The 111,157-nt window shown below is 59.8% G+C and carries 116 protein-coding genes (2 of these 116 only partly in view); 59 read left to right on the top strand and 57 right to left on the bottom strand.

What is annotated here, in order from left to right; all coding sequences use genetic code 11:
• Nucleotides 1-2,029, bottom strand: partial view of a D-2-hydroxyglutarate dehydrogenase YdiJ gene (gene ydiJ / locus J3P75_RS11300; RefSeq protein WP_434710462.1) — the 5' portion only. 998 nt of this gene lie to the left of the window's left edge; only the first 2,029 of its 3,027 coding nucleotides appear in the window; it begins with the start codon at nt 2,027-2,029; its stop codon lies off the left edge, out of view.
• A gap of 158 nt (nt 2,030-2,187) precedes the next feature.
• Between ydiJ and J3P75_RS11295 the strand changes: the two genes are divergently transcribed.
• Nucleotides 2,188-3,072 (top strand): LysR substrate-binding domain-containing protein, encoded by an 885-nt coding sequence (locus tag J3P75_RS11295; protein ID WP_434710460.1) that lies wholly within the window; start codon nt 2,188-2,190, stop codon nt 3,070-3,072.
• Between the two features lie 95 nt (nt 3,073-3,167).
• On the opposite strand, the gene J3P75_RS11290 is transcribed toward J3P75_RS11295, so the two are convergent.
• Nucleotides 3,168-4,442, bottom strand: coding sequence for a glucarate dehydratase family protein (locus tag J3P75_RS11290; protein ID WP_434710459.1), 1,275 nt, complete (start codon nt 4,440-4,442; stop codon nt 3,168-3,170).
• Between the two features lie 30 nt (nt 4,443-4,472).
• Entirely contained in the window at nt 4,473-5,840 is a 1,368-nt protein-coding gene (locus J3P75_RS11285) for an MFS transporter (protein ID WP_434710458.1), read from the bottom strand.
• Nucleotides 5,841-5,959: 119 nt separating this feature from the next.
• Here J3P75_RS11285 and J3P75_RS11280 point away from each other — a divergent pair, with 119 nt between their 5' ends.
• Nucleotides 5,960-6,862: a LysR substrate-binding domain-containing protein gene (locus tag J3P75_RS11280; protein WP_434597388.1), complete on the top strand. Its 903-nt coding sequence runs from the start codon at nt 5,960-5,962 to the stop codon at nt 6,860-6,862.
• A gap of 142 nt (nt 6,863-7,004) precedes the next feature.
• Here J3P75_RS11280 and J3P75_RS11275 read toward each other — a convergent pair whose 3' ends face one another.
• Nucleotides 7,005-7,595, bottom strand: coding sequence for a DUF6338 family protein (locus J3P75_RS11275; protein WP_434597387.1), 591 nt, complete (start codon nt 7,593-7,595; stop codon nt 7,005-7,007).
• A gap of 188 nt (nt 7,596-7,783) precedes the next feature.
• Here J3P75_RS11275 and J3P75_RS11270 point away from each other — a divergent pair, with 188 nt between their 5' ends.
• Complete coding sequence (locus tag J3P75_RS11270; protein WP_434710456.1) at nt 7,784-8,062, top strand: Rho-binding antiterminator; 279 nt, start codon at nt 7,784-7,786, stop codon at nt 8,060-8,062.
• A gap of 57 nt (nt 8,063-8,119) precedes the next feature.
• Here the strand turns inward: J3P75_RS11270 and J3P75_RS11265 are convergent, their stop codons facing one another.
• Complete coding sequence (locus J3P75_RS11265) at nt 8,120-9,325, bottom strand: NAD(P)/FAD-dependent oxidoreductase (RefSeq protein WP_434710455.1); 1,206 nt, start codon at nt 9,323-9,325, stop codon at nt 8,120-8,122.
• A gap of 280 nt (nt 9,326-9,605) precedes the next feature.
• Between J3P75_RS11265 and J3P75_RS11260 the strand changes: the two genes are divergently transcribed.
• Nucleotides 9,606-10,154, top strand: a complete 549-nt coding sequence (locus J3P75_RS11260; protein WP_434597381.1) for an RrF2 family transcriptional regulator — start codon at nt 9,606-9,608, stop codon at nt 10,152-10,154.
• Nucleotides 10,155-10,198: 44 nt separating this feature from the next.
• On the opposite strand, the gene J3P75_RS11255 is transcribed toward J3P75_RS11260, so the two are convergent.
• The gene (locus J3P75_RS11255) at nt 10,199-10,534 is read right to left on the bottom strand and encodes a hypothetical protein (protein WP_203418503.1); all 336 of its coding nucleotides are present in this window, start codon (nt 10,532-10,534) and stop codon (nt 10,199-10,201) included.
• A 184-nt stretch (nt 10,535-10,718) separates the two neighbouring features.
• Between J3P75_RS11255 and J3P75_RS11250 the strand changes: the two genes are divergently transcribed.
• The gene (locus J3P75_RS11250; protein WP_203418504.1) at nt 10,719-10,958 is read left to right on the top strand and encodes a hypothetical protein; all 240 of its coding nucleotides are present in this window, start codon (nt 10,719-10,721) and stop codon (nt 10,956-10,958) included.
• A 67-nt stretch (nt 10,959-11,025) separates the two neighbouring features.
• On the opposite strand, the gene J3P75_RS11245 is transcribed toward J3P75_RS11250, so the two are convergent.
• Nucleotides 11,026-11,223: a DUF2188 domain-containing protein gene (locus tag J3P75_RS11245; protein ID WP_203418505.1), complete on the bottom strand. Its 198-nt coding sequence runs from the start codon at nt 11,221-11,223 to the stop codon at nt 11,026-11,028.
• Between the two features lie 224 nt (nt 11,224-11,447).
• On the opposite strand from J3P75_RS11245, the gene J3P75_RS11240 reads away from it, so the two are divergent.
• Nucleotides 11,448-11,810, top strand: a complete 363-nt coding sequence (locus J3P75_RS11240) for an NUDIX hydrolase (protein WP_090284179.1) — start codon at nt 11,448-11,450, stop codon at nt 11,808-11,810.
• Nucleotides 11,811-11,813: 3 nt separating this feature from the next.
• On the opposite strand, the gene J3P75_RS11235 is transcribed toward J3P75_RS11240, so the two are convergent.
• Both J3P75_RS11235 and J3P75_RS11230 read right to left on the bottom strand, forming a co-directional pair.
• Nucleotides 11,814-12,056, bottom strand: coding sequence for a DUF1652 domain-containing protein (locus tag J3P75_RS11235; RefSeq protein WP_434710453.1), 243 nt, complete (start codon nt 12,054-12,056; stop codon nt 11,814-11,816).
• Between the two features lie 97 nt (nt 12,057-12,153).
• On the bottom strand, nt 12,154-13,053 hold the full coding sequence (locus J3P75_RS11230; protein WP_203422111.1) for a polysaccharide deacetylase family protein: 900 nt from the start codon (nt 13,051-13,053) through the stop codon (nt 12,154-12,156).
• Nucleotides 13,054-13,273: 220 nt separating this feature from the next.
• Here J3P75_RS11230 and J3P75_RS11225 point away from each other — a divergent pair, with 220 nt between their 5' ends.
• Together J3P75_RS11225 and J3P75_RS11220 are read left to right on the top strand one after the other, a co-directional pair.
• Nucleotides 13,274-13,954 carry an SOS response-associated peptidase family protein gene (locus J3P75_RS11225; protein ID WP_434710451.1) on the top strand — a complete coding sequence of 227 codons (681 nt, stop codon included), beginning with the start codon at nt 13,274-13,276 and terminating at the stop codon, nt 13,952-13,954.
• Between the two features lie 248 nt (nt 13,955-14,202).
• Entirely contained in the window at nt 14,203-14,475 is a 273-nt protein-coding gene (locus J3P75_RS11220; protein WP_434710449.1) for a hypothetical protein, read from the top strand.
• Between the two features lie 46 nt (nt 14,476-14,521).
• Here the strand turns inward: J3P75_RS11220 and J3P75_RS11215 are convergent, their stop codons facing one another.
• Nucleotides 14,522-14,662: a hypothetical protein gene (locus J3P75_RS11215; protein WP_157720839.1), complete on the bottom strand. Its 141-nt coding sequence runs from the start codon at nt 14,660-14,662 to the stop codon at nt 14,522-14,524.
• A gap of 147 nt (nt 14,663-14,809) precedes the next feature.
• Here J3P75_RS11215 and J3P75_RS11210 point away from each other — a divergent pair, with 147 nt between their 5' ends.
• Nucleotides 14,810-15,193, top strand: a complete 384-nt coding sequence (locus tag J3P75_RS11210) for a DUF2784 domain-containing protein (RefSeq protein WP_434710447.1) — start codon at nt 14,810-14,812, stop codon at nt 15,191-15,193.
• Here the strand turns inward: J3P75_RS11210 and J3P75_RS11205 are convergent.
• A complete protein-coding gene (locus tag J3P75_RS11205; protein WP_434710445.1) occupies nt 15,184-15,630 on the bottom strand; it encodes an Rrf2 family transcriptional regulator in 447 nt (148 codons plus the stop codon). The genes J3P75_RS11210 and J3P75_RS11205 overlap by 10 nt on opposite strands.
• A 133-nt stretch (nt 15,631-15,763) precedes the next feature.
• Between J3P75_RS11205 and J3P75_RS11200 the strand changes: the two genes are divergently transcribed.
• Nucleotides 15,764-16,651 (top strand): NAD(P)/FAD-dependent oxidoreductase, encoded by an 888-nt coding sequence (locus J3P75_RS11200; protein WP_434711260.1) that lies wholly within the window; start codon nt 15,764-15,766, stop codon nt 16,649-16,651.
• Between the two features lie 13 nt (nt 16,652-16,664).
• Here J3P75_RS11200 and J3P75_RS11195 read toward each other — a convergent pair whose 3' ends face one another.
• Nucleotides 16,665-17,192, bottom strand: coding sequence for a DUF3087 domain-containing protein (locus J3P75_RS11195; RefSeq protein WP_434710443.1), 528 nt, complete (start codon nt 17,190-17,192; stop codon nt 16,665-16,667).
• A 224-nt stretch (nt 17,193-17,416) separates the two neighbouring features.
• Here J3P75_RS11195 and ppnN point away from each other — a divergent pair, with 224 nt between their 5' ends.
• A complete protein-coding gene (gene ppnN, locus J3P75_RS11190) occupies nt 17,417-18,790 on the top strand; it encodes a nucleotide 5'-monophosphate nucleosidase PpnN (RefSeq protein ID WP_434710441.1) in 1,374 nt (457 codons plus the stop codon).
• Nucleotides 18,791-18,985: 195 nt separating this feature from the next.
• On the opposite strand, the gene J3P75_RS11185 is transcribed toward ppnN, so the two are convergent.
• On the bottom strand, nt 18,986-20,380 hold the full coding sequence (locus tag J3P75_RS11185) for an FAD/NAD(P)-binding protein (protein ID WP_434710439.1): 1,395 nt from the start codon (nt 20,378-20,380) through the stop codon (nt 18,986-18,988).
• Nucleotides 20,381-20,944, bottom strand: a complete 564-nt coding sequence (locus J3P75_RS11180; protein ID WP_434710437.1) for a helix-turn-helix domain-containing protein — start codon at nt 20,942-20,944, stop codon at nt 20,381-20,383.
• Nucleotides 20,945-21,030: 86 nt separating this feature from the next.
• On the opposite strand from J3P75_RS11180, the gene J3P75_RS11175 reads away from it, so the two are divergent.
• From J3P75_RS11175 to J3P75_RS11145, 7 genes are all read left to right on the top strand, one after another.
• Entirely contained in the window at nt 21,031-21,966 is a 936-nt protein-coding gene (locus J3P75_RS11175; RefSeq protein ID WP_434711258.1) for a DMT family transporter, read from the top strand.
• Between the two features lie 245 nt (nt 21,967-22,211).
• Nucleotides 22,212-25,130, top strand: coding sequence for a monovalent cation/H+ antiporter subunit A (locus tag J3P75_RS11170; protein WP_434710435.1), 2,919 nt, complete (start codon nt 22,212-22,214; stop codon nt 25,128-25,130).
• Entirely contained in the window at nt 25,130-25,474 is a 345-nt protein-coding gene (locus J3P75_RS11165; RefSeq protein ID WP_007910763.1) for a Na+/H+ antiporter subunit C, read from the top strand. Before J3P75_RS11170 ends, J3P75_RS11165 begins: the two co-directional genes overlap by 1 nt.
• On the top strand, nt 25,471-27,150 hold the full coding sequence (locus J3P75_RS11160; RefSeq protein ID WP_434710434.1) for a monovalent cation/H+ antiporter subunit D: 1,680 nt from the start codon (nt 25,471-25,473) through the stop codon (nt 27,148-27,150). The genes J3P75_RS11165 and J3P75_RS11160 overlap by 4 nt, the downstream gene beginning before the upstream one ends.
• Nucleotides 27,147-27,635, top strand: a complete 489-nt coding sequence (locus tag J3P75_RS11155) for a Na+/H+ antiporter subunit E (protein WP_206416155.1) — start codon at nt 27,147-27,149, stop codon at nt 27,633-27,635. Before J3P75_RS11160 ends, J3P75_RS11155 begins: the two co-directional genes overlap by 4 nt.
• A complete protein-coding gene (locus J3P75_RS11150) occupies nt 27,632-27,910 on the top strand; it encodes a K+/H+ antiporter subunit F (RefSeq protein WP_090284207.1) in 279 nt (92 codons plus the stop codon). The genes J3P75_RS11155 and J3P75_RS11150 overlap by 4 nt, the downstream gene beginning before the upstream one ends.
• Nucleotides 27,907-28,269 (top strand): Na+/H+ antiporter subunit G, encoded by a 363-nt coding sequence (locus tag J3P75_RS11145; RefSeq protein ID WP_434710432.1) that lies wholly within the window; start codon nt 27,907-27,909, stop codon nt 28,267-28,269. The genes J3P75_RS11150 and J3P75_RS11145 overlap by 4 nt, the downstream gene beginning before the upstream one ends.
• 126 nt (nt 28,270-28,395) lie before the next feature.
• On the opposite strand, the gene J3P75_RS11140 is transcribed toward J3P75_RS11145, so the two are convergent.
• From J3P75_RS11140 to J3P75_RS11125, 4 genes are all read right to left on the bottom strand, one after another.
• On the bottom strand, nt 28,396-28,836 hold the full coding sequence (locus tag J3P75_RS11140; protein ID WP_434597349.1) for a DUF3995 domain-containing protein: 441 nt from the start codon (nt 28,834-28,836) through the stop codon (nt 28,396-28,398).
• 195 nt (nt 28,837-29,031) lie between these two features.
• Nucleotides 29,032-30,048, bottom strand: coding sequence for an ABC transporter substrate-binding protein (locus J3P75_RS11135; protein ID WP_434710431.1), 1,017 nt, complete (start codon nt 30,046-30,048; stop codon nt 29,032-29,034).
• Nucleotides 30,049-30,171: 123 nt separating this feature from the next.
• The gene (locus J3P75_RS11130; RefSeq protein ID WP_434597345.1) at nt 30,172-30,369 is read right to left on the bottom strand and encodes a hypothetical protein; all 198 of its coding nucleotides are present in this window, start codon (nt 30,367-30,369) and stop codon (nt 30,172-30,174) included.
• On the bottom strand, nt 30,366-30,815 hold the full coding sequence (locus J3P75_RS11125; RefSeq protein ID WP_052178306.1) for a hypothetical protein: 450 nt from the start codon (nt 30,813-30,815) through the stop codon (nt 30,366-30,368). The genes J3P75_RS11130 and J3P75_RS11125 overlap by 4 nt, the downstream gene beginning before the upstream one ends.
• 479 nt (nt 30,816-31,294) lie before the next feature.
• Here J3P75_RS11125 and J3P75_RS11120 point away from each other — a divergent pair, with 479 nt between their 5' ends.
• Both J3P75_RS11120 and J3P75_RS11115 read left to right on the top strand, forming a co-directional pair.
• Nucleotides 31,295-31,507 (top strand): hypothetical protein, encoded by a 213-nt coding sequence (locus tag J3P75_RS11120; RefSeq protein ID WP_434711256.1) that lies wholly within the window; start codon nt 31,295-31,297, stop codon nt 31,505-31,507.
• Nucleotides 31,508-31,557: 50 nt separating this feature from the next.
• The gene (locus J3P75_RS11115; RefSeq protein ID WP_434710429.1) at nt 31,558-31,797 is read left to right on the top strand and encodes a DUF2789 family protein; all 240 of its coding nucleotides are present in this window, start codon (nt 31,558-31,560) and stop codon (nt 31,795-31,797) included.
• 6 nt (nt 31,798-31,803) lie between these two features.
• Here J3P75_RS11115 and J3P75_RS11110 read toward each other — a convergent pair whose 3' ends face one another.
• The 3 genes from J3P75_RS11110 to J3P75_RS11100 form a co-directional block, all read right to left on the bottom strand.
• Nucleotides 31,804-32,007, bottom strand: coding sequence for a hypothetical protein (locus J3P75_RS11110; protein WP_336355500.1), 204 nt, complete (start codon nt 32,005-32,007; stop codon nt 31,804-31,806).
• Between the two features lie 112 nt (nt 32,008-32,119).
• The gene (locus J3P75_RS11105) at nt 32,120-33,343 is read right to left on the bottom strand and encodes a methyl-accepting chemotaxis protein (protein ID WP_434711254.1); all 1,224 of its coding nucleotides are present in this window, start codon (nt 33,341-33,343) and stop codon (nt 32,120-32,122) included.
• Between the two features lie 598 nt (nt 33,344-33,941).
• The gene (locus J3P75_RS11100; RefSeq protein ID WP_065260998.1) at nt 33,942-34,346 is read right to left on the bottom strand and encodes a TraR/DksA family transcriptional regulator; all 405 of its coding nucleotides are present in this window, start codon (nt 34,344-34,346) and stop codon (nt 33,942-33,944) included.
• A gap of 403 nt (nt 34,347-34,749) precedes the next feature.
• On the opposite strand from J3P75_RS11100, the gene J3P75_RS11095 reads away from it, so the two are divergent.
• From J3P75_RS11095 to J3P75_RS11080, 4 genes are all read left to right on the top strand, one after another.
• On the top strand, nt 34,750-35,658 hold the full coding sequence (locus J3P75_RS11095; protein ID WP_434710426.1) for a MurR/RpiR family transcriptional regulator: 909 nt from the start codon (nt 34,750-34,752) through the stop codon (nt 35,656-35,658).
• A 63-nt stretch (nt 35,659-35,721) separates the two neighbouring features.
• Complete coding sequence (locus J3P75_RS11090; RefSeq protein ID WP_434710424.1) at nt 35,722-36,327, top strand: glutathione S-transferase; 606 nt, start codon at nt 35,722-35,724, stop codon at nt 36,325-36,327.
• 2 nt (nt 36,328-36,329) lie between these two features.
• Complete coding sequence (locus J3P75_RS11085) at nt 36,330-37,436, top strand: DNA alkylation repair protein (protein ID WP_434710422.1); 1,107 nt, start codon at nt 36,330-36,332, stop codon at nt 37,434-37,436.
• Nucleotides 37,437-37,637: 201 nt separating this feature from the next.
• Nucleotides 37,638-38,603, top strand: coding sequence for a toll/interleukin-1 receptor domain-containing protein (locus J3P75_RS11080; protein WP_434710421.1), 966 nt, complete (start codon nt 37,638-37,640; stop codon nt 38,601-38,603).
• An 11-nt stretch (nt 38,604-38,614) separates the two neighbouring features.
• Here J3P75_RS11080 and J3P75_RS11075 read toward each other — a convergent pair whose 3' ends face one another.
• From J3P75_RS11075 to J3P75_RS11060, 4 genes are all read right to left on the bottom strand, one after another.
• On the bottom strand, nt 38,615-38,785 hold the full coding sequence (locus tag J3P75_RS11075; protein ID WP_434710419.1) for a hypothetical protein: 171 nt from the start codon (nt 38,783-38,785) through the stop codon (nt 38,615-38,617).
• 3 nt (nt 38,786-38,788) lie between these two features.
• Nucleotides 38,789-39,445, bottom strand: coding sequence for a DUF2931 family protein (locus tag J3P75_RS11070; RefSeq protein WP_434710417.1), 657 nt, complete (start codon nt 39,443-39,445; stop codon nt 38,789-38,791).
• Complete coding sequence (locus J3P75_RS11065; RefSeq protein WP_434710415.1) at nt 39,445-40,986, bottom strand: phospholipase effector Tle1 domain-containing protein; 1,542 nt, start codon at nt 40,984-40,986, stop codon at nt 39,445-39,447. The genes J3P75_RS11070 and J3P75_RS11065 overlap by 1 nt, the downstream gene beginning before the upstream one ends.
• Before the next feature lie 136 nt (nt 40,987-41,122).
• Nucleotides 41,123-41,485: a DUF6124 family protein gene (locus J3P75_RS11060; RefSeq protein ID WP_434710413.1), complete on the bottom strand. Its 363-nt coding sequence runs from the start codon at nt 41,483-41,485 to the stop codon at nt 41,123-41,125.
• A 1,079-nt stretch (nt 41,486-42,564) separates the two neighbouring features.
• Between J3P75_RS11060 and gabP the strand changes: the two genes are divergently transcribed.
• The 4 genes from gabP (at nt 42,565) to J3P75_RS11040 (ending at nt 46,468) form a co-directional block, all read left to right on the top strand.
• Nucleotides 42,565-43,965 carry a GABA permease gene (gabP, locus tag J3P75_RS11055; RefSeq protein WP_434710411.1) on the top strand — a complete coding sequence of 467 codons (1,401 nt, stop codon included), beginning with the start codon at nt 42,565-42,567 and terminating at the stop codon, nt 43,963-43,965.
• Nucleotides 43,966-44,100: 135 nt separating this feature from the next.
• Nucleotides 44,101-44,934, top strand: a complete 834-nt coding sequence (locus tag J3P75_RS11050; RefSeq protein WP_434710409.1) for an oxidoreductase — start codon at nt 44,101-44,103, stop codon at nt 44,932-44,934.
• Nucleotides 44,935-44,962: 28 nt separating this feature from the next.
• The gene (locus J3P75_RS11045; RefSeq protein ID WP_434710407.1) at nt 44,963-45,904 is read left to right on the top strand and encodes an AraC family transcriptional regulator; all 942 of its coding nucleotides are present in this window, start codon (nt 44,963-44,965) and stop codon (nt 45,902-45,904) included.
• A 168-nt stretch (nt 45,905-46,072) separates the two neighbouring features.
• Nucleotides 46,073-46,468 (top strand): hypothetical protein, encoded by a 396-nt coding sequence (locus tag J3P75_RS11040; RefSeq protein ID WP_434710405.1) that lies wholly within the window; start codon nt 46,073-46,075, stop codon nt 46,466-46,468.
• A gap of 65 nt (nt 46,469-46,533) precedes the next feature.
• Here J3P75_RS11040 and J3P75_RS11035 read toward each other — a convergent pair whose 3' ends face one another.
• Nucleotides 46,534-46,872, bottom strand: coding sequence for an FKBP-type peptidyl-prolyl cis-trans isomerase (locus J3P75_RS11035; protein WP_434710404.1), 339 nt, complete (start codon nt 46,870-46,872; stop codon nt 46,534-46,536).
• Between the two features lie 139 nt (nt 46,873-47,011).
• Between J3P75_RS11035 and J3P75_RS11030 the strand changes: the two genes are divergently transcribed.
• A complete protein-coding gene (locus tag J3P75_RS11030) occupies nt 47,012-48,058 on the top strand; it encodes a M4 family metallopeptidase (RefSeq protein WP_434710402.1) in 1,047 nt (348 codons plus the stop codon).
• A 14-nt stretch (nt 48,059-48,072) separates the two neighbouring features.
• Nucleotides 48,073-48,384 (top strand): protealysin inhibitor emfourin, encoded by a 312-nt coding sequence (locus J3P75_RS11025; RefSeq protein ID WP_434710400.1) that lies wholly within the window; start codon nt 48,073-48,075, stop codon nt 48,382-48,384.
• A 21-nt stretch (nt 48,385-48,405) separates the two neighbouring features.
• Here the strand turns inward: J3P75_RS11025 and J3P75_RS11020 are convergent, their stop codons facing one another.
• Entirely contained in the window at nt 48,406-48,714 is a 309-nt protein-coding gene (locus tag J3P75_RS11020) for an RcnB family protein (RefSeq protein ID WP_394508256.1), read from the bottom strand.
• A 911-nt stretch (nt 48,715-49,625) separates the two neighbouring features.
• On the opposite strand from J3P75_RS11020, the gene J3P75_RS11015 reads away from it, so the two are divergent.
• Nucleotides 49,626-50,918, top strand: coding sequence for an MFS transporter (locus J3P75_RS11015; RefSeq protein WP_434710398.1), 1,293 nt, complete (start codon nt 49,626-49,628; stop codon nt 50,916-50,918).
• Nucleotides 50,919-50,930: 12 nt separating this feature from the next.
• Nucleotides 50,931-51,701, top strand: a complete 771-nt coding sequence (locus J3P75_RS11010) for a substrate-binding domain-containing protein (protein ID WP_434710396.1) — start codon at nt 50,931-50,933, stop codon at nt 51,699-51,701.
• Here the strand turns inward: J3P75_RS11010 and J3P75_RS11005 are convergent.
• Entirely contained in the window at nt 51,691-52,605 is a 915-nt protein-coding gene (locus J3P75_RS11005; protein ID WP_434710394.1) for a LysR family transcriptional regulator, read from the bottom strand. The two genes, J3P75_RS11010 and J3P75_RS11005, sit on opposite strands and share 11 nt — an antisense overlap.
• 247 nt (nt 52,606-52,852) lie before the next feature.
• Between J3P75_RS11005 and J3P75_RS11000 the strand changes: the two genes are divergently transcribed.
• Entirely contained in the window at nt 52,853-54,661 is a 1,809-nt protein-coding gene (locus J3P75_RS11000) for a monovalent cation:proton antiporter-2 (CPA2) family protein (RefSeq protein WP_434710392.1), read from the top strand.
• Between the two features lie 25 nt (nt 54,662-54,686).
• Nucleotides 54,687-55,556 (top strand): hypothetical protein, encoded by an 870-nt coding sequence (locus J3P75_RS10995; protein ID WP_434710390.1) that lies wholly within the window; start codon nt 54,687-54,689, stop codon nt 55,554-55,556.
• Here J3P75_RS10995 and hcnC read toward each other — a convergent pair.
• From hcnC to J3P75_RS10975, 4 genes are all read right to left on the bottom strand, one after another.
• On the bottom strand, nt 55,446-56,705 hold the full coding sequence (hcnC, locus tag J3P75_RS10990) for a cyanide-forming glycine dehydrogenase subunit HcnC (RefSeq protein ID WP_434710388.1): 1,260 nt from the start codon (nt 56,703-56,705) through the stop codon (nt 55,446-55,448). The two genes, J3P75_RS10995 and hcnC, sit on opposite strands and share 111 nt — an antisense overlap.
• Nucleotides 56,698-58,107, bottom strand: coding sequence for a cyanide-forming glycine dehydrogenase subunit HcnB (hcnB, locus tag J3P75_RS10985; protein WP_434710386.1), 1,410 nt, complete (start codon nt 58,105-58,107; stop codon nt 56,698-56,700). The genes hcnC and hcnB overlap by 8 nt, the downstream gene beginning before the upstream one ends.
• Nucleotides 58,104-58,418 (bottom strand): cyanide-forming glycine dehydrogenase subunit HcnA, encoded by a 315-nt coding sequence (gene hcnA, locus J3P75_RS10980; protein WP_090284264.1) that lies wholly within the window; start codon nt 58,416-58,418, stop codon nt 58,104-58,106. The genes hcnB and hcnA overlap by 4 nt, the downstream gene beginning before the upstream one ends.
• 487 nt (nt 58,419-58,905) lie before the next feature.
• On the bottom strand, nt 58,906-59,835 hold the full coding sequence (locus J3P75_RS10975; RefSeq protein WP_434710384.1) for a hypothetical protein: 930 nt from the start codon (nt 59,833-59,835) through the stop codon (nt 58,906-58,908).
• A gap of 297 nt (nt 59,836-60,132) precedes the next feature.
• Between J3P75_RS10975 and J3P75_RS10970 the strand changes: the two genes are divergently transcribed.
• The gene (locus tag J3P75_RS10970; protein ID WP_203418544.1) at nt 60,133-60,816 is read left to right on the top strand and encodes a response regulator transcription factor; all 684 of its coding nucleotides are present in this window, start codon (nt 60,133-60,135) and stop codon (nt 60,814-60,816) included.
• Nucleotides 60,794-62,188 carry a sensor histidine kinase gene (locus J3P75_RS10965; RefSeq protein ID WP_434710382.1) on the top strand — a complete coding sequence of 465 codons (1,395 nt, stop codon included), beginning with the start codon at nt 60,794-60,796 and terminating at the stop codon, nt 62,186-62,188. The genes J3P75_RS10970 and J3P75_RS10965 overlap by 23 nt, the downstream gene beginning before the upstream one ends.
• Nucleotides 62,189-62,328: 140 nt before the next feature.
• Here the strand turns inward: J3P75_RS10965 and J3P75_RS10960 are convergent, their stop codons facing one another.
• The 3 genes from J3P75_RS10960 to J3P75_RS10950 form a co-directional block, all read right to left on the bottom strand.
• Nucleotides 62,329-62,739 carry an SRPBCC family protein gene (locus J3P75_RS10960; RefSeq protein WP_434710381.1) on the bottom strand — a complete coding sequence of 137 codons (411 nt, stop codon included), beginning with the start codon at nt 62,737-62,739 and terminating at the stop codon, nt 62,329-62,331.
• Nucleotides 62,740-62,815: 76 nt separating this feature from the next.
• The gene (locus tag J3P75_RS10955; protein ID WP_434710379.1) at nt 62,816-63,484 is read right to left on the bottom strand and encodes an HAD-IA family hydrolase; all 669 of its coding nucleotides are present in this window, start codon (nt 63,482-63,484) and stop codon (nt 62,816-62,818) included.
• 56 nt (nt 63,485-63,540) lie between these two features.
• The gene (locus tag J3P75_RS10950; protein WP_090284276.1) at nt 63,541-63,954 is read right to left on the bottom strand and encodes a response regulator; all 414 of its coding nucleotides are present in this window, start codon (nt 63,952-63,954) and stop codon (nt 63,541-63,543) included.
• Nucleotides 63,955-64,153: 199 nt separating this feature from the next.
• Here J3P75_RS10950 and J3P75_RS10945 point away from each other — a divergent pair, with 199 nt between their 5' ends.
• Entirely contained in the window at nt 64,154-65,095 is a 942-nt protein-coding gene (locus J3P75_RS10945; protein WP_434710376.1) for a class I SAM-dependent methyltransferase, read from the top strand.
• A gap of 204 nt (nt 65,096-65,299) precedes the next feature.
• Here J3P75_RS10945 and J3P75_RS10940 read toward each other — a convergent pair whose 3' ends face one another.
• Nucleotides 65,300-65,929, bottom strand: a complete 630-nt coding sequence (locus tag J3P75_RS10940; protein ID WP_434710374.1) for a TetR/AcrR family transcriptional regulator — start codon at nt 65,927-65,929, stop codon at nt 65,300-65,302.
• A gap of 162 nt (nt 65,930-66,091) precedes the next feature.
• Between J3P75_RS10940 and J3P75_RS10935 the strand changes: the two genes are divergently transcribed.
• Nucleotides 66,092-66,532, top strand: coding sequence for a hotdog fold domain-containing protein (locus tag J3P75_RS10935; RefSeq protein ID WP_434710373.1), 441 nt, complete (start codon nt 66,092-66,094; stop codon nt 66,530-66,532).
• Nucleotides 66,533-66,681: 149 nt separating this feature from the next.
• Here J3P75_RS10935 and J3P75_RS10930 read toward each other — a convergent pair whose 3' ends face one another.
• The 3 genes from J3P75_RS10930 to J3P75_RS10920 form a co-directional block, all read right to left on the bottom strand.
• Complete coding sequence (locus J3P75_RS10930) at nt 66,682-67,368, bottom strand: GNAT family N-acetyltransferase (protein WP_434710371.1); 687 nt, start codon at nt 67,366-67,368, stop codon at nt 66,682-66,684.
• Between the two features lie 75 nt (nt 67,369-67,443).
• Nucleotides 67,444-68,001: a YceI family protein gene (locus tag J3P75_RS10925; RefSeq protein ID WP_434710369.1), complete on the bottom strand. Its 558-nt coding sequence runs from the start codon at nt 67,999-68,001 to the stop codon at nt 67,444-67,446.
• Between the two features lie 83 nt (nt 68,002-68,084).
• Nucleotides 68,085-69,440, bottom strand: a complete 1,356-nt coding sequence (locus J3P75_RS10920; RefSeq protein ID WP_434710367.1) for an MATE family efflux transporter — start codon at nt 69,438-69,440, stop codon at nt 68,085-68,087.
• A 200-nt stretch (nt 69,441-69,640) separates the two neighbouring features.
• Between J3P75_RS10920 and J3P75_RS10915 the strand changes: the two genes are divergently transcribed.
• On the top strand, nt 69,641-70,201 hold the full coding sequence (locus J3P75_RS10915) for a chorismate mutase (protein ID WP_434710365.1): 561 nt from the start codon (nt 69,641-69,643) through the stop codon (nt 70,199-70,201).
• Between the two features lie 135 nt (nt 70,202-70,336).
• Complete coding sequence (locus J3P75_RS10910) at nt 70,337-71,980, top strand: sensor domain-containing diguanylate cyclase (protein ID WP_434710363.1); 1,644 nt, start codon at nt 70,337-70,339, stop codon at nt 71,978-71,980.
• Nucleotides 71,981-72,034: 54 nt separating this feature from the next.
• Here J3P75_RS10910 and J3P75_RS10905 read toward each other — a convergent pair whose 3' ends face one another.
• Together J3P75_RS10905 and J3P75_RS10900 are read right to left on the bottom strand one after the other, a co-directional pair.
• Nucleotides 72,035-72,421 carry a c-type cytochrome gene (locus J3P75_RS10905; RefSeq protein WP_434597255.1) on the bottom strand — a complete coding sequence of 129 codons (387 nt, stop codon included), beginning with the start codon at nt 72,419-72,421 and terminating at the stop codon, nt 72,035-72,037.
• Nucleotides 72,422-72,471: 50 nt separating this feature from the next.
• Nucleotides 72,472-73,803 carry a PLP-dependent aminotransferase family protein gene (locus tag J3P75_RS10900; RefSeq protein ID WP_434710361.1) on the bottom strand — a complete coding sequence of 444 codons (1,332 nt, stop codon included), beginning with the start codon at nt 73,801-73,803 and terminating at the stop codon, nt 72,472-72,474.
• A gap of 91 nt (nt 73,804-73,894) precedes the next feature.
• Between J3P75_RS10900 and J3P75_RS10895 the strand changes: the two genes are divergently transcribed.
• Nucleotides 73,895-74,788 carry a DMT family transporter gene (locus J3P75_RS10895; protein ID WP_434710359.1) on the top strand — a complete coding sequence of 298 codons (894 nt, stop codon included), beginning with the start codon at nt 73,895-73,897 and terminating at the stop codon, nt 74,786-74,788.
• Here J3P75_RS10895 and J3P75_RS10890 read toward each other — a convergent pair whose 3' ends face one another.
• Nucleotides 74,789-75,607 (bottom strand): cupin domain-containing protein, encoded by an 819-nt coding sequence (locus J3P75_RS10890; protein WP_434710358.1) that lies wholly within the window; start codon nt 75,605-75,607, stop codon nt 74,789-74,791.
• A gap of 275 nt (nt 75,608-75,882) precedes the next feature.
• Here J3P75_RS10890 and J3P75_RS10885 point away from each other — a divergent pair, with 275 nt between their 5' ends.
• Together J3P75_RS10885 and J3P75_RS10880 are read left to right on the top strand one after the other, a co-directional pair.
• A complete protein-coding gene (locus tag J3P75_RS10885) occupies nt 75,883-76,401 on the top strand; it encodes a carboxymuconolactone decarboxylase family protein (protein ID WP_434710356.1) in 519 nt (172 codons plus the stop codon).
• Nucleotides 76,402-76,591: 190 nt separating this feature from the next.
• Nucleotides 76,592-78,823, top strand: coding sequence for a response regulator (locus J3P75_RS10880; protein ID WP_434710355.1), 2,232 nt, complete (start codon nt 76,592-76,594; stop codon nt 78,821-78,823).
• Here J3P75_RS10880 and J3P75_RS10875 read toward each other — a convergent pair.
• A complete protein-coding gene (locus J3P75_RS10875) occupies nt 78,791-80,236 on the bottom strand; it encodes a SulP family inorganic anion transporter (RefSeq protein ID WP_434710353.1) in 1,446 nt (481 codons plus the stop codon). The two genes, J3P75_RS10880 and J3P75_RS10875, sit on opposite strands and share 33 nt — an antisense overlap.
• A 154-nt stretch (nt 80,237-80,390) precedes the next feature.
• Between J3P75_RS10875 and J3P75_RS10870 the strand changes: the two genes are divergently transcribed.
• Nucleotides 80,391-80,690 (top strand): DUF7693 family protein, encoded by a 300-nt coding sequence (locus J3P75_RS10870; protein ID WP_434710351.1) that lies wholly within the window; start codon nt 80,391-80,393, stop codon nt 80,688-80,690.
• A gap of 70 nt (nt 80,691-80,760) precedes the next feature.
• Entirely contained in the window at nt 80,761-81,306 is a 546-nt protein-coding gene (locus J3P75_RS10865; RefSeq protein WP_434710349.1) for a hypothetical protein, read from the top strand.
• Nucleotides 81,307-81,350: 44 nt separating this feature from the next.
• On the opposite strand, the gene J3P75_RS10860 is transcribed toward J3P75_RS10865, so the two are convergent.
• From J3P75_RS10860 to ggt, 4 genes are all read right to left on the bottom strand, one after another.
• On the bottom strand, nt 81,351-81,986 hold the full coding sequence (locus tag J3P75_RS10860) for a hypothetical protein (protein ID WP_434710347.1): 636 nt from the start codon (nt 81,984-81,986) through the stop codon (nt 81,351-81,353).
• A gap of 152 nt (nt 81,987-82,138) precedes the next feature.
• Complete coding sequence (locus tag J3P75_RS10855) at nt 82,139-83,149, bottom strand: lysozyme inhibitor LprI family protein (protein ID WP_434710345.1); 1,011 nt, start codon at nt 83,147-83,149, stop codon at nt 82,139-82,141.
• Between the two features lie 417 nt (nt 83,150-83,566).
• On the bottom strand, nt 83,567-84,103 hold the full coding sequence (locus tag J3P75_RS10850; protein ID WP_434710344.1) for a cysteine hydrolase family protein: 537 nt from the start codon (nt 84,101-84,103) through the stop codon (nt 83,567-83,569).
• A 65-nt stretch (nt 84,104-84,168) separates the two neighbouring features.
• Nucleotides 84,169-85,896: a gamma-glutamyltransferase gene (ggt, locus tag J3P75_RS10845; RefSeq protein ID WP_434710342.1), complete on the bottom strand. Its 1,728-nt coding sequence runs from the start codon at nt 85,894-85,896 to the stop codon at nt 84,169-84,171.
• Between the two features lie 150 nt (nt 85,897-86,046).
• Here ggt and J3P75_RS10840 point away from each other — a divergent pair, with 150 nt between their 5' ends.
• Nucleotides 86,047-86,562, top strand: coding sequence for a methylated-DNA--[protein]-cysteine S-methyltransferase (locus J3P75_RS10840; protein ID WP_434710340.1), 516 nt, complete (start codon nt 86,047-86,049; stop codon nt 86,560-86,562).
• Nucleotide 86,563: 1 nt separating this feature from the next.
• On the opposite strand, the gene J3P75_RS10835 is transcribed toward J3P75_RS10840, so the two are convergent.
• Complete coding sequence (locus J3P75_RS10835) at nt 86,564-87,154, bottom strand: NUDIX domain-containing protein (RefSeq protein ID WP_203418586.1); 591 nt, start codon at nt 87,152-87,154, stop codon at nt 86,564-86,566.
• A 195-nt stretch (nt 87,155-87,349) separates the two neighbouring features.
• Between J3P75_RS10835 and J3P75_RS10830 the strand changes: the two genes are divergently transcribed.
• Together J3P75_RS10830 and J3P75_RS10825 are read left to right on the top strand one after the other, a co-directional pair.
• The gene (locus J3P75_RS10830; RefSeq protein ID WP_434710338.1) at nt 87,350-92,140 is read left to right on the top strand and encodes an RHS repeat-associated core domain-containing protein; all 4,791 of its coding nucleotides are present in this window, start codon (nt 87,350-87,352) and stop codon (nt 92,138-92,140) included.
• Complete coding sequence (locus J3P75_RS10825; protein ID WP_434710336.1) at nt 92,130-92,453, top strand: contact-dependent growth inhibition system immunity protein; 324 nt, start codon at nt 92,130-92,132, stop codon at nt 92,451-92,453. The genes J3P75_RS10830 and J3P75_RS10825 overlap by 11 nt, the downstream gene beginning before the upstream one ends.
• A gap of 194 nt (nt 92,454-92,647) precedes the next feature.
• Here the strand turns inward: J3P75_RS10825 and J3P75_RS10820 are convergent, their stop codons facing one another.
• Complete coding sequence (locus tag J3P75_RS10820; RefSeq protein ID WP_434710334.1) at nt 92,648-93,085, bottom strand: hemerythrin domain-containing protein; 438 nt, start codon at nt 93,083-93,085, stop codon at nt 92,648-92,650.
• A 145-nt stretch (nt 93,086-93,230) separates the two neighbouring features.
• On the opposite strand from J3P75_RS10820, the gene J3P75_RS10815 reads away from it, so the two are divergent.
• On the top strand, nt 93,231-93,656 hold the full coding sequence (locus J3P75_RS10815) for a GNAT family N-acetyltransferase (protein WP_434710332.1): 426 nt from the start codon (nt 93,231-93,233) through the stop codon (nt 93,654-93,656).
• Between the two features lie 113 nt (nt 93,657-93,769).
• Here the strand turns inward: J3P75_RS10815 and J3P75_RS10810 are convergent, their stop codons facing one another.
• Nucleotides 93,770-94,120, bottom strand: a complete 351-nt coding sequence (locus J3P75_RS10810) for a hypothetical protein (RefSeq protein ID WP_434710330.1) — start codon at nt 94,118-94,120, stop codon at nt 93,770-93,772.
• Nucleotides 94,121-94,253: 133 nt separating this feature from the next.
• Between J3P75_RS10810 and J3P75_RS10805 the strand changes: the two genes are divergently transcribed.
• The 7 genes from J3P75_RS10805 (at nt 94,254) to J3P75_RS10775 (ending at nt 98,223) form a co-directional block, all read left to right on the top strand.
• The gene (locus J3P75_RS10805) at nt 94,254-94,583 is read left to right on the top strand and encodes a DUF6388 family protein (RefSeq protein WP_434710328.1); all 330 of its coding nucleotides are present in this window, start codon (nt 94,254-94,256) and stop codon (nt 94,581-94,583) included.
• A 174-nt stretch (nt 94,584-94,757) separates the two neighbouring features.
• On the top strand, nt 94,758-95,150 hold the full coding sequence (gene tusD / locus J3P75_RS10800; protein WP_434710326.1) for a sulfurtransferase complex subunit TusD: 393 nt from the start codon (nt 94,758-94,760) through the stop codon (nt 95,148-95,150).
• Complete coding sequence (tusC, locus tag J3P75_RS10795) at nt 95,151-95,507, top strand: sulfurtransferase complex subunit TusC (RefSeq protein ID WP_336355920.1); 357 nt, start codon at nt 95,151-95,153, stop codon at nt 95,505-95,507.
• Nucleotides 95,507-95,800 (top strand): sulfurtransferase complex subunit TusB, encoded by a 294-nt coding sequence (tusB, locus tag J3P75_RS10790; protein WP_434710324.1) that lies wholly within the window; start codon nt 95,507-95,509, stop codon nt 95,798-95,800. Before tusC ends, tusB begins: the two co-directional genes overlap by 1 nt.
• On the top strand, nt 95,797-96,132 hold the full coding sequence (locus J3P75_RS10785; RefSeq protein ID WP_434710322.1) for a TusE/DsrC/DsvC family sulfur relay protein: 336 nt from the start codon (nt 95,797-95,799) through the stop codon (nt 96,130-96,132). Before tusB ends, J3P75_RS10785 begins: the two co-directional genes overlap by 4 nt.
• Complete coding sequence (locus J3P75_RS10780; protein WP_434710320.1) at nt 96,129-97,130, top strand: glycosyl transferase family protein; 1,002 nt, start codon at nt 96,129-96,131, stop codon at nt 97,128-97,130. The genes J3P75_RS10785 and J3P75_RS10780 overlap by 4 nt, the downstream gene beginning before the upstream one ends.
• 91 nt (nt 97,131-97,221) lie before the next feature.
• Nucleotides 97,222-98,223 carry a glutathione S-transferase family protein gene (locus J3P75_RS10775; protein ID WP_434710318.1) on the top strand — a complete coding sequence of 334 codons (1,002 nt, stop codon included), beginning with the start codon at nt 97,222-97,224 and terminating at the stop codon, nt 98,221-98,223.
• 115 nt (nt 98,224-98,338) lie between these two features.
• On the opposite strand, the gene cysG is transcribed toward J3P75_RS10775, so the two are convergent.
• From cysG to J3P75_RS10745, 6 genes are all read right to left on the bottom strand, one after another.
• Complete coding sequence (cysG, locus tag J3P75_RS10770) at nt 98,339-99,733, bottom strand: siroheme synthase CysG (RefSeq protein ID WP_090284335.1); 1,395 nt, start codon at nt 99,731-99,733, stop codon at nt 98,339-98,341.
• Entirely contained in the window at nt 99,734-101,014 is a 1,281-nt protein-coding gene (gene serS / locus J3P75_RS10765) for a serine--tRNA ligase (RefSeq protein WP_434710317.1), read from the bottom strand.
• A 15-nt stretch (nt 101,015-101,029) separates the two neighbouring features.
• Complete coding sequence (gene crcB, locus J3P75_RS10760; RefSeq protein ID WP_203418609.1) at nt 101,030-101,404, bottom strand: fluoride efflux transporter CrcB; 375 nt, start codon at nt 101,402-101,404, stop codon at nt 101,030-101,032.
• Nucleotides 101,404-102,726, bottom strand: a complete 1,323-nt coding sequence (locus tag J3P75_RS10755) for a replication-associated recombination protein A (protein WP_434710315.1) — start codon at nt 102,724-102,726, stop codon at nt 101,404-101,406. Before J3P75_RS10755 ends, crcB begins: the two co-directional genes overlap by 1 nt.
• 154 nt (nt 102,727-102,880) lie before the next feature.
• Nucleotides 102,881-103,501, bottom strand: a complete 621-nt coding sequence (gene lolA, locus J3P75_RS10750) for an outer membrane lipoprotein chaperone LolA (protein WP_090284343.1) — start codon at nt 103,499-103,501, stop codon at nt 102,881-102,883.
• 74 nt (nt 103,502-103,575) lie between these two features.
• Nucleotides 103,576-106,005, bottom strand: coding sequence for a DNA translocase FtsK (locus J3P75_RS10745; RefSeq protein ID WP_167359897.1), 2,430 nt, complete (start codon nt 106,003-106,005; stop codon nt 103,576-103,578).
• Between the two features lie 488 nt (nt 106,006-106,493).
• Between J3P75_RS10745 and aat the strand changes: the two genes are divergently transcribed.
• The 3 genes from aat (at nt 106,494) to infA (ending at nt 108,271) form a co-directional block, all read left to right on the top strand.
• A complete protein-coding gene (gene aat, locus J3P75_RS10740; protein WP_434710313.1) occupies nt 106,494-107,174 on the top strand; it encodes a leucyl/phenylalanyl-tRNA--protein transferase in 681 nt (226 codons plus the stop codon).
• 58 nt (nt 107,175-107,232) lie between these two features.
• Nucleotides 107,233-107,940 (top strand): arginyltransferase, encoded by a 708-nt coding sequence (locus J3P75_RS10735; protein WP_434597203.1) that lies wholly within the window; start codon nt 107,233-107,235, stop codon nt 107,938-107,940.
• Nucleotides 107,941-108,052: 112 nt separating this feature from the next.
• On the top strand, nt 108,053-108,271 hold the full coding sequence (infA, locus tag J3P75_RS10730; protein ID WP_002553999.1) for a translation initiation factor IF-1: 219 nt from the start codon (nt 108,053-108,055) through the stop codon (nt 108,269-108,271).
• A 684-nt stretch (nt 108,272-108,955) separates the two neighbouring features.
• On the opposite strand, the gene clpA is transcribed toward infA, so the two are convergent.
• Nucleotides 108,956-111,157 carry the 3' portion of an ATP-dependent Clp protease ATP-binding subunit ClpA gene (gene clpA / locus J3P75_RS10725; protein ID WP_007964841.1) on the bottom strand. It continues 69 nt past the right edge of the window, so the window shows 2,202 of its 2,271 coding nt (coding positions 70-2,271); the start codon falls outside the window, past its right edge — the gene reads right to left on this strand; its stop codon occupies nt 108,956-108,958.

Raw genomic sequence — 111,157 nt, 5'->3', positions numbered from 1 at the left:
CCTTTACCGGGCATTGCCCCGCGCAGGATTTGCACGCCAGGCAACCGGCCATGGCGTCGTAGACCTCATGGGAAAAATCCGCCGACTGCGCCCGCGTGTTGCGCCAGCGCTGCCATAACGTTGTAAAAAACGCCGGTCGGCGAATCGCCCCGGACAACACGTCGACACCCGCCTCGCCCTGCAAGCGCAGCCACTCGCGGATCAACGAGGCGCGGCCCTTGGGCGACTGCGCACGCTCGCGGGTGGCTTTCCACGACGGGCACATGGCGTCATCGGGATCGAAGTTGTAGCAGGCGCCGTTGCCGTTGCAATGCATCGCCGCGCCGTAGTCCTGCCAGACCTTTTCGTCGATCTGCCGATCGAGCTCGCCGCGCAGGGTCACTTCATCGATTTTCAGCAATGCCGCGTCGGTGTTGGCCGGCGTGGCGATCTTGCCGGGGTTGAACTGATTGAACGGGTCGAACGCGGCCTTCAGCGCTTGCAGTGCCGGGTACAACTCGCCGAAAAACGCCGGCGCGTATTCCGAGCGCAGGCCTTTGCCGTGCTCGCCCCAGAGCAGACCGCCGTATCGTTGAGTGAGCGCCGCAACGCCATCGGATACCGGGCGCACCAGCGCCGCTTGCTGCGGATCTTTCATGTCGAGGATCGGCCGCACGTGCAGCACGCCGGCATCGACATGGCCGAACATGCCGTACTGCAAGCCGTGGCTGTCGAGCAGATCGCGCAGCTCGGCGATGTACTCGGCCAAGTGCTGCGGCGGCACCGCGGTGTCTTCTACAAACGGCTGCGGCCGCGCTTCGCCGGCGACGTTGCCAAGCAGGCCGACCGCGCGCTTGCGCATGCCATAGACCTTGTTCACCGCCGCGTGCCCGATCGCTAGCGTATGGCCCAAGCGCTCGACGGTGCGGTCTGTGCTCAGGTGCTCGACAAACGCAGCGACGCGAGCTTGCAATTCATCCGGATCGTCACCACAGAATTCGACCAGGTTGATGCCCAACGTCGGCCGCTCGGCGCTGGCCGGAAAATACTCGGCGACGCCATGCCAGACAATGTCCTGCATCGCCAGCAGCAACACTTTCGAGTCCACGGTTTCGATCGACAGCGGCTTGAGCGCCATCAACGCGCGCGCATCGCGCAGCGCGTCCATGAAACCGGCGTAGCGGATATTCACCAGCATCGTGTGCTGAGGAATCGGCAGCACATTCAGCCGCGCCTCGACGACAAACCCGAGCGAACCTTCGGCGCCGCACAACACGCTGTTGAGGTTGAAACGGCCGTCTGCCTCGCGCAGGTGCGCGAGGTCGTAACCGGTCAGGCAGCGGTTGAGATCGGGAAAGCGCTGTTTGATCAGTTCGCCCTGCTCGTCAATGATCTGCCGCGCGCAGCGATAGACTTCACCGACCCGATCATCACGCGCGCACTGCGCTTGCAGCTCGTTTTCGTCCAGCGCCTGAGCGTGCAAACGCTCGCCGCCACGCAGAATCATGTCAAGTTCCAGCACATGGTCGCGGGTCTTGCCGTAGGTGCAACTGCCCTGGCCGCTGGCATCGGTGTTGATCATGCCGCCGACGGTGGCGCGGTTGGACGTCGACAGTTCCGGGGCGAAGAACAGCCCGGCGGATTTAAGTGCGGCGTTGAGCTGGTCCTTGACCACCCCGGCCTGCACCCGCACCCAGCGCTGCTCGACGTTGATTTCGAGAATGCGGTTCATGTGTCGCGACAGGTCGACGACGATGCCATCGGTCAGCGACTGGCCATTGGTACCGGTGCCGCCGCCGCGGGGCGTGATCACCACTTGCTGATGGGCGGGCTCGGCGATCAGCTTCGCCACCCGCGCGACATCCTCGGCATCCATCGGAAACACCGCCGCTTGGGGCAGGCGCTGATAGATCGAGTTATCGGTGGCCAGCACCACGCGGCTGGCGTAATCGGCGCTGATCTCACCGCGAAAGCCGCTGGCCTTGAGGGCGTTGAGGAACGCCTGATAATCGGCAGTAAGGGTGCTTGCGGGCGACAGCTGGGCAATCATCGGTCAGGGTATCTCGGTCAAAATCGGGCCGTGTGGCGGTGAACAGTTGTACGCAACGAATGATTGCGTCAGGCTCCGCCATCTCAGGGTGCCCATGTTCATTGCTGAACAACTCAGGGACAACCGTAAATTCGACCCGTTATTGATGACTTTTGCGAATGAATCCGCGCACGCTCACGCCTTCCATGTCGTTATTGCTGGCTTTCGAGGCCGCCGCCCGCCACGAAAGCTACACCCGCGCCGCCCACGAACTGTCGCTGACGCAAAGTGCGGTCAGCCGTCAGGTGCAGATTCTGGAAAAGATGCTCGGCATGCGCCTGTTCACTCGCGAAGGCCGGCAAGTGGTGCTGACCGATGTCGGGCGCCTGTATCAACGGGAGCTGGCCGAAGCGCTCGGGCAGATACGCAGCGCGACGCTGCAGGCGATGGCATTCGGGTCGGGCATTCATAGCCTGCGCTTGGCCACGCTGCCAACATTCGGCTCGAAATGGTTGCTGCCGCGCCTCAAGGATTTCTACACCGCACATCCCGGTATGACCGTGCATCTGCATTCGCGCATCGAAGCGATCGATTTCGATACCAGCGAAATCGACGCGGCGATCTGCGTCGGTGGCGGCGACTGGCCGGGGCTGACCGCCCTGCCCCTGCACACCGAGGAACTGGTGGTCATTGCCAGCGCGCAACTGTCCAACGCCGAGCGCGACGATGCCGAACGGCACATCGCCGGGCAACTGCTGCTCAATGTCAGCAGCAATGCTCAGGCATGGGCGGAATGGTACAGCCAGCGCGGCTTGCCCCACCGCAGCATGCGTATCGGGCCGAGCTTTGAAATGACCTCACACCTGATTCAAGCGGTGCGGGCGAATATCGGTGTGGGGCTGGTGCCGCGGATTCTGGTCGAGGATGAGTTGGCGAATGGCGAGCTACTGCAACTGGGCGAGCCGATCACCAGCCGGCGTAGTTATTATCTGGTGTATCCGCCGCGTAATGAAAAGTTGCCGTCGCTGACGGCGTTTCGGGACTGGCTGATAAAAACGTTGTGACTGAGGACGCCAATCGCGAGCAGGCTCACTCCTACATTTGGAACGCGTTCCCCTGTAGGAGTGAGCCTGCTCGCGATGGCGTCAGCGCAGACGCCTCAAAACCTCGGCTTGACCGCCCTCCAGTCCGGCTTGTACCGCTGCATCTGCCGCACATCGTCGCGCTGGCGAATTCCGCACGTCAGGTATTGATCATGCAGCTTGCCCAACTGCTCATGATCCAGCTCCAGCCCGAGCCCCGGCGCGCGGCTGATCTTCACGCAGCCATCGACAATCGGCAGCTTGCCGCCCTTGATCACCTCTTCGTCCGGCTCCTGCCACGGGTAATGAGTGTCGCAGGCGTAATCCAGATTCGGCACGGCGGCCGCGACATGCGCCATGGCCATCAGGCTGATGCCCAGGTGCGAGTTGGAGTGCATCGATACGCCGAGGCCGAACACCTCGCACATTTTCGCCAGGGTCTGGGTGTCGCGCAGGCCACCCCAATAGTGGTGGTCGGCGAGCACGATCTGCACGCTGTTCTGCGCCACGCTGCGGCGGAACTCGTCGAAATCGGTGACCACCATATTGGTCGCCAGCGGCAGGCCGGTACGTTTATGCAGTTCCGCCATACCGTCGAGGCCTGGGGTCGGGTCTTCGTAATACTGCAGATCATCACCGAGCAATTCAGCCATGCGAATCGAGGTTTGCAGTGACCAGTTGCCATTCGGATCGATGCGCAGCGGATAGCCGGGAAAGGCTTTTTTCAGCGCCTTGATGCACGCCACTTCATGTTCCGGCGGCAAGGTGCCGGCCTTGAGCTTGATGCTCTTGAAACCATACGCCTCGATCATCCGCGCCGCTTGCGCGACGATCTGCTGCTCGCTGAGCGCTTCACCCCAGTCATCCGGCTTGTAGGGCGAATCGATGTGCCGCGCGTATTTGAAAAACAGGTAGGCACTGAACGGCACCTCATCGCGGATCGCGCCGCCGAGCAGGTCCACCAGCGGCACGTTCAAGTAATGCGCCTGCAGATCGAGAAACGCCACTTCGAACGCCGAATAGGCGTTGCTCACCGCTTTGCTGGCGTGGGAACCCGGTGCCAGTTCGGCCCCGGCCAGACTGGCCGGTTTGTGCGCCGCCACCGTCGCCTGCACGATCGCACGCAACTGGTTGAGGTTGAACGGGTCGACACCGATCAGTTGCGCCTGCACTTGTTGCTGGATCGCCAGCGCCGGGGCGTCGCCATAACTTTCGCCGAGGCCGACGTAACCGTTATCGCTTTCGATCTCGATGATCGAGCGCAGGGCATAGGGTTCGTGGATGCCACTGGCGTTGAGCAGCGGCGGATCACGAAAGGCAATCGGAGTAACCGTGACACGGGTGATTTTCAAGATGATGCTCCTGACAGATCAACAATCGATTCAGTGGCTCGCGGCCGGGCGGGCCGTCGCGACGACGGCGGTTTCGTCAGCGGGCTTTGCCGGGGTTTGGCCTTTGGCGCCCGGCGCCGTGCGGGCGAAGAAAATCACCACCGCAGCGATCAGCGAAGTCGCCGCAAGGCCATACAGCCCGCCCTCGATCGAGCCGGTGGTTTGTTCGAGAATGCCGAACGCGGTCGGCGCGACGAAACCGCCGAGATTGCCGATGGAGTTGATCAGCGCGATCACCGCCGCCGCGATGCGCGCATCGAGATAGCTCTGCGGAATCGGCCAGAACAGCGCCGAGGCGGCTTTGAAGCCAATCGCCGCGAAGCAGATGGCAACGAACGCGAAGACCGGGCCGCCGGTGGTCGACATGAACATGCCGATGGCGGCGATCACCAGGGTCAGGGCGACCCATGCCTGCTGGAATTTCCATTTGCCGGCCATCGCGGCGAAACCGTACATGGCGACAATCGAAATGATCCACGGAATCGAATTGAGCAGACCGACCTGGAAGTCGCCTAGATCGCCCATTTTCTTGATCATGCTCGGCAGCCAGAATGTCGCGCCGTAAATGGTCAGGGCGATGGAAAAGTAGATGAAGCAGAACAGCGCGATCTGCCGATCCGCCAGCAGCTTGAACATTGACGGCTTGCTGACCTGCACTGCTTCGCGGGCACGCTGCTCTTCGGCAATCGCCGCGACCAGCGCTTCACGCTCGTCGTCGCTCAGCCACTTGGCCTGGCGCGGATGCGATTGCAGCCAGAACCAGACGAATGCGCACAGCACCACTGACGCCGCGCCCTCGATCAGAAACATCCACTGCCAGCCGTGCAAGCCCAAGCCACTGATGTGCAACAACGCACCGGACACCGGCCCGGAGATCACCGAGGCAATCGCCGAGCCGCTGAGAAACACCGCCATGGTCTTGCCACGTTCGGAAGCTGGCAGCCATTGCGTGAAGTAATAAATGATCCCCGGAAAGAACCCCGCCTCGGCCGCGCCAAGAATGAAACGCAGCACGTAGAAACTGGTTTCACCGCGCACGAACGCCATGGCCATGGCGGCCGCGCCCCAGGTGAACATGATCCGCGTCAGCCATACCCGTGCGCCGTATCGCTGCAGCAGCATATTGGAGGGCACTTCGAACAACGCGTAGCCGATAAAGAACAGACCGGCACCCAAGCCGTATGCCGCCGCACCGATACCCAGATCGGTTTCCAGATGACTGCGGACGAAGCCGATGTTGACCCGATCGATGTAGTTGACGATGAACATCACCACGAACAGCGGTAGCACGTGGCGCTTGACCTTGGCGGCGGCGCGGGCGAGCACCGTGACGTCCGCTGGACTCTGCAGGGTTTTCAAGGGGCGACTCCCGATCTTGTTGTTTTAGGAATGGCATGAAGCGATGGGTCGATCATGGACGCCGCGTATTGATCCCGTCTAATCTAACTTGGCATTCGATTGATACCTGGATTAGATCAATGTTCGAACTGACCCAACTGCGCTGCTTCACCACTGTCGCCACCGAACTGAATTTTCGCCGCGCCGCCGAACGGCTGAACATGACCCAGCCACCGCTGAGCCGGCAGATTCAGTTGCTCGAACATCACCTCGGCGTCGAGTTGTTCACCCGCAGCACCCGCAGCGTTGCGCTGACCGCCGCTGGCCGCGCATTTTTCATCGAAGCGCAGAATTTGCTCGAGCGTGCCCAGCAGGCAGCGATCACTGCGCGACGCTTTGCCGAGGGTGATATCGGTTCGGTGAACATCAGTTTTGTCGGTAGCGCGGTGTATGAGTTTCTGCCCAAGGTGATCGCCGAGGCACGGCTGAAACAGCCGCAGGTCAAAATCGATCTGAGCGAGATGAACACCTACCAACAACACGAAGCCCTGCGCGCACGACGCATTGATCTTGGCATCGCCCGCGCGCCACTGCTGGAGCCGGGCTACGCCACCGAATGCCTGGTGCGCGAGCCCTTTGTGCTGGCGGTGCCCAGCGCGCACCCGTTGGCGACGGCGGCTCAAGTGCTGGTCAGCGATCTGGATCAACAACCGTTTCTGATGTATTCCCACGCGGCCTATCCACCGTTCAACGAACTGCTGACCGGCATGCTGCGCTCGGCGCGGGTCGCACCGGACTATGTGCAGTGGCTGGGTTCATCACTGACGATTCTGGCTTTGGTCAACGCCGGCATGGGCCTGGCGCTGGTACCGCGTTGCGCGACCAGCGTGGTGTTCAAGAACGTGGTGTTTCGTGATATCGATCTGGGCGAAGGGGTGCAGAGCGAACTGCATCTGATCTGGCGCGAGAACAACGACAACCCGGCGTTTGCGATGTTGCTGGAAGCGATTCGCCGGGCTGTGGCGCTAGGCTGGGGCGAGTAAAAAGCTTACTGGTTTTTTAGCGGTGGTGGACCACTGGGTGCCTTGGGCTGCGCATTCGCAACAGGCTTGCCATCTGGCGTGTAACGACGTGCCACCCACTCTGGCATTGGTTGCGGTGCTCTGGCTGTCATGACGAAACCTCCTATTTCGGACCGAATTCGACCCATTTGACTTTCCCGGAATCTATCAGCAAAAACTCGGCGCCAAAAGGCACCTCCTTCCCGTCGGCATCCAGCCAACACGGATTTTGCACCACGAACTGGCCATTGCTGGCCTCTGGTGGCCACTCCACAGGCCAGCCAAAAACGCGCCTTTCATCGTTCAAATGCAGCGTAATGAGCCGATGGTGCTGGGCAAAAATGCTGAACCATTCACTGGGGTAGGAAGATTGTTTCGTCACATTTCGACTGCGTAACCAGCCATGCAATTTGTCATTGGTGGCCAGATAACAGGACAGCAGTCCAAGCGTCACCGACACAACGAATGCCCACATCGTTTCGGCTTTGGCATCCCAGCGCCCGATGGAAAAGCCTTTCGAACCCACCCACAAACACAGAGAACCAATCGCCCAGACCGCTCCCTGCACTACAAACGTAAAAATCAACGCCTGCACAATCTGCCCGAACGTGTCAGGCCGCTTGAACGCCGTGAGCGAATAGAAAATCCATGCGGATAGAAACCCGGGAATCAGATACTGCAACAACGGTATGACTTCTTTGACCAGATCATCCATGATCCGAGGCTCTCTTCAGGGTCTTGCCGACCGACACTCAAAAGCCTAGTGCACGCTGGCAAACAAATCGCGTACAACTGTCACCGGGCGTTTCACTCCGCGAGCCCCATGCCCACCCATAAGGCGCCGCGGCAATCAGCGAAACAGGCTCTTGCATCATGACCCTTCAAAGCTTTGAGGAGTAACTCATGGACCGCTACCAGCGACTCAATTGCGACCTGCATGATTACCTGGAAATCGCCTGCCTGCGCGGGTATCAACTGGACATCGAGTTGACCGATGGACAGCGCCTGACGGCTCGGGCCGTGACTACCCGAACGAGCGGCGACAAGGAAGAGTTCTTCGTCATTGAACAGGCAGGCGCGCAGAGAGAAATTCGTCTTGATCACCTGCTCGCCATCACGCCGGAGGACGCTGACGCAGAATTCGGGCGAATCCTGCTCAACGAAACCGCGTGCGGATGTTGATAACAAAATCCCGCGCAGATTACCCCGACGCGGGATTCTGGCCTGACACTCAGCGCCTTAAGCGACCACTGGAATCAACGGATCGGCGGCGGCCAGCGCAATGGCACGGTCAGCCGCTGGTGGATAGATCCACTGCGTATTGATCTGGGTCTTGAGGTTCTTGCCCTCTTGTTTAACCAGCTTCACCTGACGGTCCCAGCCCTCGGTGTACACCGCGCCCCACGCGCCCAGATCCAGACAGGTGACATATTTCGGCTGGCTGTACGGCGTCGGGTCGACGCCGAGGATGCGCGCAGCGACATTATTGCCGGCGTGGCGCCCCAGGGAGATGGCGTGCTGGCAGGTCATCAGCGCGTAGTTACCGATGTCGTCAGTGGCGGCGTAGGCGACATCGCCAGTAGCAAAGATGTCGTCCTGGCCGACGACTTTCAGGTGCGCATCGACGTGCAGGCGCCCTTGTTTATCGCGCTCCGCAGGGATCTGTTCGGTCAGCGAACTGGCGCGCACACCCGTAGTCCAGACCACGGTTTTCGCCTCTATGTGCTGACCGTCCGACAGCGTCACGCCATTGGCATCGACCGCCTGCACTGAGACACCCAAACGCCACTCGACGCCCAGTTCGTCACTGGCCGCGGCAATGGATTTGCTGATTTCCTCGCCCATCACCATACCGATTTTTTGTCCGCGATCGACAATGATCACGTTAACCTCGGCCTGCTCACCGAAAATCTCGCGCAGACGAGCCGGCATTTCAGTCGCCGTTTCGATGCCGGTAAAACCGCCGCCCGCCACCACGACCGTATTGCGCGCCTTGCTGTCCGGCAGGTTTTCAAGCGCCTTGAGGTGGGTCTCCAGGCGGATGGCTGCTTCAATCTGGTCAACATCGAAAGCGTACTGACTCACGCCAGGCGTGTCAGACCGGGCCAAACTACTACCAGCCGCCAGAACCAGTTTGTCGTAGTTGAAGATTTTTTGTGCACCGGACGCGTCGATGTAACCAACGGCTTTGGCAGCTACGTCGATGGTTTCAGCCGCCCCTTTGATGAAATGAACGCCGACCACGTCGAACAGTTCATGCAGCGGAGCGACCAAGTGATGGGCATTCGGTTCATAGAAGCGTGGCCGCACGCGCAACTCGGCCTGCGGCGCGAGCACACTGACTTCAATATCGTCGCGACCCTGCAGCTCGACCAGACGTACCGCGCTCAGCGCCGACCACATGCCGCCAAAACCTGCGCCGATTACCAGAATCTGTTGCTTCATCATTTTGCTCCAGGACGATGGAAAGAGATCATCGACGTCGTCACCAGAACACTGCGGACGGGCCAATAGCGCCGACTCTATTGGTCGGACTTATCACCAACAAGTTTAATTATCCGATAGCTTTGATCGGATATATAGATAGGTCTGGCTCCGACTTGAGTCCTGAGCAGCGCCATAAATAGCGTTTCCCTGCGGTTTGCCGTCGCTTGACCTTGCGTGAACCATTGCCTGGCCGGATCCTGGCTGATAGCATTTACGACAAATCAAGTCGGACTTATCCATGTCTCTTTACAGTGCTGGCGTTGAATACGGCATCCATTGCCTGGCCTTTCTGGTGACCAACGGTGGCGACAGCCGCGAAGCCAGCGTGCGGGACCTCGCAGAATTGCAGGGTGTACCACTGGAATACCTGGCGAAAATCTTCACCAGACTGGCGAAGGGTAACCTGGTGGTCGCTTCGGAAGGCGTGCGGGGCGGATTCAGCCTGGCGCGGCCGGCGGATGAAATCAGCCTGCTCGACATCGTCAATGCCATCGACGGGCGCAAGAATATTTTCGAATGCCGCGACATTCGCGGGCGTTGCGCCTTGTTCGAGGGCAATCCGCCGGAATGGGCCGTGGAAGGCACCTGCTCGATTCACGGCGCGATGATGACAGCGCAAAAGCGTATGGAAGAAGCTCTCGCGCAACAGACAATTCTCGACATCGCCCGGAAGGTCGGCCGCAAGGCTCCGAAGGAATTCGGCCAGCAAGTGGAGGACTGGATTCAGGATCGGCGGGAGAAAAAGGGCAATGTCGGCACTATTCCTTTGGCCGACATTTCTGAGTGACTGTTAAAGTGAAATCGCCAAATCCGGTTTTGCTTCGCGGATAACTACAGACAATCACGCACCGATTGGCGCAAAGCCCCGGACTTGGCCCATGGCGGCCCCTGATACAACGAAACCCGGCTGCCGTCCTTGTATTTGACGATGTCGAGGATCTCGTCCGCCGTGATGACGCTCGGCGCGGTGATGCGGTAGCCGTTGGAAATCGAGGTTTGCGAGGTCTTCGCGACATCCCGCTGCCACAACGGTAATACACACGCGGCATAGTCTTTGGGGGCCTTGTCGCTGGTCTTGCTGACATTCGGTTCGCCCGGCACGAGTGACCTCGGCAACGAGCAACCCGCCAACAGGGCCAGCGCCAACCCCACGATCCATATCCGCATGGTGTTTTCCTGATCTGAAAAAAAGCGAATGTAACGCGTAACCGGGGTGTACATCCATCGTGGCACGCCAACCGTGGCGCAATCTGCACAACTTTTCACAAGCTGCACAGACAGACGAACGTGTTTTGCCCATCGGCGAAAAATGCGACTACTCTTTTCTACCGAGAATGTTCTGGAGATGATCATGCGGCTCAATGAATACGAACACGAACTTCAGCGCGACCTGCAAAGTGTCGCATCGGACTTGAGATGGTCGGCCGTCGACCTGAAACGTATCGCCGACCAGCTACGCAAATCGGGCAACGAAGCGGACGCGCAAGCGGTGTTGAGGTCTTGCGAGGTATTGCAAAGCGATGAAGAGCGTTTGCAGCACTACGCCAAAGAGGTGAAAGCGCGGGCCATCAGCCGGATCAAGGTGCACTGAGAGCACCCTGCCCTGACCACCCAATAAAAAGCCCCGGCAAACATGTCGGGGCTGTTTTTATCGCCAATCAGTGGGTCGTGTGACTTTTCGCTCGCGTCGAGCGTTTTTTGTAGCCAGGCAGTGCTGCGGCGTAGGCCAGCGCCTCCTCTTTACTGGCAAACGATGCCAGACGGTCACCCTGGGTGCAGACCCGCCAGGGGCCATTGTTAACGCTAAGCACGTCATAACCGTTCATGTGCATCTTGTTCAACATCGGCATGCTCATGGACACCTCCATAGTTGCTTACGGTCAGTTCCAGCTTCACCGGTTTACCTTACACCCTGACTCGCTGAATTTGCCGACCGGATGTCGCACGGTCCGGCCCGCAGAAATCTTGCACTTTTCGCCCCCACGCCCGCTCAAAATCTTATTGAAACCTTTATCCGAGGCCGCGGCTCAAATATTGCAGTTTGATGACAATTACGTGACAAGCCGTAAACAGGTAACAGATGAAAGTACGTGCAACCGTTATATGCGAACAGGATCGCCACATCCTCCTGGTCCGCAAACCGCGCAGCCACTGGACATTGCCCGGTGGCAAAGTCGAGCCCGGGGAAACCCGCGCGCAGGCGGCCGTGCGTGAATTGCAGGAAGAAACCGGGCTGAATGCCGACGACGTGTTGTATCTGATGGAAATGCAGAGCGGCAGCACCCGCCACCACGTTTACGAGGCGTCAGTGGCAGACCTGGAGCAAGTGCGGCCGCAGAACGAAATCATCGATTGCATCTGGCATCCACTCGATGCGGTGCGCCATTTGAATACCAATGAAGCGACGTTGCGCATTGTTGAAGCGTTTCAACGGCGTTTATAAGGCTCAACCGGCAAACGCGCGGCGCCCAGCGCTCATCTCCGTGCGCAGTTCACCGATGAAATTGGATATGTCGCGGATCGTGACGAGATGTTCCGGCGATACGCCATTGAGCAGCAGCTCGACCTGGCCGTCTTCTGGCCGATAGACCTTGATCTGCAACAGCCCATGCGACATGGGTGTGCATTCGCATTCAAACCCGGGAAAGCCTGATTCAACGATGCGGCAGATGTTGTCAAGAGCAAGCATGGTGGCACGCCTCGCAGGCGATGGGAGCGTACAATCGGTAGAGCATAGATCAGCATTTTGCTATGCGTTGTCGCGGTAATGTCTACTGCCTCACAAATCAATGCGAGTCATGGTCCCAGATCCAGTTCCACATTCCTGGCAGACTCACCGGCTCCGAGCTTTTCTCAACGGTGCGCGCCAGCGCCGCTCTTTGCAGCGCTTCGTGATCATCATAGAAAGGCTTGCGGTCCAGCTTCACGCCCGTAGCGGCCGCGCTGTCGAGCAGGATCTGCAGATATTCGCGGGTATGCCGCGCGGTGTAGCGATTGAGATCGTGAAAGGTCACCACCACCGGAATCACTCCGTCCACCGTCGGCAACGCCCCTGCGGCGATACGTTCACGCACCTCGGATAACTGCCGCAGCAAATTGGCCCGCCGACGTGGACTGGCATTGAAGCCCCAGATCTTGCCGTCGTTGGCGCTGAGATCCGTCAGCAACACCTGCAAACCGTGCTGCTGATACGCCGCGAAGGTGCGTTTGTCGAAATTCCAGAATGGCGGACGCAGCAATTTCGGCGGCGCCCCGGTGATGGCAGCGATATCGGCCGCGCCGTTGTTCAGCGACGCTTCCAGTTGTTGTGGGTCGAGTGAGCGATGATTGGTGTGCCAATGGGTCGCGGTGTGAAACGCGAGGATGTGGCCCTCGTCGTGTTCGCGGCGCATCAGGCTGCGGCCGATCTCGCTGTTGCCCGCTCGCGGCGCCCGGGTCTGCACGAAGAACACCGCTTTGATATTCGCTTGCAGCGGATTGTCCTTGAGGCTGTCGAGCACCATCGCCGTCGGGTTCCACAAGCTAGAAGCACTGGGGCCGTCGTCAAAGGTCAGTAGAAACCGCACCGGCGCCTGGGTCTGCAGCCGCGCTTCGGTTTGCGCAGTCATTTCTATCGGCGCGGCGATACAGCCGGCCAGACCGAGCACCATGAGCGCAGCAGTAAAAAGCTTGAATCCGGATGTCATGTTTGCCTTGAGCGCGACCGCTGCCGTCATGTTGTCGTTTGGCAACTTCCCTCGCCCCCTACCCATCCGTGCATTGCCTTCGCGAGCGGAGGTTGGATAGGGTACACAGGCTTTGGTTCCGGCGCTCATTACCTCGGTTGTTTAATGTGCGATTAGACGCGGTCACCTCCACTCGGGACGTCAGCGACTAAGCTGAAATGTCCAACCGGAGATTCAGCCCATGTGCGGAAGACTCTCGCAATATCGCGGCATTCACGATTTCGTCGCCGCGCTGAGCATTCCCGACGCCTTGATCAATCACGTCGGCGATGCAGCGCTGGCGCGCTACAACGCGGCGCCGACCACCGCGTTGGCAGTGCTTCATCAACAGGGCGCACATCTTCAAGCCGACAATCTGCGCTGGGGCTGGCGACCGCATTGGGCCAGCGATCGCCCTGCGCCAATCAATGCGCGCGTGGAAAAAGTCGCCCACGGCCCATTCTTCCGCGCGATCTGGCGCCATCGCTTGATTGTGCCCGTCGACAACTGGTTCGAATGGGTCGATACCGGGGAAAAGGCCCGACAGCCGTGGCTGATTCGTCGTGCAGACCAGAGCCCGGTTTTCTGCGCCGCCATCGGCCAATTTCCCACAGCGCAAAGCGCGGCTCGAGACGATGACGGTTTTGTGATCATTACCGCCGAAGCGGTCGGAGGCCTGCTCGATGTGCATGATCGCCGCCCGTTGGTGTTCGGCGCGAAACTGGCACGCGAGTGGCTCGATCCGGCGACCTCCATTGAGCGCGCCGAGCAGATGTTGCTGTTCGAAGGTGAAGGCAGCGAGTCGTTCGAGTGGCACAAAGTCGCAAGAGCCGTTGGAAACGTCCGTAACCAGAATGCTGAATTGATTCAGCCGGTTGAATGAGGGGCGAACGCCCTTTGAGCGAACCATTGACTCGGCGTCGTTACAACGGCTGTTTCACACGTGAAACAGTGCGAATGTAACCGATACGCAAATAGACCAACCGCTTGTCAGACAACCCGACCATCGTGCATACATTTCGCTGCACTCCAGCTAGCATGCGCGCCGCATTTCCATTTGGTATACCAGTTGACCAAAGAGTCAACGAACCAGGATCCCAACAACATCTACAAGCCTTGCAGAGAACTAAGTTGCGCGACGATTTTGCAATCAAACAGGTCGGTGGCCTGGAGTGTATTCATCTGTCCACGACAGAGCGCTTTGAACTCGACTGTTTTATCGGCCACTACATCAAGACCCGAAACCTGAATGCCGTTCCCGACATCGAACGCACCCTGCGCAGTACCCTTGAAAACTATCCCGGCCATGCGCCTGTGATGGTCAACGAGCTGAATGCCTGGATCGACAGGACACTGGGCTATCGGGCCTCACACCCGGACTTCACCCAGCTGGACGATCTTTGAGCCTGTAAAAAAGCCCCGCACTTGCGGGGCTCTTCGTATCGACTGCTTAGAACTTGCGGTCAGGTTCGGAAAGCTCCTGGCTATCGTCATGCTTCCAGGTTTTTTCCTTGCGCTTCTCGCGTTCTATTTCTTCTTCGCTTGGTTCATCCGTTTCCATATCGTTTTCAGGCTGCTTTTGCTCATTCACCCTGCGCACCTCCTGCCATCGTCAACAGTCTTTCTTCAAGCGTAGATCAGGTTTCAGCCAAGGGTCCCATACGTGGCGTCCGCCTTGAGCTTTAATCCCCGCGCCGGCGTAACATGGCGTCATTCACGATCGCGTCGGGGAGACGACATGCTGTACCGAATCGCAGCCGACGGGCTGGTGCTGTTTCATCTTTTGTTCATTCTGTTCGTACTGTTTGGCGGGCTGCTGGTGCTCAAATGGCCACGGTTGCTGTGGCTGCATTTGCCGGCTGCCGCCTGGGGCGTGGCGGTCGAGTTGCTGCACCTGACCTGCCCGCTGACCTACTGGGAAAACCTCATGCGCCACGCCGCCGGCCAGACCGAATACGCCGGAGGCTTCATCGAGCATTACATCTGGCCGATCATCTACCCGGCTGGGCTGACCCCGCAGATTCAACTGGCGCTCGGCAGCGTGGTACTGGCGATCAACTTGCTGGTGTACGGACGCTTGATCCGCTCGTGGAAGTTGCGTCGCGCCGCCGCTCAGCCCTGATCGACCTCGCAAACGGTTTTGAAACGCGAGTCGAAATCCGCCGCCAGATCCGCCAGGGTGATGCTGCCCAGTCTCGACAGCAATAGCGCTTGCGCCTCATCGAAGGTTCGCGTCAGCGCGGCGTTGACCGCCTGCTCGACCAGGCACTGCGGGTGATCCGTCGACAAACCGATGGAAAAAATCGACTGTGTGCCCAATGCCTGGTGAATATCCAGCAACGTAATCTGCTTCAGCGGTTTGGCCAGCGCCCAACCGCCCTGATGGCCCTTCTCCGACGTCACGAAACCCTGCTCCTTGAGCAAACCCATGGTGCGCCGCACTACTACCGGATTGGTGCGGAGCATTGCGGCGATGGTTTCCGAAGTGGCGCGTTTTTCGTGGCGATCCATGTGGATCAGCACATGCAGCATGCGCGACAGGCGCGTGTCGTTTCTCACTTGAGCATTTCCAGACTGAACAAAGAATACCTCCGAGTATCGCTTGCAAGATCTGAAGTTACGAGACTATTGACAGTCTTTTTTCACGTAACTTACGATGTACTCTGAAAACCTCACTGCGGAGATCTGGATCATGGTGTACGACGTCATCATTGTCGGCGGCAGTTACGCAGGGCTGTCCGCAGGCCTGCAGCTGGCCCGCGCCCGGCGCAGCGTGCTAGTGCTCGATTCAGGCCTGCGGCGCAATCGCTTCGCCGACACTTCTCACGGCTTTCTCGGACAGGACGGACGCGCACCCGGCGACATTGCTGCCGAGGCGCGGGCGCAACTGATGGCCTACCCTACCGTGCAATGGCTGGCAGATACGGCGGTAGAGGCCGTGCAGGTTGACGCTGGTTTTGCTGTGCGCACCCGCACCGGCGAGCAGCTCAGCGCCAAGCGCCTGATCCTCGCGTCGGGCGTGATCGACGAATTGCCGGACATCGAAGGACTCCGACCACGCTGGGGCCAAAGCGTTTTTCATTGCCCGTACTGTCACGGCTATGAACTGAATCAGGGCGCAATCGGCGTACTGGCGACTTCGCCCCTGTCGATTCATCACGCCCTGATGCTGCCTGACTGGGGCCCGACCACGTTCTTCATCAATGGCGTTTTCGAACCCGATGCCGAACAACTGGCGCAGTTGGCTGCACGGGGAGTGAGGCTGGAAACCCGACGCGTCAGGCGCATTGAAGGCGCGCGTACGGACGTAGTCCTCAGCGACGGCGAGATCGTCGCGGTTGCTGGCCTGTTTGCCATGCCGCGCACACGCATGGCAAGCCCGCTGGCCGATCAGTTGGGCTGTGTATTCGAAGAAGGGCCGATGGGGCCTTTTATCCAGACTGACGCGACCCAACAAACCAGCGTCCCTGGGATCTTCGCGTGCGGAGATGCCGCACTGGCTGCCGGCTCCGTCGCACTGGCGGTCGGCGACGGAGCCCGCGCCGGGGCAGGCACACACCGCTCGCTGATTTTCGCCTGAAAGCGCAGACGCCTTAGCGCGACGTCTGCTTCAACCCTTCCAGCCACGCCGGATCCAGGCGCGTCTGCTCGGTATCGAGCCCCTGCGCCTGCATACGCTGTTTATGCTCTTCGACTTCCCGCCACAGCTGCCCGTGATCGCTGGAATTGCCGTCCAGCTCGTGCATCTGCATCAGGCCCAGATGATAGAAGCGCAGCACTTTCATTGCGGTCGGATCGTTTTGTGCGACCGCGGCGGTCAGGTGATGCATCACGTTGGTGACACTCATAAGACTGCGCTTGAGCCGCCAGCTGTACACCGCCGGCGCCATCCAGCTCTGATGCCAGAAGCGTCCGCGCAGCATTGCGCCGGTCAGTAAAAAGGCCAGGAACACACCACCGACATTGAAGCGCAGGTTGTCGCCGTCAGGCTCGCCGAACAGCGCCACCGCCACGCTGGAAAACAGCATTGCCAATAGCAGAAACAACACGGCGATGATGAGCGTGCTGCGCCGGGTCTGCTGGCGGAAAGTGGCGGCGTCCATCGGCTGAATCTCGAACATCACAAATGACTTCCTTGAGCGACAAGAGGGGTAACGGAAAAAACCGCCCGGCGCATTATCGCCTCTGGTGCGGATTTAGCTATGCTGGGGCTCCTTTTGATCTTTTCAGCGTCCAACGGGGACATGGCGGTATAGCGCAGATCGTGCCATCTTCATTCATGGATACACATTATTCGGATGCCGTTCGCCTGAGCAGGGAATGACATCGTTTTAAGGATCATTGCATGACCCAAAGACACGTAATCAACGCCTCGGTCAGCCCGAAAGGCAGCCTCGAAACCCTTTCTCAACGTGAAGTGCAACAACTGAGCGAAGCCGGTTCCGGCAGCACCTACACCCTCTTCCGCCAGTGCGCCCTGGCCATCCTCAACACCGGCGCCCACGTCGATAACGCCAAGACCATTCTCGAAGCCTACAAGGACTTTGAAATCCGCATCCATCAACAGGATCGCGGTGTGCGCCTGGAGCTACTGAACGCGCCGGCCGACGCGTTCGTCGACGGCGAAATGATCGCCAGCACCCGTGAAATGCTGTTCAGCGCCCTGCGCGACATCGTCTACACCGAAAACGAACTGGACAGCCAGCGCATCGATCTGAGCAATTCGCAAGGCATCAGTGACTACGTGTTCCACCTGCTGCGCAACGCGCGCACCTTGCGCCCGGGTGTCGAACCGAAGATTGTCGTGTGCTGGGGCGGTCATTCGATCAACACCGAAGAGTACAAATACACCAAGAAGGTCGGCCATGAGCTTGGCCTGCGCAGCCTCGATATCTGCACCGGCTGCGGCCCCGGCGTGATGAAAGGCCCGATGAAAGGCGCGACCATCGCCCACGCCAAACAGCGCATTCACGGCGGCCGCTACCTCGGCCTGACCGAGCCGGGCATCATCGCCGCCGAAGCGCCAAACCCGATCGTCAACGAACTGGTGATCCTGCCGGACATCGAAAAGCGTCTGGAAGCGTTCGTGCGGGTCGGCCACGGCATCATCATCTTCCCGGGCGGCGCCGGTACGGCAGAAGAGTTCCTCTACCTGCTGGGCATCCTTATGCACCCGGACAACAAGGGCCTGCCGTTCCCGGTGATCCTCACCGGCCCGAAAAATGCCGCACCGTATCTCGAACAACTCGATGCGTTCGTCACCGCCACCCTCGGCGAAGCGGCCCGTCAGCATTACGAAATCATCATCGATGACCCGGCCGAAGTGGCGCGGCAAATGACCCAAGGCTTGAAAGCCGTGAAACAGTTCCGCCGCGAACGCAACGACGCTTTCCATTTCAACTGGCTGTTGAAGATCGACGAAGGCTTCCAGCGCCCGTTCGATCCGACTCACGAAAACATGGCCAACCTGAAGTTGCATCTTGACCAGCCCGCGCACGAACTGGCGGCGAATCTGCGTCGCGCGTTCTCGGGGATCGTCGCCGGCAACGTCAAGGACAAGGGCATTCGCCTGATCGAAGAACACGGGCCGTACCAGATCCGCGGTGACTCGGCGATAATGCAACCGCTCGACGCCTTGCTCAAAGCCTTCGTCGCCCAGCACCGGATGAAACTGCCGGGCGGCGCGGCGTATGTGCCGTGTTATCAAGTGGTGGCGTAACTTTTAGGCCCGTTCACAAATGTGGGAGCTGGCTTGCCAGCGATGGCGGTAGATCAGTCAGATAAATGCCGGCTGATACACCGCTATCGCCAGCATGCTGGCTCCCACAGGGGTTCGGCTTATGAGCGGCATGTTTGCCACACCGCTAAACCTGTGGGAGCCAGCCTGCTGGCGATGAGGCCCTTAAGAACAACTTCAACTCACCAACCGCGCAGCCAGTGCCTTTGCCTGTAACGCCACATCCGTCACTGCCGTACTTTCCCACCACATTCCGCGCAACGGCGGCCCCATGGCAAACAAACGCCTGGCCGCACGTCCTTCGGCATCCAGCACCGCGCCGTCCGCCGCCGCGGCAATCCCCAGCGCCAACGGCCCCGGGTGCACCAGACCGCGTGCCAGCAACTGCTGCGGCAATGGCCGAGCCACGCGGCGCCAGTCGTACTCGATGCCGCTGGAATTGATCAGCGCAGCGCCATGCACCACGCGAGTTTCAGACTCGCCACGAAGCCGGATGCGAATACAGACTCCGCCCTCCGGACTCGGCTCAAGTCCCTTGAACGATGCCGCCTCAATTGTCAGGCGCCCTGCCCCGTGCAGTCTCTCAAGCAACTGCGCACTCAATGGCGGCGAACGGTGATGATGACTCTCCCACCATGGCCGTACATGGCGTACGAATTGTCGCCGCTGCTCGTCGGTCGCCTGACTCCATAAACGTGCGATATGCACGCGAACCGTGTCCAGCGGCGCCTGCCAGTCGATACCTTGCGCAATGGCTGTCTGGCATTGCAGCCGCAGTTCGCGCAACAGTTGCCGTGGCGTGCGCAGGCTGTGATCGGCACCGAGGAAATCCACCCAGGCCGGTGGCTGCCGGCGTACATGCGGCAACAAGCCATGCCGGGAAAACACTTTGATCGGCCCGCGATGCCCGGCCTGCTCCAGCGACACCACCGCGTCGACCATGGTCAGGCCGGAACCGATGATCAACACGGTCGATCGGGGCTCGAGCAGCCGCATGGCGGCGACATCCCAAGGATCGAGCGCGGCAGCGTTGAGGCCGCTGGAGGCTTTTTGTGGGGTTCGCGCGGCGGGAAACATGCCGGTCGCCAGCACTGCATAGGCTGCGTACAGGGTTTGCCCGTCGCTCAAGCTCAGCTGTACCGAATCCGTAGCGGATAACAGGTCGGTGACTTCGGCGCAGATGTGTTGGACGCTCGAGCCGTGTTGCGCGCCGATTGCGCGGGCTTCAGCCAGACGCTGCTGGACATAGACGCCGAACAAGCCGCGCGGCGGGAACAGTTCGCTGACCGGCACGCTCTGCTCGGCAGACTCCGGCCAGCCGCCGCCAGCGATGTGCTCGGTGAGCCATTGAGTCAGGTCGTCAGGATTATCCGGGTCGACGCTCATGCGCGCGGCGTTACCGTTCAGCGTATGGCCCAGCTCCACTGCGCTGTAGGCCTCGCCCCGGCCGAGTTCGGCGCGTGGTTCGATAATCACAATCTTGCGCTGCACAGGCAGACGCAGCAATTGCACCGCCAGCAGCGTGCCGCTGAGGCCGCCGCCGATGATCAGGATGTCTGCGCTCAGGCTCATTCAAATCACCACATTACGCACGAATCGCGCCGCCACATCGCCGTCATTGCGATAGGAGTGCGGCTGATGGCTGGCAAACATGTAGAACTCCCCGGCATTGATGTGCTGCGGCTGATCGCCGAGCATCAGCGTCAGGCATCCTTCGAATACGAAAATCTGCTCGCTCCAGCCCTCGGCATCGACTTGCGAGGGATAGACCTCACCGGGCTGCAGGCACCATTCCCACTGCTCGACTTCACGCGTAGCGATCGCCTTCGACAGCAATACCGCTTTGCTGCCGGGAATGCTGCCGGCCCATGCCACTTCATTGATGCGGCTGGGATCGCGGGCATCCGGGGCCTGGATCAGATCGCTGAATGCGACGTCGAGCGCTTCGGCAACGCGATCGAGCGTGGTCAGACTGACATTCTTCTCGCCCGCCTCGATCGCCACCAGCATGCGCCGACTGACCCCGGATTTTTCCGCCAGTGCTGTCTGGCTCAGGTCAGCCGCATGCCGCAAACGCCGGACATTCTGGCTGACGTGTTGGAGGACGGAGGCGCGTTGCGTGGAATCTTTGTGCACTATATTGCTCACTCGGTAGGGTTGGGCAGTATACTGCGCAACGTTGCGCCGCATTGTGCGGCCTCCTTTTTATAGTGCGCAAGGCCATCATGTCATCGAACGGTTCTCCTACACCTGTGCGTCTGTCCCGCTTCAGCAAAGCCGAGTGCGTGCTGGTGCTGATCACCATGATCTGGGGCGGCACGTTCCTGCTGGTTCAGCATGCGATGACGGTCAGCGGCCCGATGTTTTTTGTCGGCCTGCGTTTTGCGGCTGCTGCGCTGATTGTCGCACTGTTCTCTTGGCGTCATCTGCGCGAACTGACCCTGTTCGAACTCAAGGCCGGCGCGTTCATCGGCGTGGCGATCATGCTGGGTTACGGTTTGCAGACGGTGGGCCTGCAAACCATTCCGAGCAGCCAGTCGGCGTTTATCACGGCTCTGTATGTACCGTTTGTGCCGTTGCTGCAATGGCTGATTTTGGGACGGCGGCCCGGATTGATGCCCAGCATCGGCATCATGCTGGCGTTTACCGGGTTAATGCTGTTGTCCGGCCCGTCCGGCGCTGCGCTGAATTTCAGCCCCGGCGAAATCGCGACGCTCATCAGCGCCATCGCCATTGCTGCCGAAATCATTCTGATCAGCACTTACGCCGGTCAGGTTGATGTGCGCCGAGTGACAGTGGTGCAACTGGCGACCACATCGGTGCTGTCGTTCCTGCTGGTCGTGCCGACCGGTGAGCTGATTCCGGACTTTTCCTGGACATTGCTGGTCACCGCGCTGGGGCTGGGCGCTGCAAGTGCGGCGATTCAAGTGGCCATGAACTGGGCGCAGAAAAGTGTTTCGCCGACTCGGGCAACGTTGATCTATGCCGGTGAGCCGGTGTGGGCCGGGATTGTCGGACGGATTGCTGGCGAGCGGTTGCCGGCGATTGCACTGGTGGGCGGGGGGTTGATTGTTGCGGCGGTGATTGTCAGTGAGTTGAAGACCAAGCGGAAGGTTGTCGAAGCAGAAACGGAATTGGAGCGGGAGATACAGGGCTGATCCGAAATAGCCAGTGCCTTTCCGGTAGCTATCGCGAGCAGGCTCACTCCTACAGGGGGAATGTATTTCAAGTGTGGGAACGAGCCTGCTCGCGATGGTGCCAATATGGGCAATATCTGCGCTACTGAAACAAGGCTAAACACTAGATTCCGGACTACTTTGTAGGATTCTGAGACATCCTGGCGTTTGGTGATCGGGGAGCTGGCACGTATGATGCTTCACAAACCTCCGCAGATTAGAAGCCTATGTCCCTGATAGTTCTACTGCTTCTGCCTTTCATAGGCAGCTGTCTGGCAGCCGTGCTGCCACACAATGCGCGTAACGCCGAATCCCTGCTGGCAGGTCTGGTCGCTCTGATCGGCACGGTCCAGGTCGCAATGCTGTACCCGCAAATCGCCCATGGCGGGGTGATCCGCGAAGAATTCATGTGGCTGCCCAGCCTCGGGCTGAATTTTATTCTGCGCATGGACGGCTTCGCCTGGCTGTTCTCGATGCTGGTGCTGGGCATCGGCACTCTCGTTTCCTTATATGCCCGTTACTACATGTCGCCGGATGACCCGGTGCCACGTTTCTTCGCGTTTTTTCTGGCGTTCATGGGCGCCATGCTCGGCCTGGTGATTTCCGGCAACCTGATTCAGATGGTGTTTTTCTGGGAGCTGACCAGCCTGTTCTCGTTCCTGCTGATCGGCTACTGGCATCACCGTGCCGACGCCCGGCGCGGTGCCTACATGGCGTTGATGGTTACGGGGGCCGGCGGATTGTGCCTGCTGGCGGGGGTCATGATCCTCGGCCATGTGGTCGGCAGCTATGACCTCGACAAGGTCCTGGCCGCCGGCGACATGATTCGTGCACACGCTCTCTACCCCATCCTCTTGCCTCTTATTCTGATTGGCGCCCTCAGCAAAAGCGCGCAGTTCCCCTTCCACTTCTGGCTGCCCCACGCAATGGCGGCGCCCACCCCGGTTTCGGCCTATCTGCACTCGGCGACCATGGTCAAGGCCGGGGTTTTCCTGCTTGCACGTTTGTGGCCATCGCTATCGGGAAGCGAAGAATGGTTCTACATCGTCAGCGGGGCCGGCGCCTGCACGCTGTTACTCGGCGCGTATTGCGCGATGTTCCAGAACGATCTCAAGGGTCTGCTGGCCTATTCGACCATCAGCCATCTCGGCCTGATTACCCTGCTGCTGGGTCTGAACAGTCCGCTGGCAGCCGTGGCGGCGGTATTCCACATTCTCAACCACGCCACCTTCAAGGCCTCGCTGTTCATGGCCGCCGGCATCATCGACCATGAAAGTGGCACTCGCGATATCCGCAAACTCAGCGGTCTGTTCAAGCTGATCCCCTTCACCGCAACACTGGCTATGGTCGCCAGCGCCTCGATGGCCGGCGTGCCGTTGCTCAACGGTTTCCTCTCGAAGGAAATGTTCTTCGCCGAAACCGTGTTCATCAATGCCACGGCCTGGGTCGAAATCAGTCTGCCGATCGTCGCCACCATCGCTGGCATGTTCAGCGTCGCCTATTCGCTACGGTTCACGGTCGATGTGTTCTTCGGACCGACCGCCACCGACCTGCCGCACACCCCGCATGAACCGCCGCGCTGGATGCGCGCACCGGTCGAACTGCTGGTGTTCACCTGCCTGCTGGTGGGGATTTTCCCCGCGCAGATCGTCGGCCCGCTGCTCGCCGCTGCGGCGTTGCCCGTGGTCGGCGGCGAGCTGCCTGAATATAGCCTGGCGATCTGGCATGGCCTGAACGCGCCGATGATCATGAGCCTGATCGCCATGTCCGGCGGCATCGTCCTCTACTGGCTGCTGCGCCAGCAATTCCGGTTGGGCCGCTTCAAATACCCGCCGCTGGTGGGTCGCTTCAATGGCAAGCGCCTGTTCGAGCGCAGTCTGGTGGTGATGATGCGTCTGGCCCGGCGCGTTGAACGCCGCCTCGGCACCAAGCGCCTGCAGATGCAGTTGTTTCTGGTGGTATTGGCGGCAGTGCTTGCCGGCCTGATCCCGATGTTGAACAGCAGCCTGAGCTGGGGCGACCGGCCGAAGATTCCTGGTTCGATCGTCTTCGTCACCCTGTGGCTGCTGGCGATCGCCTGCGCCCTCGGTGCCGCCTGGCAGGCCAAGTATCACCGTCTCGCGGCACTGACCATGGTCAGCGTCTGCGGCCTGATGACCTGCGTGACCTTCGTCTGGTTCTCCGCGCCGGATCTGGCGCTCACGCAGCTCGCCGTCGAAGTGGTCACCACGGTGCTGATCCTGCTCGGTCTGCGCTGGCTGCCACGGCGCATCGAAGAAGTCTCGCCACTGCCGAGCAGCCTGCGCAAGGCGCGGATTCGTCGCCTGCGCGACCTGCTGCTGTCGATTGCCGTCGGCGGCGGCATGGCGTTGCTCTCCTACGCCATGCTGACCCGGCAGACACCCAACGACATTTCCTCCTTCTATCTCAGTCGCGCACTGCCCGAAGGCGGCGGCAGCAATGTGGTCAACGTGATGCTGGTGGATTTCCGCGGCTTCGATACCCTCGGCGAAATCACCGTGCTGGTCGCGGTGGCATTGACCGTGTTCGCCCTGCTGCGCCGTTTCCGCCCACCGAAAGAAAGCCTGCAACTGCCCGCGCAGCAACGCCTGCTGGCGCCCGACGTGGTCACCGATCTGGTCAACCCGCGCTCGGCCAGCGACACCGCGCTCGGCTTCATGATGGTGCCGGCGGTGCTGGTGCGTCTGCTGCTGCCGGTTGCACTGGTGGTGTCGTTCTACCTGTTCATGCGCGGGCACAACCAGCCGGGCGGCGGTTTTGTCGCCGGTCTGGTGATGTCGGTGGCGTTTATCCTGCAATACATGGTGGCGGGGACGCAGTGGGTCGAAGCGCAAATGAGCCTGCGACCGCTGCGCTGGATGGGCACCGGGTTGCTGTTTGCTACCGCCACTGGTCTCGGGGCGATGCTGGTCGGTTATCCGTTCCTGACCACGCACACCTGGCACTTCGAATTGCCGGTGCTGGGTGATATCCACATCGCCAGCGCGCTGTTCTTCGACGTCGGCGTGTATGGCGTGGTGGTCGGTTCGACGTTGTTGATCCTGACCGCCCTCGCCCACCAATCGGTGCGGGGCCACAAGACCGCGTCGCTACCCAGGTCCGTCGCCAGCAAAGGAGCCGTCTGATGGAAGAAGTCATCGCAATCGCCATCGGCGTTCTCGCCGCGTCCGGGGTCTGGCTGATATTACGGCCACGGACTTTCCAGGTGGTCATGGGCCTGTGCCTGCTGTCGTATGGGGTCAACCTGTTCATTTTCAGTATGGGCAGCCTGTTCATCGGCAAGGAGCCGGTGATCAAGGACGGCGTCACCCAGGACTTGCTGCACTACACCGATCCGCTGCCGCAAGCGCTGGTCCTCACGGCGATTGTCATCAGCTTTGCCATGACCGCGCTGTTCCTCGTCGTGCTGCTCGCCTCGCGCGGCCTGACCGGCACCGACCACGTAGACGGCCGGGAGCCTAAGGAATGATGGCGATGACGCACCTGATCGCCGCACCGATTCTGCTGCCGCTGCTTACCGCCGCGCTCATGTTGATGCTCGGCGAACGGCACCGGCCGCTGAAGGCGAAAATCAACCTGTTCTCCAGCCTGCTCGGCCTGTTCATTTCGATGATGCTGCTGCAATGGACCCAGACCACCGGGGTGCCTGGCTCGATCGGCGTGTACCTGCCGGGCAACTGGCAGGCGCCGTTCGGTATTGTGCTGGTGATCGATCGACTGTCCGCGCTGATGCTGGTGCTGACCGGGATCATCGGCGTCAGCGCCCTGCTGTTCGCCATGGCACGCTGGGATGGCGCAGGGTCAAGCTTCCACGCACTCTTCCAGATTCAATTAATGGGTCTGTACGGCGCGTTCCTGACCGCGGACCTGTTCAATCTGTTCGTGTTTTTTGAAGTCCTGCTCGCAGCGTCCTACGGCTTGCTGTTGCATGGCTCGGGCCGAGCGCGGGTGTCGTCGGGGTTGCATTACATCTCGATCAACCTGCTCGCCTCATCGCTGTTTCTGATTGGCGCGGCGCTGATCTACGGCGTTACCGGCACCCTGAACATGGCGGATCTGGCGTTGAAGATTCCGCTGGTGTCGGAAGCCGACCGTGGCTTGCTGCACGCTGGCGCCGGGATTCTTGCGGTTGCGTTCCTGGCCAAGGCTGGCATGTGGCCGCTGAATTTCTGGCTGGTGCCGGCGTATTCCTCGGCCAGTGCGCCGGTAGCGGCGATGTTCGCGATCATGACCAAGGTTGGCGTCTACACCTTGTTGCGCCTGTGGACGCTGCTGTTCTCCGGGCAAGCCGGGGCTTCGGCATTTTTTGGTGGCGACTGGCTGATCTATGGCGGCATGGCGACGATGGGCATCGCAGCGCTGGCGATTCTCGCGGCGCAGCGACTCGAGCGCATGGCCAGCCTGAGCATTCTGGTGTCGGCCGGGATTCTACTGTCGGCGGTGGGTTTCGCTCAGCCGAACCTGATTGGCGGCGCGCTGTTCTATCTGGTCAGCTCGACCCTGGCACTGAGTGCGCTGTTTCTCCTGGCGGAGCTGATCGAGCGTTCGCGCTCGGCCAACGAGATCCCGCTGGAAGACGAAAGCGAGTTGCTGCCACGACCGCAGGAATCCCTGCAACCGCCCAAAGGCATCAACCTCGACGATGAGCAAAAAGCCGTGGTCGGTCAGGTGATTCCATGGACCATGGCCTTTCTCGGCCTGAGCTTTATCGCCTGCGCACTGCTGATCATCGGCATGCCGCCACTGTCGGGGTTCATTGGCAAACTCAGCCTGATCGGTGCGCTGCTCAATCCGCCGGGATTAGGCAACGGCGGGCCAATCTCGAATGCCGCGTGGGCGCTGCTGGCCTTGCTGATTCTGACCGGGCTGGCGTCATTGATGGCGTTTTCGCGCCTGGGTATTCAGCGCTTCTGGACGCCCGAAGAGCGCCCTTCGCCGCTGTTGCGCAAACTGGAATGCGCACCGATCTTCCTGCTGCTGGGGCTGAGCATCGTGCTGACGTTCAAGGCTGAGCCGCTGTTGCGCTATACCCAGGCCACCGCCGAGGCGCTGCACAATCCTCAGCAATACGTCATGGCGGTGCTCGGCACCCGCGCCGTGCCCAGCCCGGAAGGCAAAGCCGCGCTGTTGGAGGTGCAACCATGAAACGACTGTTTCCGGCACCGTGGTTGTCTCTGGCACTTTGGGTTTTGTGGCTGACGCTGAACCTGTCGGTCAGCCCGGGTAACTTGCTGCTCGGCGCGGCACTGGGTTTTGCGGCCCCCCTGATGATGCGCAAACTGCGCCCCAAACGCGCACGCATTCGCCGCCCTGGCAGCATCGTGCGCCTGTTCTTTCTGGTCGGCCGCGACGTGGTGATGTCCAACCTGATTGTCGCCTGGGGCGTGCTCAACGCCGGCCGGCGTGCGCCGCACTCTTGCTTCGTCAAGGTGCCGCTTGATCTGCGCGACGCTCACGGCCTGGCGACGCTGGCGATGATCTGCACGGTGGTACCCGGCACGGTGTGGTCGGAGCTGGCACTCGATCGCAGCGTTTTGTTGCTGCACGTCTGGGATCTGCATGACGAAGCGCAATTCATCGAGCACTTCAAAAGCACCTACGAGCGACCGTTGATGGAGATTTTCGAATGAGCCCATTGCTGTCGAATGCGATTCTGCTGACGCTGTTCCTGTTTTCGCTGGCCATGGTGCTGACGCTGATTCGCCTGTTCAAAGGCCCCTCCGCGCAGGATCGCGTCCTGGCGCTGGATTACCTGTACATCGTCGCGATGTTGATGATGCTCACCTTGGGTATTCGTTATGCCAGTGACACTTACTTCGAAGCCGCGTTGTTGATCGCGCTGTTCGGCTTCGTCGGCTCGTTTGCCCTGGCGAAATTCCTGCTGCGTGGCGAGGTGATCGAATGACCGACGAACTGTCTCTATGGGTCGAAATCCTGGTGGCGATTCTGCTGGTGCTCAGCGGCGTATTCGCACTGATTGGCGCCTTGGGTCTGTTGCGCATGAAAGATTACTTCCAGCGCATGCACCCGCCGGCACTGGCGTCGACGCTGGGCGCCTGGTGTGTGGCGCTGGCCTCGATCATTTGTTTTTCGGCGCTGAAATCCACGGCGGTGGTGCATGCGTGGCTGATCCCGATCCTGCTGGCGATAACCGTACCGGTGACGACACTGCTGCTGGCGCGGGCGGCACTATTTCGCAAGCGCATGGCCGGGGATGATGTTCCGGCTGAGGTCAGCAGCCGCAAAAGTGAAAGCGGTAGCTGAAGTTTTTTATTGCCTGCAATGAAGCTATCGCGAGCAGGCTCACTCCTACATGGGAACGCATTTCAATATGGGAACGCATTTCAATGTAGGAGTGAGCCTGCTCGCGATAGGGATATTTCATTCACCTCAAACCCAAGCCACCGCCAACAACCCCGCCCCCAACACCGCGCACAACGGCGAATACACCCAGGTATCCAGCCGTGCAAAGCGCGAATCCTTCACTTCCTTGAAAAAACCGACCAGATTCGAATCGCCAATCGCCCGGGCAAACAACAACAAGGCAATCGCACTGATCACCCACTGCAATGCCTTGTGCTGCACCGCTGGCATGCCCCAGCCGACACGCATGCAGACCAGCACGGCAATCAGCAACAGAGCGGCTGCCACCAGCAAGGTGATCCAGCCCGACGGTTTGAACGCTGGCCGCAGCGTCTCGACAAAACCGGCCACCGGCACCTGCGGCACCACCACGGCCGCCGCCCATTGCCCACCCAGCGCCCAATACACATGCATCAGACTGATCAACGCAAAAACGGTCACCAGCCATTGAGCCAACACAAAGGTCATGGTTGAAATCCTTGGAAAGGGATTTGAACAAACCATCGTAGTCGGATTTTTTTCATGTGCACGACCGGTCGGCGGTATGCGGGGGCATGAACCGGGTTTGAAAAAAACATCGCCAGCAGGCTGGCTCTCCCACATTTGGTATGCGATCCCCTGTGGGAGCCAGCCTGCTGGCGATGAACTCAATCGCCGAGACGACTATTTCAGATCAGCCGAAACCTTCTCGGCCACATCTTTCGGCAACCATGCCTGCCACACATCAGGATGCGCTTTCATGAACGCAACCGCCGCCTCCCGTGGCGGGGTGTGCTTCTCGCTCATTTGCGCCAGCGCTTTGTTCAGCGGTTCGATCGGGAAGTCCACCTTGCTGAAGAATTCAGCGATCTGCGGATATTGCTTCTGGAACGGCGTAGACACGCCGATCGACAGCTTCGAGGCCAGCGAGCGGGTTGGTTTTGGATTGGGGTTGTCGGCGTCAGTCAGGGTCTTCCAGGCTTCGGCGTCGAAAGGGGGTTCTTCCAGCTGCACCAGCCTGTACTTGCCGAGCAGCGGGGTTGGCGACCAGTAATAAAACAGTACGGGCTTGCCGCGACGGATCGACGAGCTGATCTCGGCATCCAGCGCGGCCCCTGAACCACTGCGGAAATTGGTGTAATCGTCCTGCAGGCCGTAAGCCGTCAACTTCTGCTTGTTGACCACTTCCGAGGTCCAGCCGATCGGGCTGTTCAGGAAGCGCCCCTTGCTGGGGTTTTCCGGGTCCTTGAACACGTCCTTGTACTTTTTCAGGTCGCTGACACTGCGCAAATCCGCAGCCATCGGCTTGATGCCCTTGGCCGGGTCGCCCTTGATCACGTATTCCGGCACCCACCAGCCTTCGGTGGCGCCTTTGACCGTATCGCCCAGACTAACCACTTTGCCCTCGGCCTCGGCCTTGACCCACACCGGACTGCGCCCGGCCCACTCCTCGCCAATGACTTGAATGTCATTGTTGGCGAGTGCGGTTTCCAGCGTAATGGTGGTCCCCGGCAACGTGTCGGTCGGTAATCCATAGCCCTTCTCGACGATGACCCGCAGGACATCGGTGATCAGGCTGCCACTTTCCCAGTTCAGGTCGGCGAAATGGATCGGCGCCTGCGCCGCCGAGACCGATTGCGCTGACACCAGCAAACCGAAGGTGGCCACGCTGGCGGCCAGTAACCGTCGAAATCCGTTCATGCATTACACCTCGTGCCGTTCACAGCCATAGCCGTTGGCCTGGAAGACCGCAAGCCGCTGAATACTCAGTCAACTCACTGTAGCCGAGGTTCCTGCTTTTTCCGGGCGTGCGCCACGACGAGGTCAGGTTTCAGACTTTTCCTGCAAGCTTTGCAGCTCGCGTCTGACCATGGCGGCGTATTCCGCGGGGCGCAAGGCATAGAGCTGCGCCGCCAGCCAGTTGAGCCATGCGCCTTGCAGATCGGTTTTTGCAGCGAACAAACGTCGGGCCTCTTCGCGTGCGGCTTCGAGGTGTTGCAAATGGAAATCCGCGCGGCTCACTCGCTGGCCTTGAAGGTCACGAGTTCACCCTTGCGCCACTTGGCCGCTTTGGCCGTGACGGCTTTGAGCGTCTTGGTCAGGCCTTCCTGCAACTGTTGATGAGCGGCGAACACGGTCACCACGCTGTGACCTTCCTTGAACAGGATCGCATGGCCGTCAGCGGTCTCGACGAAGGCGTAATCGCCCAGGCCATACACCGTCAGTTTGATTTCACGGAAGCGGATATCCATCTTGCCGCCTTCACGGCTGGGCAAGACCGATGCACTGAAATGATCGCCGACCTTGAGCTTGAGGCCGGGTTTGTCGTCAACGACCAAAGCACTTTCGGTGTCGATCTCGGCAACGTAAATGCCTTCGGCGTTTTGCTCGGTGATGTAAACAAAACGCGATTGGAAAAGTTTGACCAGCTTTGCGCGCAAATCACCCAACACGAACAAAGCATGCATATCGAGATTACTGACTGCCAAGGAAACATCCCCACATCTGAAAAAACCGCACACGGAAAACGCGCACGGCAAAAAACGTCCAGGCCGATGAAGCTGCCAAAACTCAACTGAAATCCGATTCGAGCAGAGCGCTCGTTCAACGCGAGGTTGGTAAGACTACTGGATTGTCACCCGCGAGACCCGTCCCAAAGTCGCCACAGGTCGAAGGAAAAATCCTTACTGATGGCGCAAGCAGACTGACTACAAACCTTAGGGAAAATTCTCACGAAAAAAAGCACTTTTCCGACATATCGCTGGCGAAAAATTGCTTTAGATAAGCCCTGTCGTCAACAGGCACTGGCGATTCTAGAGCAGCGATGCTCATTCCGACTACCCGAAACGGCCGCTAATTCCCGGCCGACTGATGAAAAGGACTTCATATGTGCACTCTGACTCATTTCGCCGTATCGACTGACGCCCGAATCAGCGCACCGCTGATCATGCAGGTCAACCATCTGAACGATCTGCCGACAACTTCTAACAACCACCAGCAACCGCGTTATCAGGTCGTCCCCGCCGGAAACGCGTTCTTTCATATAAAAGAAACATCCACCGGCCTTGTCAGAGGTTTCCGCGGCGATCACAACGAAGCCTGCGCACTCGCCCGCTCCCTTGAAACACAAATCGAACTCCGCGCCAGCTGCCGCCTCTGATAAGGGGAATGAACGCACACGCCGCATCGGCACCGAACGAGGAGTAGACGATGGAACTGCCAACCGAGCTTAATCTGACCACCCTTTTTGAACAGCTGGGCTTGCCGTCGGACGAGGCGTCGATCAATGATTTCGTAGAAGCGCACCCGCTTGATTCGGAGACCAAGCTTGTCGATGCCGATTTCTGGACGCCAGCACAAGCGCAGCTACTGCGAGACTGGCTACTGGCGGACGGCGAGGAAGCGCCGATTGTCGATGAGCTGAACGTGCGCCTGCATCGCGGTAAATAAATGCAATCAGTGCAGACGGTCGCCGGGCTCGAAGTTGAGTTGATCGAGCCAGGCAGCCTTGCACGCCTCAGCCTCGTCGCGGCTGGCAAAAGCCGTCCCACGCCGCTCGCCGTTGAGCAACACCACCCAGCACACAGTGCGCCCCATCGCGCGCAAACCGGCCGGCACGCCACTGCCGATCATCACCGCCACATCGATTCTGCATTGCATGCAGCCCTCCCGAAATCATTAGCAACCTAACAAGTTTGCAGATTAAGGGTTTCGCTCGATCAGAAACAGCAACGCCCGTGCACAGATTCATTGCGCCAGCCGTAACAATCGCTCAGCGCGGCTTCTCTGGCTTATACCCCAAACGCAACCCGCCCCAGTGTCGACCCTTGACCATGATCGGCACCGACAGGTCATGCATCAGCTCGCCTGTGTCGCGGGTGTAGGTCTGCAACAGCACCGGTTGTTGATGACTGCCGCAACGAATCCCGGTGCGGTCGGCGAACTTGCGTTTGGTGCGGTTATTGATGGCGTCGACCTGCGCATCGCCCGTCAGCGGCTGACTGAACTGCTGATTGTGCGTCGGCACATAACCCTGCGGCGTGCAGGCAATCGCGAACACCAGCCCTTCGTGACGTGGCAACAACGGCTCCTGAATCGCCGGCAGCACCTGATCGGTGTAACGGTCGAAACGGCTGTGAAATTTTGCCGGTTGGGTATTCGGGATCGGCTGGTACTGGCGATCGAACAGATCTTCCAGGCTGATCTTGCCCTGCTCGATATCAGCCTCGAAACGCGCGGCAATCTGGCTCGCGCCTTCACGGGCAAGATCGTAGACGCGCTGGTGATAGTCATCCAGCCCGACTTCGGCCAGACGCTCGCTGATGGTTTCCGCCTGCCCTTCCATCTGTACAGCTGCTTCAGCCAGGCGCCGAGTCTGTTCATCGCTGATCGCCAGGTCGCTGCGCATCTGCTCAATCGCTATGAACAAGCTGTCGAGCTGCTCGCGATTGGTCTGTGCACCATGGGCGATTTCGCCGACCTGGGTTTCCACCCCGGCGGCCAATCGGGCAATGTTTTCCAGATGCTCGCCAGTGTGTTCGACCTGCTCGACACCGGTTTGCAGATCGCTGGAGAGCTGGCGAATCTGCTCAACCACTTGGGCGGTGCGCTGCTGGATATCGGCGACCATCTCGCCAACCTCGCCGGTCGCCGACGCCGTGCGCGCCGCCAGACCACGCACTTCATCGGCCACCACGGCAAAACCGCGACCATGCTCACCGGCCCGCGCCGCCTCGATCGCCGCGTTCAATGCGAGCAGATTGGTCTGGCTGGCAATCGACTGGATCACCAGCGTGACGCGCTGAATGTCATCGCTGCGCAGGCTCAGGGCTTCGATCAGTTCCCGGCTGGCATTGGCGCGCTCACTGAGTTGATGCATGCGCGCGATCGAATCCACCAGCTCCGTGCGCCCCGCCGCGCTGCTGTGGTGCGCCTGACTGGCGGCTTCCAGCGCTACGCGGCTGAGTTGCGACGTGGCCTGTTCGGTGGCAATCATCACCTCGGCATTGCTGACAATCTGCGCCGCCGCGTCCAGTTGCGATTCGAGCTTGCTCGCCAGCTCTTTGACCGAAAACGCCACGCCGGCCGCTGACAGCGCGTTATGGCTGGTGGTGTAGGAAAGATCGCGAGTGAGTTCGGAAATTGCGCTGCGGTTGTCGCTTGGCAGCGAATCGGGGGCAGCACGGCTGCGCAGGCGCGGCAGCCAGACAATCAGCACTGCCAGCGGCAAGCCGATGTACAGCGACCATTCGGCCAGAGTCGTGCCAGCCAATAACAGCATCAGGGCGATGCTTTGCAGGGTCGGTGCGATCCAGCGGTTTTTTGCTAATTGCACTGGTGCAGGCAGCGCCGCAACCAGAGATCCGTCTCTCGTCATATCATCACCCCACGCCTGTTCTCATTGTTGTGACTGCATTAAACGCCACTACAACGCCATTATCCATGGTCCGTTAGTCGTGAGGTCTGTGGCAGGTCAATGCAAACGCGGAGCAAATGTTGCAGGCGATAAAAAGCTTCGCGGGCAAGCCCGGCGCCCACCGGTTCGATTCGAACCTGATGGGGCGGACTTGCCCGCGATCACAGCGCCGGAAAGATCAGGCCTGACGCTGGTGCTTGTCGATCTGCTCGTGACGTTCCTGAGCTTCGATGCAGTACTTGGTGGTCGGACTGATCAGCAGGCGTTTCAGGCCAATAGGCTCGCCGCTGTCGTCGCACCAGCCGAAGCTGTCTTCCTTGATGCGCTCAAGGGCTTGTTCCAGTTGCGGCAGCATGCGCTGGTCGCGATCGATCGCGTTGACCAGCCAGGTGCGCTCTTCTTCAACCGAAGCCGCATCCGCCGGGTCAGCCGGGGTGTCCAGGCTTTCGATGGCGATACGGTTTTGCTCAATGCGCTCGTGGGTTTCGACTTTCATGTTCTGCAACAGCTCAGTGAAGAAAGCGTGTTGCTCTGCATTCATGTAGTCATCTGCCGGCATCGCCAGCAACTTGTCCTTTGTCATTGATATCTCTATAAAAAAACGTGCATTAAGGCGAATTAGGGAGCGTTTCGGCGAGCCGTGTCCGGTCGTCGAAAAGGCATCGTTTATTGCAAACGCCACCCGGCACTCAATTTACGAAGGGGCGGCAGTCTAAGGCCCGATCGAGGCCTCAGCAACTGTAAATACTGGGAATTTGTCCGACAACACCCGGAAACTGCTCTGACACAGGCTTCACACGGCCATCGGAGTGCGTTTATAGCAAGAAATTCAGTCGAGCGGCTGTATATAGAAGACAAACGGCTAACTACGCCGCGCCTGCTCGATGAATTTTCCGCGCGCAGTGCATCGTTTCAGCACAGCAGAGCGCGCCAAGCCCCACTACTATCAGGCGCAACCTGTGCTCAAACAGCCTGAAGGATGACGTATGCCCCGCCCCGATCTGCCGGCCACCGCCGAGGTTGCCCTCGCCAGCCCCCCGATCAACGCCGAGCGTTTGCTGCAACTGATCACCGAGCAATACGACAGCCTGCCGCGCCAGCTCAGACGCATTGCCAGCTACATCAGCCAGCAAAGCGAACGGATCATGGTCGACCGCATCAGCGACATCGCCCGCGAATGCGAAGTGCAGCCCTCCGCCATCGTGCGCTTCTCGCAACGCTTCGGTTTCAGCGGCTTCAGCGAGATGCAGGCATTGTTTCGCAGCGCCTACACGGACAAAGCTTCGCCCGCGCAAAACTACCAGCAACGCATCCGCAGCCTGATCGCCAGCCCCTCACGCAACGCCAGCGACGGCGACCTCGCCCGCGAATGCATCGATGCGACGCGCTCGGGCATCGAACGCCTGGGCCGCGAACTCGACGATGCGGCGTTCGCCACAGCCGTCGACCTCATCGTCAACGCTGACAACATTTATGTCGTCGGCGTACGCCGCTCCTTCGCAGTCGCCGATTACCTCGTTTACAACCTGCAACACACGCAGAAACGCATTCATCTGGTGTCAGGGCTTGGCGGCAGCTATCGCGAGCAGATGCGCAGCGTGCGCGCCGGTGATCTGGTCATCGCCATCAGCTTCGTCCCCTACGCCAAGGAAACCCAGCACTGCCTGCGCTTCGCCCGCGAGCAACAGGCCAACACCCTGATCCTCACCGACAGCCACCTCTCGCCGCTGGTCAAACAGGCCAACAGCGTGCTGTTGGTCAACGAAGGCAGCGCTTTGGCCTTTCGCTCGCTGAGTGCGACGCTGTGTTTGTGTCAGGCGCTGTTTGTCGCGGTGGCGTATCGGTTGGGGCTGAACGTTGAAGAGATTCACGAGCAGGCCGGATTCGACGACTGACAATTGCCGCCACCTCGGCTAGGTTATGCCTACCCCCACCGGTTCGACTTGAAGGAACGCGTCATGAAACTGATCGGCATGCTCGACTCCCCTTACGTACGCCGCGTGGCGATCTCCGCCAAATGCCTGGGAATGGACCTGGAACACGAGTCGGTTTCGGTGTTCCGCCACTTCGAACAATTCCAGCAGATCAACCCGGTGGTCAAAGCGCCGACGCTGATCCTCGACGACGGCGTCGTGCTGATGGACTCAACGCTGATCCTCGACTACCTCGAAGCCCGCTCCGGCAAAAGCCTGCTGCCGACCGAACTGAGCCAGCGCGCCCACGCCCTGCGCCTGATCGGCCTCAGCCTCGCCGCCTGCGAAAAAGCCGTGCAGCTGTATTACGAACGCAACCTGCGCCCGGCCGACATCCAATACCAGCCGTGGGTCGAACGCGTCGAAGGCCAACTCGCCGCCGCCTTCACCGTCCTCGAACAGGAACTGGCAAAACACGCCTTGCCCACCGACGGCCCCCTCACCCAAGCCGGCATCAGCCTCGCCGTGGCCTGGAGTTTCACCGACCTTGTCGTCCCCGATCAAATCGACGCCAGCCGCTACCCGCACATCGCCCAATACACCGCGTACGCCGAAACCCTTGAAGCGTTCGTCAGCACGCCGATGACCTGAACATGAGTGCGCCCGAAACCGCCGCTCCGGCGCTAAAGGAAATCTTCAACGCCGAACGCCTGCAACACATCGCCAGCGAGATGAGCGCCGTTTACCCGGCATTCAAGGCCAAGGCATTTCTTGAACATGCCCAGCACGGCCTCGCAGAATTATCGGTGATGCAACGCATGGCGCGTGTCAGCGAAAGCCTTCACGCCGTGCTGCCGCTGGATTACGCAGATTCCCTCAAAGCGCTGTTCGAACTCGCCCCGCGATTGAACAGCGGATTCGTCAGCATGTGCCTGCCGCACTACGTCGCCAGCTACGGCGCACACGCGTTCGATACATCGATGAACGCGCTGAAATACTTCACCACCTTCGGCTCCTCCGAATTCGCCATCCGCCACTTCCTGCGCAGCGACCTCGAACGCACCCTGGAACACATGCACGACTGGGCCGACGACGAAAACCACCACGTCCGCCGCCTCGCCAGCGAAGGCAGCCGCCCTCGCCTGCCATGGTCGTTTCGACTGGAACCGATTCAAGCCAATCCGCAATTGACCGCCGGGATACTGGAGCGGTTGAAGGCGGATGAGAGTTTGTACGTGCGCAAGTCCGTGGCGAATCATCTGAATGATGTGACGAAGGTGCATCCGCAGTGGGTATTGGACACGATTGAAGGTTGGTCGCTGGAGAACAAGCACACGGGATGGATTGCGAAGCATGCGTTGCGCAGTTTGATCAAGCAGGGAGATACGGGCGCGCTGACGGTTATTGGTGCGGGGGCGAAGGCTGAAGTTGAGTTGCTGGATGTACGGGTTGAACCGGCGGTGGTGCGGTTGGGGGATGCGATTACGTTGTCGTTTGTTGTGAGGTCGACGGTGCCGGTTGGGCAGCGGTTGGTGATTGATTATGCGATTGACTATGTGAAGGCGAATGGCGGGGTTTCGCGGAAGGTTTTTAAGTTGAAGATGGTGGAATTGGCAGGGTTTGGGAGTGAGGTGGTTAGGAGGAGGCAGGTGATTAAGGACTTTACGACGCGGAAGCATTTTGTGGGGCGGCATGGGGTAAGGGTTATAGTTAACGGAAAGACGTTGGCAAAAACTGCATTTAACATCACCACAAGATGACGTTCCAACGCGACTCTGTACCTCTAGCAGTAATTTTACATAGATGGGATTAAAGGTAGCTCCTGCATTCGGCAATGCGAAAACCCCACCGAAGCGGTGAAAAAAGTTCCGAGCACGACGCCATCCTTACTTAATAGACCACGCCGCAGCCAACGAGTCATAGATGTATAGTCGAGATGTGCTTTTTACAGCGACAAGCAAATGCTGAAACCACTGGAGAAAATAAAAATGTCACCCAAAGTATTCGTAAGTCATGCAAGCGAAGACAAAGAACGGTTTGTACTAAATTTTGCAAAGCAGCTAAGAGCTAATGGCATTGATGCGTGGCTCGACAAATGGGAAATGCTACCAGGCGATAGCCTGGTAACGAAGATTTTTGAAGAGGGTATTAAGGATGCCCAGGCAGTAATAGTTGTGCTTTCTAAAAATAGCGTAGGAAAACCCTGGGTCCAACATGAACTTGACGCTGCATGTGTGAAGCGGATAAATACTGGAAGCAAGTTAATCCCTGTCGTTATCGACGATTGCGAAGTCTCCGAGGTTTTGAAGGCAACTCTGTGGGAGCGCATACAAGACACATCCGCGTATCAGCCCAATCTTGAACGAATAATTTCTTCGATTTTTGGAGTATCAGATAAGCCGGCACTGGGCGACCCGCCGAAGTATGTGGAGCATCTTGGCACAAGCATTGCCGGACACAACAAGCTAGACAGCTTAATATACAAAATGGCGTGTGAATTTGCGCTAAAGGCCGGTTCAAGACATATAAACGCATCAGCGTTCCTCAAAGATGGTGAGCTCCTTGTACCTGAGAGCAAACTAAGAGAATCGATTGAAATACTAGGCGAGCAAAAAATATTTGAACTTCAGCATTTCTTGGGAGGGGAATTCCCATCTATTTCGCTGACCAGTTACGGCTTCGAGATATATGCTCGCGACTATGTAGAAAACTACAGCGAGATATTTCGCTCAGTGGCTTTTGCAATCACAAACAAAAAATTGAGAAGCCTTTCACAAATAAAAAACGAGCTCAAATTCAATTCATTTTTGATTGAGCACGTTTTGAGAATGCTAGCTAGTCAAAACAGTATCTCTGTGAGCTGGGTCCTAGGGGGAGATTGTTTGATCAACCGCGTTTCGCCTTCTTTGGAGCGGTCTTTAAACTGATTAGTTTTAGATCAAAAATCCTGAGCACTTTCGAGCTCAGCTAATACTTCGAACTTGCACAGCCCCTTGTAGAAACGGAAGGCAGTTAACTCTGCCTTCTGCAAGCCAAGGTGGAAGGATTTATTTACTTGCAGCATAAATAAAAACCCTTCTACATCTTCCTGCTTTTCTTGAGTTTCCAAGCGTTACCAACTCCCGTACGGAATGCCGTACTTGTCGATATACCGCTTCGCCTTTTCACTCACTGGATAGGCGTAACGACCACCGTGTTTTCCCTGCTCCGGGCCTAACGGTTCGATCTCTCCCTGGGCATGGGCAACTTTTATTGGGCGGTGGCATGAATCTCTGACCCAAGCTTGAAGCACACCGCCAGGGGCTAGGCCCACATACAACGTGGCCATATATCGGGCGGCTCTTTCTGGAGTCTCCGGGCAGCGATGATGTGTTGACTTCACCATCAGTTGCCTCGCTTCTTCTGGAATTTCTATAAAGCCTTTATAGGTTTTTTGCTCTGATATGGACTGCCAACGGACAAAGATCATCCTTGGAAGATCAGCGCCGGTAACCGGAACCCCGGAGCCACCTACAGTTCCCCAACCTCGCGCAGACTCCGTCCCATCTTCTGGTTCGCCACCAGGGGCGGATTTTGCGCCGACTCTGAAAAACATCATGTTATTGATGTCGAGGACTGAGCTGTCTTCCACCCAGATTTTCATATAACTCGGCTCAACGAATCCTAGTTGCCACCAAGGAGACTTAGGGTCATTTTCTCCACTTTCGGAACGTCCGGTTTGGCAGCCCATCAACAGTAGAACGCCGAGCAAAGCTATCAAGACCTTCATTACCAAAGCTTCCAATCAGGTACATGGGGGTGTTGTACACGGATCGCGTCCTGCGTCGGGGCGTTGATGTAAACAGCATCAATACCGCTTCCGTCTCTTCTTCCGAGGGGGTGATTCCAGTTCGCGGAGGCGTGGGTGTACTTGAGCTTAAGCAGAGATTCGTCCTCTGGAGTGGTTCTGTAGTCTCCGGCGAGAAATCGATCACACAGGGATTGGAGTTCTGCGGGGACGGAGTATTCGTCATCTTCGGGTATGTCGGAAAACTGAACACCCTTTTCTTTTGCCAGTTGATGCATGACTCTCAGGTAGATCCTTGAGAGCTTACCGCTGACGGGACGTTTTAGTTGTAGAGCGGCGAACACGCGCTTCTGCCCCGGCGAAAGCCTGTCTTGATGCTCTTGGGGTATTTCGAAGGAAGCGGGGGTGACAATTTCCAGTAGATGAGCCGGCCACCCTTTAGCAATCCACTCGTTTTTTACACGCGCAGCATCTTGATAAATCGACGTGGTTGAAACGTCGACATACAGCGGTACCGCGAGAGTTTGCATAGGACTGACTAGAACGCACTCCTCGACTTCATCGAGATAGCTGCCGCCTATATCCGAATGGACACCGGGAAAGGCGTACTCGGGGTGGGCGGGTTTTACTCGGCTGAGGGCAAAATTGGCGCGGCATTCATCACGGGCTACGAGATGGACTACATCCGTGAAGTATTGACGATCCAGGTAAAGCCTCACACCAGGAGCGATGGGGCTCTTCACTCGTCCAAAATTGGTAAAACCGGCTATGGAGGGCACCGTATCGAATAGCCCGATAAATCCCATTTTAATGCCGCCTCCGAATTGGCTATCAAAGTTACGGCTGAAATCTCTGGCGTTACTGCTAAGCAGGCTTCCTAAAGCCCCCTGCTTACCCCGCACGACTTCGTTCGAGAAGTGCCGTGCAGCGGCTGCCCCACGACTGAAACCGAATGCATCAAAAGTCAGAGAGGCTATCTCACAGTTGGGATTTTCTTGCAGTGCCTCTTCTATTGCCTGTTTTATTTGCGTAAAAGACGACTGCACACGCCCCACGACACCAGTCTCACCCCGCCCCATTGCGGAGCCCACGACGCTGTCTTTCTTATTGCTGTCGGTGCCTATACCTTCGACATAAATCGGGCTTGATACGTCCTTTAGAAAGCCATCGCCCTCGGCTTTCTGGGTCTTTTTATACAAGGAGAATAATTTCTTCACATTGGTCGGCCCGGCGCCATAACTGCTGTCAGGATCCTTCATATAGGGCTGGCAACTGGCGGGGATATCCTCGGGAGCTATGGGATGCTGCGCCCCACACAGCAACCCAGCCGCTGTGTTATTCGCATTATTCCCCGTCCCATCAAAAAACACCCCAATCCGCAGCGCTATCCCAACCTTCTCAGGCTCGGGCGCGGGTTCTTTGCCGTGTTTTTCGTATTCCGCCCAGTGCTGGGCGTGGAGGTCGACGGGTTTGGCTTGTTCGTAGCGGTAGTTTTTCGGGGGGTTGGGTACGTAGCCACTCATCCTTGTTTCCTTGGTCCTGATCCTTGAGAACGGCGCGAAGCGTGACAGTCGGGGCTAGGCGGCGCAAGGCGTGGCGGTGTGCCAGCGCGGTTTTTTTCGGTGTTTCGACGAGGGTTTCCCCTCGTCGTTGTTGCGGTCAGCTGGCGACTTCAACGTTGTCGAGTGCCTGGTTGACGGCGAGTTCGCCGAGCATCACGACCTGGGCGATGCCCAGTGCGGTTTTGCGGTGTTGGGGGTCGAGCATGGCGGCGAAGTTGACCAGCATTTCGCTGGCCGAGCCGAGGGTTTCGCTGGCGTTGGCGAGCAGCGATTCGCTGTCGAATTTCGGGTTGGCGAGGTACATGCGCTCGGGTTCGTTGACGCTGGCCATGATCTGGCTGGCGGGTTTGAGGTAGTGGTCGAGGGCGCGTTCGGCGGCTTGGTGGAAGCGCCTGGAATCGGGGGATTCGTAGGGGGATGCGGGGTCGGTTTCGGGTGGGTTGGGCGTGACTTTGAACATAGATGAAGCTCCTAACACATCGAGTGGAGGTTTCACCCTTTCGCTACCAAACGAAGGGTGGCGGCCATGCACAGGTTGGTAGACCGGGTGTTAGGATCCGGCGCGCCCTAGGACGCCCTGTGCATGACCACCATAAAGCCGAAACGAAGAATCTCGGCGATGACGGAGCTGCACATCTAACACCGGGCTACCAAACCCGATCACTGCTTTTTCAGTGACCGCCAAACGATAGAACCGCCGCACTAGACGCACAAGCCGGCGGATTCTGGCGTAGTCGTAGGTAACGGCGCAAGGCGTTGTAGGGTTTGGGTGGTGTGGGTCTTTCGCTTTTAAACGAATGCTGGAATTTGCGTTTAGTGAGTTGCTGGATCGTTTTGCCCTCGCCTGTTTGTGAACAGGTATCGCCCATTGGGCCACATCGGACGGTGGCAATCCGGATGTTGTGGCGGGCGCTGAAATGGCTGCCCTCACCCTAGCCCTCTCCCGGGGGGAGAGGGAACCGATTGGGGGAGACTGGAGAGCTTCGTCGTCCTGACAACCAGTGCACTTCAAACAATCCAGGACGGTGGCGATTCGGGAGTTGTGGCAGGTGCCGAAATGGCTGCCCTCACCCTAGCCCTCTCCCGGAGGGAGAGGGGACCGATTGGGGGAGATTGATGAGAATCGTCGGTCTGGACGGTCGACTGTGAATCCAGAAACGATGGAATCGCACAGATTTATCGACATCGGATGCCCGCTCGGTCGACCTCCCTACACCCGCAGGAAAATCGAATTGATCTGTAAATATCGTCAGTTCTCTGCCCTCCCACACACCCCATGACCAACCAGTTCTCACTTCAAACAATCCCCCACCCGAATGTCGATAACAGACACAACCGTGGCGTGATCAGGCATCTGATTCGGCGGACAAGCCGGGTAAGGTGACGCAGCTTTTGCGCAAAACTCCCGTCCATCGAGGCGGATTCGATCAGCACTGCGACGTTCGAGAGGGGCCATTTAGAGCTGTTTTAGCCAACATCAGCGGTTCGCTCGGCCCTTTTCATTCGCTTGAACGTCGATCAGCAGAGAACAAGAAAACAATGATCAGCCCCACCTCCAAGGATTCGACTGGCCACTTGGCGCAGGGCTTCAAGCCTCGTCATGTGACGATGCTGTCCATCGCCGGGATCATCGGCGCCGGTTTGTTTGTCGGTTCCGGGCATGCCATTGCGGCGGCCGGGCCGGCGGTGTTGCTGGCTTATCTGTTTTCCGGGTTGCTGGTGGTGCTGGTCATGCGCATGCTCGGCGAGATGGCGGTGGCCAATCCGGACACCGGTTCGTTTTCCACCTATGCCGATCAGGCCATCGGGCGTTGGGCCGGGTTTACCATCGGCTGGCTGTATTGGTGGTTCTGGGTGCTGGTGATTCCCATCGAAGCTTTGGCGGCCGGGCATGTGTTGCATCAATGGTTTCCACAGGTCGATGCCTGGCTTTTTGCGCTGGGCTCGATCATTGCGCTGGTGGTGACCAACCTGTTCAGCGTGTCGAAATACGGCGAGTTCGAGTTCTGGTTTGCCATGGCCAAGGTGGTGGCGATCATCGGCTTTATCTGCGTCGGTTTTGCGGTGTTGATGGGCTGGATTCCCGACCGTGAAGTCAGCGGCTTGAGTGGTTTGATGGCGGCGCACGGTGGGTTTGCGCCGAACGGTTTGTCGGCCGTGGTCGGTGCGTTCATTACGATCATGTTCAGTTTCATCGGCACCGAAGCGGTGACCATCGCCGCAGCGGAATCGAATAACCCGGCACAGAATATTGCCAAGGCTACGCGCTCGGTGATCTGGCGCATCGGCGTGTTTTATTTGCTATCGATCTTCGTGGTGATTTCAGTGGTGCCGTGGAATGACCCGCTGCTGGCCTCGGTCGGTTCCTATCAGCGGGCTCTGGAAATCATGAATATTCCGCACGCCAAATTCATGGTCGATGTGGTGGTGTTGATCGCGGTGGCGAGCTGCATGAACTCGTCGATCTACATCGCCTCGCGCATGCTCTATTCGCTGGGTCGACGTGGTGATGCACCAAAGGCGTTGAAAGTGACTTCGTCCGAAGGTGTGCCGCGTGCGGCGGTCATCGCCAGCACCGTCCTCGGCGCGGCGATCACCGTGTGGAGCTATGTGATGCCCGCCGGATTGTTCGAGTTTTTGCTGGCCAGCTCCGGCGCGATTGCCTTGCTGGTGTACCTGGCAATCGCCGTGTCGCAACTGCGCATGCGGCGGATGTTGCGTCGGCAGAACGTCGAGTTGACGTTCCGCATGTGGCTGTTTCCGTGGCTGACCTGGCTGGTGATTGTGTTCATCTGCGCCGCGCTGGCGGTGATGATGATTACCCCGGAACACCGCACCGAAGTGAGCACGACGATTGGTCTGGCGCTGGCAATATCGTTTATCGGTTTGCTGACCTCGCGACATCCTGCGCAGACGGCCAGTGTCACCCCTGCCGGCTGAGAATGGGCCGGAGTCAATCCGGCACCCGCCAACCTCGCTGATAGGAACAGGCAATACTCAGATCCGATTCGGCATCGTCCCCCGCCCTCCTTCGCCCTAGCATGCTCGCACCTTGTCTGTTCTGTAGTGTGCGACATGAAGACTGAAAAAACCCTGTTCATCACCGGTGTCAGCAGCGGCTTCGGCCAGGCGCTGGCGAGGGAGGCGCTCGCCGCGGGCCACCGGGTAATTGGCACCGTGCGCAGCGAATCCGCCGTGGCGATGTTCGAGGCGCTGGCGCCGGAGCGAGCCCATGCCGTGGTGTTGGACGTGACCGATTTCGAAGCGATTGATACGGTGGTCGCCGCCGTTGAAAAACGTTACGGGCCGGTGGATGTGCTGGTGAACAACGCCGGTTACGGTCACGAAGGCGTGTTCGAGGAGTCGCCGCTGGCGGAGATGCGTCGTCAGTTCGATGTGAATGTGTTTGGCGCAGTGGCGGTAACCAAGGCTTTCGTGCCGTATTTCCGCCAGCGCCGCGCTGGGCATATCGTCAACATCACCTCCATGGGCGGCTACATCACCATGCCCGGCATCGCCTATTACTGCGGCAGCAAATTCACTCTGGAAGGCATTTCCGACACCCTGAGCAAAGAGCTCGCACCCTTCAATATTTTCGTCACGGCAGTCGCACCGGGGTCTTTTCGTACCGACTGGGCCGGACGCTCGATGCAGCGCACCCCGCGCAGCATCAGCGACTACGATGCCAGCTTCGACCCGGTGCGCAAGACCCGCGAAGAGAAAAGCGGCCATCAGCTCGGCGATCCGCAGAAAGCCGCACGGGCCATGCTGACGCTGATCGCCAGCCCTGCTCCGCCGGCGCATCTACTGTTGGGCAGTGACGCCGTCGCGCTGGTGCGTGACAAGTTACAGCGCACGGCGGAGAGTATTGAGCAATGGCGGGCGCTCAGTTGCTCCACCGATGGCTGAGCAGCCGCGTGAAAAAAAGGTGCAGTGAATGGCGAAATCCGAAGACCTGACGACGGCGCGCATGGTGCAGCTGATGAGCGAACTGGCGCCGCTCGAGGGCTACAACCTGAGCGTGCTCGACGACGTGCGGTTTCTGCGTTCCAACCGTCCGTTGACGCGCACGCCGGTGTTGTACGAGCCAGGTATCGTGATCCTCTGTCAGGGGCAGAAACGCGGCTATCTGGGTGACGAGATCTACGTCTACGACGCCCAGCATTATCTGGTTTTGTCCGTGCCGGTGCCGTTCACCATGGAGACCGATGCCAGCGAGGATCAGCCGATGCTCGCGGTGTATCTGCGTCTGGATTTCGCCCTCGCCGGCGAGCTGATTCAGCAAGTCGATGAGGTCCGCGGCTTCGACGCCACGGCGCCGCGCGGAATGTATGCCTCGCCAATGGATGATGCGCTGCGCCAGTCGACCTTGCGCTTTCTGCAAATAATGAACGACGGCGACGACGCACAAATCCTCGGCCCGGCGATGTTGCGCGAACTGTATTACCGCATCCTCACCGGCGCCCAGGGCGGCACGCTGCGCGCGGCCATCGCCCAACAAGGTCAGTTCGGCAAAGTGACACGGGCGATCCATAAAATTCACAGCTGTTACCACGAGCATCTGGACGTCGAAGCGCTGGCCGAAGAAGCGCAGATGAGCGTGCCGAATTTTCACCTGCACTTTCGCAAGGTCACCGACACCTCGCCGATGCAGTACCTCAAGTCGACGCGTTTGCATCAGGCGCGGTTGCTGATGCTGCGTAACGACTTCACCGCCGCCCGCTCAGCGTTCCTGGTCGGCTACGAAAGCGCCTCGCAATTCAGCCGCGACTTCAAACGCTTCTTCGGCCGCACCCCGCTGGCGGAAGTGGCGTGGATGAAACGCACGTACGCGTTGCCGGCACCGAATACGCCTTCGCTGTTTGTGTCGTCGCATTGAGAAGACAAGGTATCCGCCTTAGTGGGGCTGACGGAGCCGGCCCTTTCGGAAACAGGCCACCTGTTTTTTTACACTTGTAACGACGCGCGAATCTCAGACCCGTCCTACATCCTTTGAATGCCCTTTGATATAGCGTCCGCCTCGTTTTGTAAAAGAACAAGGACGCTCATGGTGCGCAGAAAAGACATACCCAAAGTACAAATCCCACCTGCCGGTGATGGGCACCAAGTGAGTCTGATTTATCAAGATCCATCTATGAGTCACGCGGACGCCAAAAGACTTCTTGGCAGCGACACGGATGCGGACGTGATCGCTGCACTCGTATCAATTGGCCTGAATGAAAGTGACGGAAACTGGGCTCAGAATATTTGCCTTGAATATCTGACCCATAATTCCGAGGCGATTATCGCCGCTGCGGTCACCTCCATTGGCCACATCGCTCGCCGTCATGGGGTAATGGAGACTGAGAGAGTTTTCCTTGCACTCGAATCAGTCAGGCACGAACATCCTTCTCTGGAAGGAATAGTCGATGACACGCTCGATGATATCGACGCGTTCACCTGACCGACTCAAGCCATATCTCACCTGGATGAAGTACCCGCTTCATCCAGCGTAATTCTTCTGAAAACTCAATCCTCCCGCGTCAAAACCTCCAGCAACTCGATCTCGAACACCAGATCCGAATGCGGCGGAATCTTGCCCATGGTCCGCTCGCCGTAGCCCAGATGCGCCGGCACCAGCAGTTTGCGTTTGCCACCGACCTGCATGCCCATCAGGCCCTGATCCCAGCCTTTGATCACCCGACCCGTGCCGATTACGCACTGGAAAGGTTTGCCGCGGCTCCAGGAGGAATCGAACTCGGTGCCGTCTGGTAGCCAGCCGGTGTACTGGGCGGTGATCAGCGCGCCTTTGACGGCGGCTTTGCCGTCGCCCGGTTGCAGGTCGATGATTTGCAGTTCTTCTGACATGTGGTTGACTCGTTAAGAATGGCCCTGATGGCGCGAACGGTTTTTTCGCAGAATTGCGCGTCGATGGCAATCGATGGAACCGAAATTCGCGCCGCGGCTCACATGGATATCGACATCGTATGACGACAAGGATGCTTTGATGACCGACTCTCGATTGCTGCGCAGTTTTATCCCGCCTTACATCCTCAACCGGATCATTGCCCACGGTTCGGAGCCGCAGCGCAACGCCGCGATGCAGACGCTCAACCATGTACGCAGCCTCTTGCCCAACCCCGGCCGACCTTCGCAGCCGCCGGCGCGGGCGGTGTTGCCGCAGGCGACCAAACCGGGCCTGGCCCGGCGCAGCGTGCACGACGCGCAGAACAAGATGCTCCTGCCGGGCATGCCGGTACGCCTCGAAGGCCAGCCGCCGTCGGGAGACCCGGCGGTCGACGAAGCCTACGACGCGCTGGGCGCCAGCTATGATTTCTTCTGGAAAGTGCTCGGGCGCGACTCGATCGACAATCAGGGTTTTGCGCTGATCGGCAGCGTGCATTACGGCCAGGGTTACGAAAACGCGTTCTGGAACGGCGCGCAAATGGTCTTCGGTGATGGCGACGGCGAAATCTTCCAGCGCTTCACCCGCTCGCTCGACGTGATCGCCCATGAACTGGCGCACGGTGTCACCGAAAGCGAGGCTGGTTTGATTTACGCCAATCAATCAGGCGCACTCAACGAATCGCTGTCGGACGTGTTCGGCGTGCTCACCAAGCAATACACCCTCGGCCACACGGTCGAGCAGGCCGACTGGTTGATCGGTGCCGACCTGCTGATGCCGAAAATCCAGGGCAAAGGCTTGCGCTCGATGTCGCACCCCGGCACCGCGTACGACGACCCCTTGCTGGGCAAGGACCCGCAACCGGAGCACATGCGCAAATTCGTCATCACCAGCGAAGACAATGGCGGCGTGCACATCAACTCCGGCATCCCGAACCGCGCGTTTTATCTGGCGGCTCGGGCACTCGGCGGCTTCGCCTGGGAAAAGGCCGGACGGATCTGGTATGACACGCTGTGCGACGATCGCTTGAGCCAGGACGCGACGTTCGACGCGTTCGCAAAATTGACCATCGACCACGCCGGCCAGCGCTTCGGCGCCAAGGAAGTTGAAGCGGTGCAGCAGGCCTGGGCACAGGTCGGTGTCGAATAAACTGAGGAGGCTGTATGAAAACGCTACCCGATTTAGGTGAAGATTCCGTTTTGCGTGTCTCTCGCCAGGGTGGCGTCGCCGCGATTCACAGCCTGAGCCGCCCGCGCGAAATCGAATTCGCGCAATGCGACATCAGCCAACGCTCACGCATCTGCTCGGTCCTCGAAGGCTGCCTGCCTTTGGACAGCAGCGACTCCGGACGCGGGGACCAGCGCTTCTATCAGATTGAAGTGCGTTACAAGTCAGGGGAAATGTTGCTAAAAGTGCCCGAGGACCGGGCACCGGGGGAACTGGTGCATCTGTGGGACAAGGGAGAGCTTGTGTAACCGCTCTCCCGCCATCCGGGTTTAACGCTCGACCGGCTGCATCTCGACAATCGTGCCGTTGGTAATCATCACCATCACGTATTTATCGTTGATCTGCACCCACTGCGCCTGTTCGATCGGCGCTTTCAGACCTTTGGCCTTCCAGTTCTGCAGCGCCTTGTCCTTGCGCTGATACATCTCCGGCGCCCGGTCGTTGACCTTCAACTGACGATCGCTGGTCGGCGATTGAACGGAAGGATCGCTTGAGGTTTGCGCCGCTTGAACAAGGGGGGTGATCCCGGCAACGCCGGCAACCAGAGCCAGACTGGCGATAAGGGTCTTGCTGTTCATCGGTGAACCTCCTGAATTGGGTAGTACCTGAACTCCGACTGCGTGGGGTGGGAATCATTCCTTTTTTTGCCTGGGGGGCGCTACAGGGGGAAGCGTAGATCTGCCAGATGTTTAGTTGGCTGCAAGGTCGTCATCGCTTGCAGGCAAGCTCCCACATCTTGGATTGCATTTCTCCAGTCGCAGCGCAGTCAACCTGTGGGAGCCAGCCTGCTGGCGATGGCGGTGGTTCAGGCAAATGATTAACGCAGTGCGAAAATCAAAAGCCCCTCACCCTAGCCCTCTCCCAGAGGGAGAGGGGACTGATCGTGGTGGATGTGAGAGATGCGCCAACTTGAAATACCGAGTCGAATGCAGGTTTCGAAACCAACCAAAATCGGCTCCCTCTCCAGGGGGAGAGGGCTGGGGTGAGGGGCAGCCACAGCGCAAATCCCAAGCCAACCACCCGCTTCTAACCAATCAACAATGAGCGTTAGCTCGCGTGCTTTTGATCTTGCTTTTGACTCACCGGCGACGTCGGAAGGCTGAGTGGAGGGATTGATCCGGGCGTGGGAGCGCAGCGACCGTACGACGAAGTCGTACACAGCGGAAGTAGGTGCAGCGCAGCAAACCGTAGCCGCTGCGCCCGGATCGATCCCGCAGCGAAGGGACCCGAGCCTGCGAGGGCCGAACGTAGGAGCAAGCGTTTTGGGTTACCTTTTCGGCGTTTGAAAAAGGTGACCCGCTGTAAGAGCGGAACCCTAAACAGCCGTTACCGCAGCAACGGATATGTACTCGATTGATCCACTATGAACATCAATCCATGCCAACAATGCAATTAACAGATTGTTACATCTGCGCCACCATCCACCTCAATAAAAACCGTGCGCCGCCCTCCCGTAGCGCACGTCATAAAAGCGGTGGAGTCCTTTACTATGACAGCCTCAATCCCACACGGCGGCTCGCGCGCCGGTGCCATTTTCCGAGTCACCTCGGGCAACTTCCTCGAACAGTTCGACTTCTTCCTGTTCGGCTTCTACGCCACACAAATCGCCGCGGTGTTCTTCCCGGCAAGCAGTGAATTCGCCTCCCTGATGATGACCTTCGCCGTGTTCGGCGCAGGCTTCCTCATGCGCCCGCTCGGCGCCATCGTGCTCGGTGCCTACATCGATGACGTCGGCCGCCGCAAAGGCCTGATCGTCACCCTGTCGATCATGGCCAGCGGCACGATATTGATCGTGCTGGTGCCCGGCTACGAAACCATCGGCCTGTTCGCCCCAGCCTTGGTATTGATCGGGCGGCTGCTGCAAGGCTTCTCGGCTGGTGCGGAACTGGGCGGTGTGTCGGTTTACCTGTCGGAAATCGCCACGCCCGGTCGCAAGGGTTTCTTCACTGCATGGCAATCGGCAAGTCAGCAAGTCGCGATCATCGTCGCTGCCGCGCTCGGCTATGGCCTGAACCAGTGGATGGCGCCGCAGGCGATCGCCGACTGGGGCTGGCGCATTCCGTTTTTCGTTGGCTGCATGATCGTCCCGTTCATCTTTTTTCTACGCCGCAACCTGGCGGAAACCGAAGAATTTGCTGCGCGCAAACACCGGCCGAGCATGGGCGAAGTGTTCCGCACCCTCGGCCAGAACTGGGGCGTGGTGCTGGGCGGCATGTTGATGGTCGCGCTGACCACCACGGCGTTTTACCTGATCACCGTGTACGCGCCGACTTTCGGTAAAACCGTGCTGCACCTGAGCACTTCCGACGCGCTGCTGGTGACGCTGCTGGTCGGCGTTTCGAACTTCTTCTGGCTGCCGATTGGCGGCGCGCTGTCCGATCGCATCGGCCGTCGCCCGGTGCTGATCGCCATGGCGTTGCTGGCACTGGCCACGACCTATCCGGCGCTGTCGTTCCTGGTGCAGTCGCCGAGCTTCAGCCACATGTTGCTGTCACTGTTGTGGCTGTCGTTCATCTACGGCCTGTACAACGGCGCGATGATTCCGGCCCTCACCGAGATCATGCCAGTGGAAGTACGCGTCGCCGGTTTCTCGTTGGCCTACAGCCTGGCCACTGCGATTTTCGGCGGGTTCACCCCGGCGATGTCGACCTTCCTGATCCAGTACACCGGCGACAAAGCCGCGCCGGGTTACTGGATGAGCATCGGTGCGCTGTGTGCGTTGTGCACCACCCTTTATCTGTACCGCCGTGCCGGTGGTCGTCTGCAACCTGTCGCGGCCTGAGGAAAACTCGCCATGAAAAAAATCTTTACTGTCACCGCCCTGCTCGCCGGCCTGGCATTCAACCTGAGCGCCCACGCCGCAGAACTGAGCGTGATGACGTCCGGTGGCTTCACCGCCGCGTACAAAATCCTTGGGCCGAAATTCGCTGCCGCCAGCGGCAACACGCTGACCACCAGCCTCGGCCCGTCGATGGGCAAGGCGCCGGAGGCGATCCCCAATCGTCTGGCGCGTGGCGAGCATGCCGACGTGGTGATCATGGTCGGCTACGCCCTTGACGAGTTGATCAAACAAGGCAAGGTCGACCCGGCTTCGCGGGTCGAACTGGCGGATTCGCGGATCGGCATGGTGGTGCGCGAAGGCGCGGCGAAACCGGACATCAGTAGCGTCGACGGCTTGAAGAAAACCCTGCTTGATGCCAAGTCGGTGGCGTACTCCGACAGCGCCAGCGGCGTGTACATCGAGCAGCAGCTGTTCAAGAAACTTGGCATCGAAGATCAGTTGAAGCCCAAAGCCAAAATGATCGCCAAAATCCCGGTGGGCTCGGTCGTCGCCAGCGGTGACTATCAATTGGGCTTCCAGCAGGTCAGCGAATTGCTGCCGGTGCCAGGCGTGAGCTTCGTCGCGAAGATTCCGGAATCGGTGCAGTCGGTGACCCGTTTCGCTGCCGGCATTCCGGTCAAGGCCGAGCATCCAGAAGAAGCCAAAGCCCTGCTCGCCTACCTCGCCGCGCCTGCCGCCCAGGCTGACGTGCAGGCCACCGGGATGGATTCGGTCAAGCGCTGATCGTTGGCGGCTGGACTTTCATTTCCACCACCAGCCGCTCCAGTTCCAGCGCCGCCGGGGTCAGCGTACGACCCCGGCGCTTGAGGATGCCGACGCTGCGCATCACTTGCGGATCGGTCAGCGGCACCCGTGTCAGGATCGGATGATCCGGCCCCGGCAGCGCCATCATCGGCACCGCCGCCACACCCAACCCCGCCTCGACCAGGCCGATCATCGTCGTCACGTGCCGCGTCTCGCAGATGCTCTGACGCTGCGGCATCACCCCGCCCAACGCCTGATCCAGCAGAAAACGATTGCCGGAGGTCTTGTCCAGACCGATGTAGTCCTGCTGATAGAACTCGTCCCACGTCACGCTGCTGTGCTGCGCCAACGGATGATCGCGGCGGCAGGCAACAACGTAGCACTCCTGCACAAGCGGTTCGAAGTCGACTTTGGCATCCTGCGTGCCTAGAAAACTCAAACCGAAATCCGCCTCGCCATTGACCACTGCACTCAACACATCGTGAGCGCTGGAGTCGAGCACCTTGACCTTGATCCGTGGGAACTGCTGGTGATAACGCGCGATGACCCGCGGCATGAAATAGTACGCCGCCGACGGCACGCAAGCGACGGTGACATGGCCGAGCCGCGTCGAGGCGACTTCGCTGATGCCCAGCAATGCCACGTCAAGATCATCGAGCAAGCGTTCGACACTGGGCATGAAACCGCGTCCGGCCTGGGTCAGGCTGACCTTGCGCGTGGTGCGCTCGAAGAGTTTGACCCCAAGCGCGTCTTCGAGCTTTTCGATGCGTCGGCTCAACGCCGGCTGCGACAGGCGCACAGTGTCGGCGGCCTTGCGAAAACTGCCCTGCTCGACCACCGCGCGAAAGGCTTGCAGGTCGTTGAGGTCGAAGTTGATGGCCATGGCGGTTCCGGAAATTGATGCGCAGGGGTTATAAATGTAACCATTTGATGCAAAACATTACAGCCACAACACAAATCACCTGTCGGAGTGAGCCTGCTCGCGATAGCGGTGAATCAGTCAAAGGATGTGTGGCTGACCCACCGCTATCGCCAGCAGGCTGGCTCCCACAGGGTTCCGCGGTGGCAATCGAATTGATTCAGACCTTATCCTTGTCGCCCCCCGCCGTACCGTTGTCAGGAGTTGACCCATGCCCCATGAAGGCAATCTGTTGCAAGCCGCTGTCGTGTTTCTGTTCGCGGCGGTGCTCACCGTGCCTTTGGCCAAGCGCCTGCAACTGGGCGCGGTGCTCGGTTATCTGTTCGCCGGGGTGATCATCGGGCCGTCGGTGCTCGGTCTGATCGGCAACCCGCAGAGCGTGGCGCATATTTCCGAACTGGGCGTGGTGTTGTTGCTGTTCATCATTGGTCTGGAGCTGTCGCCGCGACGCTTGTGGGTGATGCGCAAATCGGTGTTTGGCGTCGGGCTGGCGCAGGTGTTGCTGACGGCGTCGGTGATAGGCGTGCTGGCGTTGTCGGTGTTCGGGCAGCCGCTCAATAGCGCAATTGTGCTCGGCCTCGGACTGGCACTCTCCTCTACCGCGTTCGGCCTGCAGAGTCTGGCCGAGCGCAAGGAATTGACCAGCCCCCACGGACGCCTGGCGTTTGCGATTCTGTTGTTCCAGGACATCGCCGCGATCCCGTTGATCGCGCTGGTGCCGATGCTCGCCGGTGGCGCCGAAAACACCAGCCATGCCGGAAGCCTCAACCATGCGTTGCAGGTGCTTGGTGGCATCGCGGTGGTGGTGGGCGGTGGGCGGTATCTGTTGCGACCGGTGTTCCGCGTGGTAGCTAAAACCGGTCTGCCGGAAGTGTCGACGGCCACGGCGTTGCTGGTGGTGATCGGCACCGCGTGGCTGATGGACCGGGTCGGTGTGTCGATGGCGCTGGGAGCATTTCTTGCCGGTCTGCTGCTGGCGGATTCGGAGTATCGGCATGAGCTGGAAGCGCAGATCGAACCGTTCAAAGGCCTGCTGCTCGGGTTGTTTTTCATCAGCGTCGGCATGGGTGCCAACCTGAGTTTGCTGCTCAGCGCACCGATTACTGTGCTGGGGCTGACGCTGCTGTTGATCGGTCTGAAATTACCGCTGCTGTTTGTGGTTGGACGGCTGGCGGGGGGCTTGAACAAGATCAGTGCAATTCGCCTCGGCATCGTTCTGGCGGCCGGTGGTGAATTCGCTTTCGTGGTGTTCAAGATCGGTCGCGATCAGGGCCTGTTCGAACCGCGCCTGTATGACTTGTTGGTGCTGACGATCACCCTGTCGATGGCGGTGACGCCGTTGTTGCTGTTGCTTTGCGCACGGCTGGTCAGCCCGAAAGTGCAGCCGGTGGAAGTGCCGGAGAAATTTCGCGAAATCGACACCGAAGCACCGCGCGTGGTGATTGCCGGCATGGGCCGAATGGGCCAGATCGTTGCGCGGATTCTGCGCGCGCAAAATATCAATTTCGTCGCGCTGGATACGTCAGTGGAAACCATCGAACTGTCGCGCAGCTTCGGCGGCGTGCCGGTGTTTTATGGCGACCCGATGCGCCCGGAAATCCTCCATGCGGCGAAGGTCGGCGAAGCGGAATATTTCGTCATCGCCACCGACGACCCCGACACCAACATCAAAACCGCCGAGGTGGTGCGCAAGCTCTATCCGCACATGAAAATCATCGCCCGCGCACGTAACCGTCAGCACGTGCACCGCTTGATCGATGTCGGCGCCGAGGCGATTCGGGAAACCTATTATTCGAGTCTGGAAATGAGCCGGCGCACCCTCGTCGGGCTCGGTCTGACCCAGGAACAGGCCGATGCACGGATCAAGCGGTTCAAGCACCACGACGAACAGGTGCTGGAGGCGCAGCACGCGGTCTACGACGACGAGGCCAAAGTCCTGCAAACCGCCCAGGAAGCCCGGGCGGAACTGGCCAAACTGTTCGAGTCGGATCAGCTCGAAGAGCAAGCGCGCAACACCTGATCCTGCCTTGCACTGATCCAGAAATGTGGGAGCCAGCCTGCTGGCGATGGCGTTGTTTCAGACAACACATCTGAAACAGACAGACCGCTATCGCCAGCAGGCTCGCTCCCACACTGATTCCGGGTTTGCCGGAAATCTCCCTGCACCCCAAGAACCTGTGGGAGCCAGCCTGCTGGCGATGGCGTTGTTTCAAACAACACATCTGAAACAGACAAACCGCTATCGCCAGCAGGCTGGCTCCCACACTGATTCCGGGTTTGCCGGAAATCTCCCTGCACCCCGAGAACCTGTGGGAGCCAGCCTGCTGGCGATGACGGTGTTTCAGACAACACATCTGAAACAGACAAACCGCTATCGCGAGCAGGCTCGCTCCCACACTGATTCCGGGTTTGCCGGAAATCTCCCTGCCCCCCAAGAACCTGTGGGAGCCAGCCTGCTGGCGATGGCGTTGTTTCAGACAACACATCTGAAACAGACAAACCGCTATCGCGAGCAGGCTCGCTCCCACACTGATTCCGGGTTTGCCGGAAATCTCCCTGCACCCCAAGAACCTGTGGGAGCCAGCCTGCTGGCGATGGCGTTGTTTCAGACAACACATCTGAAACAGACAAACCGCTATCGCGAGCAGGCTGGCTCCCACACTGATTCCGGGTTTGCCGGAAATCTCCCTGCACCCCGAGAACCTGTGGGAGCCAGCCTGCTGGCGATGGCGTTGTTTCAGACAACACATCTGAAACAGACAGACCGCTATCGCGAGCAGGCTCGCTCCTACAGGGAATCGGTGTCAGGCCAGTTCCAGCGCCGGCGCTTTTTCGACCGCTGTCAGTGCAAACCGATCCGCCAGAAACGGGGCGATATCCAGCGGCAGCGGCTCGTCATTGACCAGTTTGTCTAGCAGTACGCCGGTGATCGCCGAAGTCAGGATGCCGGTGCGAAAGTGTCCGCAGGCATTCAGGTAACCCTCCACGCCGCGCATCGGCCCGAGGATCGGCAGTTCGTCCGGCGAGCCCGGTCGCAGCCCGGCCCAGGTGCGCTTGAGGTTGACGTCGGCCAGTTCCGGCAGGCAGCGCACCGCGCCCTGCACCAGCCCGGCGATTTCCGGGTAGGTGGTGGTAACGTCGAAGCCCTTGTCTTCGGTGGTGCTGCCGATGAGGATTTCGCCGTTGTCCTTTTGCGCCACGTAGCAGTCGCTGGTGGTCAGGCAACCGTTGAGGATCTTCGGCATGCGTTCGGTCAGCAGTATTTGGCCTTTGACCGGTTTCACCGGAATGCGAATCCCGGTGGCCCACTCGCTCAGATCCGCCGCCCAGGCGCCCGCGGCGTTGATCAGCGTCTTGCAGTGAAACACACCCTCCTCGCTCGTTTGCACCCCGGTCACCCGCGTGCCGTGATGCAACACACCGGTGACATTGGTGTTGACGAAGATGTCCACGCCGTTCTGCCGCGCGCCCTCCATATAGGCATCGGCGAGGCGGAACGGGCTGACCTGATGATCGCAAAGAAACTCCAGCGCCCCGCGCGCCTCATGGCTGACGCTCGGTTCGGCGGTGCGTAATGCAGCCTGATCGAGCCAGCGCACCTGATCGGCCAGATGCGGAATGCAACCGACGATGTGCTCGGCGTAGAGCCGGTCCTCGTCGTCATAAATGACGAATTTCAGCCCGGTCCTTTCGAACTTGAAATCCATCCCGTGATTATCTTTCAGCTCGCGGTGCAACGCCGGGTACAGCGCGTTGGACTGCAAGGCAAAATCGAAGAACGATTCCGGCAGGATGTGCGGCGTGCTCGCATCCACCGCCACCGCCGCGCCCTGGGTTTCGCGCTTGCGATTGGCCGACATCATGCGAAAGAAAATCACCCCGCAACCGAGGCCGACCGACTCGCCGATCGCCCACAATCCGCCGGCCGACGCACGGGTGGCGTTACCGGGGCGCTTGGCGTCGATCAGCGCAATCTTCAGGTTTCTGCGTTTGGACAATTGATAGGCGCAGGACGCCCCGATCACGCCGCCACCGGCAATGACCACGTCGTAGAACTTACTCATGGGCAGCGGCCTCCGTGCCGACAGACTGAAATGCGGAAAAAGGAATCGGATCAATCGGGAAGCGCGGACGCAGCCAGCCGACATCCTTGCGACCGGTGGCCTGGCGCAGACGATCGCTGCAGTAGCCGACGCACATACGCCCCTGGCAATCGCCCATGCTCACACGGGTGCGCATTTTCAGGCTGGCGATGTCTTGCACGCCCTGCTCGAGCGCCCGATCGATGTCGGCACGGGTGGCGTTCTCGCAACGGCAGATGACCGTGTCGGCGGCAGGCAACGTGGTCTGGCCGACGCCGCGCGCGGTGTAGCGATCGACCGCCGCCCGAAAGCGCACGATGGCCTTGAGTTTGCTCAAGTAGCGGTCGCGGCGCACCCGCGCCAGTTCTTCTTCGAGCACGCCGCGTTGCAGCAGGATCGACGTCGCCGCAATCCTGCCAGCGAGCATCGCCGCTTCACCGCCACGAATGCCGCCCATGTCGCCGGCCAGATGCACATGCGGTTCGTTGCTTTGCTGCCAGATATTGGCGTTGGCACGCAGGTAACCGTCGTCACTGAAACCGTGATCAAGGCCCATCTGCTGGCTTAATTGCGTGCGCGGGATAAAGCCGTAACCGACCGCCAGGGTCTGCGCTTCGAAGCGCTCGACGCGGCTCAGGCCCGGTTCCCAGGTCGCCGAATACGGCGCAACGCTGACGCTTTTCAGTTCGCCCTCGCCATGCGCCTCGACCACGCCCCAGCCGTATTGCATGGGGATGCCGTGCAGTTTCAGGTACGCGAGCATGCTCAAGCCATCGAGGAACAGCTGCGGCTTGTTCAGCAGCGCCAGACTTTCCCGGGCGATCTTGCCGAATGCGCAGGCCTCATACACGCCCGCGACGCGCACGCCAGACGCATGCAGTTGCGTCGCCACCAGCGGCAACAGCGGCCCGGTGCCGGCAATGATGACCGGCCCCTGCGGCTTGACCACGCCACTTTTGATCTGCAACTGCAGGCCGCCCAGCATGATCACTCCCGGCAACGTCCAGCCGGGAAACGGCACGCTGCGCTCGTGACAACCGGCCGATAACAGCAACTGTGGGTATTCGATCTCGTGCAGTTGCTCGTCGCCATCGAGCACTACTAACGCGCGAGTGCCTTCGGCGCCGACCACGCGATGGTTGAGACGCACGTCGATCAGTCCGGCCTGTTCCTGAAACTCGCCGTGCAGCTTGCCCAGCGCCTCAGCGTAACGTGGGCCCAGATAGTCCAGTTGCACGCCGTCACGCAGCGGCCCGCGATACACCACGCCGCCGAGGCGCGACGCTTCTTCGAGCAAGGTGCAGCGCACGCCGTGACGGGCCAGTTCGATGGCGGCGGCCATCCCGGCAGGGCCACCGCCGACAATCACCGGTTGCAGGCTCATACGACCTCCTGCGCAGTGATGCGATTGACCTGGGTTTGAATCTGCATGCCGTCGCGCACCACGGTCTGGCAGGCGCGGCGTTTATGCCGACCGTTGATCCGCACCAGGCAGCATTGGCACACGCCCATGCCGCAATACGCGCCGCTGATCTGGTTGTGATCGTTGCGGGCGATCTGGCGCAGGCCGAGGGATTGAATAACGCTGAGGACGGTTTCGCCGATGGCAGCGGTGACAGGCTGGCCGTTGATATGCACAGTCATGTCCGCCTGCACCAAAGGCTGGATATCGAAGGATCTTTCTAGGCAGTTCATTGCAGTGTTCGTCCGTGAAAAATTCAGAAGAGTGTTGCGCCAGCTCCTTGCTGCACTACACCGTGCCGTCCCGTTTTTAATACGTTCAGGGGGACGTGCGGTACTCCGACAGCGCAACAAAGTGCGCGCGAAAACAATGTAGTCGATCCCGCGGCAAAGGCCTGGATCATTTACGTTAGGCAATATCGCGATACGAAATATTGATCCAGAGCAGGCAAGCACAAATCCCTGTGGGAGCGAGCCTGCTCGCGAATCCCCGCCGCACCTTAGTCATCGAATTCAGACAAAACACCTTCGCGAGCAGGCTCGCTCCCACCCTGTTTTTGGCTGCGCCAGACAGCAAAAAGCCGCTTTCACCCGAAGATGAAAGCGGCCGAGGCATCCTGCCTCAGAGGGATCAGTGCACGAACAGGGCGATCAGAATAATGATCGGAATAGGCACGCCGAGAAAAAACAGCAGTAATGAGCGCATGGTTTTGCTCCTTGTTTAACGGACTGGAGTGGTCGTGGTGTAGGTGTCGACTTCGACGTATTCCACTGCGTCGCGACGACGACCGCCGAACGTGGCGGCGAGACTGGCGAAGAACGCACCGGCCAGCAGCGCGACGAACATCCACAGCGAGGTGTAGGCAGCGACTTTGGCGGCGGTGTCGGCGGCTTGCTGAGCTTTCAGCTTGGCGTCGGCGATGGCTTTCTGCGTGCTGGCGTAGATCTCGTCGACACGACGTTCGGCATCGGCCTGGCTCAGATTGGTCCGCTGGGCGACCAATTGTGCGAGGTAGGTGCGGTCTTCCGGGCTGAGCTGACCGTTGGCCAGGCTCTGGGTGAAGATGCGGGTCACGGTGCCGCGTGCGGCGTCATCGCTGACGGCGGCAGGACGATCATCGCGGAACAGGCTATCGACGAAATAGCCGTACTGATCGCTGTCAGTGTTGGCAGCAGCCGAACCGGCGGCCTGACTCATCGCACCGGCAGCACCGCCGACGACATTGGCACCCGCCTGCACACCGCCGCTGACGACGCTGCTGACCGAACCGACCACCAGCATCGCGGTGACCAGCGTAGCTACACACCAGGCGAGAAAACCGTGCGCGGTGTCGCGGAAATACACCTCGTCACCGTGCATGTTCGCCCACTTCACTCGCAGGCGACCGGCGATGTAGCCGCCCATCCCGGAAGCGATGATCTGCGTCACCGCCAGCCAGACAATCGTCGAAATACCCAGGCCCTTGGCGCTGACGCCCTCTCCGGCCCACGGTGAAACAGCGGAAAAACCCAGACCGAAGCCGAGCAACACCAGGATCATCGACAACGCCGCAGCCGCCGCAGCGCCCGCAAAGATCGCGCCCCAGGACACACCTGATACGCTGCTTGATTCTTCAACGGCAGAATAAAATCCATCAGAAGATCTGTTCATTGTTGTTCTGCTCCAGGCATGAAAAATGATGTTACAAGTACTCAACGGAGCAATTGCAGCGACCGTGCCAGTCGTCATAACAAAATAAACTCAGTATTTTCAATCAGTTAGAAAAGATGAACTTCCTCGGACCATGCAAAATGCAACAAGCGCCGGATAACGGCGGGTTTTCTGCACTGGCTGACGGGCCGGAATCGGCGTTTGTGACAGGCGCAACATGAAAGTTAATTTAAAGCGTCACGGAAATTTCTTGGCAAAATGCTGCCATTCCGTTTGAACCGATCAGCAGGCCTGCCTATGACTCGTATCTTGACCATCGAAGACGACGCCGTGACCGCTCGGGAAATCGTCGCCGAACTCAGCAGCCACGGGCTCGACGTCGACTGGGTCGACAATGGTCGCGAAGGCCTCGACCGCGCCGTGAGCGGCAATTACGACCTGATCACCCTCGACCGCATGTTGCCCGAGCTGGATGGCCTGGCCATCGTCACCACACTGCGCACCATGGGCGTCGCGACGCCGATTCTGATGATCAGCGCCCTCTCCGACGTCGACGAGCGGGTGCGGGGTTTGCGCGCCGGCGGTGACGATTACCTGACCAAGCCGTTTGCCACCGACGAGATGGCCGCGCGGGTCGAAGTGCTGTTGCGCCGTCAGACCAGCGTTGCCACGCAAGCGACGACGCTGCAGGTCGCCGACCTCGAACTGGATCTGATCAGCCACGAAGCGCGCCGTGCCGACCAGGTGCTGACGCTGCTGCCGACCGAGTACAAACTGCTCGAATTCCTCATGCGCAACAGTGGCCAGATCCTCTCGCGGATGATGATTTTCGAAGAGGTCTGGGGCTATCACTTCGACCCCGGCACCAACCTGATCGATGTGCACATCGGCCGCTTGCGCAAGAAAATCGACGCCGCCGGCAACGTTCCGCTGATCCGCACGGTACGGGGCTCCGGCTATGTCATTGCCGAACCCGTCTGACGGCTGGCGCTCCTCCAGCAGCCGCCTGCTGGCGCTGTACAGCTCGCTGTTCGTGGCCTGGAGCGCGATCCTCATGGGGGTCATGTATTACGAGGTGTCGGGCTACCTCGACAACCTCGCCAAGCATTCGCTGATGCAACGCCAGCACCTGTTTTCGCATTTTCGCGGTGAGCAACTGGAAGACGCCCTCGCCGCCAGCATGACCTTCGATATTCGCGGCATCGACGCCTACGGCTTGTTCAGCGCCGACGGCGTTTACCTCGGCGGTGCGCTGCAACAGATTCCCGAAGGCCTGCCGCTGGACGGCAAGATCCACATGCTCGCCGACTGCGCCGATTCCGACGACCCAACCCTGCCGAGTGACAGCTGCGATGCCGTCGCCACGCAAACCCGCGATGGCCGCTGGCTGGTGCTGCTGCGCGACAACGGCTCGTTGTTCGCAGTGACGCGGATCATTTTGCATGCGTTGTTCTGGGGCGTGTCGCTGACCATTCTGCCAGGTGTCGCCGGATGGCATTTGCTGCGCCGCCGACCGTTGCGACGGATTCGCGCGATTCAGGACAGCGCCCAGGCGATCGTCGCCGGTGATCTGACCCATCGTTTGCCGCTGTCCAATCGCCGCGATGAGCTGGACATGCTCGCGGCCATCGTCAATGCGATGCTGGAGCGCATCGAGCGGCTGATGAATGAAGTCAAAGGCGTCTGCGACAACATCGCCCACGACTTGCGCACGCCATTGACCCGCCTGCGCGCGCAACTGTATCGCATGCAGCAACAGGCCGGCGAAGGCTCTCAGGAAGCGGCGCAACTGGATTTGGTGCTGGCAGAAGCGGATACGCTGATGGCGCGGTTTCGCGGCTTGCTGCGAATTTCCGAACTTGAGGACCGTCAGCGTCGCTCGGGTTTCGTGCAGCTCGACCCGGTGCAATTGCTCGAAGAACTGCATGAGTTTTACTTGCCGCTGGCTGAAGAAGGCGAGCTGCGTTTCGAGCTGAACATGCCGGAATCCCTGCCGCCGCTCAATGGCGACCGGGCGTTGCTGTTCGAGGCATTGGCGAATCTGTTGAGCAACTCGATCAAGTTCACCCCGCCCGGCGGCACGGTGCTGCTGCGTGGGGTGAATTCCGGTGGGCAGACGCAGATCGAAGTGCACGACTCCGGCCCGGGAATTCCCGAGGCCGAGCGCGAGGCGGTGTTCCAACGGTTTTATCGCGCCGAGGGCGGGCAACCGAAGAGCGGTTTTGGCCTTGGTTTATCGATCGTCGCAGCGATTGTCAGCCTGCATGGCTTCAGCCTGCACGTGAGCAGCAGCGACCTGGGCGGGGCGAAACTGCTGCTCGATTGCAGGCAGAGTCTGATCGGCAATTCCTGATCAGCGTTTTGCTGATCGTTCCCACGCTCTGCGTGGGAATGCAGCCCGGGACGCTCCGCGTCCCTATTCGAGAGGCGGAACGCGGAGCGTCCCTTGAGGCATTCCCACGCAGAGCATGGGAACGATCGGTCCGTGGTGACCTAGGCCGGGTAATTGGCCCGCAATGCGTCCAGCCCGCCCTGGTAGATGCCGTTGAACAGCGCCACCACTTCCTCATCGCTCACGCCGTTTGCATTGAAGCGTCCCGACCAGGTCACCCGCGCGCCCTGCCCCTGGGCCTCGACCTTGAGGGTGGCCAGATAATCAGTCGCCGGAAACGGTGCCTGTTCGATCGAATAGCTGTACGTCATGGCGGCGTTGTCGAAGGTTTGCAGGCGCTCGATCACCACGCCGCCGTCAGCGGTTTTCAGGCTGCGCACCCGTCCGCCGTCGGTCAGGGTGCTTTCGGTAATGAGCGGCAGCCAGTCGGGCAGCGTGTTGAAGCCGCCGATCAATTGCCAGACCTGATCGGCCGAGGCCGGGATGTCGATGGTTGCAGAAGCGGTTGCCATGGAAGTGGTCTCTCTCGTCAGTTCAAATATCGTAGCCCCTCACCCTCCGGCGGGCGGCGTTCCGATGAGCGTTTTTTCAGTTCTCCAACAACCGCAGTAAACCCTGATCATCTACGTCAACTGTGATCGCGTCATAACTGGCAATCGTCGCATGTGCCGTTTCCAGCGGATGCTGATGAGTAGTGGTAATGATCATCAACGGCGCACCTGCCGCTTCCGCTGCCTGAATGCCCACTGCCGCGTCCTCGAATATCAGGCAATCACGCGGTTCAACCCCGAGGCGTTGCGCCGCCAAGCGATAGCCGGCGGGATCCGGCTTGCCGGCCTTGACATCTTCCGCCGTAATCAACACCGCAGGCGCGGTAATGCCGGCGGCGGCCATGCGCCGCAACGCCAGATCCCGCGGTGCCGACGTGACCATCGCCCAGCGCTGCGCCGGCAGACTGTTGAGAAACGCCGCGGCGCCGGGAATCTCGACGATGCCTTCGACGTCATCAATTTCCGCAGCGGTAATGAACGCCGCTTGCGCTTCGGCATCCACCCCCGGCAGGTTCAGACGGGTGATGGTGTCGATCGCCCGCGCACCGTGGATGGTAGGCAAAAACGCTTCGACATCGACGTCATGGCGTACTGCCCAGGCCGACCAGATGCGCTCTGCAGCGGCGATGGAATTGAGCACGGTGCCGTCCATGTCGAACAGGAACGCACCGAACGCGCGGTCGAAAACAGAAGTTTCAGCAGACAAAAGGGCAAATCCTCTGACAGGGGGGCGGGCAAATTCGCCCGCCAATGTAGCATCTGTCAATGCAGTTGCGGCGCCTTGGACTTGAACGCGTTTTCCACACAGTCGAGCAACTGACCGATCGCCCACGGCTTCTTGATGAATGCCACCGAATGCTTGACCCCCGAGGTTTCCGGGGTCTCATAACCGGACATGACCATCACCGGTTTTTCCGGCCAGCGGTCACCGACCAGATTGGCCAGGTCGGCGCCGTTGAGCGTGCCGGGCATGGTGATGTCGGTCAGTAACAGCGCAACGTCTGCTGCATGTTTTTCCAGATACAGCGATGCTGCGTCAGCGCTGGTTTGCGGTTCGACCTTGAACCCTTCCTCCTGAAGAATTTCGCAAAGAAACTCCAGAATCAACGGATCGTCTTCCACTACCAGAATCAACCCGCCAGGAAGGTGCGCGCTCGACGTAGGTGTAGGGCACATGAACAGCACTCCCCCGAATTACATTTTCGATTAGCGGTTTGGATCCGCTGCTTAACTGGTATGAGCAGTGGGCTCTGTAGAAATTCACTTTTGATACAGGACTTTTCGACAACGAGCTTTTCAGCGGTTATGGATCGACGTTCGCAACCTGGCAATTGTGGTTAAAATGCCGGCCCATTCTGCTTGCCGATCCTGCCCGATGACCCCTGAAGCCCTCGCCACCCTCCACGCCCATTTGCTGCCGGCACTTGCCGCCGCCCCTGGCGAAACCCGTCGCCTGTTTCATGGACGCGGGCGCTGCTGGCCGGGGCTGGAGCAGTTGACGGTGGACCGGTTGCAAGGCGTGGTGCTGGTGTCGCTGTTCAAGGAACCGGCGCCTGAGCCACTGGAAGATCTGAAGCGCTTGCTGCTGGACATCACCGCCAGCGAAGAATGGCGGCAGTGCGGTGCGCATACTTTGTTGATCCAGCATCGCTATTTGCCGCAAAGCACCGCCGAATGGCTGCTCGGCGACGAGATCGAGGAAATGACCATCGTCGAGGGCGGCTTGCAATACCGCGTCGACCTGGGGCGCAAGCAGAACGCCGGGCTGTTTCTCGACATGCGTTACGGGCGCGACTGGGTACGCGAACAGGCAAGCGGCAAACGCATACTCAATCTGTTTGCCTACACCTGCGGTTTTTCGGTAGCGGCCATCGCCGGCGGCGCCAGCCATGTGGTCAACCTCGACATGTCCCGCGCGGCGCTGAGCCGCGGTCGCGACAATCATCGCTTGAATGGCCATGACCTGAGCAAAGTCAGTTTCCTCGGCCACGATCTGTTCAAGTCGTGGGGCAAAGTGATCAACAGCGGCCCGTACGATCTGGTGATCATCGATCCGCCGTCGTTCCAGAAAGGCAGCTTTCTGCTGACGAAGGATTACCAGCGCGTGCTCCGGCGCCTGCCGGAATTGCTCACGGCGCAGGGCAGCGTACTGGCGTGCATGAACGACCCGGCGTTCGGCTCGGACTTTCTGATCGATGGCGTGACGCGGGAAGCGCCGCAGTTGCGCTTTGAACAACGGCTGGAAAATCCGCCGGAGTTTCCGGACATCGATGCGGAGAGCGGCCTGAAGGCGCTGGTTTTCCAGCGCAACACCTGACTAACGCAAGTTTTCTGAACAACACCTATCTCCTGTGGGAGCGAGCCTGCTCGCGAAAGCGTCCTGTCAGTCGCAGCGATGTTGACTGAGCTAGCGCATTCGCGAGCAGGCTCGCTCCCACAGGGTTAGCGTTTTGCTGGAGAAACTTGGCTGGTGCAGCGCAAACAACCGGGATGCCATTGACTGCCATCCCCCTGCGCAACATCAATCAGGCGTCGAGTCGGCGCGAATCGAGCGCCATGTGGCTTGCGCCAGTACTTCGCGATATTCCATCGGGCTGCCCTTGACCCGCCCCGCCAGCCACGCCCGGCAGTAGCTGTCGGCCTGGCCGATGATCAGCGATGGCAACAATTCGAAGGGCAACTCGCGCAGTTCACCCATGCGCCCGGATTCGCCGAGCCATTCGCGCAGGCGCCGATTGCGCGTTTTGTTGCGCTCGGCCAATTCAACCTTGAACGGTCCCTTGGTCACGGCAAATCGTGCGTGATACTGAAAGCGTGCCCATTGCGGCTGGCGCTCGACCCAATCCAGATAGCTGAACACCAACGCTTGCACGCCTTCTTCGGTGCTTTGCGCGGCCTCCAGATATTCATCGCGCAACCGCGTCTGATCTTCCAGCGCCGTGAAAAACAGCGCCGCGACCAAGCCTTCCTTGTTGCCGAAATGGTGATAGATCGCGCCGACGCTGGTGTCGCACTCGGCACGAATCATCTCGATGGTGGTGGCTTCGATCCCCTGTTCGTTGAACAGGTCGAGCGCCTTGCGAAAGATATCGCGCTTGAGCTCGGCGCGGCGGCCGGGGTAACTGCGTTCAAGTAGATCTGCGGTGTCCATGCTGCTCACAGCCTGAAAGTTAAAAGGAAAGACATGCTGGTGCCCGGAAAAAAGCCTGCACAGGTTGACAGATTTCCCGCAGACAGAATACCGTTCCGTTACAGAATATTGTTCTGTAACGGAACATAATTCTGCTTAACCACTTATCGCGAGGCGTTTCCCATGAGTCAATCTCTCAGCATGTTCAACAGCGTCGGCTCCGATGCCTTCAGCAAAATGGCCTGCCAGTTCGCCCCCTACTTCAGCACGATCAACCCGGTCATCAGCGAACTGCGCCCGAACGCCGCCACCGTTCAAGTGCCGTTTCGCAAGGAAATCACCAACCACCTCGGCACGGTCCATGCGATTGCCATGTGCAACGCGGCAGAACTCGCTGGCGGCATGATGACCGATGTCTCGATCCCGGACGGCGCGCGCTGGATTCCCAAAGGCATGACCGTGGAATACCTGGCCAAGGCCAAAACCGACGTGACGGCAGTGGCCAGCGCTGAAGGCGTGGATTGGCAAAGCGAGGGTGACAAGGTGGTGATCGTCGATATTCACGATACCGAGGGCAAAAAGGTCTTCACGGCGCGGATCACCATGAACGTGAAGCTTGGCTGAATAGCCGGGTTTAGCGGGAGCCAGCCCTCACCCGGAGGTACGGGCGCCGATCCCGGTTGGCTGCCGACCTGATCGTTCCCACGCTCCGTGTGGGAATGCAGCCCCGGACGCTCCGCGTCCATAGCGTCACGAGGGATACTCCGGCTAACTCAGTGCAACGTCAGCCGCTGGCGAACGAATTCTTCGGTATGGCGGGTCGTCTGATCCAGATGCCGGTCACGCTGCTTCTCGGCATCGAGCATGGCGCGCTTGCCGTTTTTTTGCAGCAGATAGGTATGAATCTGCTGAACCTCAAGCGAGCGATAAATCGGGGTGGTGTCGATAAATCCGCGCAGGCCGTTGCTGCGGTAGTGCCGGGTGCTCATCAATACCTGGGTTTCGCGCGAGCCGATTACCTCGAAACCCAGCGCCTCGAAATACGGGACTTTGCCAACGCTGCACGTCAGTTCGGCATGCGGGTAGCGCCCGACCATCTCGCCGATCATTGCCCGCGCCACACCCTGGCGCCGATGTCCTTCGCGCACGGCTATGTAGGCGACGCTGCACGCTTCCCAGTCGCCCTGCACCGGCAGGTACAGAAGAAAGCCGATCACCTGCTCCGGGTCGTCCTCGTCAGTCGCCACCAGCAACTCCACTTCGGTGCCCTTCTCGCCGTTCAACGCCTCGAGATACAGATGCACCTCATAACCCACCGCGTACTGATAGACGTTGTACAGCAGGTTGCTCGGACCAAGGCCGACGGCGCTGATGTCGGTCAGGTAGTCGACGACCATTTGCAGAATCTGACTGTTGACGCCTTCGGGGCATGGGGTCTTGTAGTGGGTGATGCGTGGCATGACAGGCGAACTCCGGCGGAAAACCGCGACATCATACCTTGTGGATGGACAGAATCTGCTGATGGCAGCTCACCGTCACTGCTGCGGCGCGACGACCTTGAATTTGATCGCGATCTCTCTGGACACCACCGAGTCCGCCCACTCACCCGCGCCAAGGCCGAACTCGTCGCGCTTGAGGATCATCTCGCCGTCGAACACACCGATGCCACTGCCCGGTTTCAACTCCACAGGCACCTGCACAGCGCGCGTCATGCCTTTGAGCGTGAGCTGGCCGTCGACCAGATAGCGATGCTCGGCCACTTCGGTGAAGCGCGTCGACTGAAACACCGCGACAGGAAATTGTGCAGTATCGAACCACGCCGGTTTCACCAGTTCGGTGTTGGCGTCTTCACTGCCGGCATCGATGCTGGTGAGGTCGATATGCAGCGTAGTCCGGGCGCCATCGAGGCGGGTGCTGTCGAAATCCAGCACCGCCTCGAACTTGCCAAAGGTGCCATACATCGGCGCGCCCATTTGCTTGTAGGTAAAGCTGATCTGGCTGGCGGTGGTGTTGACCCGGTTGTATTCGAGCGCCTGCACAGCGGTCGTGGCACACAGGCAAAACGCGGCAGCCAGCAGCAATCGGATCGACATGAAATTCTCCAGGCTGGGCTCGCTATCAGGGCGCCTCGATTGACTTAAGCAAACAACCGGTCGTTACGCCAACTCTCGCCGGGCTAAACCAACCGCTCGATCTTCTGATGCCGCCAGACCAGTTTGTAATACAGCGTTTGCAGCACCAGCATGCCCAGATAGGCCACCGGAAACGCCATCCACACGCCCTGCAAACCAAACTGGCCGTCGAGCCAATACGCCGCCGGCAGTTGCACGCCAACCACACAGATAATTGCAATGACGACCGGCACCAGCACCGTGCCGCTGGCGCGCATGATGCCGCCGATGATCGCCTGGAAGCCGAACACCAACAGGCTCCACAACATGATGTGCAGCAGATGCTCGGCCATCGCCCGGGTCGAGTCGTCGGTAAGGAACAGCCCGAGCAACCAGTGCGATAGCAGATAGCCGAGAACGATCAAGCCACCGGTCAGGCACACGTTGATCACAAGGCCCGTGCGCAGGATCGGGCCCATGCGTTCCAGCCGTCCGGCACCAATGGCCTGCGCGCCAAGAATCGATGCGGTGATCGCGATCGACAACGCCGGAAACTGCACGTAGTTGACGATCTGCGTCACCGCGCCATAAGCCGCGGTTGCTTGCGAGCCGTGCTGGTTGACCAGTGCCAGAATTACCAGCTCCGACAGCGACAGCACGATCATCTGCACGCCGGTCGGCAGACCGATGCGCAGCACCTTGCCGAGAATTGCCCCGTCGAGTCGCAGGGCAGCAAAAAACTCCCGGTCCGGCGCCAGCGGATGCCCCTTGCGAATCAAGCGCCACGCCAGCCAGGCCATCGCCGACAGGTTTCCGGCCAGCCCGGCATAGGCCGCGCTTTGAATACCCAGTTGCGGCAAGCCGAACCAGCCGCGAATCAGTGCCGGCGTCAGCGCCAGACCGACGCAGGTCGAAACCATCAGCGCCAGCAGCGGGGACAGCGTATCGCTGACCCCGCGCAGCAATTGCGTAAACAGCACGAACACCAGCAGCGACGGCAGAATCCACAGCATCACATGGGCGTACGCCACCGCATCGTCCAGCACATCCACCGGCGTTCCCAGCCCGGTCAGCGCCTGTCGCGCAAACACGCTGCCGAGCACCGCCGCGAGCAAACCGATCAATACGCCCAGCAACAGCGTCGCGCCGGCAATGGCCTTGACCATGTGCGGTTCCCGCGCGCCCCAGGCCTGACCGATCAGCACACCCGCCCCTGCGCCGAGGCCGATCACCAACGCAATGAAAAAGAACACCACCGGAAACATCCCCGACACCGCCGCCAGTGCCTGGGTGCCGAGCATCTGGCCGATATAGATGCTGTTGACCGTGCCCGACATCGATTGCAGAAAATTCGACAGCACCATCGGCGCAAGGAACAGCAAATAGGTTTGCCAGAGCGGGCGGTGGTCGGCGACTTGCATTGAGGGGAGGTCCATCTCTACGGCGGAAGGGTTGATGGAGGATAGCTTCGATGAGTTGCGAGCGGTGTGCAATTAACATTTCCGTTCGCTGTTTATCAGCGGTTCAAACATTGGCTAAACAATCGCTGACGGCAGTAGGTAGCGTGCCACGGGCTGTGGTAAACAACACCCACGCCCATTTTTCTGCTTGAGGTCTGTTCATGCCGCACGTTGCCAATTTGCTGACCGCTACCCTTCTCACCCTGCTCGCCACTACCGTTCAAGCCGCCGCGCCCGCCGAAACCTTGAAGCCGTTGGTGCAGACGCTGAATGAACGCCTGAACATCGGCGACCTCGTGGCGCTGACCAAATGGGACAGCGGCAAGCCGATCCAGGACAGCCCGCGTGAAGCGCAAGTCATCGCCAACGCACGGACGCTGGCCACTGAGCGCCAACTCGACCCGCAAGACATTGCGCAATTGCTCGCCGCGCAAATGGAGGCGAACAAGCTGGTGCAGTACGGTCTGCTCGCGAAATGGCAAGCCGCCGGTGCCGCGCCGGACACGCCGCGTCCCGATCTGGGCAAGCAGATCCGCCCACGTCTGGATGAGTTGCAAACACGGCTGCTGCAACAGTACGCCGACTTCGCGCCGTATCGTCATGACGCCGATTGCCCAAAATGGCTGGCCAATGCCCGCAACGGCCTGACCCGGGATGCGCTGCATGATCTGGCGTTGACCCGTGCGACCGGTGAGCTGTGCATTCGGCCGGTAGCGCCGTAATCAACAGCGTACGCAGCTCTTCCAAAAGCACAGGCAAGCCAACCTGAGACTGCCGGGCAATCCACACGCGACTGGCCCCCGCCGCCCATTGCGCATACCATTCGCCGACAAAAATCAGAACAGACCCTGCCTGCCATGCTCAAAGCCAGTCTGCGTAGCCACCTCACCCTCTGGTTCGCCGGTTTGTCTTTGCTGACACTGTTGAGCGTGGGCTTCTATGTCGGCCACATCGCCACCGAGCAGATGAAGCAGGCCAGCGGCAATGCGCTGCTCAATACCGCGCGCGCGGCGGCGTCCTTGTTGGGCGAACAACTGCGCGAACGCCAGCTGGAGGTTTATCTGCTCAGCCGTGCGCCGCATCTGGAACGCGGCGATCTCGACAACCCCGCAATCCTCAAATCGATGCAATTGCGCACCGAGGCCCGCGCCGAGTATGCGTGGATGGGCGTCACTGACGCCGAGGGCAAGGTGCGTCAAGCGGTGGGCGGTTTGCTGGTCGGCCAGTCAGTGCAGCAACGGCCGTGGTTCCGGGCCGGGCTGGACGGTGAGTACACCGGTGACCCGCATGAAGCCGTGCTGCTGGCGAAAATGTTGCCCGGTCTGCCCAACGGCGAGCCGCTGCGCTTCATCGATTTTGCCGCGCCGATCCATAACGCCGAAGGCGGGGTCATCGGCGTACTGGGCGCACATGCACACTGGAGCTGGGCGACCCGCATGGTCGAGTCGGCGGCGTTCGCGCATAAACATTCTGCGCCGGACATCGAAGCGTTGATCATCGATCACGATGGCAAGGTTCTCTATCCGGAAGCACTGGCTGGCCAGCAAGTGGCGACGGCTGACGAGGAATTGCAAGGCTGGACGGCGAGCAACGGTTTTCTGACCAGCACGGTCAGCGTGCCGACGCCCTCCAGCACGGCACTGACCTGGTCGATTGCGGTGCGTCAGCCATTGCAAACCGCACTGCAACCGGCACGCCTGCTGTTCTACAAATTGCTGATTCTCGGCGTGTTCGCGGCGCTGGTTTTCGGCCTGGTGGCCTACTATCTGGCGCTGTATCTGAGCCGGCCGATCGAGCAGCTCGCGCACTCGGCCCGGCAGGTGCAGAACAAACAGACCGGTGTGCAATTTGCCCTGCAACACCCGGTGCAGGAAATCGCGCAGCTCGGCCAGTCGATCGAGGCCATGACCCAGTCGCTGCTGGCCAAGGAGCGCGAACTGCAACAAGCCAATGCTTCACTGGAAGCCACCGTCGCACAGCGCACCGCGGCGCTGACCCAGGCCAATGCCGAACTGCTGAGTCTGGCCACCCACGACGCCTTGACCGGCGTTTATAACCGTCGTCGTTTCGACGAAAAACTCACCGAGTACACCCTGCTGTTTCGCCGCACCGGTCGGCCGTTCTCGCTGCTGCTGATCGACGCCGACCACTTCAAGCACATCAATGACACACATGGTCACGCCATGGGCGATGCCGTGCTGCAACAATTGGCGCAACTGATCCAGGCCAGTGTGCGCACCACCGACTTCATCGCTCGTTACGGTGGTGAAGAGTTCGCCGTGCTGCTGCCGGAAATCGCCACCCCCGATACACCCGAAGTGGTCGCCGAAAAGATCCGCGCGGCCATCGCCAGCGCAGATTTCCCCGGCATCGAGCAGGTCACGGTGAGCATCGGCATCGGCCTGGCCGACCCGGCCGACAACAGCCATGCCGCGCTGCTCAAACGTGCAGACCAGCAGCTGTATCAGGCCAAGGCGAACGGTCGCAATCGGGTGGCTTGAGCAGGCGTTGCTCAGATATTGCTTCGGCGTTGTAGCTGGAAATTTCCGCAGAACTTACTGCGAAAACGTCTGCAGATACGCCAGCAGATTATCCAGCTTCTCCTCGTCACTCAGTCCCCAGAAAATCATCCGCGTGCCGGGCACCACGCCTTTCGGGTCTTTGAGGTAGGCAATCAGCGTGTCGCGATCCCAGGTCAGCCCGGAGTTTTTCATCGCGTCGGAATACACATAGTTCGCGGAGGTCCCGGCCGGTCGACCGAGGATGCCATTGAGTTGCGGGCCAAATCCGGGGCGGGCCGATTCGCCGACCTGATGGCAGCCACCGCACAGGCGCGGAAAGATTTTTGCCCCGGCTTCAGGGTCGCCTGCGGCCTGCGTGAGAGGACTGAGCAGGCCAGTGCCGAGCAGCAGCGCGAGGGTCAATGCAGCAGTGTTGTTCATCGCAAGTTCGGTTCCATTTCAACGGGCGGCGCAAGGTTAGCATTTTGTGTTTATAGATAAGCGCCGAGGATCTGGCGGATTTTCCTCAGCGCCTGACGCAGTACATCGATATCTACCGAGCCCAGTGCCAGGCGAATCGCATGCGGCACATGGCTCGCCACGGCGAACGGTTCGGCGCTGGTGACCGAAATCTGTTCGCGCATCAATTCGACGACGATCTGGTCGGCGCGCACGTCCTCGGGCAGCGGTAGCCAGAGGAAATACGAGGCCGGATGGCCAATGCAAGGCAGGCCTTGGAGCACCTCGGCGGCCAATGCTTGCCGGGCCTTGGCGTCGTTGCGCTTCTGCGCTTCAAGCAGCGTCACGGTGCCGTCGTCGAGCCAGCCGCAGGCGATGGCGGTCATCACGCCCGGAGTGTTCCAGGTTGTGGCGCGGATCACCCGCTCCAGCGCTGGCACCCGCTCGAGCGGTGCGGCAATGAAACCGACGCGCAGGCCCGTGGCAATATTTTTCGACAGGCCCGAGACGTACAGCGTGCGCTCCGGCGCCAGATCGATCAGCGTGCGCGGTGGGTTTTCCACCAGAAACGCGTAGGCCGCATCCTCGATCAGCGTCAGATGATACTGCCGGGCGATCGCCACCAACTGCTCGCGCTGCGCCAATGGCGTCACCCAGCCCAGTGGGTTGTGCAGTGTCGGCATACAGTACACGGCGCGCACCGCGCGGTGGCGACAGAGCTTTTCCAGAGCGTCGAGGTCCGGTCCCTGAGCGCCGGACGGGATCGCGACAATCTCCAAATGCAGCGCTTCAGCCAGGACTTTGAAGCCGGAATAGGTCAATGCGTCGGCGGCGATCACGTCGCCGGGTTTGAGCAGCGCCATCAACGTCACCGCCAGCCCCTGCTGGGCGCCGTTGACGATCAGCACTTGCTCGGCCGTGACCTCGACGCCGCGGCTCAGCAAATGCCGGGCGACCGATGCGCGCTCGTGGCTGCGACCGGCGTGTGGCTGATAGCGCAGCAGCGCTTCAAGGTCGCCCGACAACGCCAATTGGCGCAGCGCGGTGCGCAATAGCTCCGCCTGCCCGGGCAATGACGGGTAGTTGAAATTGAGGTCGATCATGCCGACCGCCACGTCTTTTTGATCGATGCCCTGCCCCGGCGCCAGCGAAGTTTCACGGACAAACGTGCCGCGCCCGGTTTCGCCGCTGACCAGGCCCATGGACTCAAGCTCGGCATAAACCCGCGACGCGGTGACCAGCGCCAGCCCCTCTTGCGTCGCCAATTGCCGGTGGGTCGGCAAGCGTGTACCCGGTGCCAAACGCCCCGAACGGATGTCCGCAGCGTAGGCGTCGACCAGGGTTTTATAACGGGAGCGCGGCATGTCGAGGTGTATCCATGACAATTTTTTGATTGTGCTGATTCTCGGCCCTAGCATCGGCGCAACGCAACTCACTTGTCGAGCGTGAATTCGTATGGATCGGACCGCAAACCTGCCCAACCCGGCACTGGAAAAAACCAGCGGCTGGATCAACGGTTTCATCGGCGTGCTGATCTTCAGCGGCTCGCTGCCGGCCACGCGTCTGGCGGTGCTGGAGTTCGATCCGGTGTTTCTGACGGTGCTGCGCGCCGCCATCGCCGGGGTGCTGGCCATGGTTCTGCTGGGGTTGTTCCGCCAACCACGGCCGGCGCGCATTCAATGGTTGTCGCTGCTGATTGTCGCACTCGGCGTGGTGTTGGGTTTTCCACTGCTGACCGCGTTGGCGCTGCAACACGTCACGTCGGCGCATTCGATTGTGTTTGTCGGATTGCTGCCACTGGCCACGGCGATTTTCGGCGTGCTGCGCGGCGGTGAGCGGCCACGTCCGGTGTTCTGGCTGTTTTCGATTCTCGGCAGTGCGCTGGTGGTCGGTTTTGCCCTGGCGCAAGGCCTGACTGCCTCGCCCACGGGTGACCTGTTGATGCTCGCGGCGATTCTCGCCTGCGGCCTCGGTTACGCCGAAGGCGCGAAGCTGTCCCGCGGTCTGGGGGGCTGGCAGGTGATTTGCTGGGCACTGGTGCTGTCGTTGCCGCTGATGACCATAGCCAGTGTGTGGCTGGCGCCCGCCTCGTTCGGCACGATCAGTCTGCCTGCGTGGCTCAGCTTGGGTTATGTGTCGCTGTTCAGCATGCTGATCGGTTTTGTGTTCTGGTATCGCGGCCTGGCTCAGGGCGGGATCGCAGCGGTTGGTCAGTTGCAATTGCTGCAACCGTTTTTCGGTCTGGCGCTGGCAGCGACCCTGCTGCATGAACAGGTCAGCCTCGGCATGCTGGCAGTGACGCTAGGGGTGATTCTCTGTGTCGCCGGGGCGAAAAAGTTTGCGCGATGATTATTCCAAAGCGGCCTTCCATTCGCGCGGACTGAGCCCGGTTTTGCGGCGAAATGCCCGGGCCAGCGCTGAAGGACTTTCGTAACCGACCTCCTCGGCGATCAGCGCAATCGGCCGGCCTTCGCGCAGGCGTTTCTGCGCCAGACTGACGCGCCAGCTCAGCAGATAATCGGCCGGCGTCTGCCCGACCACCCGGCGAAACTGTTCGGCAAAACCGGCACGGGACAGGTTGGCGAGCGACGCCAGCTCGGCCACGCTCCAGGGTTTGTGCGGTTGCTCGTGCATCAGGTTCAAGGCGCGCGACAAGCGCGGATCGGCGAGCCCGGCGAGCATCCCCGGTTGTTGCTCACGGCTGCTGATCAAGTGGCGCAACAGCAGAATCACCAGCAATTCGAACAGCCGATCCATTACCGCCACGCGCCCGCAGTGGCCTTCGAAGGCTTCCTTGAACAGCCATTCGAGGGTACTGCCCAGTTCGGCAATGTCGGTCAGCTTCAGCACCAGATAATCCGGCAGTGCCGCCGCCAGGGCATTGCCGGAGCCGCCGTCGAACGTCAGCGATGCGCACACCAGCCGGGTGTCCATGGCTTCGTCGGCGAGCATGCGATGAGTAAAGGGCCGCGGGAAAAAGATCAGCGACGGCTCGGTCAGCCGCATTTCGCGCTCACGACCTGGCTGCAACAACAACTCACCCGCCTGCAACAGATGAACATGGCCGACCGGCTCGTCCTCATGCACGCTGACGCCACAAAACGCGCCGCTGTGAAAGGTCCCGGCGTTCACGCCGAAATGGCTGAGCAAGGTTGACAGGCGATCCATGGGCGACTCCGGTTTTGTTGGCTGCTTGGGGTGTTTCAACGCTGGTTCCGCGTCGAGACTTTCGCGAGCAGGCTCGCTCCCACCTTGAAATGCATAATTCTGTGGGAGCGAGCCGGCTCGCAAAGGCGCCCGCCCGGTCGATAAACCCTCCACCAAGCGCTTATCTGGACGATCTGCAGCATATCCTCGACGATTTGCCGCCAAAGCACCAGTCACGCTCAATAACATGGCCTCCATCCCCGGCGCACTCTGCACCGGTACTTCGGAGAATCACCATGAGCCGCATCAACGCTATCAGCCTCGACACCGCCACCGACGCCACCCGCCCTGTGCTGGAAGGCGTGAAAAAGAAAATCGGCTTCCTGCCGAACCTGTTCTCCACACTGGCCAAGGCGCCGGTCGCCCTCGACACTTACGTGCAGGCCTCGGCCATCCTCGGCAAGACTTCCCTGAGCGCCCAGCAAAAAGAAGCGGTGTACCTCGCCACTTCGCAGGTCAACGGTTGCGACTATTGCCTGGCGGCGCACACCCTGTTCGCTGGCAAGGCTGGACTGTCGACCGAGGACATCGTCGCCGCCCGTCACGGCGAACTCAACGCCTACGCCGCCCTCGCCCGGCAACTGGTCGAAACCCGCGGCCACTTGAGCGATGAGCAGATCGCTGCGGCCCGCGCCGCCGGTATCGATGACGTGAAAATCATTGAAGTGATCGCGCTGGTAGCGGTGCAGACCCTGACCAACTACCTGAACAACACAGCGCTGACCGACATCGATTTCCCCGCCATCGAAGTGTGATAACCCGTTGGCAAAAACACTGTGGCGAGGGCGCGAAACCCTCGCCACAAATCGTTTTGTCCAATGCATCGTGCCATGATGCGCGAAGGCCCGGCCCCACCCGCGCGCCAACACCGCACAGGTGCGCTGAAACCAAATTCCGGCACAAGGGTCTTCTTCACATGCTGACGTCAGGATAGACACGATCCCCATGAAAGACTGGTTACAGGACCACGGCGCGATGGCCGAGCAGATTCGACGGCACGATTGGGCAAACAGCCCGCTCGGACCGTTGGAAGACTGGCCCGATGTGCTCAAGACCACGGTCTCGCTCAGTCTTGCCTCGCACTTCCCCCAGGCGATCATCTGGGGCCCGGAACTGATCACCCTGTACAACGACGCGTTTGTGCCGATTCTCGGTGACAAGCCGAACGCATTGGGCCGGCCGTTCAGCGATATCTGGAAAGAAGCCTGGAGCGAGATCAGCCCCATCGCCGATGCGGCTTATGCCGGGCGCGCTACCTATATCGAAAACTTCGCGCTGATGATCGAGCGCGGCCGCGGCCCCGAGCAGGCCTATTTCACCTTCTGTTACAGCCCGATTCGCGATTCTCTTGGCAATGTCGTCGGGATGATCGACACCGTCACCGAAACCACGCAGACCGTGCACCTCAACCAGCGCCTGGTGGTCCTCGATGCGATCGGCAAGGCGGTGACCAATGCCACTGAGGCGCAGGACATTCTGGCGACGAGCACGCGGCTCATGGTCGAGCAGTTGCAACTGTCCAATTGCGCTTACGCCGACATGGATGCCGACGAAGACGGTTTCACCATTCGCGGCGACTACGCGGCGCCGGGCTCGCCAAGCATTGTCGGCCACTATCGATTGCGCGACTTCGGCGAAAAAGCCGTGACGCTATTGCGTGCCGGCAAACCGTTGGTCATCCATGACAACCGCAGCGAATTGCCGCCGGAGGAATCGGCAACGTTCCAGGCGATCGGTATCACCGCGACTATTTGCGTGCCGCTGATCAAGCAAGGTCGCCTGACTGCTCTAATGGCCATCCATGACAAGGCGCCGCGGGTCTGGTCGGAATTCGAACAGGCGCTGTTGAGCGAAGTCACCGAACGTTGCTGGGCGCACATCGAGCGGGTGCGCGCCGATGCCAGCGTGCGCGAAGGCCTCAACGCGCTGGCCGAACTCAACGCGACGCTTGAGCAGCGGGTCGAGGAGCGCAGCCTGCGCCTGGCCCATGCGGAATCAGCGTTGCGCCAATCGCAAAAACTCGAAGCCATCGGCCAGCTCACCGGCGGCGTCGCGCATGACTTCAACAATCTGCTGACGATCATTCGCTCGTCGGTGGATTTCCTGCGCCAGCCCAACCTTTCCGAAGAGCGCCGCCAGCGTTATATGCGCGCGGTGTCCGATACGGTTGAACGCGCCTCCAAGCTGACCAGCCAGTTGCTCGCCTTTGCCCGCCGCCAGCCGCTCAATCCGCAGGTGGTCGATGCCGGCGAGCGTCTGGAAAATATTGGCGAAATGCTTGAGTCGGTGACCGGTGCGCAGATTCATGTTTGCGTCGAACGGCCTGATCACCCCTGCTATATCCGTGTCGACCTCAGTCAGTTCGAGACCGCGCTGATCAACATTGCCCTCAACGCCCGCGATGCCATGAACGGCCAAGGACTGTTGAAACTGCGCCTGGAATGCAACAAGCCACTGCCAGCGATTCGCGGCCACGCCGGCTCCGGCGGGCAATTCGTGTCGATTGCTCTGGCGGATAATGGCCCCGGCATCGATGCGAAGACTCTTGAGCACATCTTCGAACCGTTTTTCACCACCAAGGATGTCGGCAAGGGCACCGGATTGGGCTTGTCGCAGGTGTTCGGCTTTGCCAAGCAATCGGGCGGCAACGTCGATGTGTCCAGCGTGCTCGGTGAAGGTTCGGAGTTCACCCTGTACCTGCCACAAGTGCCTGCCAGCGAAGTGGAGTGCAACGACGCAGCGGATGATGGCGACGCAGAACCGTTGCACGAAAAGCGCCGGGTGCTGGTGGTTGAGGACAATCTTGATGTCGGCCGCTTTGCCAATCAGATTCTGCAGGACTTGGGCTACGAGACGGTCTGGGCGACCAACGCCGAAGAAGCCCTGCAACTGGCCGGTGCCGACGCCATGGCCTTCGATGCGGTGTTTTCCGACGTGGTGATGCCGGGCATCACTGGCGTCGCTCTAGCCAAGGAGCTGCGCCGGCGCCGCCCGGATCTGCCGGTGATTCTGACGTCCGGCTACAGCGAAGAACTGGCACGCAGCGGTTACGAAGGATTCGAGTTCATCGCCAAGCCCTACTCCGCCGATCAGGTCTCGCGCATTCTCGGCAAGACCTGGCTCAAGGACGCGCCCGGCGCAGCCTCAGTCGTGATCGACGCCGGCACGCTTGAGTAACTTCTTGCAGCGCTCCGACAAATGGAACACCTGCAAATGCTTGCCGGCCTTGGCGTAGCGTTCACGCAAGGTTTTCAGCGCGGCGATCGCTGAATAATCGACAAAGCTCAGATGCCGGCATTCCAGCGTCACCCGGTCTGGATCATTGGCCGGGTCGAACTGGTTGAGAAACGGCGTGGTCGAGGCGAAGAACAATGTGCCGTGCAAGCGATAGAGCTTGCTGCCGTCGGCTTCCAGATGCTCATCGGCGTACAGTTCGCGCGCCTGCTGCCAGGCGAAGTTGAGCGCAGCAATGACGATGCCGCAGAGCACGGCAGTAGCCAGATCGGTGAACACGGTGATGGTAGTCACGGCGATGATCACCAGCACATCGTTGAACGGCACTTTGTTGATTACTCGCAACGATGCCCAGGCGAAGGTCTGCTGCGACACCACAAACATCACGCCGACCAGCGCTGCCAGCGGAATCCGCTCGATCAGCGGCGACAGGAACAGGATGAACAACAGGATCAGCACGCCCGCGACCACTCCGGACAAACGCCCGCGCCCGCCGGAACTGAGGTTGATCACGGTCTGGCCGATCATCGCACAACCGCCCATGCCGCCGAAGGCGCCCGAAACCATGTTCGCCGCGCCAAGCGCCACGCACTCGCGATCCGGATAGCCGCGGGTTTCGGTGATTTCGTCGGTGAGGTTGAGGGTCAGCAGGGTTTCCAGCAGACCGACCAGCGCCATCAGGATCGCGTAAGGCGCGATGATGCCGAGGGTTTCGAGATTCCACGGAATATCCGGCAGCGCAAAGGTTGGCAAGCCGCCAGCAATGTGGGCCATGTCGCCGAGGGTACGGGTCGGCAGGCCAAACAGATAGACCAGCAAGCCGACACCGAGGATCGCCACCAGCGCCGGCGGCACAGCGCGAGTCAGGCGCGGGAGGATGTAGACAATGGCCATGGTCAGCAGCACCAGGCCGGTCATCAGGTACAACGGCGTGCCGCTGAGCCAGTCTTCACCGCTCTTGAAATGCTCCAGTTGCGCCAGGGCAATGATGATCGCCAGCCCGTTGACGAACCCGAGCATCACCGGGTGCGGCACCATGCGCACCAGTTTGCCCAGACGCAGCAGCCCGAACGCGATCATGATCAGACCGCCGAGCAAAACCGTCGCCAGCAGATACTGCACACCGTGCTGCACCACCAGCGCGACGATCACCACGGCCATTGAGCCTGCGGCCCCGGACACCATGCCCGGGCGCCCGCCGAACAGCGCCGTGAGCGTACAAATAATGAACGCGCCATACAGGCCCATCAGCGGATTGAGGTGCGCCACCAGCGCAAACGCAATGCATTCGGGCAACAGGGCAAACGAGGTGGTGAGTCCGGCCAGGACATCGGCGCGCAGACGAATCGGTTTCATGGCTTACCTGACTGAGCGGCCGACGCGGCGACCGCAGGTGTTCGGAAAAAGAGGGGGGCGAATGTTACGGAATTGTTCCGCGTCGGGCCAGTGATCGCTGACAGGTGTCGAGCCGCGCCTTATGCTGGCGCCTCATTTTTTGGTTGAGCTCGACATGTCGTCATCATTGACCGCCCGCGAGGTTTGTCAGCGTCTGCGTGAAGCGGCGCTGGGCGTCCTGACGTTCAAGGTCTGCGCAGGACCTGATGCGACTGGCCTGATCACGGTCGATATCGAAGGCTGGCGCCTGCTGCTGGATTTTGCCGGTCAACGATTACATCACTGTGAATACGCCTGCAGTCCCGAGGGCCATGAGGGCGCGCTTGAATCGTGGCAGCGTTATGGCACGGATCCGGTGAGTCTGCTCAGTACCTGGGAACTGGCGCAGGTTGAACGGTTGTTGCAGGACAAGTGAACGAGGTTGCCCAATAGTGGCACTGTGCCCATAATTCGCATCCCTCTAGATATATACGCAAGGAATTGCCGTGAAGAAGTCTCTGTTGCTGCTCCCGATGCTGGCGCTGTTGCTCCAAGGGTGTGGCATGACCATGACCCGCTACGAGCCGAGCTACGAAAACGTGCAGAAGCTCAAGCAAACCCCGCCACTGAATGCGATCAGCAATCCTCAGGTCACCGCCGAATCCGGTGAGGGTTCACTGGTGGTTCGTGCCAACCCGATCAGCTCGCCGTCCGGCAGCATTCCGGCGCATATTCAGGACGCAATCACTGAAGAGCTGCGCAAGGCCGGTTTGCTCGACCCGCAGGCTCAACGTCACTTGAACGTTCTGGTGGTGAAAAACGAACTGTCCGCCGGCATGGGTACGGGCGATGGCAAACTGGCGGCGCGGTTCACCCTGCTCAAAGGCAAAGACGTGGTGTACGACGCGACCAAGACTGTCAGCAGCCAATGGAGCAGCAGCTTCTTCGGTTTCATTGCGATCCCGAACGCGGTCAATGCTTACAACCCGATGTTGCGTGACCTGCTGAAAGACTTGTACAGCGATCCACAATTCATTCAGGCGTTGAAATAACAGGTAGAAAAAAGAGCCGCAATTGCGGCTCTTTTTTTGGGCGTTTACGCTCGTGGGATTCGGGTTTTGAGTGCCGAATACTTGAGATTCTTGTTATCCACCATTTGCTTGAGCAACGCGTTGACCTGGCGGGTGAACGTGTCGTTTACCGCTTCAGCCGGTGTGTTGCCCATCAGCGGAATGAACCAGATGCCGATCCATGTGCCAACCGCATCGTGGTTGCTGGCGGTGGTCAGGGGCTGACCCGTTCCATCCTGTGCTTCCAGACTCATGGTGTACTGATCGGTGCCGTACGCCGGGATCACACCGAGGCTGAAACCGCTGATGAACCCCAGCACCATCGAACCGGCATTTGGCGGATGGTTGTACATCTTCAGACGCAGGCTGTAGTCGCCCGGCTGCTTCTGAAATTCGTCCAGAGTGACGCGCCCGAACAGGCCTGAGTCAGTGAGGATTTTTTGCAATTGCGGTTTGAGTTGCTCGCGCGCTTGCGGCACTTCCACGGCAGAGGCACTTTTCGGCTCGCCCTGATAGAAATCGAAATCAACGTAGACGTTTGGCTTGTTGGCATAATTTGCCATCGACGGCATGGTCACCGGCGCGACTTCGTCTTTTGTGAAACTGGCACAGCCGCCCAGCGCAAGTACCAGCCCCAGCGCGAGTGTTTTCCCGAATTGCATGATGTCCGTCCCTATGTATACGCAAACAAATGATGGCATTACGCCTTCATCGCGAAGGCCGGGCGGATTCTAGAGAGTGCTGTGGCTGGGGGAAAGCCCGAAAGCAGAAATTTGACGAAAAATATTTGGCGCATCGCAAGTTATCGAGCCAGTCAGGGCATGAAATCCACGGGCAATTGCAGATGATCTTTCATGCGGTCATACCAGGTCTGCAACGCATCGGGCAGCCGGTTTTTCCATTGTGAGACGTTGGTGTAATAACGCAGCCGTGAGTGACCGTTATGGTTCGCCACCAATAAAACCCAATAACGCGCATCACTTGCCCCCATCACGACGCCGGTAGCGCCGAGGCCGCGCATCGACATCTCTGTCACCTCATTGCCCGGAATCTCCTTTGAGGCATCCGCGCTGATCAAGCTGCCAGACTTTTCGATGAGCGTTTGATAATCCTCGCCGAGCAGCGAACGCAGCGCTTGATCCTCTAAAGGCGTGCGCGCCAGACCCAGGCTGAGGAGGTCATAATCGAGCGTCAGCGGCTGCTGCGCAGCAACGAAGCGCCCGGTGTAATACACCCCCAATCCGGCACTGCAATAACCGCCCGCTTCGCCTTGCGAAATGTCCAGCACGCCGTTTACCGGTGTGAATACCAGGATGCAGTCGTCTTGTACGAAAACGGCCTTGCCGTCCTTGAGCTCGGCAATGCCGGTCAGATCCCCGGAATTGCCAGCCTCCGCGGCCGTGATATCGAAGCTGATATGAGTAGCATCATCGCGCTGTGTGATGACGGTTGCCGAAGTCGAAGCACTTGGCGGGATCAATTGCCAGGTGGCGTGCCAACTGAAGGGCTGAGCGGCGTGCTCCAGTTCGGCCAGACGCATCAAGTACGCACGGCGCAGGCAGGCAGCGGAATCGCCACAGGCGTTACGGTTCTTCAACCACTGGCGCTGATCGGTTTTGAGCGTTTTGGCGTTGGCGACCTTGGCCAGAGTCGAATGCCAGAGCGTCGCCAGCTTGTCGTCGAGCTCCGAAATTTGTGCGTCGCTACAGATGGCTTTTTCGGTTTTGCTGACAGCAGCGGCACAATCGAAACTGCTGGCTTGTGTGGCGCCGGCAAACGCAAGGCAGGTCAGAGCAACCATATGACGCAGGTTGGAGATGAACATCGGCAGATTCCATTCTTCAGATGGCGCGCAGTATGCCAGTGCCGGAGCTGGAAATCTGTGACGGGCCTGTTCGGGCGATGGCGGTGTGTCAGGCGTTGGTGATTTGGCTGGGCTGGCGCCATCGCGAGCAGGCTCACTCCTGCAGGTTTTGTGGTGGGCTCAGGGGTCGGGTTAACGCAGGACCATTATGGGCGCCAGCCTGCTGGCGATGGCGGTGTGTCAGCTGGTGATGATTTGGCTGGGCTGACGCCTTCGCGAGCAGGCTCACTCCTACAGGTTTTGTGGTGGGCTCGAGTTTGCGGGCAACGCAGGACCACTGTGGGAGCCAGCCTGCTGGCGATGGCGGTGTGTCAGCCGGTGATGTTTTGGCTGGGCTAATGCCATCGCGAGCAGGCTCACTCCTACAGGTTTGGGGTGTTATTGGAACTGGATGGTCGCCGCCGGCTTGACATCGGTCCGCGCCACGGAGCTGGTGAGGGCGGCGAAGTCCTTGTTGTGTTCGGCAATGATGTCTTCGGCGCTCATCGTGCCGTTGTCCACGGTCGAATGTGCATCTTGCGCGACGACCACGTCATAGCCCAGTTCATGGGCGCGGCGCACGGTGGCGTTGACGCAGTAATCGGTCTGCAGGCCGCAGATCACCAGGCGCTCGAAATCTTCGCTGGGCAACAGCTTGCCGAGATCAGTCTGGTAGAAAGAGTCCCCGGTGGTTTTGCCAACGCGCAGATCTTTCGTCGAAGTCTGCAGATCGTTGGCGAGTTGCCAACCGTCAGTACCGTGAGCGAACGCACCGTCCTTTTCTGCATGTTGAATCAGCACCACCGGAACCCCGGCCTCTCGAGCGCGGCGGCTCAGATCATTGATCGTCGTGATCACGCGGTCGATTTCAAAACACTGATATTCACCAGCACACAGCGCCTGCTGGACGTCGATGATCAGTAATGCGGTGGTCATGTCGAGCCTTCCTTGATCAGTCCTTGAGAATGGGGCGGACCTGAGCCCCCCCCTTTTTACTCCGCTCAATAGCCCAATGACAAGCCGGTATTGCGCCGTGGATCGTTGGCACCGTAAAAGCGGTTCTTGCCCACCGGTTTGCCGCCCAGCGTCGGTGCGCCGACCAGAATCGCAGCGATGTGGTTAGGGTCCTGCGGGCCGGCGAACTTGTGGCCCCAGCTCTCGAGTAACTTTTTCGTATCGGGGCTGGCGGCGAAGTCCTCGAGGTTGGTTTCCTCGGGCATCCACTGCTGGTGGAACCGCGGAGCGTCGACGGCTTCCTGCAAGCCCATGCCGTAGTCGATGACATTGAGCATGGTCAGCAGGGTCGCGGTAATGATCCGACTGCCACCCGGCGTACCGACGACCATGACTACTTTGCCATCCTTGGTGACGATGGTTGGACTCATCGACGACAACGGCGCCTTGCCCGGCGCGATGGCGTTGGCCTCGCCCTGCACCAGACCGTACATGTTCGGCACGCCGACCTTGGAGGTGAAATCGTCCATTTCATCGTTAAGGATCACCCCGGTCTTGCTCGCCATCACGCCCGCGCCGAACCAGTCGTTGAGGGTGTAAGTGACCGACACCGCATTGCCCCACTTGTCGACAATCGAATAATGCGTGGTGTTGCTGCCCTCATGTGGCGCGACGCCGGGTTTCAGTTCGGCCGATACGCCAGCCTTCTGCGGCTGGATCGCATCGCGCAGTTTGGTCGCGTAGTTCTTGTCCAGCAGGTGCTCGATCGGGTTTTTGACGAAGTCCGGATCGCCGAGATAGCTGTTGCGATCCACGTAAGCGTGGCGCATCGCCTCGATCTGGTAATGCATGCCCTGGGCGGAATGGAAGCCCAGATCCTTCATCGGATAGCCTTCGAGAATGTTCATGATCTGGCAGATCACCACGCCACCGGAACTGGGCGGCGGTGCCGAGACCACGTGATAACCGCGATAATCGCATTCCACGGGAGCCAGTTCACGGGTCTTGTATTTGTCGAGGTCGGCCTGAGTGATGATGCCTTTGTTGGCTTGACTGGAGGTCACGATCGCATCCGCGACCCAGCCTTTGTAGAAGCCGTCTGTGCCTTTTTCGGAAATGCTGCGCAGGGTTTTGCCAAGGTCCTTCTGCACCAGCTTTTGCCCGACCTGCATCGGTTCGCCGTTGTGCAGGAAAATCGAACCGGAATCACGCATGTCCTTTTTGAACACGTCGGTGGCGTACTCCAGCAGCTCGACATCGCCCTGCTCCAGGGCGAAACCGTCTTCGGCCAGTTTGATCGCCGGTGCGATCATGTCCTTGCGCGATTGGGTCCCGTACTTGCTCAGTGCCAGCTCCATGCCCGACACGGTGCCGGGCACGCCTACCGCCAAATGACCGCGGGTACTCAGCTCAGGAATGACGTTGCCGTCCTTGTCCAGGTACATGTTCGCCGTTGCCGCCAGCGGTGCTTTCTCGCGAAAATCAAGAAAGGTCTTACGCCCGTCCGCCAATTGAATGGTCATGAAACCGCCGCCACCGAGGTTACCTGCCGCGGGATACACCACCGCCAGCGCATAGCCCACCGCGACCGCCGCGTCGACGGCATTGCCGCCGCTTTTCAGCACATCGACACCGACATGCGTGGCCAGATGTTGTGCGGTGACCACCATGCCGTTTTCCGCAGCGACCGGTGCCACCGACGCCGCGTGAGCCATGAGACAGCTGAGTGCCAGGGACGTCGCAATCAGCGTCTTGGCCAAAGGTTCGTACTTCATGTGTCGATCTCTGTTTTGTTTTAGGGGACGGCGCAAAACCACGTGTAGCGTTTCAAGCGCAATCAGCAGTATGGTCGGCTTTGCGTATTGCGCCTCTCTGCATCGCCGGTATGCTGGTCGTCGTTCAAACTTTGCAGCGGGGTTGCACTGATGCCTTACACATTCATCACCCTGCCCTCGCCGGTCGGCGAGCTGAAGCTGGTGGCGAACGGTTCGCGACTGGCGGCCATCCTCTGGGAAAACGACAAACCGAACCGGGTTCGCCTAGGGCCAATGAGCGAGGCACCGGGCAACCCGGTCCTGCAAAACGCTGCGCGGCAACTGGAAGAATATTTTTCCGGTACCCGCGAACGCTTCGAGCTGGAACTCGACTTCACTGGCACGCCTTTCCAGAAACAAGTCTGGACGGCGCTACTGACCATTCCGTTCGGCGAAACCCGCACCTACAGCCAGATCGCCGAGCAGATCGGCAATCCCACTGCCGTGCGGGCCGTGGGCGCGGCGAACGGGCGCAACCCGATTTCCATCGTCGCGCCATGTCATCGGGTGATTGGCGCGTCGGGGAAGCTGACCGGTTTCGCCGGCGGGCTTGAAGCAAAAGAGCGACTGCTGACCCTCGAGGGTGGCCAGTGGTCGCCCATTGGCAAAACCGGCGAACTGTTCTGACTCAGGCACCGAACAGATTATTCATCGCCGCGTACTGCAACAGCATGATGGTCTTGGCATCGCAGATCTCACCGCGCTGAAACGCCGCCAGCGCCTCGTCGAACGCCCATTCCAGCACTTCCAGCTCCTCGGTTTCCTCCTCCAGCCCGCCACCGTCGCTGACCTTCGAGGTCGCGTCGTATTCGGCGATGAAAAAGTGCAACTTTTCCGTCACCGACCCCGGGCTCATGTAAGCCTCGAACACCTTCTTCACATCGTGCACGCGATAACCGGTTTCCTCCTCGGCTTCATCGCGGATACGTTGCTCTGGCGCCGCACCTTCGAGCAAGCCGGCCGCCACTTCGATCAGTAAACCGTCATGGCCGTTGACGAACACCGGCAAGCGGAACTGCCGGGTCAGCACCACCGTGCGTTTATCGCGGTTGAACAGCAGAATCGCCGCGCCGTTACCGCGATCGTAGACTTCGCGAGTCTGACGCTGCCATTCGCCATTGTTGCGGTGATAGTCGAAGGTGATTTTCTTCAACAAATACCAGTCATGGGACAACACCTGAGTGTCGACGATATTGACCCGCTCGGCTGTGTTGGACATGACGCCTGATCCTTTAGTCATTGATGGCCTCCGGGCCTGCAGATGCCCGGTTATTTGAACGAAAAAACCCAACCATATATCGCCCTACAAGGCATGTCGAACCGTCCTACAGACACTGCCTACTTGCCCGACTTCTTTCTCTTTTGATCCCCCGCAAAGTCCCCGCACCTTTTTGATGTGCGCGAGCGACTGCGAATGTTTGAACCTGATCGGCTCCTGGCCCTGAACAACAGTATCGGTTTGCTGGTGGTGGCCGCGCTCAATCCAAAGCAACCGGATTTCGAAGCCCTGATCGGCGAATTCCGCCTGTGCCTGAACAACTACGACGCCTGGGCCGAGCAGTTCTGGACCGGCACCGCGCTCGACATCGAGCAGGTGTTTACCATCGGCAACGACGTGCGCCTCAGTGCGCCGATCACCTCGCGCCAGCCGCTCAGTTCATCGGTGGTGATGTGCCCGGCCGGCGGGCCGCTGACGCTGGTGCACCTGTTCGAAGCCGCGCGTTTTGTGCCGATCGGCAATACACCGGTGACGCTTGAACCGTTGCTCAGTGAGGTCGACGACGTCCAGACCTTCGGCGAACCGCTGCGCTACACCATCGGCCCCAGCGGCATTCTGCAAGTCACCGACTGCGATCGGGGCCAGCGTTATCGCATCACCTTCTTTCCCGATGTTTCCACTGCGCAGGTGCGGGCGTTGTATGCCTCTTATGAAGGGCTTATCGCGGAACTGGAAGGCTGGCTGCGCGGCGAATGGACCGGGTTTCAGCCGCAGTGGACGGAGTTTTCCAGCGCCGGTTTTCTCGACCGTTACGGGCAGTTGCAACGGGCCGACTGGCGCGGTTTCGAGAACGCGCTCAACGGCGTTTGGGACGACATTAAACAGGTTTTCGCCCTCCTCGCTGACTTGCAGCTCAACAGCGAAAAACTCCTCGAATACCTCAGCGACCTCGAACTGAAAGCGTTGCTCGCAGCCTCCAGCGAGGCCATCGCCAACGCGCTGTTGATGCTCAGCGACGAGCCGCTGCTGTTCATTCATCTGGCCGCGTTTACCAGTTGGCTGAAGATGTTGCCGCCGCAGTACCTCGCCGAAGTGGTGGCCGAGGTGCGGGTCGAACTGCTGGTCAGCTTTCTGTTGATGCGCGTCGCGGGTGGTGCCGGCGTGTCGCTGCGTTTGAGCAGCAAGGTGCTGGACAAGATCAATTCGCCGCGGGCGCGGCAATGGCTGGCCGCCTCGGCACTGCGCCTGGCGGAGCTGAAGTCGACGACGCCGGAACTGAACAAGCATGCCAGTGCGTTGAAACCGCTGATGCTGCATGCGCGTGAGGTGGCGCTGAAACCGACGCCCTCGATCCCGCTGAACATTCGTCAGGCCGATTCGGTGGTGCTGACCGTGCCGAATCCGGCGCCGCTGGCGCGGGCCAAATCTGGCGGCTCGACGCGGATGGAGCGCCACGAGCCGCACGACGACTCCCCCGATCAGGCCAAAAACCCGAACGGCGACAGCGCCGATTGCGTGCCGCTGACCTGCACCAATGGTTGCCCGGTGTCGATGGTTACCGGCGAAGAGCTGCTGACGCTGACGGATGCGGTGCTGGATGGTGTGCTGCCGTTTGAATTCAGCCGTTTGTATCGCTCAAGCGCCGTCGAGATCGACATTGGCCTGGGGTTCGGCTGGAGCCATTCGCTGGCGCATCGGCTGGAGTTTGAGGGTGACTTTGTTGTCTGGGTCGATCATGAAAACCGGCGTACGCGGTTTCCGTTGCCCAGCGTTACGCGGCCGGCGATTCACAACAGTCTGTCGCGGGCGGCGATTTTTCTTGGCGACGAACCGGAAGAGCTGATTCTGGCGCTGGCCGGCGAGGCGGCGCGGTTTTATCACTTTCGCGCCGGACGGCTGACCGCGATCAGCGATGTCTACGGCAATCGTCTGACCCTGCAACGTGACCGCTCCGACCGCATTCAGCGCCTAGACAACGGCGCCGGGCGTTCGCTGCTGTTGCGTTATGACCGGGCGCAACTGGTTAGCGTGGATTATCAGGTGTTTCGTGAGGGCACCTGGCACACCGAGCAGCCCCTCGTTAGTTATGGCTTCGACGCCTATCAAAATCTGATCGAAGCGACCAGCGCGGTCGGCGACAGCGAGCGTTACGACTACGACGACGCTCATGTGATTCTGCAGCGGCAACTGGCTGGCGGCGCGAGTTTCTTCTGGGAGTGGGAGCGCCCCGGCAAGGCTGCACGTTGCGTCAGGCATTGGGCCTCGTTCTCGCAAATGAACACCCGCTACGTCTGGGCCGACGACGGCAGCGTCGCGGTGCAATACGTCGACGGCACCGAAGAAACCTACGTCCACGACGAGCGCGCGCGGCTGGTGCGCAAGGTCGAGGCGGACGGCGGCGAACACCTCAAGGCCTATGACGCGGCCGGCCGGTTGATCGCCGAGCAGGACCCTCTCGGCGCCGTCACCGAATACCGCTACGACGAAGTCGGACGGCTGATCGCGCTGATTCCGCCGGACGACGCGCCAACGTCCTACGAGTACCGCAACGGTTTTCTCTACCGGCGCACCCGCGGCGATGCGGTGTGGATTTATCGGCGCAACGCCGAGGGCGACGTCACTGAAGCGGTCGATCCTGACGGCCACGTCACACATTACTACTACAACGTGCGCGGGCAACTGCTGTCGATCCGCTACCCGGACAGCAGCCGCCATAAGCTGGTGTGGAATCCGCTCGGCCAGTTGACCGAAGAAACCCTGCCCGACGGTGGTGTGCGGCGTTTTTCCTACGACGCATTGGGGCGACGGACGACGACTGCCGACGAACACGGCGCCGTCACCCGCCAGCAGTGGGACGCCGTTGGCCGACTGATCCAGACGACATTTCCTACCGGCAGCATCCGCGCTTACAGCTACGGCGCCTACGGCCAGGTGACCGCCGAGCGCGACGAGCTCGGACGCATTACCCGTTACGAGTACGACGATGACCTGCACCTGGTTTCACGGCGGATCAACCCCGACGGCACACAGGTGCAGTACCGCTACGACCACGCGCAACTGCTGCTCACCGAGATTGAAAACGAGTCGGGAGAAAAATACCGGCTGGACTACACGCCGACGGGATTGATCCGACAGGAAACCGGCTTCGATGGACGACGCACGGCGTATGCCTACGACCTGAACGGGCATCTGCTGGAGAAGACCGAATTTGGCGATGACGGCTCGCAGCTGGTCACCACCTATAAGCGCGATGCGGCCGGACGCTTGCTGGTCAAGACCCTGCCCGATGGCATCAAGGTTGAATATGCCTACGACCGTCTCGGCCGTCTGATCGCCGTCGACGACGGCCACAACCACCCGCTGGCCTTCGAATACGACCGTCAGGATCGGCTTATCACCGAACACCAGGGCTGGGGCACCCTGCGTTACGCCTATGACGCCTGCGGTCAGCTCAAGCGCCTGCGCCTGCCGGACAACAGCAAGCTCGATTACCACTACGCCAAGGGCGGCGCGCTGAGCGCAATCGACCTCAACGGCACGCCGCTGACCCGCCACGTCTACCAGTTCGGCCGCGAAGTGCAGCGCCAGCAAGGCCTGCTGCTCAGCGAATATGCCTACGACGAACAGGGAAGATTACTGGCTCACGCCGTAGGCCATCAGCGCGATTCGCTCTACCGCCGCGATTATGCCTACAGCGCCAACGGCAACCTCGCCCACATCGCCGACAGCCGCCACGGCCAACGCACCTATGGCTACGACGCCCTCGACCGGCTGATTCGCGTCCGCCATTCGCGCGACGAACTGCCGGAATCCTTCGCCCACGACCCGGCCGGAAACCTGCTCATGCAGGACCGCCCCGGCCCGAGCCAGATCCTGGGCAATCGCCTGCTGATGCAGGGCGACCGGCATTACGACTACGACGCCTTTGGCAACCTGATCCGCGAACGCCGCGGCAAAGAACAAGCACTCGTCACCGAATACCGCTACGACAGCCAGCACCGCCTGATCGGCATGACCCGCCCCAATGGCCAGACCGCCACCTATCAATACGACGCCTTCGGCCGGCGCATCCGCAAAACCGTCGACGGCCAGACCACCGAGTTCTTCTGGCAAGGCGAGCAGATCGTCGCCGAAAGCAGCGAAAACGAATACCGCAGCTACGTCTACGAACCCGGCACCTTCCGCCCACTCGCACTGCTCGACGGCAAAGGCCCGAAAAAAGCCTGCCCGTTCTACTACCAACTCGACCACCTCGGCACGCCGCAGGAACTCACCGACTACGGCGGCGACATCGTCTGGTCCGCGCAATACGACGCCTATGGCAAAACCGCCGCGCTGACCCTGGCTGGTGACGATTACCTGAACCAGCCGCTGCGTTTTCAGGGGCAGTATTTCGATGTTGAAAGTGGTTTGCACTACAACCGTCACCGGTATTACGACCCGAGATTGGGACGCTATCTGACACCGGACCCGGTGAAGCTGGCGGGTGGGTTGAATCAGTACCAGTACACACCGAATCCGACGGGGTGGGTGGATCCGTTGGGGCTGGCTTGCACTCCGTGTCCCGGGGCGGTACAGGCAGATGGACCGTATAGTGAAATTGTTCCGGGTGGAGGCTTAGCTGCCCACGAGTCTCGAGGTGGACATGCTATTGCGAGACATGTCAATAGATCGGAAACGCAATTGAGAGCTAGACTGATAACTGAGCCAAACATACCTATTGCGTCTACATTTCATAACAGGACGGAGGCTGAAGCTGCACTCTCGCATGTTATCAATAGCAACAAAGTAAATATCGACGATTTTCTAGCAGGTAACGCAAATAATTTTGTGATTAACGAGCGAATGTCTGCTCCTGCTGGTATTGGTGTTGTAAGACAGAGTGGCACGCTAGAACCGCTATTTAGTATTAGATTAGTGCTGCGGCGAGATGCGACTTCACCACTTGGGTATTTTATCTTGACGGGATTTGTAAATGATAACTGAAGATTTTCCTAGGCTATTCCAGTTTCTCGGGGCCTATTTTCATGAGGACTGGATGTGTGAATTCGACTCAGCTAATGAGGTAATGGAATCTTTTGTGGCGGACTCCGACGAACTCACTACGCAACAGGTGTTAAAGGAAATTGATATCTTACTAGGGTCAAATCTAACGGAAAACAATCTACGCGATTTCCTATTGAAAGAGATGAGCTGTAGCTATTGCTACTGGAACGAATGGGCTTCTGGCGAGATATGGCTACGTCACATCGAAAAGAAATTGAACGACAGCTTGGCTGATCCGCATCCACACCGATGAAAGCCTGACGCCCGGCTCCAGTTTTACGAGTGATAGAAAATTAAAGCCAGAACTATCAAATGGATCGAGTCAGCCCGCGTCGGCGATCAGTTACCGGGCTGACGCAGTAGCCACTTCGCAAACAAATGCCCGGTGGTATCACCGGGCCTGTTTGTTCGCAACAGCGAGCCACGGAAAACAATGTCAATGTGCACTCAGGACAACTGCGCCTGAAACTCCTTCTCATACTCCCCAGCCAACTGCTCTTTCTGCTTCTCATCCAGAAGCTTTCCAGCCATCTGAAAAAACTTATGCTCTTCCTCCTCAAGATGATGATGAACCTTGTCCGACAGCTTCTTCGCCGTCGCCAGCCAGGCTGGGCTGGACATCTCGGTCTCGTCGAGTTCTTCCATCATTTCGTCCATTTCATGGTGCTCGGCGATGGCATGACGGCTAAGGTCGACACCTTCATCCATGGCCATCAACGGGATATAGAAGTGGCGCTCCTCGGCAGTTTCGTGGGCTTGCAGTTCCGCTTTCAGCTGTTTGTAGGCCTCGACCCGCTCTGGACTGTCGCCGCTAGTTTCGATCAAGGCTTTGGCGTAGCTGCGCTGGCGCTCGTGGCTTTCACGCAAGGCTTCGAAAATATTCATGGGGGTCCTTGTTGGCGGCGTTCGGGAATGACGCTGTAAACGCTAGACCCGGCGCAAGCGAAGCGGTTCCAAAGCGTAGGCAAGCGCTTGGAAAATGAGCGTCGGGCAGGATAGGCTGCGAGTTCTTAAAACAAGGAAGTCCCGCATGAATCTGCGCATCGAGTTGTCAGAAAATTCCACGGAAGACGAACGAAACGCCATTCTGGCGCCGCTACATGCCTACAACGTGGCGAAGGCCGGCATTGCGGTTTCACAGGCCCTGACCCTGCTGGTACGTGACGATGACGGCAAGATTCTCGGCGGGCTGTATGGCCGGCTCGCGTGCCAGTGGCTGTTCGTCGATCTGCTGTCAGTGCCTGAAGCAGGCCGGGGCCAGGGCATTGGTTCGAAGCTGATGCGCATGGCCGAAGATCTTGCACGAGAGAAAGGCTGCATCGGCGCCTGGCTCGACACGTTCGACTTTCAGGCGCCTGAGTTCTACAAGAAGCTCGGGTATAGCCAATTTGGTGAGATCGTCGACTATCCACCAGGGCACAAGCGGCATTTCTTTCAGAAGCGTTTTGCAGGGTGAACGTAGCGGCGCCTTTGCGAGCAAGCTCCCACCCTGGTTTTGTGTCGACCACACATCCAGGGTAGGAGCGAGCCTGCTCGCGATGGCGGCATAAGCCGCATCGCTGAACTGGCCTAGAGACAGGTCGCCAGCGCCGCCAACCGGCGCTTGGCAACAAAATCGTCTTTCTGCGCGTAGTAATTCAGTGTCGTGCCCGAAGCGTCAGTGATCACGTCAACGAACGACTCCGCCGAACGGGTATACACCGTCGTGCCGCCCGCATTGCGCGGTTCCATATAAGCCGCCGCATCCACGCCGAACACCGCCTCATCCTGCCAGCCAAACTGCACGCACTGTGCGACGACTTTTTCAGCCTTGTCAGAGGTCAGGACTTTGTAGGGAGTTTGGGTCCGCGCATCGTTCATCACCGAACCCGCACAGCCGGCGAGCATCGTGGCCGTCAGCGCTAACATCAGAATTCTCATCGCATTCGCTCGTTGGCAAAAAGCGGACTGTATCACCGCCCCCGCTGAAATCGTTCTGCTTTACTGCATTTATCGCGAGACAGACGCACAGCGCTGCGGCACCCTAGAGTCATCAGCCTTACAAGGAAAACACATGGCGCCTACCGATCAGCGACATGAGCATGCTCTGAAATTATTTCTCGACGCACGTCCCGAGTTGCGCGAAACCCTCGACCACCTCAACCCGTTGCTGGCGCAGGCCAAGGGCGAAACCCAGGCGCAATATCGTGAAGAACGACTGCACGAAGCGTTTGAAGCCGAGGCGGAAAGTCAGGGGTTGTTTGCCTGGGAGCTGACGTTGCAACTGACGGCAGATTCGCCAGAGGAATACCAGGCGCAGCGTCTGGAAGTGCACCGCGAAGTCGCGGAAATGGCCGGGATGGATTGGGTCGAATATTGCGATTTATATGGCATCAAGCCGTAACCAATCGTAGGAGCGAGCCTGCTCCCCGATAGCGGTGTGTCAGGCGAATATCTTGTAAACGACACACCGCTATCGCGAGCAGGCTCACTCCTACAGGGATATGCATCAACTTCGGTTTCGCGACAGCCTGCATAAAGCTTTATCATGGCCGCAGTTTTGCTGATCGAGTCCGCCATGAAGTTCGCCATTGCGCTGTTTTCCGCCGCCCATGCGCCCTCCTCGCGCCGCGCCCTGCTGTTTGCTCAGGCGGCGCTGGCCGGTGGGCATGAAATCGTCCGGCTGTTTTTCTATCAGGATGGCGTCCATAACGCCTCCGACGCGCTGGTCACGCCGCAGGACGAACTGGACCTGCCCAAGCAATGGCGCACGTTTATCACCGAGCAGAAATTCGACGGCGTAGTCTGCATCGCCGCCGCCCTGCGCCGCGGTGTATTGAGCGCGGAGGAAGCCAAGCGCTATCAGCGTGGGGCGGTTTCGATCAGTGCGCCATGGGAATTGTCCGGCCTCGGTCAGTTGCATGACGCGGTGCAGGATGCCGATCGCCTGATCTGCTTCGGAGGCGCGTAAATGGCCAAATCACTGTTGATCATCAGCCGTCAATCGCCCTGGTCGGGCCCCGGCGCTCGCGAAGCGCTGGACATCGTGCTGGCCGGTGGCGCATTCGATCTGCCGATCGGCTTGCTGTTTCTTGATGACGGGGTGCTGCAACTGGCCGCGGGGCAGAACGCCAAAGCGTTGCAACAGAAAGACCTCAGCGCCAATCTGCAAGCGTTGCCGATGTTCGGGGTCGAGGAGCTGTTTTATTGCGCAGAAAGCGCCAACGCGCGTGGACTCGGACAACTCTCGCTGGACGAAGCACAGGCGCTTTCTGCCGAACACATCACCGCCCTTATTGACCGCTACGACCAGGTGATCACCCTCTGATGTCGACTTTGCATGTGTTATCTCACTCACCTTTCGGCGACGATCGCCTGAGCAGTTGCCTGCGCTTGCTCGGCAGTGCTGATGCGTTGCTGCTGTCCGGCGATGCGGTGTACGCCCTGCAACCGGCTAGCGCGCCGTTTTTCGCCCTGCACGACAAAAAAATCCGCCTGTTTGTGTTGCTTGAAGATGTACAAGCACGTGCGATCGAGATTCCGGACTGGGCCGAGGCCATCGACTACCCGGCCTTCGTCGAGTTGTCGATTCACCACGACAAGGTCAACAGCTGGTTATGAATGCACTGACCGTCGGCGCCCGCGCCATTGAACTGGACAAGGACGGATTTCTCGTCGATCTGCGCGACTGGTCGGCCGAAGTCGCCAGCGCCCTGGCCGCCGCAGAAGATATCGAATTGACTGCCGAACACTGGGAAATCCTCGAATTGCTGCGCAGCTTCTACGCCGAATTCCAGCTGTCCCCCGCCACTCGGCCGCTGATCAAGTACACCGCGCTGAAACTCGGCGCGGAAAAGGGCAACAGCCTGCACCTCAACCGACTGTTCAAAGGCACCCCTGCCAAACTCGCCGCAAAACTGGCGGGCCTGCCCAAACCGACGAATTGCCTATGACCGAGTTTCCAGCATTGACCCTCGAAACGCCCGCCGAGCACCCGTTCGCGCAGTTCGTGCGCATTCTCGGCAAAGGCAAGCGCGGCGCGCGTGATCTGACGCGCGAGGAGGCCCGCGAAGCCATGGGCATGGTGCTCGATAACAAGGTCGAAGACACCCAGCTCGGCGCTTTTCTGATGTTGCTGCGGCACAAGGAAGAAAGTGCCGAGGAAATGGCCGGTTTCACCGAAGCCCTGCGCGAACGCTTGCAGGCGCCAGCCCTGAACGTCGATCTCGACTGGCCGACCTATGCCGGGAAAAAACGTCATTTGCCGTGGTATCTGCTGGCGGCCAAGTGCCTGGCGCAGAACGGTGTGCGCATCTTCATGCACGGCGGCGGCGCGCACACCGCCGGGCGGCTGTACAGCGAACAATTGCTGGGCGAACTGAATATCCCGTTGTGCCGCACCTGGCTGCAGGTCGGCGACGCGCTGGATAACGGCGGACTGGCGTTCATGCCGCTGGTGGACTGGGCGCCGCCACTGCAAAGGATGATCGACCTGCGCAATACGCTGGGCCTGCGTTCGCCGATTCATTCACTGGCACGGATTCTCAACCCGCTGAGCGCGCGATGCGGCCTGCAAAGCATTTTCCATCCCGGCTATCAGGCAGTGCATCGCGATGCCAGCGGCTTGCTCGGCGACACGGCGATTGTGGTCAAGGGTGACGGCGGCGAAATCGAGATCAACCCGGACGCCACCAGCCATCTCTACGGCACCACTGGCGGGCAAAGCTGGGACGAGGAATGGCCGCAGCTGTCGGCACAACGCCATGTCAAACCGGCCACGCTGGATATCGAGCAGCTGAAAGCGGTATGGCGTGGCGAGGTGGTCGACAGCTACCCGCAAATGGCCTTGATCGCGACCATGGCACTGGCCTTGCGCGGCCTCGGTGACAGCCGTGAGCAAGCCTTCGCTACCGCCGAGCAGTATTGGGTCGCGCGAGACAAATCGATTTAACCGATCATTCACGCCCGATCTTTGCGCTTTTTGTTCGAACTCATCGGAATAGATTCGGCTCCAATGAATATTGGTTTACGGAGTCTGGATCATGGGTTTACTCGTCGATGGCCACTGGCAGGACAAGTGGTACGAAAGCAGCAAGGACGGCGCGTTTCAGCGCGAACAGGCGCAGCGCCGCCATTGGGTCACCGCCGACGGCGAGCCGGGCCCGAGCGGTGAAGGCGGCTTCGCTGCCGAAGCCGGGCGCTATCACCTCTACGTTTCACTCGCCTGCCCGTGGGCGCATCGCACCCTGATTCTGCGCAAGCTCAAAGGTCTGGAAAGTCTGATCGACGTCTCGGTGGTCAGTTGGCTGATGCTGGAAAACGGCTGGACCTTCGACAAAGCGCTCGGCTCGACCGGCGATAAGCTCGACGGCTTCGATTACATGCATCAACGCTACACCGCCGACACGCCTGATTACACTGGGCGCGTCACAGTCCCCGTACTCTGGGACAAGAAGCTCAAGCGCATCGTCAGCAACGAATCCGCGGAAATCATCCGCATGTTCAACAGCGCATTCGACGCGCTGACCGGCAACGACCTCGACTTCTACCCGGCGCCGTTACGCAGCGAGATCGATGCGCTGAACGAGCGAATCTATCCGGCAGTGAACAACGGCGTGTACCGCGCCGGCTTCGCTACGTCGCAGCAAGCTTATGAACAAGCCTTCGATGAGGTATTCGCCGAGCTCGATCATCTGGAACAACTGCTGGGCGCCAATCGTTATCTGGCCGGCGAGTACCTGACGGAAGCCGATGTGCGCCTGTTCACGACCATGATTCGCTTCGATGCGGTGTACCACGGCCACTTCAAGTGCAACCTGCGGCGGATTGCCGATTATCCGAATCTGTCGAACTGGCTGCGTGAGATGTATCAGATCGAGGGCGTTGCCGAAACGGTGGATTTTCAGCACATCAAGCATCACTACTACGGCAGTCACAAGACTATCAACCCGACGGGCGTAGTGCCGAAGGGGCCGGAGCAGGACTTTACTGTGGCCCATGATCGGTCGCGGTTGGCGGGCAAAGGGGTTTGGCGCCGAGGTTAAGAGATCAGGTGTTTTTGAAGGCCCCATCGCCAGCAGGCTGGCTCCCACACTGGATCTGCGTCGTGCAGAAATCCTTGTGGGAGCCAGCCTGCTGGCGATGCGGGCGACGCGGTGTTTAGACCTGCGCCTGAGCCCCTTCAAACCACGCCAGTTTTTCGCGCAGTTGCACCACTTCACCAACGATCACCAGTGTCGGCGCATGCACTTCATGCTCCGCCACCAGTCGCGGCAAGTCGGCCAGCGTGCCGGTGAAGACCCGCTGGTTGACCGTGGTGCCCTGCTGGATCAACGCCGCCGGGGTGTCTGCCGAACGACCATGCTTGATCAATTGCTCGCAGATGATCGGCAGCCCCACCAGGCCCATGTAGAACACCAGCGTCTGCGCCGGCGCGACCAGGTCGGACCATGGCAGATCGGTGGAACCGTCCTTCAAGTGGCCGGTAACGAAGCGTACCGACTGCGCGTGATCGCGATGGGTCAACGGTATACCGGCATACGCCGCGCAACCACTGGCGGCGGTGATTCCCGGGACGACCTGGAACGGAATGCCGTGGGCCGCGAGTTCTTCGATCTCTTCGCCGCCACGTCCGAAAATGAACGGATCGCCACCCTTCAACCGCACGACGCGCTTGCCGGCCTTGGCCAGATCGACCAGTTGCTGATTGATCTGCTCCTGCGGCACCGCATGCTCGGAACGGCGCTTGCCGACGTACACCCGCTCGGCATCGCGACGGCACAGTTCGAGGATTGCCGGAGCCACCAGGCGGTCGTAGAGCACCACATCGGCCTGCTGCATCAGGCGCAAGGCCTTGAAGGTCAGCAAATCCGGATCGCCCGGCCCGGCACCGACCAGATAGACCTCACCCGTGGTGACCATCGCTTCGCCATCGATCTTGGCTTGCAGCAGACGCTCGGCTTCGGCGCCCTGCCCGGCCAGTTGCCGATCGGCAATCGGCCCCTGAAACACGTCTTCCCAAAAACCGCGACGCTGCTGCACATCCGGAAACAGGTTTTTCACCTGATTGCGAAACCGCGCAGCGAGCCCGGCCAGATGGCCATAAGTCGAGGGAATCCAGGTTTCGATCTTGGCGCGAATCAAGCGCGCCAGCACCGGCGCGTCGCCGCCACTGGACACGGCGATGATCAACGGCGAGCGATCGACGATCGCCGGGAAGATCACGCTGCACAGGGCCGGCGCGTCGACCACGTTGACCGGAACGCAACGTCGATGCGCATCCGTCGAGACTTGCGCATTGAGCGTTTCGTCATCAGTGGCGGCAATGATCAGCCCGCAACCGTCTAGGTCCGCCTCAACGTAGCCACGCAGCACACATTCGCCGCCACTGGCAGCGACGAGTTCGGCCAGTTGCGGTTCGATTTCAGGTGCGACCACCCGCAGCAGCGCACCGGCATCGGCCAGCAGGCGGGATTTGCGCAAGGCAATTTCCCCCCCGCCGACCACCAACACACGACTGCCGCGCAGGTTGTGAAACAGCGGCAGATATTTCATTTAGCCGATGACCTCAAGGCCACCCATGTACGGCTTGAGTACGTCAGGCACGCGGATCGAACCGTCAGCCTGCTGGTAGTTTTCCAACACCGCAACCAGCGTACGGCCGACAGCCAGACCAGAGCCGTTCAGGGTGTGTACCAGTTCAGGCTTGCCGGTTTCCGGGTTGCGGAAACGCGCCTGCATGCGGCGGGCCTGGAAATCACCGCAGTTGGAGCACGAGGAAATTTCGCGGTACTTGTCCTGGCTCGGGATCCACACTTCCAGATCGTAAGTCTTGACCGCGCTGAAGCCCATGTCGCCGGTGCAGAGCGCCAGGGTGCGGTAAGGCAGACCGAGCAATTGCAGAACCTTTTCAGCGTTGGCGGTCAGGCCTTCCAGCGCTTCCATCGATTGCGACGGTTCGACGATCTGCACCATTTCAACTTTGTCGAACTGGTGCTGACGAATCATGCCGCGCGTATCGCGACCCGACGCGCCGGCTTCGCTACGAAAGCACGGAGTGTGGGCAACGAATTTGATCGGCAGCAGCTTCGAGTCGACGATTTCGCCGGCAACGATATTGGTCAGCGACACTTCGGCGGTCGGGATCAGGTACAGATCGGCCTCGCCTTCGCGAGCGATCTTGAACAGGTCTTCCTCGAACTTCGGCAACTGACCGGTGCCTTGCAGTGCCGGCGCCTGGACCAGATAAGGCGTGTAGGCCTCTTCGTAGCCGTGCTCGTTGACGTGCAGGTTGATCATGAACTGCGCCAGCGCGCGGTGCAGACGGGCGATCGGGCCACGCAACAGGGCGAAACGTGCGCCAGATAGCTTGGCCGCAGTTTCGAAATCCAGCCAGCCGAATTTCTCGCCCAGGGCAACGTGGTCTTTCACTTCGAAATCAAACTGCGTCGGGGTGCCCCAGCGGCGCACTTCGACGTTGTCGTCTTCGTCCTTGCCGACCGGCACGGATTCGTGCGGCAGGTTGGGAATGCCCAGCAGGATCGAGTCCAGTTCGGTCTGGATCGCGTCCAGTTCGACTTTACCGGCGCTCAACTCGCCCGCCATGCGCTCGACATCCGCCATCAGTGGCGCGATGTCTTCACCGCGCTGCTTGGCCTGACCGATGGATTTGGAGCGCGCGTTACGTTCAGCCTGCAGTGCTTCGGTGCGGGTCTGGACGGTCTTGCGCTGTTCTTCCAGCGCTTCGATGCGCGCGGTGTTCAGGGCAAAGCCACGGGAAGCCAGGCGGTCCGCTACGTCCTGAAGGTTGCTACGTAACAGTTTGGAATCGAGCATGTCGGTTTCTCGTTATCAAAGTTTGGTCAGGGACAGGCCGGCCCACGTCGCGAGCAGCCCGCCGAATACGCTGAGTGCCGCATAGCCCAGGGCCAGCGGCACCTGCCCGCTTTCCAGCAGGCGCACCGTATCCAGTGAAAAGGATGAAAAAGTCGTCAGCCCCCCGAGGAAGCCGACCATCAACCCGGCACGCACCTCGATCGGCACGTCCGGGCGTATCAAAAACAGGCCGTACAACACGCCAATCAACAGACAGCCCACGATATTAACGGCCAGCGTCGCGGTATAGAAGTGCCGCGGCCAATTGGCGCTGACCCAATTGCCGGTGGCGAAGCGCAACAGGGTGCCGGCAACACCGCCGACCGAGACCGCAACAATCAATGGGACCACTATTTTCTCCGCTGTCTTGGGCTCAGACGATCGAGTTGAGCGAGGTGATTGAGCTTCTCGCCGATCTTCAATTCCAGGCCTCGCGGCACCGGCTGATAGAACGGAATCGGTTCTAGCTCTTCCGGGAAATAGTCTTCGCCGGCCGCGTAGGCATCCGGTTCATCGTGGGCATAGCGGTATTCATCGCCGTAACCCAATTGCTTCATCAGTTTGGTCGGCGCATTGCGCAGGTGCAGTGGCACTTCCAGCGAGCCGTTTTCCGCCGCCGCGCGCAAGGCGGTCTTGAAGCCCATGTACACCGCGTTGCTTTTCGGCGCACAGGCCAGATAAGTAATTGCTTGGGCCACGGCCAGCTCGCCTTCCGGACTGCCGAGACGCTCCTGCACTTCCCACGCTGCCAGGCATAGGCTCAGCGCGCGCGGGTCAGCGTTGCCGATGTCTTCGCTGGCCATGCGCACTACGCGCCGGGCCAGATAAAGCGGATCGCAACCGCCGTCGATCATCCGCGCGAACCAGTACAGCGCGCCGTCAGGATTGGAACCGCGCACTGACTTGTGCAGCGCAGAAATCTGGTCGTAGAACGCTTCACCGCCCTTGTCGAAACGGCGACGGGTATCACCGAGCAGGCTTTGCAACAGATCGGTGCCGATCTCACTGTTGTCTTCGGCCAGGTCCGAGGCGTTTTCCAGCAAATTGAGCAGGCGCCGGCCATCGCCATCGGCGGCGGACAGCAGCATCTGGAAACCTTCATCGCTGAGGGTCATATTGCGCTTGCCGAGGCCGCGTTCTTCGCTCAGCGCGCGGCCCACCAGCTTGCGTAGCGCCGCTTCGTCGAGGCTTTTCAGCACATAGACGCGGGCGCGCGACAACAACGCGTTGTTGAGTTCGAACGAGGGGTTTTCCGTGGTGGCGCCGATGAAAATCAGCGTGCCGTCTTCCACGTAAGGCAGGAAGGCGTCCTGCTGGGACTTGTTGAAACGGTGGACTTCATCGACGAACAGGATCGTACGCTTGCCATATTGACCGGCCTGCTGTTTAGCGATTTCAACGGCCTGACGGATCTCCTTGACCCCGGCGAGCACCGCCGAGACCGTTTCGAAGTGCGCATCGGAGACTTCCGCGAGCAATCGCGCCAGGGTGGTCTTGCCCACGCCCGGCGGCCCCCAGAAGATCATCGAGTGCAAAGCACCCTGCTCCAGCGCCTCGCGCAGCGGCTTGCCACGTGCGAGCACGTGTTCTTGACCGACGTACTCGTCCAGATTGGTCGCACGCAAACGCGCGGCCAGTGGCTGGGCAATCGGTGCACTGCGAAACAGATCCATCACGTAGCGTTGAAACCTCTATTTGAACAGGTTGCCATTCATGCTTTTGATTTTGTAGGAGTGAGCCTGCTCGCGATAGCGGTGGATCAGACAACTAAGTGGTGACTGACAGATCGAATCGCGAACAGGCTCACTCCTACAAGGGGTTTTGTGTTTATTCCTGGATGACGTCGGCACCCTTGGGAATGTCGAACTTGAACTTCGAGGCCGGCACCGCTTCGTTGGCCTTGACCCCGGTAAACAGGATATTGGTGCGCTGGCCAACACTGTCGATCAGTTGCATGTCGTTGAGCAGACCGTTGCGGAACGACAGGCGCAGGTTATCGAACAGGGTGTCTTTGGTTTTCGGCTTGAGGGTGAAGTCGATCACACCGCCCGCCTCTTTCGCGCTGATGTCAAAGCTCTGGCTGATTTTGGACACGTCGCCGGACAGCAGCAGCGCTGGGGTCTGGGTCAGGCGCTCGTCGAGTTTCTTGATAGTCGCCTGTTCCAGGTCCGGGTCCCACAGAGTGACTTTCTTGCCGTCGGAAACCATGGTCTGCTCGGCCGGGGCATTGGTGTGCCAGTAGAACAGGCCCGGACGCTGCAGGGTCATGTTGCCGGTGGTTTCCTGCAACTGGGTGCCGCTGCCGTCGAGGGTCAGCTGCGAGAAGTTCGCGCTCAGGGTCTTGGATGTTTCCAGCAATTGGGTCAGACGCGCCACGTCCTTGTCATCGGCGTGGGCCGTGAGCGTGGTCAGCGCCAGTACTGGCAACAGCATGCGGATAAGACGCATGGGAGTCCTCTTGAATATTCGTTGGGAGAGGACGGCGCGTCATTGCGCCATCCTTGTGCAAAAAGGGTTTCGACTCAGTCGCGCACCGGGCCCGGGGCCAGGACTTCGCGGGAACCGTTGGTGTTCATCGAAGTGACCACGCCGGCCATTTCCATGGCTTCGATCATTCGGGCTGCGCGGTTGTAGCCGATCTTCAGCTTGCGCTGTACCGCGGAAATCGAAGCGCGACGGCTTTCCAGCACAAACTGTACGGCTTCGTCATACAACGCATCGGCTTCCGGATCATCGCCGTCGCCGCCACCGCTGCTGCCTTCAAAACCGCTGCCGGCTTCTTCGACACCGTTGAGAATGTCGTCGTTGTATTCCGGTGCGCCGCGCAGTTTCCAAGCCTCGACCACACGGTGAACTTCATCGTCGGACACGAACGCGCCGTGAACCCGGATCGGCAGACTGGTGCCCGGCGGCATGTACAGCATGTCACCGTGGCCAAGCAGTTGTTCCGCGCCGCCCTGGTCGATGATGGTCCGCGAGTCGATCTTGCTCGACACCTGGAACGCCATACGGGTCGGAATGTTGGCCTTGATCAGACCGGTGATCACGTCTACCGACGGCCGCTGGGTCGCGAGGATCAAGTGAATGCCCGCGGCACGGGCCTTCTGTGCGATACGGGCGATCAGCTCTTCAACCTTCTTGCCAACGATCATCATCATGTCGGCGAATTCGTCGACCACCACAACGATGGTCGGCAGTTTTTGCAGCAGCGGCGCTTCGTCGTGGATGCTCTCGCGCTTGTACAGCGGATCGCTTAACGGCTCCCCGGCATCCTGGGCTTCCTTGACCTTGGCATTGAAGCCGGACAGGTTACGCACGCCCATCTTGGCCATCAGCTTGTAGCGCCGTTCCATTTCGGCAACGCTCCAGCGCAGGGCATTGGCGGCGTCTTTCATGTCGGTCACAACCGGGCACAGCAGGTGCGGAATGCCTTCGTAGATCGACAGTTCGAGCATCTTCGGGTCGATCATGATCAGCTTGGCGTCTTCCGGGCCGGACTTGAACAGGATCGACAGGATCATTGCGTTCACGCCCACCGACTTACCGGAACCGGTGGTACCGGCAACCAGCAGGTGCGGCATCTTCGCCAGGTCGGTGATGACCGGTTTGCCGCCGATATCGTGGCCGAGGGCCAGGGTGACCGGCGACTTGAAGTTGTCGTACTCGGGCGTCGACAGCACCTCGGAGAAGCGCACGATCTGCCGGTCTTCGTTGGGTATCTCGATACCGACCGTGGTCTTGCCTGGAATTACTTCAACCACCCGCACGCTGGTCACCGCCAGCGAACGCGCCAGATCCTTGGCCAGGTTGGCGATGCGGCTGACCTTGACGCCAGCCGCAGGCTGAATTTCGTAACGAGTAATCACCGGGCCGGGATGGATCGAATCCACCGCGACTTCGACGCCGAATTCCTTGAGTTTGATTTCCAGCAGATGCCCGACCGCCGCCAGGGATTCCGGCGAATAGTTGAGTTGCTTCTTCTCCGCCGGATCGAGGATCGAGATCGGCGGCAGCGTGCCTTCTACAGCGCTGTCGACGAACAACGGCACCTGTTTTTCTTTCTGCACGCGCTTGCTTGGCTCGGGCGCTTTGGCCGGCGCCGGGGCGATCACTGGCGGCACCTGCTTCTCGCGATCGGACATGTGCTTGCTCAGGGCTTGCTCGCGTTCGATCAGGCGTTCCTTGACCTTGGCCTGTTCGCGCTTATCGGTGACCGTGGGAGCAACCACGTCATGCACACGATCATCGACCTCTCGCAGTTGCGCGACCAGTTGCTTGCGTTCGGTGCGTGCCGCCCACCAGCGATTGAGCGCACCCTGAAACAGTTCGAACAGGTCGAGCGTGATCTTGCCGGTGATGTCCATCACCTTGAACCACGACAGATCGGTAAACACCGTCAGACCGAACAGGAACAGCGCGATGAACAGCAGCGTGCTGCCCTGAATGTTCAGCGCATTCTTCGCCAGATTACCGAGGCTTTCGCCCAACGCACCGCCAGCACCCGCCGGCAGGCCGGACGCCGCATGGAAATGCAGATGCGCCAGCGCCGCGCCGGACAGCACCAGAAATACCAGACCAATCAGGCGCCAGGAGAACAGCCAGCCACTCCACTGCCACGGCTCGTGGCGCTGACGGAAGATCTGATACGCCTTGATCGCCAGCAACAGCGGGAAGATGTAGGCGAAGTAACCGAGCACCATGAACAGGATGTCGGCGCTGTAGGAGCCCGCCGGACCGCCGAAATTCTGCACGTCATCGATCTTGCTGTTGTGGCTCCAGCCCGGATCGTCCTTGCCATAGGTCAGCAAAGCCATCATCAGGAACAGGCACAAGGCACCGATGGCGATCAATGCACCTTCCTTGAGCCGGTAGTGCAATTGTTGGCGCCAGAGCGGAACGACTGTTTTGGGTGCTTCGGTGGATTTCTTCAAAACGCTTCTTTTCCTGCGCACAAGGCGCGTCCATCTATTGAATGACGATAAAAAACTGCCCAATCCAGGCAGGTAAAAAATCAAACGAGCGCAAACGGAACTACTTTTAACATTACGCCGCGCTTTTTATAAACACAGCACATGACCAACGTTGCCTGATAACCCGCCATTGTACGGGTTTGTGCGTTCGACGCCATGGTTCAAGCCCCGTGATTGAGCATAGCCAAGCGCACAGAGGCTGCGACGCAATTTGAGCATGCATTTACCTTTTGTGACAAAGGCTTATGACGGCTATTTGATGAACGTAGCGAAGCAGCCGATATCTGCCCGGCGGCGCCGCTTGCCGCGCGTCACCACGTTGACGCTTACGACCACGACGGACATACCAAGTTGCAACACAAAACTTACCGCGCCAGAGAACTGTGCAGGACATCGGCGCCGTTTCGCGGCAAACTCTTTTGCAGCGCCGCGCGCGCTGCCCGCCCTCCCCTTCTGCAAGCCTGGATGCCATGCTGACTTGGTTACAACGTAACTCCATGACCTTCCCGCCATTGGAAAAGGCCATGCGCGAGCCCAACGGATTGCTCGCCGCTGGCGGTGATCTGTCTGCCGATCGTCTGATCCAGGCTTATCGCCATGGCTGCTTTCCATGGTTTTCCGAAGGCCAGCCGATTCTCTGGTGGTCGCCGGATCCACGCACCGTGCTGTTTCCCGACGAGCTGCACGTTTCGCGCAGCCTCGGCAAACTGCTGCGCAAGGAACGCTACCAGGTCACTTTCGATCAGGATTTCGAAGCGGTGATTCGCGCCTGCGCCGCGCCTAGGGATTATGCCGATGGCACCTGGATCACCGAGGCTATGCAAGACGCCTACATCGAACTGCATCGTCGCGGCTTCGCCCACTCAGTGGAAGTGCGCGATCAGGGCGAACTGGTCGGTGGCCTGTATGGCTTGGCGATGGGCCAACTGTTCTTCGGCGAATCAATGTTCAGCCGCGCCGACAACGCCTCGAAATATGGCTTCGCCACACTGGTGCGCCATCTGAAAGAGGCCGGTTTCGTGCTGATCGACTGCCAGATGCCGACCGAGCATCTGCACAGCCTCGGTGCGCAAGCGATTCCCCGCGAGCATTTTGCCGATTATCTCGCGCGACATCTGGATCAACCCAATCATGCGACCTGGGTTTGCTGAGCGACTTTTGCGCAGGTGGCTTACACTTAATCCACCAGCTTATTCCGAGGGTTGATTCATGACCGAGTTGGCGCGCCTGAAGTTCTATGCCACTCAGCCCCACTCTTGCAGTTATCTGCCCGAGGAGCAGGCCACAACCCTGTTTCTCGATCCGAGCCAGCCCATGGATGTGCATGTCTACGCAGACCTGTCGGAAATGGGCTTTCGTCGCAGCGGCGATCATCTGTACCGCCCCCATTGCCAGAATTGCAATGCGTGCGTGCCTGCGCGCATCCCGGTCGCGCAGTTCCTGCCGAACCGCCAGCAAAAACGCATTTTCAAACGCAACGCCGATTTGCAGGTACGTCCGGGCAAGCCGCAATTCAGCGAAGAATATTTCGACCTGTACCAGCGCTACATCGAACAACGCCACGCCGACGGCGACATGTACCCGCCGAGCCGTGATCAGTTCTCGACCTTTCTGGTTCGCGATCTGCCCTTCTCGCGCTTCTATGAGTTCCGACTCGACGGACGGTTGCTGGCGGTAGCGGTGACCGATCTGCTGCCTAACGGCCTCTCGGCGGTCTACACCTTTTACGAACCGGCCGAAGAACGCCGCAGTCTGGGACGTTTCGCGATCCTCTGGCAAATCGCCGAGAGCCAGCGCCTGGGGCTTGAGGCGGTCTACCTCGGCTACTGGATCAAGAACTGCAAAAAGATGAACTACAAAACGCAATATCGCCCGATCGAACTGCTGATCAATCAGCGCTGGGTCATCCTCAACTAAAGCAAAAGCTCAAACCCCTTGGCGTAAACCCCATTTTTCGGGCACAATGCACGCCGCTTTTGCCTGGCGCAGTTGCACCGGGCCATTCACTGGATACCGAGGGCTTTACTGCATGTCGAAAGAAGACAGCTTCGAAATGGAAGGCACTGTCGTCGACACCCTGCCCAACACCATGTTTCGTGTGGAGTTGGAAAATGGGCACGTCGTAACCGCGCATATTTCCGGCAAGATGCGCAAGAACTACATTCGTATTCTTACCGGTGACAAAGTGCGCGTCGAACTGACGCCCTATGACTTGAGCAAAGGGCGCATCACCTACCGCGCTCGTTAATCAAGTCAATACAAAACGCCCGGCTTTTAGCCGGGCGTTTTTGTGTCTGGGGTTTGGGTTTCGGTGCAGATCCTTTTGCTGCGGCTGTGCTTGAATTGCTCGAAGATCAAAAGCAACGTCAAAAGCCCCTCACCCTAGCCCTCTCCCAGAGGGAGAGGGGACTGACCGCGGTGATTGCGAGAGCTGCGCCAACTTGAAATACCGAGTCGTACACGATTTCAAAGCCAACACCGATCAGCTCCCTCTCCAGGGGGAGAGGGCTGGGGTGAGGGCAAATCCACCATAAATCCCAAGCCAACCACCCGCCTCTAACCACTCAACAATGAGCGTTAGCTCGAGTGCTCTTGATCTTGATCTTGCGTCACCGGCGACATCGGAAGGCTGAGCGCAGGGATTGATCCGGGCGTGGGAGCGCAGCGACCGTCTGGCGCAGCCAGACACAGCGGAAGTAGGTGCAGCGAAGCAAACCGTAGCCGCTGCGCCCGGATCGGTCCCGGAGCGAAGGGACCCGAGCCTGCGAGGGCCGAACGCAGGAGCAAGCGTTTTGGGTTACCTTTTTGGCGTTTGAAAAAGGTGACCCGCTGTAAGAGCGGAACCCTAAGCAGCCGTTACCGCAGCAACGGATATGTCCCCAATTCCGAGACAAAAAAAGGCGCCCGAAGGCGCCCTCTTAGACCACAGCCGTCAGGCCATCTCCGCCGTAGTTTCGAAGTCAAACGTCAACTCACCATCCTTGATGTCGATGTGCACCACACCGCCATGCTCGGCCAGCTCGCCAAACAGAATCTCCTCCGCCAGCGGACGCTTGATCTTGTCCTGGATCAGACGCGCCATAGGACGTGCACCCATCGCCGAGTCATAACCACCGGCCGCCAGCCAACTGCGCGCCGCGTCAGTCACCTCAAGCAACACACGCTTGTCCTCCAGCTGCGCCTGAAGCTCGGTAAGGAACTTGTCCACCACGCTCTTGATAACCTCATGACTGAGGCGACCAAACTGGATAATGGTATCCAGACGGTTGCGGAATTCCGGCGTGAAGCTCTTCTTGATCACTTCCATCGCATCGGACGAGTGGTCCTGATGGGTGAAACCGATCGAAGCGCGAGCAGCCGTTTCAGCACCGGCGTTGGTGGTCATGATCACGATCACATTGCGGAAATCCGCCTTGCGCCCGTTGTTGTCGGTCAGCGTACCGTGGTCCATCACCTGCAGCAGCAGATTGAAGACTTCCGGGTGCGCCTTCTCGATTTCATCGAGCAGCAACACGCAATGCGGCTGCTTGGTGATCGCTTCGGTCAACAGACCGCCCTGATCGAAGCCGACATACCCTGGAGGCGCACCAATCAGACGCGAGACGGTGTGACGCTCCATGTACTCGGACATGTCGAAACGAACCAGTTCAATCCCCAACGCCTTGGCCAACTGGCGCGCAGCCTCGGTTTTACCAACACCGGTCGGCCCTGCAAACAGGAACGAACCGACTGGCTTGTCCGGCGATTTAAGCCCGGCGCGTGACAATTTGATTGCAGTCGACAGCGAATCGATCGCTGCATCCTGACCAAACACCGTCAGCTTCAGGTCACGCTCCAGATTACGCAGCAATTCCTTGTCCGAACTGGTGACGTGCTTCGGCGGAATCCGCGCAATCTTCGCCACGATGTCTTCGACCTGCGGCACTTCGATACGCTTGACGCGCATCTCCACCGGTTGCAGACGCTGATAGGCGCCCGCCTCGTCGATCACATCGATGGCCTTGTCCGGCATGTGCCGGTCATTGATGTAGCGCGAAGCCAGTTCGGCAGCGGCGCGCAACGACTCATCGCTGTACTCGATGTTGTGGTGTTGCTCGAAACGGCCTTTGAGACCACGCAGGATACCGATGGTGTCTTCCACTGACGGCTCGACCACATCGACCTTCTGGAAGCGACGCGCCAGGGCACGGTCCTTCTCGAAGATGCCGCGGAATTCCTGGAACGTCGTCGAGCCGATACAGCGAATGTCGCCAGACGACAGCAGCGGCTTGAGCAGGTTCGAGGCATCCATGACGCCACCTGACGCAGCACCGGCACCAATAATCGTGTGGATCTCGTCAATGAACAGAATCGCCTGCGGACGCTTTTTCAGCTCATTGAGCAGCGCCTTGAAGCGCTTCTCGAAATCACCGCGGTATTTGGTGCCTGCCAGCAGAGCGCCAAGGTCCAGCGAGTAAACGACGCTGTTGGCCAGCAGGTCCGGCACCTGATTGTCGACAATGCGCTTGGCCAGGCCTTCGGCAATCGCGGTTTTACCCACGCCTGCCTCGCCGACCAGCAGCGGATTGTTCTTGCGCCGACGCGCGAGAATCTGCGCGACACGCTCGACTTCCGATTCGCGGCCGACCAGCGGATCGATACGACCCTGGCGCGCGAGCTCGTTGAGGTTGCTGGCATAAGCATCCAGAGGATTGCCTGAAGAAGAAGACTCACCGCCCTCGTCGTCCTGCATATCTTGTTCACCTTCAGAGTGATCGCCATGCCCCGGCACTTTGGAAATGCCGTGGGCGATGTAGTTGACGACATCGATGCGCGCTACGCTCTGCTGTTTCAGCAGAAATACGGCCTGACTCTCTTGCTCACTGAAGATTGCAACCAGCACGTTGGCGCCAGTCACTTCGCGTTTGCCGGAGCTCTGTACGTGGAAAACAGCACGCTGCAGCACACGCTGGAAGCCCAGGGTTGGCTGGGTTTCACGATCTTCGTCGTGGACGGGGATCAATGGCGTGGTGGAGTCGATGAACTCCTGCAGGTCATGCTTGAGTTTGTCGAGGTTCGCGCCGCAGGCACGCAAAACGGTGGCGGCAGCCTCATTGTCCAATAGGGCCAACAGGAGATGTTCGACGGTCATGAA

Source organism: Pseudomonas sp. R1-1 (assembly GCF_051132135.1).
Taxonomy (GTDB): domain Bacteria; phylum Pseudomonadota; class Gammaproteobacteria; order Pseudomonadales; family Pseudomonadaceae; genus Aquipseudomonas.
Note: the sequence above shows the minus strand (reverse complement) of the source record. Positions and strands in the feature narration are given on the sequence as shown.

What these genes read in the sequence shown, in the direction of transcription:
- J3P75_RS10910 (WP_434710363.1), top strand. Translation starts at nt 70,337, where the DNA reads ATGCTCAAAGCCAGTCTGCGTAGCCACCTCACCCTCTGGTTCGCCGGT.
- J3P75_RS10755 (WP_434710315.1), bottom strand. Translation starts at nt 102,726, where the DNA reads ATGGATCTGTTTCGCAGTGCACCGATTGCCCAGCCACTGGCCGCGCGT.
- cysG (WP_090284335.1), bottom strand. Translation starts at nt 99,733, where the DNA reads ATGAAATATCTGCCGCTGTTTCACAACCTGCGCGGCAGTCGTGTGTTG.
- J3P75_RS11230 (WP_203422111.1), bottom strand. Translation starts at nt 13,053, where the DNA reads ATGACATCCGGATTCAAGCTTTTTACTGCTGCGCTCATGGTGCTCGGT.
- J3P75_RS10930 (WP_434710371.1), bottom strand. Translation starts at nt 67,368, where the DNA reads ATGCCACGCATCACCCACTACAAGACCCCATGCCCCGAAGGCGTCAAC.
- aat (WP_434710313.1), top strand. Translation starts at nt 106,494, where the DNA reads ATGCTGACTTGGTTACAACGTAACTCCATGACCTTCCCGCCATTGGAA.
- J3P75_RS11045 (WP_434710407.1), top strand. Translation starts at nt 44,963, where the DNA reads ATGGCGAAATCCGAAGACCTGACGACGGCGCGCATGGTGCAGCTGATG.
- J3P75_RS10860 (WP_434710347.1), bottom strand. Translation starts at nt 81,986, where the DNA reads ATGCAATTCGGGAAAACACTCGCGCTGGGGCTGGTACTTGCGCTGGGC.
- J3P75_RS10925 (WP_434710369.1), bottom strand. Translation starts at nt 68,001, where the DNA reads ATGTCGATCCGATTGCTGCTGGCTGCCGCGTTTTGCCTGTGTGCCACG.
- J3P75_RS11240 (WP_090284179.1), top strand. Translation starts at nt 11,448, where the DNA reads ATGAAAGTACGTGCAACCGTTATATGCGAACAGGATCGCCACATCCTC.
- J3P75_RS11265 (WP_434710455.1), bottom strand. Translation starts at nt 9,325, where the DNA reads ATGAAGCAACAGATTCTGGTAATCGGCGCAGGTTTTGGCGGCATGTGG.
- J3P75_RS11245 (WP_203418505.1), bottom strand. Translation starts at nt 11,223, where the DNA reads ATGAGCATGCCGATGTTGAACAAGATGCACATGAACGGTTATGACGTG.
- J3P75_RS10875 (WP_434710353.1), bottom strand. Translation starts at nt 80,236, where the DNA reads ATGAAACCGATTCGTCTGCGCGCCGATGTCCTGGCCGGACTCACCACC.
- J3P75_RS10950 (WP_090284276.1), bottom strand. Translation starts at nt 63,954, where the DNA reads ATGTGCCCTACACCTACGTCGAGCGCGCACCTTCCTGGCGGGTTGATT.
- J3P75_RS10835 (WP_203418586.1), bottom strand. Translation starts at nt 87,154, where the DNA reads ATGTCCAACACAGCCGAGCGGGTCAATATCGTCGACACTCAGGTGTTG.
- J3P75_RS11170 (WP_434710435.1), top strand. Translation starts at nt 22,212, where the DNA reads ATGTCCCTGATAGTTCTACTGCTTCTGCCTTTCATAGGCAGCTGTCTG.
- J3P75_RS10850 (WP_434710344.1), bottom strand. Translation starts at nt 84,103, where the DNA reads ATGACCACCGCATTACTGATCATCGACGTCCAGCAGGCGCTGTGTGCT.
- lolA (WP_090284343.1), bottom strand. Translation starts at nt 103,501, where the DNA reads ATGCGTCTTATCCGCATGCTGTTGCCAGTACTGGCGCTGACCACGCTC.
- hcnC (WP_434710388.1), bottom strand. Translation starts at nt 56,705, where the DNA reads ATGAGTAAGTTCTACGACGTGGTCATTGCCGGTGGCGGCGTGATCGGG.
- J3P75_RS10915 (WP_434710365.1), top strand. Translation starts at nt 69,641, where the DNA reads ATGCCGCACGTTGCCAATTTGCTGACCGCTACCCTTCTCACCCTGCTC.
- hcnA (WP_090284264.1), bottom strand. Translation starts at nt 58,418, where the DNA reads ATGAACTGCCTAGAAAGATCCTTCGATATCCAGCCTTTGGTGCAGGCG.
- J3P75_RS10890 (WP_434710358.1), bottom strand. Translation starts at nt 75,607, where the DNA reads ATGGATCGCCTGTCAACCTTGCTCAGCCATTTCGGCGTGAACGCCGGG.
- J3P75_RS11135 (WP_434710431.1), bottom strand. Translation starts at nt 30,048, where the DNA reads ATGAACGGATTTCGACGGTTACTGGCCGCCAGCGTGGCCACCTTCGGT.
- J3P75_RS10940 (WP_434710374.1), bottom strand. Translation starts at nt 65,929, where the DNA reads ATGGACACCGCAGATCTACTTGAACGCAGTTACCCCGGCCGCCGCGCC.
- J3P75_RS11110 (WP_336355500.1), bottom strand. Translation starts at nt 32,007, where the DNA reads ATGCAATGCAGAATCGATGTGGCGGTGATGATCGGCAGTGGCGTGCCG.
- J3P75_RS11260 (WP_434597381.1), top strand. Translation starts at nt 9,606, where the DNA reads ATGTCTCTTTACAGTGCTGGCGTTGAATACGGCATCCATTGCCTGGCC.
- J3P75_RS11015 (WP_434710398.1), top strand. Translation starts at nt 49,626, where the DNA reads ATGACAGCCTCAATCCCACACGGCGGCTCGCGCGCCGGTGCCATTTTC.
- tusD (WP_434710326.1), top strand. Translation starts at nt 94,758, where the DNA reads ATGAAGTTCGCCATTGCGCTGTTTTCCGCCGCCCATGCGCCCTCCTCG.
- J3P75_RS10960 (WP_434710381.1), bottom strand. Translation starts at nt 62,739, where the DNA reads ATGGCAACCGCTTCTGCAACCATCGACATCCCGGCCTCGGCCGATCAG.
- hcnB (WP_434710386.1), bottom strand. Translation starts at nt 58,107, where the DNA reads ATGAGCCTGCAACCGGTGATTGTCGGCGGTGGCCCTGCCGGGATGGCC.
- infA (WP_002553999.1), top strand. Translation starts at nt 108,053, where the DNA reads ATGTCGAAAGAAGACAGCTTCGAAATGGAAGGCACTGTCGTCGACACC.
- J3P75_RS11025 (WP_434710400.1), top strand. Translation starts at nt 48,073, where the DNA reads ATGAAAACGCTACCCGATTTAGGTGAAGATTCCGTTTTGCGTGTCTCT.
- J3P75_RS10820 (WP_434710334.1), bottom strand. Translation starts at nt 93,085, where the DNA reads ATGAATATTTTCGAAGCCTTGCGTGAAAGCCACGAGCGCCAGCGCAGC.
- J3P75_RS10840 (WP_434710340.1), top strand. Translation starts at nt 86,047, where the DNA reads ATGCCTTACACATTCATCACCCTGCCCTCGCCGGTCGGCGAGCTGAAG.
- J3P75_RS11125 (WP_052178306.1), bottom strand. Translation starts at nt 30,815, where the DNA reads ATGCATGCTTTGTTCGTGTTGGGTGATTTGCGCGCAAAGCTGGTCAAA.
- J3P75_RS10855 (WP_434710345.1), bottom strand. Translation starts at nt 83,149, where the DNA reads ATGTTCATCTCCAACCTGCGTCATATGGTTGCTCTGACCTGCCTTGCG.
- J3P75_RS10935 (WP_434710373.1), top strand. Translation starts at nt 66,092, where the DNA reads ATGAGTCAATCTCTCAGCATGTTCAACAGCGTCGGCTCCGATGCCTTC.
- J3P75_RS10810 (WP_434710330.1), bottom strand. Translation starts at nt 94,120, where the DNA reads ATGAGAATTCTGATGTTAGCGCTGACGGCCACGATGCTCGCCGGCTGT.
- J3P75_RS11065 (WP_434710415.1), bottom strand. Translation starts at nt 40,986, where the DNA reads ATGAGTGGCTACGTACCCAACCCCCCGAAAAACTACCGCTACGAACAA.
- J3P75_RS10885 (WP_434710356.1), top strand. Translation starts at nt 75,883, where the DNA reads ATGAGCCGCATCAACGCTATCAGCCTCGACACCGCCACCGACGCCACC.
- ggt (WP_434710342.1), bottom strand. Translation starts at nt 85,896, where the DNA reads ATGAAGTACGAACCTTTGGCCAAGACGCTGATTGCGACGTCCCTGGCA.
- J3P75_RS10975 (WP_434710384.1), bottom strand. Translation starts at nt 59,835, where the DNA reads ATGAACAGATCTTCTGATGGATTTTATTCTGCCGTTGAAGAATCAAGC.
- J3P75_RS10880 (WP_434710355.1), top strand. Translation starts at nt 76,592, where the DNA reads ATGAAAGACTGGTTACAGGACCACGGCGCGATGGCCGAGCAGATTCGA.
- J3P75_RS11165 (WP_007910763.1), top strand. Translation starts at nt 25,130, where the DNA reads ATGGAAGAAGTCATCGCAATCGCCATCGGCGTTCTCGCCGCGTCCGGG.
- tusC (WP_336355920.1), top strand. Translation starts at nt 95,151, where the DNA reads ATGGCCAAATCACTGTTGATCATCAGCCGTCAATCGCCCTGGTCGGGC.
- J3P75_RS10815 (WP_434710332.1), top strand. Translation starts at nt 93,231, where the DNA reads ATGAATCTGCGCATCGAGTTGTCAGAAAATTCCACGGAAGACGAACGA.
- J3P75_RS11280 (WP_434597388.1), top strand. Translation starts at nt 5,960, where the DNA reads ATGTTCGAACTGACCCAACTGCGCTGCTTCACCACTGTCGCCACCGAA.
- J3P75_RS11235 (WP_434710453.1), bottom strand. Translation starts at nt 12,056, where the DNA reads ATGCTTGCTCTTGACAACATCTGCCGCATCGTTGAATCAGGCTTTCCC.
- J3P75_RS11200 (WP_434711260.1), top strand. Translation starts at nt 15,764, where the DNA reads ATGGTGTACGACGTCATCATTGTCGGCGGCAGTTACGCAGGGCTGTCC.
- J3P75_RS11105 (WP_434711254.1), bottom strand. Translation starts at nt 33,343, where the DNA reads ATGATTGCCACCGAACAGGCCACGTCGCAACTCAGCCGCGTAGCGCTG.
- J3P75_RS11295 (WP_434710460.1), top strand. Translation starts at nt 2,188, where the DNA reads ATGAATCCGCGCACGCTCACGCCTTCCATGTCGTTATTGCTGGCTTTC.
- J3P75_RS11060 (WP_434710413.1), bottom strand. Translation starts at nt 41,485, where the DNA reads ATGTTCAAAGTCACGCCCAACCCACCCGAAACCGACCCCGCATCCCCC.
- J3P75_RS11010 (WP_434710396.1), top strand. Translation starts at nt 50,931, where the DNA reads ATGAAAAAAATCTTTACTGTCACCGCCCTGCTCGCCGGCCTGGCATTC.
- gabP (WP_434710411.1), top strand. Translation starts at nt 42,565, where the DNA reads ATGATCAGCCCCACCTCCAAGGATTCGACTGGCCACTTGGCGCAGGGC.
- serS (WP_434710317.1), bottom strand. Translation starts at nt 101,014, where the DNA reads ATGCTCGATTCCAAACTGTTACGTAGCAACCTTCAGGACGTAGCGGAC.
- J3P75_RS11250 (WP_203418504.1), top strand. Translation starts at nt 10,719, where the DNA reads ATGCGGCTCAATGAATACGAACACGAACTTCAGCGCGACCTGCAAAGT.
- J3P75_RS11155 (WP_206416155.1), top strand. Translation starts at nt 27,147, where the DNA reads ATGAAACGACTGTTTCCGGCACCGTGGTTGTCTCTGGCACTTTGGGTT.
- J3P75_RS10905 (WP_434597255.1), bottom strand. Translation starts at nt 72,421, where the DNA reads ATGAACAACACTGCTGCATTGACCCTCGCGCTGCTGCTCGGCACTGGC.
- J3P75_RS11160 (WP_434710434.1), top strand. Translation starts at nt 25,471, where the DNA reads ATGATGGCGATGACGCACCTGATCGCCGCACCGATTCTGCTGCCGCTG.
- J3P75_RS10970 (WP_203418544.1), top strand. Translation starts at nt 60,133, where the DNA reads ATGACTCGTATCTTGACCATCGAAGACGACGCCGTGACCGCTCGGGAA.
- J3P75_RS11030 (WP_434710402.1), top strand. Translation starts at nt 47,012, where the DNA reads ATGACCGACTCTCGATTGCTGCGCAGTTTTATCCCGCCTTACATCCTC.
- J3P75_RS11070 (WP_434710417.1), bottom strand. Translation starts at nt 39,445, where the DNA reads ATGAAGGTCTTGATAGCTTTGCTCGGCGTTCTACTGTTGATGGGCTGC.
- J3P75_RS11095 (WP_434710426.1), top strand. Translation starts at nt 34,750, where the DNA reads ATGCCCCGCCCCGATCTGCCGGCCACCGCCGAGGTTGCCCTCGCCAGC.
- J3P75_RS10805 (WP_434710328.1), top strand. Translation starts at nt 94,254, where the DNA reads ATGGCGCCTACCGATCAGCGACATGAGCATGCTCTGAAATTATTTCTC.
- J3P75_RS11090 (WP_434710424.1), top strand. Translation starts at nt 35,722, where the DNA reads ATGAAACTGATCGGCATGCTCGACTCCCCTTACGTACGCCGCGTGGCG.
- ppnN (WP_434710441.1), top strand. Translation starts at nt 17,417, where the DNA reads ATGACCCAAAGACACGTAATCAACGCCTCGGTCAGCCCGAAAGGCAGC.
- J3P75_RS10780 (WP_434710320.1), top strand. Translation starts at nt 96,129, where the DNA reads ATGACCGAGTTTCCAGCATTGACCCTCGAAACGCCCGCCGAGCACCCG.
- J3P75_RS11115 (WP_434710429.1), top strand. Translation starts at nt 31,558, where the DNA reads ATGGAACTGCCAACCGAGCTTAATCTGACCACCCTTTTTGAACAGCTG.
- J3P75_RS10895 (WP_434710359.1), top strand. Translation starts at nt 73,895, where the DNA reads ATGGATCGGACCGCAAACCTGCCCAACCCGGCACTGGAAAAAACCAGC.
- J3P75_RS10785 (WP_434710322.1), top strand. Translation starts at nt 95,797, where the DNA reads ATGAATGCACTGACCGTCGGCGCCCGCGCCATTGAACTGGACAAGGAC.
- J3P75_RS11150 (WP_090284207.1), top strand. Translation starts at nt 27,632, where the DNA reads ATGAGCCCATTGCTGTCGAATGCGATTCTGCTGACGCTGTTCCTGTTT.
- J3P75_RS11040 (WP_434710405.1), top strand. Translation starts at nt 46,073, where the DNA reads ATGGTGCGCAGAAAAGACATACCCAAAGTACAAATCCCACCTGCCGGT.
- J3P75_RS10830 (WP_434710338.1), top strand. Translation starts at nt 87,350, where the DNA reads ATGTTTGAACCTGATCGGCTCCTGGCCCTGAACAACAGTATCGGTTTG.
- J3P75_RS11140 (WP_434597349.1), bottom strand. Translation starts at nt 28,836, where the DNA reads ATGACCTTTGTGTTGGCTCAATGGCTGGTGACCGTTTTTGCGTTGATC.
- J3P75_RS11185 (WP_434710439.1), bottom strand. Translation starts at nt 20,380, where the DNA reads ATGAGCCTGAGCGCAGACATCCTGATCATCGGCGGCGGCCTCAGCGGC.
- tusB (WP_434710324.1), top strand. Translation starts at nt 95,507, where the DNA reads ATGTCGACTTTGCATGTGTTATCTCACTCACCTTTCGGCGACGATCGC.
- J3P75_RS11195 (WP_434710443.1), bottom strand. Translation starts at nt 17,192, where the DNA reads ATGTTCGAGATTCAGCCGATGGACGCCGCCACTTTCCGCCAGCAGACC.
- J3P75_RS10945 (WP_434710376.1), top strand. Translation starts at nt 64,154, where the DNA reads ATGACCCCTGAAGCCCTCGCCACCCTCCACGCCCATTTGCTGCCGGCA.
- J3P75_RS10965 (WP_434710382.1), top strand. Translation starts at nt 60,794, where the DNA reads ATGTCATTGCCGAACCCGTCTGACGGCTGGCGCTCCTCCAGCAGCCGC.
- J3P75_RS11100 (WP_065260998.1), bottom strand. Translation starts at nt 34,346, where the DNA reads ATGACAAAGGACAAGTTGCTGGCGATGCCGGCAGATGACTACATGAAT.
- J3P75_RS11275 (WP_434597387.1), bottom strand. Translation starts at nt 7,595, where the DNA reads ATGGATGATCTGGTCAAAGAAGTCATACCGTTGTTGCAGTATCTGATT.
- J3P75_RS10920 (WP_434710367.1), bottom strand. Translation starts at nt 69,440, where the DNA reads ATGCAAGTCGCCGACCACCGCCCGCTCTGGCAAACCTATTTGCTGTTC.
- J3P75_RS11020 (WP_394508256.1), bottom strand. Translation starts at nt 48,714, where the DNA reads ATGAACAGCAAGACCCTTATCGCCAGTCTGGCTCTGGTTGCCGGCGTT.
- J3P75_RS10900 (WP_434710361.1), bottom strand. Translation starts at nt 73,803, where the DNA reads ATGCCGCGCTCCCGTTATAAAACCCTGGTCGACGCCTACGCTGCGGAC.
- J3P75_RS11225 (WP_434710451.1), top strand. Translation starts at nt 13,274, where the DNA reads ATGTGCGGAAGACTCTCGCAATATCGCGGCATTCACGATTTCGTCGCC.
- J3P75_RS11120 (WP_434711256.1), top strand. Translation starts at nt 31,295, where the DNA reads ATGCAGGTCAACCATCTGAACGATCTGCCGACAACTTCTAACAACCAC.
- J3P75_RS10735 (WP_434597203.1), top strand. Translation starts at nt 107,233, where the DNA reads ATGACCGAGTTGGCGCGCCTGAAGTTCTATGCCACTCAGCCCCACTCT.
- J3P75_RS11000 (WP_434710392.1), top strand. Translation starts at nt 52,853, where the DNA reads ATGCCCCATGAAGGCAATCTGTTGCAAGCCGCTGTCGTGTTTCTGTTC.
- J3P75_RS11080 (WP_434710421.1), top strand. Translation starts at nt 37,638, where the DNA reads ATGCTGAAACCACTGGAGAAAATAAAAATGTCACCCAAAGTATTCGTA.
- J3P75_RS11270 (WP_434710456.1), top strand. Translation starts at nt 7,784, where the DNA reads ATGGACCGCTACCAGCGACTCAATTGCGACCTGCATGATTACCTGGAA.
- J3P75_RS11255 (WP_203418503.1), bottom strand. Translation starts at nt 10,534, where the DNA reads ATGCGGATATGGATCGTGGGGTTGGCGCTGGCCCTGTTGGCGGGTTGC.
- J3P75_RS11035 (WP_434710404.1), bottom strand. Translation starts at nt 46,872, where the DNA reads ATGTCAGAAGAACTGCAAATCATCGACCTGCAACCGGGCGACGGCAAA.
- J3P75_RS11050 (WP_434710409.1), top strand. Translation starts at nt 44,101, where the DNA reads ATGAAGACTGAAAAAACCCTGTTCATCACCGGTGTCAGCAGCGGCTTC.
- J3P75_RS10775 (WP_434710318.1), top strand. Translation starts at nt 97,222, where the DNA reads ATGGGTTTACTCGTCGATGGCCACTGGCAGGACAAGTGGTACGAAAGC.
- J3P75_RS11085 (WP_434710422.1), top strand. Translation starts at nt 36,330, where the DNA reads ATGAGTGCGCCCGAAACCGCCGCTCCGGCGCTAAAGGAAATCTTCAAC.
- J3P75_RS11005 (WP_434710394.1), bottom strand. Translation starts at nt 52,605, where the DNA reads ATGGCCATCAACTTCGACCTCAACGACCTGCAAGCCTTTCGCGCGGTG.
- J3P75_RS10870 (WP_434710351.1), top strand. Translation starts at nt 80,391, where the DNA reads ATGTCGTCATCATTGACCGCCCGCGAGGTTTGTCAGCGTCTGCGTGAA.
- J3P75_RS10825 (WP_434710336.1), top strand. Translation starts at nt 92,130, where the DNA reads ATGATAACTGAAGATTTTCCTAGGCTATTCCAGTTTCTCGGGGCCTAT.
- J3P75_RS11145 (WP_434710432.1), top strand. Translation starts at nt 27,907, where the DNA reads ATGACCGACGAACTGTCTCTATGGGTCGAAATCCTGGTGGCGATTCTG.
- J3P75_RS11210 (WP_434710447.1), top strand. Translation starts at nt 14,810, where the DNA reads ATGCTGTACCGAATCGCAGCCGACGGGCTGGTGCTGTTTCATCTTTTG.